Origin of the sequence: uncultured Sphingobacterium sp., from assembly GCF_964277905.1 — a bacterium.
Taxonomy (GTDB): Bacteria; Bacteroidota; Bacteroidia; order Sphingobacteriales; family Sphingobacteriaceae; genus Sphingobacterium; species Sphingobacterium siyangense.
Map to the genome: position 1 here is coordinate 1 of NZ_CAXYKD010000038.1, position 115343 is coordinate 115343.

The 115343-nt window shown below is 39.9% G+C and carries 108 protein-coding genes (1 of these 108 running past the window's edge); 59 read left to right on the top strand and 49 right to left on the bottom strand.

Annotated elements, in window-relative coordinates:
* The first annotated feature begins 121 nt into the window (after nt 1–121).
* Entirely contained in the window at nt 122–568 is a 447-nt protein-coding gene (locus tag ACHWSC_RS16905; protein WP_394677522.1) for a nuclear transport factor 2 family protein, read from the top strand.
* Between the two features lie 132 nt (nt 569–700).
* Here ACHWSC_RS16905 and ACHWSC_RS16910 read toward each other — a convergent pair whose 3' ends face one another.
* Nucleotides 701–1156: a macro domain-containing protein gene (locus ACHWSC_RS16910; protein ID WP_394677523.1), complete on the bottom strand. Its 456-nt coding sequence runs from the start codon at nt 1154–1156 to the stop codon at nt 701–703.
* 365 nt (nt 1157–1521) lie between these two features.
* On the opposite strand from ACHWSC_RS16910, the gene ACHWSC_RS16915 reads away from it, so the two are divergent.
* Nucleotides 1522–1908 carry a nuclear transport factor 2 family protein gene (locus ACHWSC_RS16915; protein ID WP_394677524.1) on the top strand — a complete coding sequence of 129 codons (387 nt, stop codon included), beginning with the start codon at nt 1522–1524 and terminating at the stop codon, nt 1906–1908.
* A gap of 385 nt (nt 1909–2293) precedes the next feature.
* Nucleotides 2294–2590 (top strand): DUF1016 N-terminal domain-containing protein, encoded by a 297-nt coding sequence (locus tag ACHWSC_RS16920; RefSeq protein ID WP_394677525.1) that lies wholly within the window; start codon nt 2294–2296, stop codon nt 2588–2590.
* A gap of 153 nt (nt 2591–2743) precedes the next feature.
* On the opposite strand, the gene ACHWSC_RS16925 is transcribed toward ACHWSC_RS16920, so the two are convergent.
* Nucleotides 2744–3295 (bottom strand): hypothetical protein, encoded by a 552-nt coding sequence (locus ACHWSC_RS16925; RefSeq protein WP_313184157.1) that lies wholly within the window; start codon nt 3293–3295, stop codon nt 2744–2746.
* Between the two features lie 197 nt (nt 3296–3492).
* Here ACHWSC_RS16925 and ACHWSC_RS16930 point away from each other — a divergent pair, with 197 nt between their 5' ends.
* The 10 genes from ACHWSC_RS16930 to ACHWSC_RS16975 all read left to right on the top strand — a co-directional run bounded on the left by ACHWSC_RS16930 (nt 3493) and on the right by ACHWSC_RS16975 (nt 13838).
* Complete coding sequence (locus tag ACHWSC_RS16930) at nt 3493–3939, top strand: nuclear transport factor 2 family protein (RefSeq protein WP_394677526.1); 447 nt, start codon at nt 3493–3495, stop codon at nt 3937–3939.
* A 372-nt stretch (nt 3940–4311) separates the two neighbouring features.
* The gene (locus ACHWSC_RS16935) at nt 4312–5517 is read left to right on the top strand and encodes a PD-(D/E)XK nuclease family protein (RefSeq protein WP_394677527.1); all 1206 of its coding nucleotides are present in this window, start codon (nt 4312–4314) and stop codon (nt 5515–5517) included.
* Nucleotides 5518–5586: 69 nt separating this feature from the next.
* A complete protein-coding gene (locus tag ACHWSC_RS16940; RefSeq protein ID WP_394677528.1) occupies nt 5587–6678 on the top strand; it encodes an AbiH family protein in 1092 nt (363 codons plus the stop codon).
* 367 nt (nt 6679–7045) lie between these two features.
* The gene (locus ACHWSC_RS16945; RefSeq protein ID WP_346066605.1) at nt 7046–7375 is read left to right on the top strand and encodes a nucleotide pyrophosphohydrolase; all 330 of its coding nucleotides are present in this window, start codon (nt 7046–7048) and stop codon (nt 7373–7375) included.
* Between the two features lie 10 nt (nt 7376–7385).
* Nucleotides 7386–9599 carry a DNA/RNA helicase domain-containing protein gene (locus ACHWSC_RS16950; protein ID WP_394677529.1) on the top strand — a complete coding sequence of 738 codons (2214 nt, stop codon included), beginning with the start codon at nt 7386–7388 and terminating at the stop codon, nt 9597–9599.
* A 254-nt stretch (nt 9600–9853) separates the two neighbouring features.
* Nucleotides 9854–10606, top strand: a complete 753-nt coding sequence (locus tag ACHWSC_RS16955) for a metallophosphoesterase (protein WP_394677530.1) — start codon at nt 9854–9856, stop codon at nt 10604–10606.
* Nucleotides 10607–10670: 64 nt separating this feature from the next.
* The gene (locus ACHWSC_RS16960; RefSeq protein ID WP_394677531.1) at nt 10671–11675 is read left to right on the top strand and encodes a MarR family transcriptional regulator; all 1005 of its coding nucleotides are present in this window, start codon (nt 10671–10673) and stop codon (nt 11673–11675) included.
* Nucleotides 11669–12448 carry a hypothetical protein gene (locus ACHWSC_RS16965; protein ID WP_394677532.1) on the top strand — a complete coding sequence of 260 codons (780 nt, stop codon included), beginning with the start codon at nt 11669–11671 and terminating at the stop codon, nt 12446–12448. The genes ACHWSC_RS16960 and ACHWSC_RS16965 overlap by 7 nt, the downstream gene beginning before the upstream one ends.
* Before the next feature lie 250 nt (nt 12449–12698).
* Nucleotides 12699–12872, top strand: coding sequence for a hypothetical protein (locus ACHWSC_RS16970; RefSeq protein WP_394677533.1), 174 nt, complete (start codon nt 12699–12701; stop codon nt 12870–12872).
* A gap of 399 nt (nt 12873–13271) precedes the next feature.
* Nucleotides 13272–13838: a sce7726 family protein gene (locus ACHWSC_RS16975; protein WP_394677534.1), complete on the top strand. Its 567-nt coding sequence runs from the start codon at nt 13272–13274 to the stop codon at nt 13836–13838.
* Here the strand turns inward: ACHWSC_RS16975 and ACHWSC_RS16980 are convergent.
* Nucleotides 13835–14845, bottom strand: a complete 1011-nt coding sequence (locus ACHWSC_RS16980) for a hypothetical protein (protein ID WP_394677535.1) — start codon at nt 14843–14845, stop codon at nt 13835–13837. The genes ACHWSC_RS16975 and ACHWSC_RS16980 overlap by 4 nt on opposite strands.
* A gap of 178 nt (nt 14846–15023) precedes the next feature.
* On the opposite strand from ACHWSC_RS16980, the gene ACHWSC_RS16985 reads away from it, so the two are divergent.
* On the top strand, nt 15024–15299 hold the full coding sequence (locus tag ACHWSC_RS16985) for a hypothetical protein (protein ID WP_394677536.1): 276 nt from the start codon (nt 15024–15026) through the stop codon (nt 15297–15299).
* Nucleotides 15300–15356: 57 nt separating this feature from the next.
* Here ACHWSC_RS16985 and ACHWSC_RS16990 read toward each other — a convergent pair whose 3' ends face one another.
* The 4 genes from ACHWSC_RS16990 to ACHWSC_RS17005 form a co-directional block, all read right to left on the bottom strand.
* Entirely contained in the window at nt 15357–15647 is a 291-nt protein-coding gene (locus tag ACHWSC_RS16990) for a helix-turn-helix domain-containing protein (RefSeq protein WP_394677537.1), read from the bottom strand.
* 176 nt (nt 15648–15823) lie between these two features.
* Nucleotides 15824–16393, bottom strand: a complete 570-nt coding sequence (locus ACHWSC_RS16995; protein ID WP_394677538.1) for a hypothetical protein — start codon at nt 16391–16393, stop codon at nt 15824–15826.
* Between the two features lie 316 nt (nt 16394–16709).
* On the bottom strand, nt 16710–17663 hold the full coding sequence (locus tag ACHWSC_RS17000; RefSeq protein WP_394677539.1) for a hypothetical protein: 954 nt from the start codon (nt 17661–17663) through the stop codon (nt 16710–16712).
* A gap of 21 nt (nt 17664–17684) precedes the next feature.
* Complete coding sequence (locus tag ACHWSC_RS17005; protein ID WP_394677540.1) at nt 17685–18134, bottom strand: helix-turn-helix domain-containing protein; 450 nt, start codon at nt 18132–18134, stop codon at nt 17685–17687.
* A gap of 673 nt (nt 18135–18807) precedes the next feature.
* On the opposite strand from ACHWSC_RS17005, the gene ACHWSC_RS17010 reads away from it, so the two are divergent.
* From ACHWSC_RS17010 to ACHWSC_RS17025, 4 genes are all read left to right on the top strand, one after another.
* Nucleotides 18808–19182: a hypothetical protein gene (locus tag ACHWSC_RS17010; RefSeq protein WP_394677541.1), complete on the top strand. Its 375-nt coding sequence runs from the start codon at nt 18808–18810 to the stop codon at nt 19180–19182.
* Nucleotides 19183–19307: 125 nt separating this feature from the next.
* A complete protein-coding gene (locus ACHWSC_RS17015) occupies nt 19308–21305 on the top strand; it encodes a TlpA family protein disulfide reductase (RefSeq protein ID WP_394677542.1) in 1998 nt (665 codons plus the stop codon).
* 47 nt (nt 21306–21352) lie between these two features.
* Nucleotides 21353–24538, top strand: coding sequence for a SusC/RagA family TonB-linked outer membrane protein (locus ACHWSC_RS17020; protein ID WP_394677543.1), 3186 nt, complete (start codon nt 21353–21355; stop codon nt 24536–24538).
* Nucleotides 24539–24556: 18 nt separating this feature from the next.
* Complete coding sequence (locus ACHWSC_RS17025) at nt 24557–25933, top strand: RagB/SusD family nutrient uptake outer membrane protein (protein ID WP_394677544.1); 1377 nt, start codon at nt 24557–24559, stop codon at nt 25931–25933.
* 146 nt (nt 25934–26079) lie between these two features.
* Here the strand turns inward: ACHWSC_RS17025 and ACHWSC_RS17030 are convergent, their stop codons facing one another.
* From ACHWSC_RS17030 to ACHWSC_RS17045, 4 genes are all read right to left on the bottom strand, one after another.
* Nucleotides 26080–26457 carry a hypothetical protein gene (locus tag ACHWSC_RS17030; protein WP_394677545.1) on the bottom strand — a complete coding sequence of 126 codons (378 nt, stop codon included), beginning with the start codon at nt 26455–26457 and terminating at the stop codon, nt 26080–26082.
* A complete protein-coding gene (locus tag ACHWSC_RS17035; RefSeq protein ID WP_394677546.1) occupies nt 26451–27194 on the bottom strand; it encodes a MauE/DoxX family redox-associated membrane protein in 744 nt (247 codons plus the stop codon). Before ACHWSC_RS17035 ends, ACHWSC_RS17030 begins: the two co-directional genes overlap by 7 nt.
* Before the next feature lie 392 nt (nt 27195–27586).
* A complete protein-coding gene (locus ACHWSC_RS17040) occupies nt 27587–28642 on the bottom strand; it encodes a hypothetical protein (RefSeq protein ID WP_394677547.1) in 1056 nt (351 codons plus the stop codon).
* 26 nt (nt 28643–28668) lie between these two features.
* Nucleotides 28669–29364 carry a hypothetical protein gene (locus tag ACHWSC_RS17045; protein WP_394677548.1) on the bottom strand — a complete coding sequence of 232 codons (696 nt, stop codon included), beginning with the start codon at nt 29362–29364 and terminating at the stop codon, nt 28669–28671.
* A 363-nt stretch (nt 29365–29727) separates the two neighbouring features.
* Here ACHWSC_RS17045 and ACHWSC_RS17050 point away from each other — a divergent pair, with 363 nt between their 5' ends.
* Together ACHWSC_RS17050 and ACHWSC_RS17055 are read left to right on the top strand one after the other, a co-directional pair.
* Nucleotides 29728–30786: a hypothetical protein gene (locus ACHWSC_RS17050; protein WP_394677549.1), complete on the top strand. Its 1059-nt coding sequence runs from the start codon at nt 29728–29730 to the stop codon at nt 30784–30786.
* 10 nt (nt 30787–30796) lie between these two features.
* Nucleotides 30797–31105, top strand: a complete 309-nt coding sequence (locus tag ACHWSC_RS17055) for a hypothetical protein (RefSeq protein ID WP_248933233.1) — start codon at nt 30797–30799, stop codon at nt 31103–31105.
* On the opposite strand, the gene ACHWSC_RS17060 is transcribed toward ACHWSC_RS17055, so the two are convergent.
* Nucleotides 31087–31710 (bottom strand): outer membrane beta-barrel protein, encoded by a 624-nt coding sequence (locus ACHWSC_RS17060; RefSeq protein ID WP_394677550.1) that lies wholly within the window; start codon nt 31708–31710, stop codon nt 31087–31089. The genes ACHWSC_RS17055 and ACHWSC_RS17060 overlap by 19 nt on opposite strands.
* Before the next feature lie 60 nt (nt 31711–31770).
* Nucleotides 31771–32487: a hypothetical protein gene (locus ACHWSC_RS17065; protein ID WP_394677551.1), complete on the bottom strand. Its 717-nt coding sequence runs from the start codon at nt 32485–32487 to the stop codon at nt 31771–31773.
* 369 nt (nt 32488–32856) lie between these two features.
* Between ACHWSC_RS17065 and ACHWSC_RS17070 the strand changes: the two genes are divergently transcribed.
* The 3 genes from ACHWSC_RS17070 to ACHWSC_RS17080 all read left to right on the top strand — a co-directional run bounded on the left by ACHWSC_RS17070 (nt 32857) and on the right by ACHWSC_RS17080 (nt 34797).
* Nucleotides 32857–33399, top strand: a complete 543-nt coding sequence (locus tag ACHWSC_RS17070) for a hypothetical protein (protein WP_394677552.1) — start codon at nt 32857–32859, stop codon at nt 33397–33399.
* Nucleotides 33400–33830: 431 nt separating this feature from the next.
* Nucleotides 33831–34250: a hypothetical protein gene (locus tag ACHWSC_RS17075; protein ID WP_394677553.1), complete on the top strand. Its 420-nt coding sequence runs from the start codon at nt 33831–33833 to the stop codon at nt 34248–34250.
* Between the two features lie 103 nt (nt 34251–34353).
* Nucleotides 34354–34797, top strand: coding sequence for a hypothetical protein (locus tag ACHWSC_RS17080; protein WP_394677554.1), 444 nt, complete (start codon nt 34354–34356; stop codon nt 34795–34797).
* Between the two features lie 58 nt (nt 34798–34855).
* On the opposite strand, the gene ACHWSC_RS17085 is transcribed toward ACHWSC_RS17080, so the two are convergent.
* A complete protein-coding gene (locus ACHWSC_RS17085) occupies nt 34856–36166 on the bottom strand; it encodes a hypothetical protein (protein ID WP_394677555.1) in 1311 nt (436 codons plus the stop codon).
* Between the two features lie 42 nt (nt 36167–36208).
* Entirely contained in the window at nt 36209–36667 is a 459-nt protein-coding gene (locus ACHWSC_RS17090; RefSeq protein WP_394677556.1) for a hypothetical protein, read from the bottom strand.
* Between the two features lie 312 nt (nt 36668–36979).
* On the opposite strand from ACHWSC_RS17090, the gene ACHWSC_RS17095 reads away from it, so the two are divergent.
* The 7 genes from ACHWSC_RS17095 (at nt 36980) to ACHWSC_RS17125 (ending at nt 41688) form a co-directional block, all read left to right on the top strand.
* On the top strand, nt 36980–37561 hold the full coding sequence (locus tag ACHWSC_RS17095; RefSeq protein WP_394677557.1) for a hypothetical protein: 582 nt from the start codon (nt 36980–36982) through the stop codon (nt 37559–37561).
* A 108-nt stretch (nt 37562–37669) separates the two neighbouring features.
* Entirely contained in the window at nt 37670–37948 is a 279-nt protein-coding gene (locus ACHWSC_RS17100) for a hypothetical protein (protein WP_394677558.1), read from the top strand.
* Nucleotides 37949–38122: 174 nt separating this feature from the next.
* Nucleotides 38123–38680: a hypothetical protein gene (locus ACHWSC_RS17105; protein WP_394677559.1), complete on the top strand. Its 558-nt coding sequence runs from the start codon at nt 38123–38125 to the stop codon at nt 38678–38680.
* Between the two features lie 45 nt (nt 38681–38725).
* The gene (locus ACHWSC_RS17110; protein WP_394677560.1) at nt 38726–39415 is read left to right on the top strand and encodes a hypothetical protein; all 690 of its coding nucleotides are present in this window, start codon (nt 38726–38728) and stop codon (nt 39413–39415) included.
* Nucleotides 39416–39421: 6 nt separating this feature from the next.
* Nucleotides 39422–40042: a hypothetical protein gene (locus tag ACHWSC_RS17115; RefSeq protein WP_394677561.1), complete on the top strand. Its 621-nt coding sequence runs from the start codon at nt 39422–39424 to the stop codon at nt 40040–40042.
* Nucleotides 40043–40211: 169 nt separating this feature from the next.
* Nucleotides 40212–40559 carry a hypothetical protein gene (locus ACHWSC_RS17120; protein ID WP_201665425.1) on the top strand — a complete coding sequence of 116 codons (348 nt, stop codon included), beginning with the start codon at nt 40212–40214 and terminating at the stop codon, nt 40557–40559.
* A gap of 247 nt (nt 40560–40806) precedes the next feature.
* Nucleotides 40807–41688 (top strand): hypothetical protein, encoded by an 882-nt coding sequence (locus ACHWSC_RS17125; RefSeq protein ID WP_394677562.1) that lies wholly within the window; start codon nt 40807–40809, stop codon nt 41686–41688.
* A 13-nt stretch (nt 41689–41701) separates the two neighbouring features.
* Here ACHWSC_RS17125 and ACHWSC_RS17130 read toward each other — a convergent pair whose 3' ends face one another.
* Complete coding sequence (locus tag ACHWSC_RS17130) at nt 41702–42382, bottom strand: hypothetical protein (RefSeq protein WP_394677563.1); 681 nt, start codon at nt 42380–42382, stop codon at nt 41702–41704.
* Between the two features lie 698 nt (nt 42383–43080).
* Here ACHWSC_RS17130 and ACHWSC_RS17135 point away from each other — a divergent pair.
* The 6 genes from ACHWSC_RS17135 to ACHWSC_RS17160 all read left to right on the top strand — a co-directional run bounded on the left by ACHWSC_RS17135 (nt 43081) and on the right by ACHWSC_RS17160 (nt 46383).
* The gene (locus tag ACHWSC_RS17135; RefSeq protein ID WP_394677564.1) at nt 43081–43440 is read left to right on the top strand and encodes a hypothetical protein; all 360 of its coding nucleotides are present in this window, start codon (nt 43081–43083) and stop codon (nt 43438–43440) included.
* A 130-nt stretch (nt 43441–43570) separates the two neighbouring features.
* On the top strand, nt 43571–43963 hold the full coding sequence (locus ACHWSC_RS17140) for a hypothetical protein (RefSeq protein WP_394677565.1): 393 nt from the start codon (nt 43571–43573) through the stop codon (nt 43961–43963).
* Nucleotides 43964–44128: 165 nt separating this feature from the next.
* Complete coding sequence (locus tag ACHWSC_RS17145; protein WP_201670450.1) at nt 44129–44566, top strand: DUF5958 family protein; 438 nt, start codon at nt 44129–44131, stop codon at nt 44564–44566.
* 56 nt (nt 44567–44622) lie between these two features.
* On the top strand, nt 44623–45402 hold the full coding sequence (locus ACHWSC_RS17150) for a hypothetical protein (protein ID WP_394677566.1): 780 nt from the start codon (nt 44623–44625) through the stop codon (nt 45400–45402).
* 164 nt (nt 45403–45566) lie between these two features.
* Entirely contained in the window at nt 45567–46049 is a 483-nt protein-coding gene (locus ACHWSC_RS17155) for a hypothetical protein (protein WP_394677567.1), read from the top strand.
* Nucleotides 46050–46080: 31 nt separating this feature from the next.
* Nucleotides 46081–46383 carry a MafI family immunity protein gene (locus ACHWSC_RS17160; RefSeq protein WP_394677568.1) on the top strand — a complete coding sequence of 101 codons (303 nt, stop codon included), beginning with the start codon at nt 46081–46083 and terminating at the stop codon, nt 46381–46383.
* A gap of 249 nt (nt 46384–46632) precedes the next feature.
* On the opposite strand, the gene ACHWSC_RS17165 is transcribed toward ACHWSC_RS17160, so the two are convergent.
* The 6 genes from ACHWSC_RS17165 to ACHWSC_RS17190 all read right to left on the bottom strand — a co-directional run bounded on the left by ACHWSC_RS17165 (nt 46633) and on the right by ACHWSC_RS17190 (nt 56540).
* Nucleotides 46633–47667 (bottom strand): leucine-rich repeat domain-containing protein, encoded by a 1035-nt coding sequence (locus ACHWSC_RS17165; protein WP_394677569.1) that lies wholly within the window; start codon nt 47665–47667, stop codon nt 46633–46635.
* Nucleotides 47668–47883: 216 nt separating this feature from the next.
* Nucleotides 47884–49290, bottom strand: a complete 1407-nt coding sequence (locus ACHWSC_RS17170; RefSeq protein ID WP_394677570.1) for an alpha-L-fucosidase — start codon at nt 49288–49290, stop codon at nt 47884–47886.
* Between the two features lie 9 nt (nt 49291–49299).
* The gene (locus ACHWSC_RS17175; protein WP_394677571.1) at nt 49300–51060 is read right to left on the bottom strand and encodes a RagB/SusD family nutrient uptake outer membrane protein; all 1761 of its coding nucleotides are present in this window, start codon (nt 51058–51060) and stop codon (nt 49300–49302) included.
* A 10-nt stretch (nt 51061–51070) separates the two neighbouring features.
* Nucleotides 51071–54565 (bottom strand): TonB-dependent receptor, encoded by a 3495-nt coding sequence (locus ACHWSC_RS17180; RefSeq protein ID WP_394677572.1) that lies wholly within the window; start codon nt 54563–54565, stop codon nt 51071–51073.
* Nucleotides 54566–54712: 147 nt separating this feature from the next.
* Complete coding sequence (locus tag ACHWSC_RS17185) at nt 54713–55906, bottom strand: FecR family protein (protein ID WP_394677573.1); 1194 nt, start codon at nt 55904–55906, stop codon at nt 54713–54715.
* An 85-nt stretch (nt 55907–55991) separates the two neighbouring features.
* Entirely contained in the window at nt 55992–56540 is a 549-nt protein-coding gene (locus ACHWSC_RS17190) for an RNA polymerase sigma-70 factor (protein ID WP_394677574.1), read from the bottom strand.
* Nucleotides 56541–56939: 399 nt separating this feature from the next.
* Here ACHWSC_RS17190 and ACHWSC_RS17195 point away from each other — a divergent pair, with 399 nt between their 5' ends.
* Nucleotides 56940–59375, top strand: a complete 2436-nt coding sequence (locus ACHWSC_RS17195; RefSeq protein ID WP_394677575.1) for a hypothetical protein — start codon at nt 56940–56942, stop codon at nt 59373–59375.
* Between the two features lie 134 nt (nt 59376–59509).
* On the opposite strand, the gene ACHWSC_RS17200 is transcribed toward ACHWSC_RS17195, so the two are convergent.
* Together ACHWSC_RS17200 and ACHWSC_RS17205 are read right to left on the bottom strand one after the other, a co-directional pair.
* Nucleotides 59510–60634: an agmatine/peptidylarginine deiminase gene (locus ACHWSC_RS17200; RefSeq protein WP_394677576.1), complete on the bottom strand. Its 1125-nt coding sequence runs from the start codon at nt 60632–60634 to the stop codon at nt 59510–59512.
* Between the two features lie 70 nt (nt 60635–60704).
* Nucleotides 60705–61529 carry a GyrI-like domain-containing protein gene (locus tag ACHWSC_RS17205; RefSeq protein WP_394677577.1) on the bottom strand — a complete coding sequence of 275 codons (825 nt, stop codon included), beginning with the start codon at nt 61527–61529 and terminating at the stop codon, nt 60705–60707.
* A gap of 91 nt (nt 61530–61620) precedes the next feature.
* On the opposite strand from ACHWSC_RS17205, the gene ACHWSC_RS17210 reads away from it, so the two are divergent.
* The 3 genes from ACHWSC_RS17210 (at nt 61621) to ACHWSC_RS17220 (ending at nt 63349) form a co-directional block, all read left to right on the top strand.
* Complete coding sequence (locus ACHWSC_RS17210; RefSeq protein ID WP_394677578.1) at nt 61621–62061, top strand: hypothetical protein; 441 nt, start codon at nt 61621–61623, stop codon at nt 62059–62061.
* A 383-nt stretch (nt 62062–62444) separates the two neighbouring features.
* Nucleotides 62445–62696 (top strand): FUSC family protein, encoded by a 252-nt coding sequence (locus ACHWSC_RS17215; protein ID WP_153846684.1) that lies wholly within the window; start codon nt 62445–62447, stop codon nt 62694–62696.
* Between the two features lie 53 nt (nt 62697–62749).
* Complete coding sequence (locus tag ACHWSC_RS17220; RefSeq protein ID WP_394677579.1) at nt 62750–63349, top strand: hypothetical protein; 600 nt, start codon at nt 62750–62752, stop codon at nt 63347–63349.
* A 95-nt stretch (nt 63350–63444) separates the two neighbouring features.
* Here the strand turns inward: ACHWSC_RS17220 and ACHWSC_RS17225 are convergent, their stop codons facing one another.
* Nucleotides 63445–63834: a VOC family protein gene (locus ACHWSC_RS17225; RefSeq protein ID WP_394677580.1), complete on the bottom strand. Its 390-nt coding sequence runs from the start codon at nt 63832–63834 to the stop codon at nt 63445–63447.
* 75 nt (nt 63835–63909) lie between these two features.
* On the opposite strand from ACHWSC_RS17225, the gene ACHWSC_RS17230 reads away from it, so the two are divergent.
* Nucleotides 63910–65079, top strand: a complete 1170-nt coding sequence (locus ACHWSC_RS17230) for an MFS transporter (protein WP_394677581.1) — start codon at nt 63910–63912, stop codon at nt 65077–65079.
* A gap of 4 nt (nt 65080–65083) precedes the next feature.
* Nucleotides 65084–65833, top strand: a complete 750-nt coding sequence (locus ACHWSC_RS17235) for a DeoR/GlpR family DNA-binding transcription regulator (protein WP_394677582.1) — start codon at nt 65084–65086, stop codon at nt 65831–65833.
* Between the two features lie 166 nt (nt 65834–65999).
* Here ACHWSC_RS17235 and cobA read toward each other — a convergent pair whose 3' ends face one another.
* Nucleotides 66000–66761 (bottom strand): uroporphyrinogen-III C-methyltransferase, encoded by a 762-nt coding sequence (gene cobA, locus ACHWSC_RS17240; protein WP_394677583.1) that lies wholly within the window; start codon nt 66759–66761, stop codon nt 66000–66002.
* A 200-nt stretch (nt 66762–66961) separates the two neighbouring features.
* Here cobA and nirB point away from each other — a divergent pair, with 200 nt between their 5' ends.
* The 4 genes from nirB to ACHWSC_RS17260 are packed head-to-tail and all read left to right on the top strand — an operon-like array spanning nt 66962 to nt 71128.
* Complete coding sequence (gene nirB / locus ACHWSC_RS17245) at nt 66962–69478, top strand: nitrite reductase large subunit NirB (RefSeq protein ID WP_394677584.1); 2517 nt, start codon at nt 66962–66964, stop codon at nt 69476–69478.
* 34 nt (nt 69479–69512) lie between these two features.
* Nucleotides 69513–69860 carry a nitrite reductase small subunit NirD gene (gene nirD / locus ACHWSC_RS17250; RefSeq protein ID WP_070567492.1) on the top strand — a complete coding sequence of 116 codons (348 nt, stop codon included), beginning with the start codon at nt 69513–69515 and terminating at the stop codon, nt 69858–69860.
* A gap of 47 nt (nt 69861–69907) precedes the next feature.
* Complete coding sequence (locus ACHWSC_RS17255) at nt 69908–70720, top strand: formate/nitrite transporter family protein (RefSeq protein ID WP_070567490.1); 813 nt, start codon at nt 69908–69910, stop codon at nt 70718–70720.
* Between the two features lie 30 nt (nt 70721–70750).
* The gene (locus ACHWSC_RS17260) at nt 70751–71128 is read left to right on the top strand and encodes a hypothetical protein (protein WP_394677585.1); all 378 of its coding nucleotides are present in this window, start codon (nt 70751–70753) and stop codon (nt 71126–71128) included.
* 49 nt (nt 71129–71177) lie between these two features.
* On the opposite strand, the gene ACHWSC_RS17265 is transcribed toward ACHWSC_RS17260, so the two are convergent.
* Together ACHWSC_RS17265 and ACHWSC_RS17270 are read right to left on the bottom strand one after the other, a co-directional pair.
* Nucleotides 71178–71888: a Crp/Fnr family transcriptional regulator gene (locus tag ACHWSC_RS17265; protein ID WP_075991572.1), complete on the bottom strand. Its 711-nt coding sequence runs from the start codon at nt 71886–71888 to the stop codon at nt 71178–71180.
* A gap of 380 nt (nt 71889–72268) precedes the next feature.
* Nucleotides 72269–72823 carry an SMI1/KNR4 family protein gene (locus ACHWSC_RS17270; RefSeq protein WP_394677586.1) on the bottom strand — a complete coding sequence of 185 codons (555 nt, stop codon included), beginning with the start codon at nt 72821–72823 and terminating at the stop codon, nt 72269–72271.
* Between the two features lie 233 nt (nt 72824–73056).
* On the opposite strand from ACHWSC_RS17270, the gene ACHWSC_RS17275 reads away from it, so the two are divergent.
* The 3 genes from ACHWSC_RS17275 to ACHWSC_RS17285 all read left to right on the top strand — a co-directional run bounded on the left by ACHWSC_RS17275 (nt 73057) and on the right by ACHWSC_RS17285 (nt 76111).
* Nucleotides 73057–73581 (top strand): hypothetical protein, encoded by a 525-nt coding sequence (locus ACHWSC_RS17275; RefSeq protein WP_394677587.1) that lies wholly within the window; start codon nt 73057–73059, stop codon nt 73579–73581.
* Between the two features lie 8 nt (nt 73582–73589).
* Nucleotides 73590–74399, top strand: coding sequence for a helix-turn-helix transcriptional regulator (locus ACHWSC_RS17280; RefSeq protein WP_394677588.1), 810 nt, complete (start codon nt 73590–73592; stop codon nt 74397–74399).
* A 71-nt stretch (nt 74400–74470) separates the two neighbouring features.
* Entirely contained in the window at nt 74471–76111 is a 1641-nt protein-coding gene (locus ACHWSC_RS17285; RefSeq protein WP_394677589.1) for a serine hydrolase domain-containing protein, read from the top strand.
* 20 nt (nt 76112–76131) lie between these two features.
* On the opposite strand, the gene ACHWSC_RS17290 is transcribed toward ACHWSC_RS17285, so the two are convergent.
* Both ACHWSC_RS17290 and ACHWSC_RS17295 read right to left on the bottom strand, forming a co-directional pair.
* Nucleotides 76132–77046: a helix-turn-helix domain-containing protein gene (locus ACHWSC_RS17290; protein WP_394677590.1), complete on the bottom strand. Its 915-nt coding sequence runs from the start codon at nt 77044–77046 to the stop codon at nt 76132–76134.
* A 74-nt stretch (nt 77047–77120) separates the two neighbouring features.
* Nucleotides 77121–77969 (bottom strand): SDR family NAD(P)-dependent oxidoreductase, encoded by an 849-nt coding sequence (locus ACHWSC_RS17295; RefSeq protein ID WP_394677591.1) that lies wholly within the window; start codon nt 77967–77969, stop codon nt 77121–77123.
* A 215-nt stretch (nt 77970–78184) separates the two neighbouring features.
* On the opposite strand from ACHWSC_RS17295, the gene ACHWSC_RS17300 reads away from it, so the two are divergent.
* The 4 genes from ACHWSC_RS17300 (at nt 78185) to ACHWSC_RS17315 (ending at nt 81053) form a co-directional block, all read left to right on the top strand.
* Nucleotides 78185–78736, top strand: a complete 552-nt coding sequence (locus ACHWSC_RS17300) for a hypothetical protein (protein ID WP_394677592.1) — start codon at nt 78185–78187, stop codon at nt 78734–78736.
* Nucleotides 78737–79021: 285 nt separating this feature from the next.
* Nucleotides 79022–79483, top strand: a complete 462-nt coding sequence (locus ACHWSC_RS17305; protein ID WP_182982483.1) for a redoxin domain-containing protein — start codon at nt 79022–79024, stop codon at nt 79481–79483.
* Nucleotides 79484–79485: 2 nt separating this feature from the next.
* The gene (locus ACHWSC_RS17310) at nt 79486–79995 is read left to right on the top strand and encodes a thioredoxin domain-containing protein (protein ID WP_070567469.1); all 510 of its coding nucleotides are present in this window, start codon (nt 79486–79488) and stop codon (nt 79993–79995) included.
* Nucleotides 79996–80231: 236 nt separating this feature from the next.
* A complete protein-coding gene (locus ACHWSC_RS17315) occupies nt 80232–81053 on the top strand; it encodes an alpha/beta fold hydrolase (protein ID WP_394677593.1) in 822 nt (273 codons plus the stop codon).
* Between the two features lie 77 nt (nt 81054–81130).
* Here the strand turns inward: ACHWSC_RS17315 and ACHWSC_RS17320 are convergent, their stop codons facing one another.
* The 10 genes from ACHWSC_RS17320 to ACHWSC_RS17365 form a co-directional block, all read right to left on the bottom strand.
* The gene (locus tag ACHWSC_RS17320; RefSeq protein WP_394677594.1) at nt 81131–82753 is read right to left on the bottom strand and encodes a sigma-54 interaction domain-containing protein; all 1623 of its coding nucleotides are present in this window, start codon (nt 82751–82753) and stop codon (nt 81131–81133) included.
* 23 nt (nt 82754–82776) lie between these two features.
* The gene (locus ACHWSC_RS17325; protein ID WP_394677595.1) at nt 82777–84147 is read right to left on the bottom strand and encodes a sigma-54-dependent transcriptional regulator; all 1371 of its coding nucleotides are present in this window, start codon (nt 84145–84147) and stop codon (nt 82777–82779) included.
* 10 nt (nt 84148–84157) lie between these two features.
* On the bottom strand, nt 84158–86380 hold the full coding sequence (locus ACHWSC_RS17330) for a histidine kinase dimerization/phosphoacceptor domain -containing protein (RefSeq protein ID WP_394677596.1): 2223 nt from the start codon (nt 86378–86380) through the stop codon (nt 84158–84160).
* An 81-nt stretch (nt 86381–86461) separates the two neighbouring features.
* Nucleotides 86462–87127, bottom strand: a complete 666-nt coding sequence (locus ACHWSC_RS17335; protein WP_153845095.1) for a YoaK family protein — start codon at nt 87125–87127, stop codon at nt 86462–86464.
* A 4-nt stretch (nt 87128–87131) separates the two neighbouring features.
* A complete protein-coding gene (locus ACHWSC_RS17340) occupies nt 87132–87605 on the bottom strand; it encodes a Dps family protein (RefSeq protein ID WP_394677597.1) in 474 nt (157 codons plus the stop codon).
* Nucleotides 87606–87609: 4 nt separating this feature from the next.
* Nucleotides 87610–88044 carry a DoxX family protein gene (locus ACHWSC_RS17345; RefSeq protein ID WP_394677598.1) on the bottom strand — a complete coding sequence of 145 codons (435 nt, stop codon included), beginning with the start codon at nt 88042–88044 and terminating at the stop codon, nt 87610–87612.
* 12 nt (nt 88045–88056) lie between these two features.
* Nucleotides 88057–89943 carry an amidohydrolase gene (locus ACHWSC_RS17350; protein WP_394677599.1) on the bottom strand — a complete coding sequence of 629 codons (1887 nt, stop codon included), beginning with the start codon at nt 89941–89943 and terminating at the stop codon, nt 88057–88059.
* 9 nt (nt 89944–89952) lie between these two features.
* Nucleotides 89953–90717: a M17 family peptidase N-terminal domain-containing protein gene (locus ACHWSC_RS17355; protein ID WP_394677600.1), complete on the bottom strand. Its 765-nt coding sequence runs from the start codon at nt 90715–90717 to the stop codon at nt 89953–89955.
* Nucleotides 90718–90721: 4 nt separating this feature from the next.
* Nucleotides 90722–92119 carry an alginate export family protein gene (locus ACHWSC_RS17360; RefSeq protein ID WP_236582634.1) on the bottom strand — a complete coding sequence of 466 codons (1398 nt, stop codon included), beginning with the start codon at nt 92117–92119 and terminating at the stop codon, nt 90722–90724.
* Between the two features lie 38 nt (nt 92120–92157).
* Nucleotides 92158–92793, bottom strand: coding sequence for a hydrolase (locus ACHWSC_RS17365; RefSeq protein WP_394677601.1), 636 nt, complete (start codon nt 92791–92793; stop codon nt 92158–92160).
* Between the two features lie 582 nt (nt 92794–93375).
* Between ACHWSC_RS17365 and ACHWSC_RS17370 the strand changes: the two genes are divergently transcribed.
* Nucleotides 93376–96612 carry a SusC/RagA family TonB-linked outer membrane protein gene (locus ACHWSC_RS17370; protein WP_394677602.1) on the top strand — a complete coding sequence of 1079 codons (3237 nt, stop codon included), beginning with the start codon at nt 93376–93378 and terminating at the stop codon, nt 96610–96612.
* Between the two features lie 12 nt (nt 96613–96624).
* Entirely contained in the window at nt 96625–98391 is a 1767-nt protein-coding gene (locus ACHWSC_RS17375) for a RagB/SusD family nutrient uptake outer membrane protein (RefSeq protein ID WP_070567448.1), read from the top strand.
* Between the two features lie 106 nt (nt 98392–98497).
* Here ACHWSC_RS17375 and ACHWSC_RS17380 read toward each other — a convergent pair whose 3' ends face one another.
* Nucleotides 98498–99907, bottom strand: a complete 1410-nt coding sequence (locus ACHWSC_RS17380) for an alpha-L-fucosidase (protein WP_394677603.1) — start codon at nt 99905–99907, stop codon at nt 98498–98500.
* Between the two features lie 130 nt (nt 99908–100037).
* Between ACHWSC_RS17380 and ACHWSC_RS17385 the strand changes: the two genes are divergently transcribed.
* The 4 genes from ACHWSC_RS17385 to ACHWSC_RS17400 all read left to right on the top strand — a co-directional run bounded on the left by ACHWSC_RS17385 (nt 100038) and on the right by ACHWSC_RS17400 (nt 103842).
* A complete protein-coding gene (locus ACHWSC_RS17385) occupies nt 100038–101453 on the top strand; it encodes a sensor histidine kinase (RefSeq protein WP_394677604.1) in 1416 nt (471 codons plus the stop codon).
* Nucleotides 101440–102150, top strand: a complete 711-nt coding sequence (locus ACHWSC_RS17390; protein WP_075991588.1) for a response regulator transcription factor — start codon at nt 101440–101442, stop codon at nt 102148–102150. The genes ACHWSC_RS17385 and ACHWSC_RS17390 overlap by 14 nt, the downstream gene beginning before the upstream one ends.
* A 26-nt stretch (nt 102151–102176) precedes the next feature.
* Nucleotides 102177–102761, top strand: coding sequence for a Crp/Fnr family transcriptional regulator (locus ACHWSC_RS17395; RefSeq protein WP_075991589.1), 585 nt, complete (start codon nt 102177–102179; stop codon nt 102759–102761).
* A 271-nt stretch (nt 102762–103032) separates the two neighbouring features.
* Nucleotides 103033–103842 carry an AraC family transcriptional regulator gene (locus ACHWSC_RS17400; RefSeq protein WP_070567440.1) on the top strand — a complete coding sequence of 270 codons (810 nt, stop codon included), beginning with the start codon at nt 103033–103035 and terminating at the stop codon, nt 103840–103842.
* A gap of 2 nt (nt 103843–103844) precedes the next feature.
* Here the strand turns inward: ACHWSC_RS17400 and ACHWSC_RS17405 are convergent, their stop codons facing one another.
* The 8 genes from ACHWSC_RS17405 to ACHWSC_RS17440 all read right to left on the bottom strand — a co-directional run.
* The gene (locus ACHWSC_RS17405) at nt 103845–104969 is read right to left on the bottom strand and encodes an MBL fold metallo-hydrolase (RefSeq protein ID WP_075994680.1); all 1125 of its coding nucleotides are present in this window, start codon (nt 104967–104969) and stop codon (nt 103845–103847) included.
* A 234-nt stretch (nt 104970–105203) separates the two neighbouring features.
* Nucleotides 105204–106676: a redoxin domain-containing protein gene (locus tag ACHWSC_RS17410; RefSeq protein WP_394677605.1), complete on the bottom strand. Its 1473-nt coding sequence runs from the start codon at nt 106674–106676 to the stop codon at nt 105204–105206.
* Nucleotides 106677–106703: 27 nt separating this feature from the next.
* On the bottom strand, nt 106704–108089 hold the full coding sequence (locus ACHWSC_RS17415; protein WP_394677606.1) for a RagB/SusD family nutrient uptake outer membrane protein: 1386 nt from the start codon (nt 108087–108089) through the stop codon (nt 106704–106706).
* 11 nt (nt 108090–108100) lie between these two features.
* Nucleotides 108101–111451: a SusC/RagA family TonB-linked outer membrane protein gene (locus ACHWSC_RS17420; RefSeq protein WP_394677607.1), complete on the bottom strand. Its 3351-nt coding sequence runs from the start codon at nt 111449–111451 to the stop codon at nt 108101–108103.
* A gap of 24 nt (nt 111452–111475) precedes the next feature.
* The gene (locus ACHWSC_RS17425) at nt 111476–112492 is read right to left on the bottom strand and encodes a FecR family protein (RefSeq protein WP_075991592.1); all 1017 of its coding nucleotides are present in this window, start codon (nt 112490–112492) and stop codon (nt 111476–111478) included.
* Nucleotides 112493–112575: 83 nt separating this feature from the next.
* Nucleotides 112576–113166, bottom strand: a complete 591-nt coding sequence (locus tag ACHWSC_RS17430; RefSeq protein ID WP_075991593.1) for an RNA polymerase sigma factor — start codon at nt 113164–113166, stop codon at nt 112576–112578.
* A gap of 586 nt (nt 113167–113752) precedes the next feature.
* Nucleotides 113753–115339 (bottom strand): sulfatase, encoded by a 1587-nt coding sequence (locus ACHWSC_RS17435; RefSeq protein ID WP_394677608.1) that lies wholly within the window; start codon nt 115337–115339, stop codon nt 113753–113755.
* Nucleotides 115326–115343: the end of an alpha-L-fucosidase gene (locus tag ACHWSC_RS17440; RefSeq protein ID WP_394677609.1), read on the bottom strand. The gene runs 1386 nt beyond the window's last position; 18 of the gene's 1404 nt are visible here — the last part of the coding sequence; its start codon lies off the right edge, out of view; its stop codon occupies nt 115326–115328. The genes ACHWSC_RS17435 and ACHWSC_RS17440 overlap by 14 nt, the downstream gene beginning before the upstream one ends.

Genomic DNA, 115343 nt, shown 5'->3' on the forward strand with positions numbered 1-115343 from the left:
CCGCCACTCACCGAGTTTTCCCGATCGTTAGTCTAATGCCGATAGGCTAGGAGCGTATTGTGTTGTAGTTTTGAGTCAACAAATAAGAACAACAGAACTAACACTATAAAATAAAGACATTATGAAATCATTAGTAAAAACATTAGCAGCAGCAGCCCTAATCGCAGTATCTACATTCGCTATGGCAGCTGAAGGACCTGGAGCCAAAGCAACAAAAGCTGACATTAACCTTTCCACAGCAGATTTCGCTTTAGAGCACTATGTTGCGGTAATGACCGAAGGCGAATCAGCAGGGGTAGAGCAATTATTTGCCGAAGATTTCAGCCAAAAGATCCAATCTTCCAATGCACAGTCTAACAGCCGTACTGGAGTGGTCAAACTATTGAAAAAGCAAAAAGGCGAAAAGCTGAACTGTACAGTAAGCACTGATATCCTTGAAGAATCGGCAGACTATATGGTTGCTAAAGTGACTCTAAAATTTGACAACTTCACCAAAACGGACTTAGTTACCTTGGAGCGTGTGGGCAATGACTGGAAAGTATCCAAATCGATCAATTCGTATAAATAGTATCTAATAACTAGTGGTTTGTCAGCTCGGGCAGACTACAAACCACTAGTGAATCATATGTTTATTAAGGCCAAGTCGGGAGATGTGGCTTTTTTAGTTTTGTCCACTTGCTACTAATTGTCAATTGTTTTTTTAAATATTTCTATAATTTTCTACAACGATAAGATCAATATCATCATAATCTTTGGCAACCCTGTTAATAGTAACTTTTACATCATCCCAAACTAAACCACCCAACCCGGCCCCAATTTTGGGCAGGGCTATTTTTTCGATGCCATTTTGGCGGGCATATACAAGCATTTTGAGAAGAGAATCTTCAATTGCTTTAAGTTCTGCTTTGGTTTTCCAGGTCTTTTGAGTGCCAAGATTGAAAACAGTGCCTTCACCATAGTCGTAAGAAAAAACATCCCCAAGAGAGAAATCACCATCTTTACAACGCTTTTTATATTCCAAATACATTTGATTATATTTTTCTTTGAATTGTAAAGCGATTCCTTTCCCCATTGCTCCAGCGCAATTACAACCATGAGCATAATTTTTTACATCAGGTAAATTGAATATATTTCCAGAATCTAGATATGTGACCATTTTTTTTTTTAAATGCGTAATAGTCCAATCATTCAGCTTCGAAGCCGAATTGTTGGGAGGATGAAGATGAACAAAATTATTCTGAAATGCAACTTGCTTCACCTCCCTATTCCCGCCATTCACCGAATTTTCCTGAACGTTAGTCTAAAGCCCGTAGGCTAGGGGCGTATTGTGTCGTAGTTTTGAGTCAACAAATAAGAACTAAAAACTAACACTATAAAATAAAGACATTATGAACCATCATGAGTGTATTCAAAAGACACTCATGATAGCTTTATCATCAAATAAAAAACAAATAATTTCGATAAAAAACGCTAGTAAAAACATTCACAGCAGCAGCCCTAATCGCAGTATCTACTTTCGCTATGGCAGCTGAAGGACCAGGAGTAAAGGCAACAAAAGCAAACGTTAACCTTTCCACAGCAGACTTCGCTTTAGAGAACTATGTTGCGGTAACGACCGAAGGCGAATCTGCAGGCGTGGAGCAGTTATTTGCAGCTGATTTTAATCAAAAGATCCAAGCTACCAATGCGCAGTCTAATAGCCGTAGCGAAGTGGTTAAATCCTTGAAAAAGCAAAAAGGAGAGAAGCTAAACTGTACCGTAAGCACAGATATCATCGAGGAATCTGCAGACTATATGGTCGCTAAAGTAACGTTGAAATTTGAGAATTTCACCAAAACAGATTTAGTTACCTTGGAGCGTGTGGGCAATGACTGGAAAGTGTCTAAATCGTTCAATTCGTATAAATAGTATCCAATAACTAGTGGTTTGCCATTAAAGGAAGGCAAACCACTAGTGAATCATATGTTTAAGTTTAGTTTAGAAGCCAGGTCGTGAGACGTGGCTTTTTTATGTTTTATTTAAAATAGCGAGGTGCCTCGAGGATAACTGTAGCTAGTACTACTCAATTAGCATAATTAAGTAGGGAAAATAAATGATTAGGAGAAAGATTAAGCATAAATATTTTTTTAATTACTTGAAACCCATTTTTCAATCGAAAAGTTAGGAGTAAGATAAGTAGAAAGAATAGGCGATTTTATTAGAAGAGCCTGTAAATAGATTCCCCAAAAACCTTCTTAGATGCTTGGAAATTGCTTTTAATCGAAAAGTCAAGATCAATTTTATTAGTAAAATTATGAGAAGACCTATTACCATTATGGTGCACACCTATTGGCAGATCGGTAAGCGTATTGTGGAGCAAGAACAGCAAGGCAATAGCCGTGCAAGCTATGGTGATTTTGTAGTATCAGGCCTTTCTAAGTATTTGTCAGTTGCATTAGAAAAAGGTTTTTCAGAAGCCGATTTACGGAATATGCGGCATTTTTACCAGACCTTTCCCGACTTCGACCAATCCTCTACGCAGCGCGTAGAGAATTTCCAATCCGTTACGCAGTGCGTAACGAAACTTAGCTGGGCAAATACCCGTTTGTAGCGTCTGAGATTATCGGCGGACTTAACTGTATATTGGTGATCGGTATAGATTAATACTTTATATTGTTGATAGGCAATTTCAATCATTTGGACTTTTAGAAGCTTTTGCTATGCTGAAAGCAGGTAAAGGAGAATACGGATGTAATTTACGCCCTTAGTTGGATTTTATTGAATTTATGCCTCTTAAAAATGGTTGCTTTCTCAATTGCTGTTCGTATTGTTCTTTGCTTATAAATGGCCATAGTTCATGATCCCCTGAATGCTTAAATTCTTCAAACTGCTCTTTCCTCTCATTTAGTTTTACGTTATAATGCTGTCCTAAGCTCAGGACAGTAAATAACAAGTCTTTAAATGAAAACCGTAATAGCGGATTCATACGATCAAAGTAAGGCCATTCGTACTCAAAATCCGAATGTAGGAATAAAATAAACCGAGCAATGTCTTTCAGTTCTTTATCAGAAAGTTGGTGTTTGCCAGTAAGTGTATGATTTTCTAAATCGCTATATAAACACCAGCTTAATTCGAGCATTGGTCTTATGATAGGATCATCAAATTTGACTTGTTTTGAAGAATAATAATGTTCAGGAAGATAACCAAAGGATACATTGTCTAGTATCTCCTCCTCAAACTCATCATTGCTAATAAGTCCGACAACTAAATGTCTTAAATGATACGCAAGTTCCTTTCTACGTGCTAAGTCAACCATATTAAAATGTTTTCTTAAAGATATGTAAATATTCATTTGATAAGCTGTAAAGCACAAACTTCTTACCTGCCCATTCCCGCCATTCACCGAGTTTTCCTGATCGTTGGTCTAAAGCCCGTAGGCTAGGGGCGTATTGTGTTGTAGTTTTGAGTCAACAAATAAGAACAACAGAACTAACACAATAAAATAAAGACATTATGAAAACGCTAGTAAAAACATTCGCAGCAGCAGCTTTAATCGCAGTATCTACATTTGCTATGGCAGCTGAAGGACCTAGAGCCAAAGCAACAAAAGCAAGCGTTAACCTTTCCACAGCAGATTTCGCTTTAGAGCACTATGTTGCGGTAACCACAGAGGGAGAATCAGCAGGAGTAGAGCAGTTATTCGCAGCTGATTTCAATCAAAAGATCCAAGCTTCCAATGCACAAAATAACAGCCGTAGCGAAGTGGTTAAATCCTTGAAAAAACAAAAAGGTGAAAAGCTAAACTGTACAGTAAGCACTGATATCATCGAGGAATTGGCAGACTATATGGTGGCTAAAGTAACGTTGAAATTTGAAAACTTCACCAAAACAGATTTAGTTACCTTGGAGCGTGTGGGTAATGACTGGAAGGTATCCAAATCGATCAATTCGTATAAATAAGAGCCATCTCAAATAAATATATATGTAGTAGAGCCACGTCATGAGATGTGGCTTTTTTATGATCTATTTAAAATAGCGAGTTGTTACGGGTATGATCGTAGTCTGTATAGCTAAATCAGAATAATTAAGTAGAAAGTATAGACAAATAAATAATTTTATAACCACATAAATATTTATTAATTTACAGCTCATATTATCCTGGTTAGCCTATTTAATTGCCATAAAATTCTCTATTGCGGTGACTTAACCGTTGCGAAAAAAGCAGTGAAGAAAGAATGCACACTGTCGCTAATCAAAGCAAGGTGCAAACAGCTGTGATAGTGCATATTCTTGTTAACTAGACTAAAGGCTAATGTCATACGACAAATTCTTATGGAAAGAAAAAAAGACTTTATTAATCAAATAAACGAAACAACCGCTAAGCACGGATTGAATAATTACAATCAGTTCAACGTATTTCGGACTATGTTCAAAATGACTGAGGAGAAACCGCTCCATTCACGCTTTATTGCTTTTTTGCTAAATCCTCAGGGAACTCATGGGCGAGGTGCAAAATTTTTAGAACTTTTTTTGGAGGAACTGGAAATGCCGAATTTCCGTTTGGATGGAGTTACTGTAGTACCAGATGAGGCTGGAAAAAGTGAATTGGATAATATCGATATTTTAATTCGAAATGCCCATAACGAAGCTATCATAATTGAAAATAAAATATTTGCTGGAGATAGTAATAAATCGGACTTAGAGTTTGAGAAAAATAATATTTATGATCCCAACAATCCCAACAGGTTTCAACTCCCAAGGTATCATAATAAAGTGACCGCAAAGGGTTTTAAAGTTGTTCGTATTTTATACTTAACTATTGACGGCAAACTTCCCTCTTTTCATGATGAATTTCCGCAGTGTGTCAAAGATCTTCTTATAAGAAAAGAACATCTGAAACATATACAGCAATGGTTAACACGATGTATTAGCGAGTTAGTAGATGATAGCGACCTAAAAAGGGCTATTGTTCAATATAAACAGGCTTCTCTAGAGTTTTTGAATGATATTCAATTGGCCTGGGATTTAAAAACAATTACTGCTGCTAATTTGGATGAAGGATACAATTTTTGGATAAATAAGGAAATTGAAGGTGTCAATCATGCTGAATTGGTGTTAGCGCAATTTAAGCATGTTAAGTGGCATACCGTCCATGAGTTTTTTTCAAACTTAGGTGATTGTATCTCAGAAGCATTTAATGTTAAAGTTTCTGAAATAGAAAATGATAAGATTACTGCCCTTACTCATAGAGATGTTAAAACTAGAATTAGCTTATCATTTCCAAAAAATGAAGTTTTATATTATGTATGCAACGACAGTAATGGTTTCAGTATCGGAATAGTTAAAGAGAGCAAGTGTGATGAAGATTATCAAAAGATTTTAGAGAAGCGTTACGCTAATTTCGATTTTAATGCCACTCAGGTTTTTGATCTCATCGATCCATCGTGTAGCGATGAGTTAATTGATAAAATTGTATTGGAATGCCAGGCGTTTGTTTCCAAAAAAGAACTAAAAATAGCCGTAAATAAAAGATTTTAGTCTAGAAAAATCATAATGCGCAATTGATAGATGGGACTTATTTAATTATGTCAGAAATATTAAAAAAGTATGAATAGATTAATACTTGTTGGTAATGGGTTTGATCTGGCACACGGATTAAGAACCAGTTATAAAGATTTTATTTTTTGGTACCTGGATAGTAGTTTTAATGGTGCAGGTATATATGCTAATGGAGAGTTTTATGAAGACGAATTGATTAATGTATCAATTTTGGAGCACTACAGGTTTATGGATCTCCGAGATAAAGCAAAAAATACAGGTATAAGTAGATATTTATACGATAAGGGACTTTTAAATATTTACTTAAACTTTGGCTTTTATGATGATTTAGATACCATAGGTAATGCAAAAGAACAATTTCAAGAAGTTTCTAAACTCATATCACATGAAGTTGTTTTTAAATGCAGTTTTTTTAAGATGTTGATTGACTCGTGCTTAGAGTGTGGTTGGGTAGATATAGAACAAGAATATTTTGATGCACTGAAGAAGTATAATGATTCAGATCATTCTCACGATTTAGACTATATACGTACAATAAATAAGAATTTTGAATTTTTAAAAGGAAAGCTGGAGGAGTATTTATTGATCGAAGAACAGCGAGGTATTGAAGTTATCCCGGAACTTTTGGAAGCCATGCGATCAGATTTTAGCATTTCAGATTTTGATACTGCATTCAATAGCGAGGATGTAACAAGTGCCAGAAACACAACTCATGGAAATGGTAAGCTTAATCAATATAAATTGTATCTGTTGAATTTTAACTATACCAATACGCTTAGAAAGTATTACAAAGAAATCGCTAATACCGAAAAAGACGACTATGAGCTATCGGTTGAATCACTAGATGAGTTTAATACAAACAAATTCCGCTCTTATGCCATAAACCATATTCATGGCGAACTTAAAAATCCTACGAACCCTATTATTTTTGGTTTTGGTGATGAACATGATAAAGAGTATTTACAATTTGAGGAACAGAAGAATAATAGTCTTTTTGAGCATGTAAAATCTTATCATTATCTCAAAACTTCCAATTACAGAAATTTAATGCGTTTTTTGAACCTAGATCATTATCAAGTTTTTACTAATTGGACATTCTTGTGGTTTGTCAGATCGAACGATGTTCAAAGAAATATTTGATCATGATAATTGTAAGTCTGTTAGGATATTTCATTACAATGATTTTTTTGACAAATCAATAAACTTAAGCCGTCATTTTAGCGACAAGGGACGTATGCGAAAGCTTGTTGTGGAATTTAATCCAGCCGATGCTATAATGCAAGGTAATAAGAACTAATTGACCAAATGCTAAATTTCGTAGAATTAAATCCTAATGATCTATTTGACAATTAAGTTATCATAACTTAATAGACTATTAAAAAGAAACATCAAGTCCTATAAAAAGCTTTATGGCTAATTTCTAGCTTTAAACTTGAGGAAACATTTCATTCCTAAACAATATTTCGGATATTTGGACAAAGACCAGTTTTTAGTTAAAAGATTTATCATGTCGGATATTCAGCAGTTAATAGCACAGATCAGAGCATTCAGAGATGCGAGAGATTGGGAACAGTTTCACAATTCTAAGGACCTCGCAGTTGCATTGAGCATTGAAGCGTCTGAGCTTCTGGAACTTTTTCTGTGGAAAGGAAATGAAGATGCCAATCCCGATAAGTTGAGGAATGAGCTTGCCGATGTGCTTATGTATGCGCTATTACTTGCCGATAAGCAAGGGCTTGATGTCAAGCAGATCGTGGAGGACAAGATGAGACTCAACAACGAAAAATATCCGGTCGAAAAAGCCAAGGGAACTGCTAAAAAGTATAATGAACTGTAATTAACAACGCATGTCAGAATTGGATATTAAAGAAGTTCATATTGTTCCCGTCGGTAGCACAGGAGAGGTTAGGGATACAGATAGCAAACTAGATTTTTATAACAGCGCACTTGTTTATCTGCTCAACGATAAAAGGTCAATCTATATCGGTGAATCTATCGATATCAAGAACCGCTTTTCAAGCCACAATAGACACGACAGCAAGAAAGACCTATTAATCCGACATGCGATATATTCGCATTTGTTCAACAAATCCGTTACCCTGCATCTAGAAGCATTCCTGATCAATCTTTTCTCAGCAGAAAAAGGTCTGAAACTAATCAATGCCAACCTTGGCAATAACGGTCACTACTATCACAAGAAGAAAGAATATGAGGTATTGTTTCCGCAGATATGGAAACAACTCGAAGAACTTAAAATAGCGCGCACGTCTTTTGAAGAGATCATTAACAGCAACGTTTTTAAGTACTCACCCTACAAGAGTTTGAACCTAGACCAGCAGCAGGCAGTTCTGGCCTGTTTGAAAATGCTCGTGGACGACAAAAAAGGTATCTTTATACAGGGGAATGCAGGTACTGGTAAGACTATCATTGCGATTTATGTACTTAAATTGCTTGTTACGCCCATACGCTATTTTGAACAGTTTGAGATGAAGGATGAATTCTCGATGGAGGCATTCGGGTTGCTTAATGCATATCGAGACAAACATGGTATTACAGTAGAAAATGAAAAAGATCTTAAAGATCAAGTCGCCCTTGTCGTATCGATGACCTCCTTGCGCAGTACCCTGCAGAAAGTGTTCAAAGATATTGATCAGCTTAGTTCGAGTATGGTTATATCGCCAACAGATATTTCAAAACGAACATACAAGGTGGTTTTAGTGGATGAGGCCCACCGCTTGCGCAGACGCAAAAATATATCTGGTTATGGAGATTTTGATAAGAGTAATACGCGTCTCGGATTTGATATCAACGAAGGAACAGAGTTGGATTGGGTTTTGAAGCAGTCGGAAAATCAGATTTTCTTTTATGACAGCAACCAATCTATCCGTACGACTGATTTACCACCTTCAAGGTTTGAAGTTTTAAAGAACTCTAAGGCGTATGACAGTGTACGCTTACAGACGCAGATTCGCTCTGAAGGAGGTGACCTGTTTACTGATTTTGTCCATCGACTGTTTGACTTGGAATTGTTGCCGAACGAAAGATTTGAATCGAATGATTTTGAGCTTAAGCTGTTTGATAGTTTTGTAGCGATGCGCGCTCAGGTTTTCCACAAAGAAGCAGAGACAGGACTGTCCAGATTGGTTGCCGGCTTTAGCTGGGAGTATAAGACCAAGGATAAAAAGAATAGGTGTCTGTATGATATGACTATCGAGGGGATAGACCTTCGTTGGAATTCGACAGCTAAAGATTGGATCAATTCTAAAAATGCGATACATGAGGTAGGGAGCATCCATACCGTATTTGGCAATGACTTAAATTATATCGCTATCGTCTTTGGTAAAGAGATCGACTATGATCCTATTGCTAAAACTATTGTGGTGTATCGGGACGAATATAAGGACACGAATGGGAAGAATAGCACCGATGACTTGGATTTATTATTCTATGTTAAAAATATCTACAAGACGCTGATGTTTAGAGGGATTAGGGGCGTATATGTTTATGTGTGCAATCCGAATCTTAAAGCCTATTTGAGTCAACATATGGAGGTTGTGACAGGAAATAGCGAAAACGAGTCAAAAGTCATTCCTTCATGTCATATTAGTTCTGACCCTACAGCGGGCTCTATACCATATTATGATCTAGAAATCGCAGCAGGCAATTTTTCCGAATTACAACAAGGTGAGACTTGGCAGTATATTGAAGTTGAAGGACGTTATCAGGATCCACAACGTTACTTTGCCTGTAAAGTAGTCGGGGAGTCTATGAATAAGATTATTCCCAATGGTTCGATCTGTTTATTCGAACGTTATGAGGGAGGTTCCAGAAATGGTCTGATCTGTCTGGTTGAATCCAGTAGTTTTGAAGATCGGGATTTCGGAGCCAATTATACCATTAAAGAGTATTCGAGTAAGAAGACCATTACGGATGAAGGTTGGCAACATCAGCAAATTATCCTCTTACCCAAGTCTTCAGACGACTCCTACATTCCCATTGTACTGAAAGATGAAGAGACTGTAGATCTCCAGGTGATCGGCGTATTTAGACAGGTGCTGTAGCAAAGTTGCTTCACTAATCAATAACAATTGGAAGTATTTCCTTAGCTTTGTATAATTAATCGATGGAAAGATATCGGTACATGCCAATTGTAAATTAATTCACTTTAATGAATACCCACGTACTTGAAACACTCTTAAGTTTATCCGCGGAGGACGAGATCGTTGAATTTAAGGTAGTTAAAAATAATTATTGCTTTGTTGCATGATATGTAATCTTCCTGGAATTCACAAGCCCAATTAGACTTATTTAATTAATGAAAATACAATATATTTCAGATCTACATTTGGATATCCCTGACAATTTGAAATTTTTTGAAAGAAATAGAATTGTTCCACATGCTGATATTTTGGTATTAGCTGGAGATGTTATGCCGTTAACGGATTTAGGGTTAATAGAAGGATTCTTGAATAGTTTAAGTGAAGATTTTGATAGGGTGTATTGGGTACCAGGTAATCATGAATATTATGGTCTTGACTATAATAATTATCGGTCGAATTTTTTGCAAAGTATAAGAGATAATATTTTTATTGTAAATAATAAATCGATACTCGTTAACGATGTTGAGCTTATTTTTTCGACTTTGTGGTCTGAGATTTCCGTAGAAGATCGTTGGTATAGCCAGATTTATATAAATGATTTTAAGTTTGTGAAATTCATGACTGAAGCAATTGATTATAACGATTATAATTTTTTCAATAAAGAGTGCCGCGAGTATATAAGGAATCGAATTTGTGATCATTCTATTGACAAGAAAGTTGTTATTACACATCACTGCCCTGTTTTGCTACCTGCAGAACTCCTTTCTGTTGATAGTGCTCTTTTAGGAGCTTATTGCAATGATTTGGTTGGCCTTATAAGTGATAATTGGCCGAATGCTTGGATATATGGACACAGCCACGCGAATGTTGGTGCTATTGAGATTGGTCCTACTTCTTTTGTGACTAATCAATTTATCACTAGTAAAGATCCATTTAATAATAATGTTGCTGTTGTAATTGATATTTAATTTAATAACACTAAATTTGCACTATAACATTGATGGTGTTATAGTGCAAATTTAGTGTTATTATATGCATAGTATAAAAGAATACATTAATGAGACTATTGGCATAGAGGTTATAATACATGATCTTGATAGTAAATATCTGTCTCAAATACCTGTTTACTTAAGAGCTACCTATCAGTGGTTTGAATTGACAATGTTAGGAAGAAAGTTTCTTGTGGCATTTATTAATGACGACAACGAATTCTCTATCACAGCTATTGATAAACAATTGTCAATTATCGAGGACAAGCTAGGCTTTCCAGTAATACTGTCCATAAGCCAATTGGAACCCTATAATAGGCAGCGGTTAGTAAAAATGCGAAGGAGTTTTATTGTGGTGGGGAAGCAAATGTATGTGCCCAATCTTTTCATAGACCTAAAGGAATATAATTTTGTAAAGAAGGTACAAAAAGCAGAACATTTTCTTCCACTTGCTCAAGTCATGGTGTTATTTTATATTTTGAATAGGAATAAGACCCTTCAAATAGATCACAAACCTTTCAAAGAAATAGCGGATTTTTTTAAGGTTAACACAATAAATGTCTCAAGAGCAATCGAAAATCTCCAACAACTTGAATTGATAAATGTGATTAATAAAGGAAGAAGTAAAGCGTTCCATTTTCTAGATAGTGAAAAAGAATTATGGATAAAAGCGCTGGAGAAGGGATATTTCATATCACCGATTCAAAAGGTGGTATATTCGAATAGAAGTAGATATGTCGCACATCTTCCATTTGCTGGCGATACAGCGCTTGCAGAATACACAGAAATTAATCCATCGAAGCAAGTTACCAGAGCAATGGATCAGGAGAGTTTCTCGTATTTGAAAAAGAATACAGATTTAGAATTTTTTGACCATGAAGATGAATTTGTATATCAAATCTGGAAGTACGATCCTGATATCATTAGCAAAGTTACTGGAAAATATAACAACAAAGTCGATCCCTTATCTTTATATGTAAGCTACATTGATAATATAGATGAACGGGTAGAAATAGAATTGGATAAACTGATTGAAACAATATGGTAAATGGAATTGAAAAATTTAAAGAGTATTTTGCAGCTTTTCCTGATAACTATGTTATAATAGGTGGGACAGCCTGCGATTTAATAACAGAGGAAGCAGGGTTGATAGCTCGTGCTACTAAAGATATAGATATAATTCTGGTAGTAGAGGCCCTTTCCTCAGATTTTGTCAAAACCTTTTGGCAATTTATTAAAGATGGAAATTATACTCGAACGGAGAGTGGAGGTGAAGACAGAAAGTATTACCGATTTATTGATCCTCAAAATAAGCTTTACCCAAAGCAGATTGAACTTTTTTCTAGAACTCCGGATTTAATAGAACTTGACCCCGATTTTCACTTAACTCCTATTCCAGTAGATGATGATTTAAGCAGTTTATCGGCAATTCTGCTTGATGATGATTTTTATAAATATGTAACTGAACATAGTGAACTGGTAGAAGAGATACATAGAGCAAAAATAGAATCCATTATCGTTTTAAAAGCAAAAGCTTTTATTGATATTAGTAATAGAATAGCACAAGGGATTAAAGAAGATAATAAGCATCTAAAAAAACACAGGAACGATGCATTTAAAATGACTCTGCTGCTAACCGGTGAAGAGAGATTTCCCCTTCCAGAAAGTATTCGTAAAATGTTAATTAACTTCTTGAAGCAGATTAAAGAAGACCTACCTACACCCGATATATTTGCTGCAATGGGAATAAAAGGAGCAGATGCTAAGCAGATTTTGGACACTATTTTAAAGGTTTTTGAAATAAAGGAGGAAGAGATATAAAAAGACGCTTCTTATCTACTTGAACATAGAGAAAAATAGTGAGTTCATACCTATATCTGCAGTTTCTTATGAATTAGTTCTTGTCACTTTTATATTAATTATAAAATTTATAATAATTTTAAAGAGTCAGTTTTATTTAATTTAATGTATTTATTAAGGTTAAAAGACTATCACAACACTACGTTGTTTTATTTCTCGAGAAATATATCCTTGAGCTTGTTTTTTTAAAAAAGTAATATATATTAGTTGTATGGAAACGAGATGTAAAAACGAAGCATGTCAAATGGAATTTGATGTGCGAGAGGAGAAGATAGGAAGTGCAGGGGTAGGCTGCAAAGAAAGTGAAGAAATAAGATGCCCATACTGTAATAACTTGCATCAGGAGCGTATGACTTCTGGAAGATTTGTAGCTACTAAAATTTAAAATTAATTTGTTAATAATGATTACCAATATGTTGTTGGTAATCGTTATTTATTTTAGCCCTGGATGTATACTGACGGTGAGTTGCACAGAGATGTCGTTGTAGGAAATTATATACGATCTTGGAATGCAAATGAAAAGACCGAGAGTATGCGTCGCGATAATCCTAAGTCCCCAAAATTTAATTGTAATTGGATCTTTTAAGAGATTAATAAACTAGACATTTATGTCTAGTTTAGCTGGTTGATTTTTTGGAGACTTACTAAGAGGGTATAGACCTCGATAAAAATATAAGCGAATATTAGAAAATGTTATATAGAGTCGTAGCTTAAAAAACATATCATATATAGTTAACCCTTGCCTTAAAAATAATAATATTGTATACTTGCACGTATATTCGTTATGAAAGATCCAGAGATTCGAAGAATTTTTAAAGAAACAGAATTAGCTCACTACCTTAATGATCGTGATTCAAGAGTAATTGATGAATTGAATTTGCCCGTTGCGAAAGCGCGGATTGATATTGCTATTGTGAATGGAGCATTACACGGTTTTGAAATCAAAAGTGCATCAGATACTTTAAAGCGATTACCAGATCAAATGGAGGCATACGCAAAAATATTTGATTATCTATCAGTAATAACAGAAGAAAAGTATTTGTCGAAAATACAAGAATTGGTTCCTAAGTGGGTCGGTTTATTTGTGTGCAAGGAAATAAAAGGGAAAATTGGGGTCAAAAGAGTTAGAAAAGGTAAAATCAATCGAACAAAACAGGGGTTTTTCTTAGCAAAGCTACTTTGGCGTGATGAATTAATAGAAATTCTCACAGAGAACCAGATTACTTTCAGAAAAAAAGATCGTAACTGGATACTTTGTGAAATTCTGTCTAATAATTTACATACCGAAAAATTATCATTAATTGTAAGAGACAAACTAAAAGGCCGCTCAGATTGGAAAAATTTTTATTAGAGAAGATTATGGATTAGCGTAATGTGGTGGTTTTGACTTATCTGAACCCATGTTTCTAAATTTCCTGGAGTTTGATCTAGGCTGTTAAGTTGAGATGCAATAGTAAATATCCGATCATCTCCCCAAGAAAAATTCCTGCCATAGTATTTTTGATTTGAAATAAGTTGAGATGCAAATTCAATAAATTGGCCATTTCCTAAGCGATGTAACCTAGATAGCTCCCCTCGGTAGATCAAAAACTCAAGTTCTGTAGTATATTTAATACTACATGTCCCTGGAAAGCTCGCTTCCGTATAAGTCGGGAACTTTGTGCCAAAATCTGAATAGCTTATTAACTTTCTTATTTCAGTATGCTTTTGTAATTCTAGCCAAAAGAGCCATTCATATCGTTTTATAGTGTATAAGCGATTTGGAGGAGTAAAGGAGCTTAGATTTTGTGGAAATGACCCACACGAAACAATTATTGAACTTAAATTATTTTGTAAAGTTTCAATGATAGAAATGCATTCAATTGCGAAAGTTAGGTAATTTTGCTGTCCAACAATTCCAAAATCCAGAATTAACGACAGACTCTTTCTATTTGTCCCAATTATATTTAAGAGTAAATCTATTTCATGATCAATATTGGAGGTGGGTATTTCGCCATTATTCAACCTAAAACATATTTTATTTATTTTAGACTGTGAAAAAAGTGTTTTAATATATGTCAGGTAATTTAAATGACTATTCTTGCCAACTACTGGAATTACATTTATTTGGTTTGAAATTAATTCTTCAGTTAATCTTTTGGTTTCGTTATCATCATATGGCGAGCATAAAGAGAAATCCAAGTAAAGTTCATTGTCAATAAAACTCCATTCATTTGTCGCAAAATTTAGTACCCTATCATAATTATTAGGTATTACTTCGATAATAGGGGAGATATCATCTTTTATTTGTTGAGATAATTTTTTTAATGCTGTAAATTCTCCTGATTTGGATACAAAAATAGGATAATACTTTTTCATCTGTTATTGGTTAATATTTTTTTATAGCGTACACCCTAAGATAATTAATTATAGATCAGCGAACAAGGTGTTTCTGCAATTTTTATATATTATCATCATTAATTCGGAATATCAACAGCGGCAGATGCTGATAACATTTAACTTTATTGTAGCTCAAAATTATTTTGAACGGGGGGCTATGAAAAGGAAAACGAAAATCAAAGATACGGTTAATCCAACAGGGGATACTCAGGGAAGGCATCAAGCCATCAGCAAGTCAATTAAACTACTTTCCGGAAAAATGGTCGGTCAGGGCTATCTTGAAATGCTTTCTCCTCCTCTATTGGCCCAGTTTTTTAAAAATCGTTATTTTGAGTCAAAGATCTTTATAGACCAAGACGCTTTTGCCAGTACGCAAGTCAGGGAAGGCTATCGGTCAAGAACTATTAGCCTGATTAAAAATAATCCAGGCTGACGCTAACATCGCAATAGGAGATTTAGCGAAATTAATATATCAATCCCTTCAAGATCTCTATTTAGTAAATACCTTTTTCATCAACTCTTTCAACTGTGGAAAAATAGCCTCAAAAGCCTCTCTTTTGTCTTCGGGGACGTCTTCTTTTTCTGCAGCAAGTACATATAATGCTATTTCTGAAATTTCGAAAGTTTTGCAAAGCTTATCTATTGTTGATTTAGACGGTCGTTTCTTATTATTTTCAATAAGGGAAAGCGTGGCCTGAGTTATGCCACACTTGCTCGCTAAATCTTCTTGATTGTATTCTTTTTGTATACGTAAATACTTAATAGTTTTACCCAGATTCATAGATGTAATTTGTGATTGATGATGCTATTTGTGCTAGTGTCGTAATTATATCTATGAGAATTTTATACCACTCACACTCGGTTATTTTTTTCTTAGATTTTTTTGAATTATTTTCATCTAAATCTCTTAGAAGACTAAGTAATGCTTTTTTATTTTTTTTAGATATTTTCGTCTTATCACATGACAAAAGATCTAATATAACTTTTTTTATTTCTTGTGTTGTTACCACTATTGTAAAGTTGAAAATTCAAAACTCTATTAATTAAACTCTTAATTGGAGTTAATGAATTCTCTGTATCATCGTAATTGCTCTTTATTAACAGCTTTCTGAATTGAGTGATTAATTTCCTTTTATCATCGAATCCGTCACTTGGTCTAAATGTTAACTTTATTAAATACTTGAGAAGTCTTTTGATCTTTTTTATTAACCTGGTCAAAAATATTTTTAAGTCGTTAAATTTAGAGTCTTCTCCAAAGATCTCAATTGCCAAGCATCTTGCATTCTTAATTAATGATTCAAGAATATGATTATCAGAAATAAAAAGGGAATCTAATTTAATGCAAAAAATATAATGATCTAAAACAGAGCCGGTACCATTTCTTATCCTTACTCTAGCTTCTTCTTCGCGTCTTTTTTGTAAATCTATTTGGTGTAATTGCTCTAACTTGATGCGTTTTTTCTCCACTTCAATTTCTTGAAGTATAATTTGGTAACGTCGTCTTAGTTCAAGCTTAGCAATACTCATGTTCAAATATAAAAAAAATATATTATAAAAGTAATAAAAGCTAAAAAAAGTAGTTTATTGAAAAAGCATTTTATATATCGAAGTTAAATACAAGAAATAACTCGGTGTTCTTTTAATCCACACTAATATAGAAGCTCTGTATAAATCATATTGTATTAAAAGTAAAGTAAATAAAAAATGTGAAGTCCGGTTGAACTTCACATTTCTAATAACTTACAACTTTTGTGAAACAGTGTCATTTTATATTGGAGGCTCTATAAGTTTGTCTTCGAGATAAATTTTTAAAAAATATAAATGCGACAGTGTTCATTTTATGCTATTGTTTTCTTATTTCAATTACGCTGATAGGTTTATATCTATCGCAATATACGTCCAAAGAAAATCTAATTACCAATGCTATCGCTGAAACGATAAGTGCTTTTATACAAATACTGATTTCTGCCAACGCTCCACTAATTGCTGTAATTAAATATTTTTTATCCAAAACAGCTGATGCTCCGTTAGTATACCAAGCTTTATAGACTTCACTTTTGGGATCACAAAGTGAGTTGTAAATTACTCTCTTAAAAGACGCAAAAACTGTTCTTCCTGCTTCTTTGTCTTTTACAGCTTCCTCTGGAGATGGCAATAGTTTCCTTTCTCGATATGTAAGTTGTTTTTTTGAAAATTCGTCAATAATATATATTAATTGTTTGGTGTGTTGGGGTGTGTTTTGACCTAAATGCTCAAATAATTCATCCTCGTTTTTTGATTGAATTAACTTTATGGCCTCAGCCTCCAGCTCGTCTAGGTTGTACTTAGCATAATTAGTTTTATCCCTCAATGAAAAAAGAGCTACCTCTTCATCAAAACGTTGAATAATATTTTTTTTAAACGAATTTCTTGTCCTTTCTGTTTTAATTACCTTGTCATTTTTAAGAACTTCTTCGATATACACTTTAGACTCTTCATATTTCTCAGTCCTGAGGTAACAAATTGCTAATAACGCCGTTGCTTCAAGATGTATTCTTGTGTTCGAATTAACAAGATGGCGAACTTCCAAGAAACCTTTTTCAGCAAAGTCATAGTCGCCCGAATCTAGAGCAAGTTCATAAAGTTGATTCTTGTACTGCGATAATTTTGTTTTATTATTAGTTTGATTTAAAACATCTCGTATATCTCTGATAACAATTTTTGCTACATCTAATCTTCTTTCTGCAATAGCATTTTTGAATTGCGGGTCCAAAGATTTTAATCGATTCTTCTGGATTTCAGTTAATTTAAGACTCATTTTAAAGTGGTAAATATTTATTTAGCCTTTCAACTTCCTAACCTCTTCCGCCAAATCAGCAACAACTTTAGTCAAATCCAAAATTGCTTTAGTCTTAACATCATCGTCCTGAACGAGTTTTTCTAAAAGCATCTCTACTTTTCCAAGGCTGTTATAGGTAACATTAGGTTGATTGCTAAGCCCAAATGAATTTTCCGAAACGGTAAATGTGTTGTTGTTTTGGATATTAAATATGGCTTTCTCTTCATTGAAGGCACGAATAAATTCGACAGTTACCCCTAAAGCGTCAGCTAACTCCTTTAAGGCTGGTTCTGAAATGGTCCAGGAGTTTTCAAACTCAGAAATGCGTCGTTGGTCAAATTTGCTTTCGCATTTTTGTCCTAAAGCCTCCTGTTTTATACCCATGATTTCACGAATTCTCTTTAGATTTTTTCCTTCGTGTATTTTCTCTTCTTGAAATGCAACGCCCATTTTTTATAGATTTTAATAAGTTCGGTAATTTACCGGTATTTTACCATTTTGCTCTAAATAATTGGTTCCTTACCTTTGATATAAAGATACGATTATTTGTCGATAAAAGTGGCTTTATACATAGTCTAAAGCCACTTTTAAAGTAAATTATTTGTCTTTAGTAGATTAAAACAATACATTTGCACCATCTTAGGTGGCTGCACTTATGAGTCTTGTCTGTGAAACGTGAGAAATTTCAAATGGAGCAAGGCGATTAAGTGGATCAAAACGCCCGTCAGCAATGGCGCGGCGTCCGCTTACTCGTTCCATCGGCTTCTCACGGCCGCACAGACGGTAGGTTGGATGTCGCGCCATTGCCATTTCTGATACCTGCTAAGGGACTTGTTTTTATAAACAAACGAGTTATGAACAAAAAACAAAGATCAAAAAACATCATCACTGCTCCCGAGTAGCTCGGCTGGTTTGGCCAAATTAGATTTGGCTTCTCTTGCCATGGACCGCGTAACGCCAATATTATACACCTTTGTGACCCCTCAATCAAACGCGATCTGGCTCCCAGAATGAATTAATTATTACTAATGTGAACTGAGTAACATCAGGCTCCCAATAAAAAGCTGATTTCGATCGGAGAGGGGATGCTATGTACTTTCGGTTACGGATTACACACTGAAAAATGAACAGGATTTTAGCGCTACAATTTGCTTTTGACTGGATGATTTATGATGTCCATAAGGTCGATTATGATCCTATAAAGGAGATTGAGGCATTCTGGAATCACTATGCGCTAGAGACTGTTTCTGCTAATATACTGCAACTATTGAGCACGTATCTTGATGGTAATTCAGGAGAAAATAGGCTTCTGAAAGATGAGGAAATGCAGGAATTTGCAACTGCATTGTATCGCGTATTGATCGCCTACAATGTCGCCAATTATCGCCATATAGACCTGTGTAAAATGCAGCTGTCAGCAGAAGCTGAAGAGCGCATCGGAAAAGAGCTAGAATTGAGCAAGAAAGTCGCTGAGTTTTTCGGTCGGTTATCTGAATAACCACTAACAAAAAAATAATGAATATCCTGAAATTTTTAGCCTTTTTTAAGGGCTATATAAGCTATATATTTCAAGTACCTGTGAAGCACTACTTAAGCACAGATATAGTACTAATTACGCAAAATTTGCGTAAGAAAATTAGACAACGAAAAACGTACTTCAAAGGTATTTCGATCCTGCTAAAAAAGCGCTGTAAGATTAGCGCTCAGAATCTTGTAAAAAAAGCAGATTCTTCGGGTAGCCTTCGGGTTTTGTTTGAGTACCCTTCGACACTGCGTCGTATCAGCGTTGCCTCATCTTCGGGAGCGCTTCGACTGTTGTTCGACTGCGCTTCGGGTAGGAGTCGAAGGGCTCCCGAGCCTATCTCCACCATGTCCCGAAGAAGTCTCAAAGCTGAGCCGAAGGCCAGCCGAAGAGGGGGAAAGGCATCACCTTCTTCGGACTTTTGCCTGACCAACTTCGCCCCGGCTTCTGCCTTTCATGCTATTGGCCTTGAGTTTTCATCGGGATCTCATCGGGTTACACCGATCAAAACCCGATGCAGACTCGATGAAAATCCGATGAAATGTAAAAATTCGGCAGGAATTGCTCAAAAGATGGTCGAAGATTTTCAGCAGGTGGGAGAGTCTAGATTGACTTATGGAGTAGAATTTGAACGATCTGTTTTAAGGTTCTTTAAGTCGATCTGTAAGGCTTTGATGTTTCGAGCCAATACTTTGCTTGGATTAATAGGTCCAGTTGTTCAGCGGGCTTTAAAATGCTTTTTATTCGTTGCAGATTATAAGCGTGCCTATCGCATGATTTTGATATGCTTGATTTTATGTTTAGTTTCTATGTTTAGTTTATCAGCTCAGACGCCCCGCAAAGATAGCGGGGCCGATGGGCTATCCAGTCTCGTTGCGCTAAAACCGGGCGATAAGATCCCGGATGCGGTATGGAACCAGTCGCTCGAACTGAATTATTTTAATGGGAAAAAGAAAACAATCAAGTTCGCTGATCTGAAAGGGAAGCTGATCCTGCTGGATTTTTGGGCGACTTGGTGCCCATCGTGTATTGAGGGGTTTCCACATCTAGAAGATGTATTGGCGATTAATAAAGATGAGATTGCCGTGCTTCTTGTCAATAGCACACAGACAAAGGATACACAAAAACGTGTACAAGATCTAAAGAAAAAATATAAAACGGCATATGGCTTTCAGACTTCCCTTCCTTATCTATTTGGCGACACCATTTTCCAGCAATTATTTCCTCATAACGCGGTTCCACATGTCGTTTGGATAAATAAAGATGGTATTCTGGTTGCAAATACTTATTCCAATGCATTGTCAAAAGAAAATATAACAGCAGTGCTTCATACTGGAAATGCAGATTTCCATCAAAAAAAAATGAGGACCAATAAAGAAGTGGCTCTGATAACCAATGAAATGCTGAATAACGGATTTTATGCAGGTTCTGTTTTTCAGGCTTATCAAGAAGGATTAGATGCTAGTTCTGGAAATTATGCGTTCGACGGAAAACGGACCAGGTATCAGCTATTGAACCTCAGATTTTCTCAGCTCGTGGCCATAGCATTTCAAAAAGAATTGAAAGGAATACCATGGAGACATTGGCAGTTTGCTGCAAGCAGCGGGGTAAACTCTAAACAGCGGCTCCTGACCCCAAATCGTTATGAAAACAGCTTCTGTTATGAAATGGTGGTGCTGGATTCTTTGCCTAAGAGCAGAGCGAAACAATTTTTTACGGAAGATTTTAAAAAGTTCTTTGGGATAAAACTTTCTGTAGAAAATAAGCCAACGGATGTATGGCGCGTCAGTTTCAATTCAGCTGCCGAAAAGATCAGGAGCAAAGGTGGTATCCCAGAAGTTTTCCTGGGAGATTCGGAGACGGAAATGAAATTCCGCAATATTCCATTAGAATTGTTGATGGATAACCTCAGCCTATATTTTCATCGTCCATTGGTAATTGGAGCGTCCAAAGAGGTACTTGTAGACATGACCATTCCTAAAGGTTTTGAAGGCTGGGAAGAGGATACGCGAAAGGCATTTCTCCGAGCAATGGGTTTAGAGCTTAATTCTGTGCAGGAGACCATTGCCTGTGCATCATTTTCATTAACAGATAGATAGGAGGGTAGGGTATGTATATGAGAATGTTATGCATCCTAAGTGTTTGGATGTGCTGGCTTACGTCCTATAGTCAGGTAAAAGAAAGAAACATAGTTCGAGGAGTAATTCTATCAAGCGAAGACTTGCGCCCATTGCAGGGCGTCACTGTGCAAAATATGGTTACAAATATGCGTTTAAAAAGTGAAGCCGATGGAAGTTTCGGAATAAGGGGAGATTTGCGCGATACACTTCGGTTTTCGGCAATGGGTTATCAGGAATTACGGGTATTGGTAAAGGATGTGTTGGCTAAAGGTAGGGTTTTGATGGCTGTAAAGGATAATTACTTGGAAGAAGTGCAGATCAATACGGGCTATCAGATTTTAAAACCCAATGAAACAACAGGTTCTGCCAGCGTGATTTCCAATGATATGCTCAACCAGCAAACTGGTACAAACATTTTAAACAGGCTCAATAACGTGGCCTCTGGGCTGAGATTTGAAAATCAGCCCAGTACTGTCAGTGATAGACAAAAGCTGAATTTTTCTGTTCGGGGTCTCAGTACCATAGATGGTAATCTTGATCCATTGATTGTATTGGATGGTTTTATTTATGAGGGCAATGTGGCTAATATAGATCCGAATAGCATCGAATCTGTTACCGTTTTGAAAGATGCGGCGGCAAGTTCGATATGGGGTGCAAGGGCAGGAAACGGGGTTGTGGTCATCACTTCTAAAAAAGGAGGTCAGGGAGCTGGCAAAATAATGAATACCACATTTAGCAGCACATTGATTACAAAAGCGAAGCCAAACCTTGATCAGGTGTATCAATTGTCCAATAAGGATTTTATCGATGCAGAGTCCATGTTGTTCAATAAGGGATTTTACGATTGGCTTGGGAATGGTTTTCAGTATATCTCGGTCACGCCGGCTATAGACATATTTGACAGGACAAAACGTGGATTGCTGACTCCTGCAGATTCAGCAGATCTGATCAATGAGCTTATGACAAAAGATGGGAGAAAATCATACCGTGACCTGTTTCTCGAATCGCCCTTCTCGCAACAGTATTCCTTAAATCTTTCGGGCGGCAGCAGACAGTATAATTATGGTTTTTCCGGAGGCTATACCCGAGAAATAGACGAGTATGCAGGACGGTTCCGAAAGTTGAATTTACAGCTTACCAATAGCTTCCAGCCTATAGAAAAACTGGACATTGCGATCAACCTTTTGTTTACAAACAGTATTTCTGAATCAGGCAAGCCGAAGTTTGAATCACTTCACTACAACGGTAAGCAGGTGCCCTACATGGATTTTTACAATAATGATGGCTCTCAAAGCGCCTTTTATCCAGAATTTAGGGGTACTTATATGACCGAAAATTATGGCACACCTTACTTAGACTGGGGGTATTATCCATTGTCTGATTATAAGCAGGCTGTTTCAACGACAAGATTGAATGAGTGGTATTCAACCATAAATGGAAAATATAAAATTTTACCTTTTCTAGATGTAAGTGTCGGGTTCCAGTATCAGATTCAACAGACCGATCTGCAAGGACTATATAATGAAGAAAGCTATTATGCCCGAAAGAACATCAATCAATTTATGGAGGTTTCAAATGGGGGAAGTAGCATTACGTATCATATTCCCAGAGGTGGGATCAAGAGCAAAGACTTCTCCTCAGGACGGTCTTACACCGCAAGAACGCAGTTAAATATGAATAAGTCATGGGGCCTGCACCGGTTGATCGGTATGGCTGGTGGAGAAATTCGAGAAACAGCAAGCAAGGGTGAAAATTATTGGGTATATGGTTATAAAGAGAAGCCCTTACAGGCCGTTCCGGTAGACTTTACGACATATTTCACTATAGTGCCTTCAATGGTGCCAATGGGTATTACGGGAAGTCCATCTTTCACTGATCGCGTGAATAGGTTTGTATCGCTCTATTCAAATTGGAGTTATATTTTTAAGGATCGATATGCCTGGTCGGGAAGTTTTCGAAAAGATGGAGGCAATATATTCGGAGCAAAAACCAACGATAAATGGTCACCGCTATGGTCTACAGGTCTCTCTTGGGATATCGGGAAGGAATCGTTTATCACCCATAAGGATGTAGATCGATTAAAGTTAAGGGCTACCTATGGTTATAGTGGGAATGTTGACCTGCGTAAAACGCCGCAGCCTATCGCCAGTGTAACTGCAGGTACTTATACAAGATTACCTGCACTGACGATCTCAAAATTGAATGATCCATCTTTGAGATGGGAGAAAGTGTCCACCTTCAACCTGGGACTGGACTTCTCTTTGTTTAAAGGTCGTCTATCTGGTACGGTGGATCATTACATTAAAACAGGAAAAGATCTGTATGGGCTCACTGATTTTGATTATACCGCTTGGGGTAAATCCAATACAGTAACCAAAAATGTTGCATCCATGAGAGGAAAAGGCTGGGATATCACACTTTCAACGAATAATCTGGATAAAGCGGTGAAATGGAATTCCAGGCTGCTTTTGAATTTGAATAAGAACAAGACTACTGCATACTATAGGGCTTTGAATGGTGGCGTATCATCTTTTTTGGGCGATGGAAATACCATCACGCCAATACCGGGGATGCCATTGAATGCACTCTCAGCCTTTAGATGGATGGGGCTCGATAATGAGGGAAATCCACAGGGTATCCTTCGTGGTGAAGTCAGTAAAGATTATATCGGTATCAACAACGCTGCATTTAACGACGGACTGGAAGGCGGCAGCATCGTTTTTTATGGTTCTGCCAAGCCGCAGGTTTATGGATCGCTTATAAATACTTTCGGATGGAAATCTTGGACGCTTTCGCTAAATGTGAGCTATAAAGGAGACTATTATTTTAGAAAACCTGCGACTTCCTATTATAACCTTTTCAACCGGGGGACTGCTTTTCCTGATTTTGAGATGCGCTGGCAGCAAGCAGGGGATGAATTGAAGACTTCAGTGCCTTCGGTGCAATATCCATTGGAAGATTTTAGGGACGCGCTATATGTGCAATCTGAAGTAAATGTATTGAAAGCTGATCATTTGAGGTTAGAGTATATAAACATTTCATGGGATAAAACCCTGAGGCTTCAACAGCGCGCTTTACGTGTGAAATTTTATGGAAATGTAAGCAATCTGGGCTTACTATGGACTGCGAATAAGCAAAATATTGATCCTGAATTTCCTTATCGGATTTCGCCCCCAACGACCTTATCTTTTGGATGCCAGTTAAATTATTGATCATAAATGAATCTTGAAATGAAAAAGACGAAAAAACACTTTTGCTTTCTTACGATCTATCTCGCATTATTCGTAACATTCCATACATCCTGCAACAAGTATTTGGATATACAATCAAACAAAAATCAGGTAGTACCAGAGGATCTGACAGATCTTCAGCAGATATTGGATGGTTCGCAAAACATTAATTTTAATTTTTGTTCCATAGGTGAGGTTTCGGCTGATAATTACTTTTTGAAGCAAAAGGTATTTGATGGCCTGAATGAAGTGGGTAGAAAATTTTATACCTGGGAAAACCCCGTTTATAATTTTAATAATGATTGGGCAAAAGCCTATATCACTGTCTATAACTGCAATTTAGTGTTAGATAAAATTAAAGAAATTAAGAGAGCGGAGGCAAATAAAAATGATTGGGATAATGTAAAGGGCTGTGCTCTTTACTATCGTGCCAGCCAATATCTTAGTTTGGTGTGGACCTATAGTAAAGCATATCAAGACGATACATCTGCGAAGGATTTGGGTATTGTACTGCGCAGTACCTCAGATTTTAATGTAAAGTCTGAAAGAGCAACTGTTTTAAAGACTTATCGTGTTATAGTGGATGATCTTTTAGCTGCTGCCGACATACTGCCTGATAAAGCAATTCACGTCATGAGACCATCAAAAATAGCAGCATATGCGGGATTGGCGAGAGCTTACCACTCGATGGCGAAATACGATTCAGCTTACTATTATGCGGACAAGGTCTTATCGGTAAATAAAGAGCTGATGGATTATAACAACGCGGCTGAAGTAAAAATTTTAGCTTCATATCCTTTTACAAGATTTAACAAGGAAACACTCGGATATTTTGAACTTGTGACCATTAATGCACAAATCGGAGTTAATAACGCTAATATTGATTCAACTCTATACCAGTCTTATCATGTTAATGACCTAAGAAAGCAGGCCTTTTTTAAAATGAATGCAGATGGTTATGTTTCGTTTAAAGGCAGTTACGCGGGCGGTGCAAATCTATTTGGTGGGCCTGCTGTTGATGAAATGTTTTTAATCCGTGCGGAATGCGCTGTAAGAAAAGGAAGCATTCGGGAAGGAATGGATGATATGGATTATCTATTATCCCGGCGTTATAAAATAGGAAGTTATATACCGGCTTATTTTGAGGTTCAGGATGAAGCACTTGATTTTGTTCTTGAGGAAAGACGGAAAGAGCTGCTCTTTAGAGGTTTGAGGTGGATGGACCTGAAACGTTTAAACGAAGAGGGGCGGGGAATTCAGCTCAAAAGGAACATGAACGGGACAGAATATATGCTCAAACCCAGAGATAATAAATATGCACTACCATTGCCTGAAGATGTGATTATGGCGACTGGAATGCTTCAAAATCCTATTTAAGAAAAATCTTTATAATAGTCTTTTTTTGAATTATATACCTTAAACGAGAGACCAGCATTATTTGAAACTGGTCTCTTGTTGAAGGACAGCCAATAGATTAATTGGAAACGAAAATCTTCAAACAAATCTTTGGCGAGTACGAAAAATTAGCTTCTGTTGTGAATGTTAATTTCAGTTTCACTATCTCCACCACTTCGTTCAGGGATAAAACCCGAACCAGTAGAGATTTCTGTTAACTCAATTTGATCGGGATCTAGTTCCCCTGCCGAATTTAGGTCTGAGGTCTCCACTTGCATAGAACAGGCTTTATTGTCACCTGAACAGGATTGACCATTTGGTGTCGTTGTCCAATTCGACTCGGTTGAAACCTCTCCGCTTAATAGCGGATTTCCCTTGAAATAAACAGTTACAGGAGCTAAACTTTTTCCTGTATAAACTTCAGCACCTTTAAATGCTGAGAATCCGATAATCATGGCTCCGCCTAATATCATGTAGCCATAATTGTTTAAAAATTTGGTTAGCATAATGCTACCCTCCTTTCTGTATTGCATGCCAATAATTGATGAGTAAAGTTGTTGGCCTGCAAACTTTTGGTAAATAATTGTTGTCGGTACGGTTCTGTGTACCGATCGTATCTGTATGCCAGGCTGCCTACTATAGGCCTACTGACGGTGTCATATACTGGAGCATGGTCTATGCTGTCTGGCATATACCAGATTTCATGTGTTGGTTTAATTGCTGCGTTTTTATAGCTTAGAATTCCTGTTGCTAGAATAACCGTTAGAAAGAGGCCGACAGCGATCTTGTTGCTTAAATTGCTTTGATCGTGTAGAAAAACCTTACGATTGAGTACTAATCCTGCTAGCGATAGACCAAGAATAAGGAGATTAAAGATCAGATGTGCTGTCCAGGAGATATGACTGAGAAAGCTGGTACACATACACGGTTTCTTGTCAAATACATCAAGGACGCCAAGGGCAATATAAATCGAAAATAAGGTGATCATGATAGTAGATGCTATCCAGCCCCAATGCTGTAGGCGACGTGTAGGCAACCCAAGCAAAGCTCCGATACTAATTTCCAGCAGCGGAAGCAGCCAAAAAAGTATTGGCGCAAGGATGCTAATGACCGGTTGTTGCTGCAGTGCAATATGAAATGCACTGAGCTGCCAGAGTTTTTCAATACCCACATAAACCCAAAAGAGGATCATGGTCGCCCGGAGGATTTTGTAAATTGTTGTATTGGTTTTGTTCGCTTCCATAGCTTTAATTATTTCTACCGGGGGTATTTATTATTTACTCCCGTGGTTTTATTATTTTTTCTTTCAAAAACAGGGCGCCGTACCTGCGCGCCCTGCTCGGGTACAGCGGCCTGTTACAGCGTCAACTTCTACCTTTCGTACGCTTCAAAACAAAGATAGATCGGATAACAGCCGACCGCAGGGGTAGCATATCGGGCCCGTTGATGCTACAAAGCTGTTTAAAATAGCTTTATGGAAGGGGGAGGGGGATTGGAAACGAAACGGTCGCTATGGGCATGGCGTAGCAAAATAGCCGACAGAAATGATTTCAAACAAGATTTAAAACCTGGTCAATCCTGTTAGCGCAGGGGTAACGGGGGAATACCCCTGCTTTTTAAAATTTGGATGGATTTTTATCCATTTAATTCGGGGAACTTTTCGTGCAATTCATTCAGCATGGTTTTCAAGACTTTGCGGATATGGACAGCAGCCGGAAATTCGCTTCCTCTGTCCATTTTTGTGAGGCTATGTACCGAAAGAAGTATGCCCTCTTTGGTTTTGACGAGTTTTGAAAATTCTTCCGCAACTTCCTTTTTCTCGGACGATCGCGTTATATCGGCTTTGACACATAAATGCAGCCAGAGTTTGAGCTCTTTACCATTGAGATTGCTGTGGATAAAGCGATTGGGAATATCGTTGGAGGACTTATCGTCCGCTGTTTCTGTTTCAATGTACTGGCACATTAGCGTGAGTAGTGAGCTGCGGTTGGGATCATAGGCAAAGCCCGGGATGGTGGAGAAATGATGTGGATACTGCAGTAGGTTTTCCGTAGCGGCAGGATCTGATTCGTACAATTCCTTCCAACGATTTAAAAAGCCGATGTGGTTAAAATTGAAATTGATCATCAAGATCAAAAAGCGGGAAGGCCAGTTTTTATGCTGACGCTCATCATCGGCTAATTGCCTGAGCGCATCAATCAGTTGAATAAGGTAGTGCTGATGATGGTATTGCATATAAGGTATTTTGCCCCGTTGCAAAAGGCTTGCAATGGCGGAATGCACTTCATCCAGATAAGGTTGGGGAATCTGTTTATGCCTTAATCTGTCCAAAGTGCCCTCGAGATGAAGATCCATATACTGCCTGATGCGTTCTTCATGGTGTTGCGGTAGCGGTGTCAGGGGATTGATATCTCTTTTAAATAAGAATTCGATATTTTCCAATACTTCCTCCAGGCGATGAAGGGCGTTAAGTTCCTCGGCAATAGACTGATCGCAGTAGGTATATAATACCTCATGGAGACGAAGCAACTGGGTATGGTAGAGCTGTACGCCGCGGATAGCCTGATCGGCATGGGTATACTGGCGATGGATTGCCAGTGCGTCGTTCAAATGGTCGGTACAGGCAGCAGCGATGGCTTCAAGATGTCTGGTTCGGCCGGAAGAGCTGATATGGGCAAAGTTCTCTATCATAAGCATCAGGGGGTATAAACTCGTGATCATTTGTACCTCCTTTTTATGTTTTTGTGATACCAGGGCCAGCCATACACACCCGGATGCAGCGTCATGTTCAGCTTGCCGCCCTCTTTAGCCTGCTCAAAAGTCTTTGGATGTACATCTATTGGAAGTTGATATTCTTCACCCTCATAGCGAAAAGCGATCAGGAGCTCATGGATATCGCAGCACACCGGACATTTCTGGACGACCTCGGCCTGAATATAGACAGCTTTGGGACTATCGACATGTTTGCAATTGTTCATAATAAGGTTCATCCGGATATACCAGGTACAGGCAAGGAGCATCAGTGGAAATTGGATGGCGTAAAGCGTAACCAGATTGGCACGTTTGACGAAAATAATATTGGCCACCGCACAGCTGCCAAGGGCGATGGGGAAGGCATGTTTAAATGCTGGCTTAAGTGGTTGTGAACTCAGCAACAGCTCATAAGGTAAACGGTCATACACCGCTATACTGCAGATCTGAATGCAAATAAAAAATAGAGCAAAAAGCTGGAGTACGACATGATGGCTACGAATTTCCAAAAGGGGGATCAGCAGTACAAGGACACCTATACTGTATACCCTCAGATAAAATGCCGACGCTAAAAATGATGCATATAAAGTAACAACGATCGCGATAGCAATCAGGATGTGATTGCGGCTGATCCGTCTGAAAAAGTGTTTAGTAGGTGTCATACGCATGGCTATTAAATCAATGATTTGATATGTATCTAAAATTACCTATAACGTATGCTAATCTGCTTGAATATTATCTTTATTTCAATAAGTGTATGTTTTTTGCATCGAATTACATTTTTCTGTAACGAGGAATACAATCTATACAATAGACATGGTATTTATAAGCTAAAAGGGGAGGTTTCGGCTTATTTTGGAAGACACAAAAGGGTGGTTTACCTATCGCATTGGACCATTTTAAGTAAATAATGGTTAAATTTAGTATACAGAAATTTCTTTAATGCGAAATTTCTGGAAAGAAATAGCCTGACCTGCATTTATCTATCGATCAGCCCAGGTATAAATCTTTAAAATAATCAATTTATGATGAAAAGTATCCAACAGGTCAAGTATGGGAAAGATACGGAGATGTACGTACATTATCCAGATTTCATCTGGGTGTGTATTGCGTCGTTTCTTTTTGGTGGCATTTGTTGGTATATTGGAGCGGTAACAGCGCTGTCAGGCTGGTTTGATAGCAGACCACTGATTGTAAGTTATCTATTTAATGTAATTATCGCGGCATTGACACTCTTTTATATAAGATGGGGGATCAAGCTGTTGGACAAAAAGAAAAGCTGGCTGCTGCACATGGGCGATCGGCTGGGCACACAGTTCTTTTTCTGTGTACTGCTGCCAACCGTAGCCCTATTTGGTATCCTCAAACCTGTTGCAGCACCTAAAAGTGAATGGATATGGCTGCCTTTATTGGTGATATTTGTCTGTATCCTGCTTTTTAATATGATCTACACGACCTTTTTTTATTGGAGTGTTTATCGCAAAAGGGAATGGTATCTGATCCGGCTGGAACGTACTTTACAACAGCATAATAGCATTTTGGTTGGAGAGGATGGACCAATTGATTTCCAGTCTTTTGATCCGTCTAATAACATGGAGCCCGCATTGGCTGATGAGACCGGTAAGGAAACGGATTCGGTGGAGGAAATTGACCTTGCGCTACTCAAATCAATAAATCCAGCATTGAAGGAGTTTGTGATCAACAACAGATACCTCACAAAAAAGATCATGTACAGCGAACTGGGTATATTTTTATTTGAGAAGACCAATAATACGCCTATTGTTAAGCTATACCTAAAAGAAGATATGGTAGATAGCAAAGGCTGTGAGCAACGTAGTCTGAGCGAAATTGTGCGCGATACGCATGGCTTTGTGCAGAAAATAGACCGGCATCACGCGATTCCATTAGCCATGATTAAAACCTGTTATCAATTGAAAGGCGGTAGGCTCCGGATCATTTTGCATGTACCTTTTGGAGCTATCGAAAGTTTTGAGGTTGCCCCGACCATTGCGCGCCGGATAAAGGATTGGGTCATGCTCCAGGTACCTATTGAAAAAGAGAATACAAATAATAATAACCTTTAATAGATCGGTTATGGAAAGCATGAAAAGCAACACTTGGAAATGTCGAGCCACAGGAAAGGTGGCATTTCCGTCCCGGATAGAGGCACAGTATGCGATGTTCTGTTTTAAATTACGTTCGCGTGTCAAAAATGTCACCAATGGTAAACGCATCAAACACCGGATGGGAAAACCGGCTTGCCGCAGAGCCTACTATTGCAGGCTCTGTAAAGGATACCATATCACCAAATGGAAAAGGGATGATTTTGAGCGTTATAAAAAAACGGTCATGACCTGGCATGTTTCGTCAAGCATAAGCGATTATTATTTGACAATCCTATAATTTACCCCAACAGTAATTCCCAAAGCCTGCACGCGATCATAATTTCTTCCCGATTGGAAAGGGATGAGGGAGTACATTTTGTAATTTGGCGACAGCAAGACAGCAAACTGTTGGGATAATGGAACCTTTGCGCCTAGTCCAATATGGAAACCTATGCCATGCTGCTTGTCTACATAACTATTTGAGTTCTGCTGGAAGTGTAACATCGGTCCCGCATTTGCGTAGAGATATTTCAAAAATTTTACCCTGGCATCTAAAGGGAATTCCCAAATAGAGAGTTCCGAGGAATATTGCATCCGCTCCACCGATGGATCGACTATTGCCGATGTTGTCGTGATGTTCTGATGGGAATAGCCCAGACCAACACCAAAAGACCATGTTTCATTATAGTGATAGCCTACGCGGAGCAATCCAGCGATATAATTCTTACTGTCGTCGCTACCGGCTCCCATAAGGCTTTTCCGAGGTCCAATAGTACTCTCAGCTAGGGGAGTAATAGAAAGTTCGATGTCATAACTGCCACTATTGTTTTGCTGCGCATAGAGGGAGGATCCTGATAAAGTTAAAAGGGAAAGGGATATCGTGGAAAGTAATTTTTTAAGCATATGAATGTATGATTATAGATTTTATAACTGTTTTCTCTTTTTAATTAGCGCTAATTCTCACTAGAAATCTAACTGATAACGTGTAAAGCTTCCTTTTTCTGAATTAACAGTGGCGGCCTTGTCGAATTGTAAGGGGTTCGGTCCACTATAGCCTTGCCATTTTAATACAGATTCCATATCGGCAGGAATCGTTATCCTAACGATGGTATCCAAATCATGAGGGACAGGAGCGATAGAAAAACCAGTATTGGATTTCTCTGGACCATAGCTAACCGAAAGCATCTTCAAATCGAGTTTTTTGACATTTTTGAGATGCAACTCCATTTCACCCCTTTTGAAAAGAATTATTCGTTCATCGGTTGGCGTATCATACTTGAGCTCGTCCAAGTCATAAGAAGCTACGCTTTGATAGGAATCTGGATGGTATGCATTAAGATAATAACCATTCTTTTTGACACTAACTATAAAAAAGCCTTCTCGGGATAGGTATTTGCTGGCATCAAATCGAAAACTATATTTGCCTTTGGTATCTGTCTTTGTTTTCCCCAAACTTATAGATGGTTTAAGGAACGAACTGTAATATTGGAAAGAAATCCCTATTTCTACATCAGATAATAATTTGTTCGCAGGAGTATCCACAACAACTCCCGATAGTACAATACAATTCTGCGCACAGGTTGTGCCATCGCGCTCATCTTTTTCGCACCCAAATAGAAAGAATGGTAGGATAAAGAGCAACCATTGCCCTTTATTTACTTTTTGAAATATGTTCAGCATAATAATATAGAATAGGTCAGTAAGACGTATTAAAGGAAAATCAATAAAACTGTGCATTTCGTTAAAATAGGTCTTTTCATAATTTATTTTGATACTATACTATTGCAAACGGAAATAATATGCGTAATGCTACAAATTTAATAAATATAAGTTAATAGCTAACCCCGGATGCTAAAAGCTGCAATTTGATCACAAATGATTGGGCATTTGCGAGAATAATGGCTCCCGATTGACCAATACATGATAAGCGATTGGAAAATTTATTGGAGTAGTGTAAAAGTTTTCCGCTTGTGTCACCTAAAAATCGAAAAATGAAATGATTGCTGGCCATCTAAGGTAATATTCTTTGAATTTTAATAAATTAGTTGGATGAGATATTTAATAGTCCTATTGTTAGGCTGGTTCACTTGTTATTCGGTCGCTGCACAAAACCAAGCGAAGGGAAATAGTGCCGGTAAAGATGAAAAGACCTATATATTGGTCGCTAATAAGATCAATACTGATTTTAATTATAAGTTACTGGATGATTTTGAGCAGTCTTTTTCAGCTTTGATCAAAGAAAACAACAGCCGTGAATTAGTATTCAATCCCATAAATGGCAAGTACCATTATTACAAGTTTATCGCCACCTATAAAGCAAGGGGGATCTCAACAGAGAGCGATCCGGCCAAGCCGGAGCAAACCTTCCACAATATCTTGATCATCAAAACAGATGATCAACAAAAGATCGTAGATGGATACGAGTTTGTGCTGGAATGGAACGAGAAGCCACTGTCATATCCCTTATTTAGGATGAAAGCCTCAGATTTGACCTTGCAGGAAGGTTTATCATTGAAGCAGTTGAATCTAAAAAGAGTGACCGACAATACAGATTTTGATAGCGATGGTAAAATCAAACTGTCGAGCTGGTAGTGCTGTGAGGAGGATTATATAAGCTGTAGAAATATGTTTAAAGCAAGCTTTTTAAATAGTATCTGCTATTTGCTCCTAAAATATGTTGTATTCTTTTTTATCCTTGCATTTATCGGCAACAGATTTCAAAATGCGGTAATTAACAATGCAAATACTTTATCGGAGTTCATGAAACTGTCCTTAGGATATGTATTGTATATCCTATTTTTTATATTTTTTCTAGTTTTATTATTCAGTATTCCTCTTTGCTTTATACTGCAAATAAAGAGTAAAACTTATTTTATGCTTTCTATGATCGCATTTTTTACCATAGAATATGTTTTGTATACCCATTGGTTTTCCCCAAGCGATAAAATTACGGGGATTTACAATTTGATTATTGGAATGCTGATATTTACTATCTTTTATAAGCGGTTAACTCGCAAGCTGATATGATTAAAATATTGTTATCAATAACGACTTCCATACTTATTTGTATCTCTTGTACACAGAAATTTACTGAAGATAACATTATAGGAGTTTATGTCCCTGAACAATTCGTTAATACAAAAGACACCTTGAACATAATGAAAAATGGTCGTTATTCTCGGAAGATTTATAACAGAAATGGAAAACTATTACTGAGTATGAAAGGTGGATGGAACTTCTCTAACAAGGATAATAATTCGATCCATTTTAGGCCTTATTTTACAAATTTGGATCGAGATCTTGATGTGTTTCCTGAATTATTAGCAGATACTGCAGGAGGATGGGTGGTGGATTTGGTAAAAGACTATAAGCTGCTCAAATTTTGTATGGAGGATTATCAAGATGACAAAGGTGAGCCGATATGTTATTTAAAAATTAAATAACTTTTGCATTTTGTTGAAATTTATACTGATAGCGTTCATCGTTTTAAGCTCTTGTTCTAGAAATAAGAATACACAGCGCATTGACTCAAGGATAATTTATGAAATGGCTTATGATGACAGAACAACGCCCTCAAGATTTAATTTTGACTTTTTTGTTCGATGCAAAAATGGCAAAGTCGCTATGATTAATGAACCTGCATTGTGGGGAATTCATCGTGAAAATCCGAAAAACTTGTTTTATGAAAAGTTTTTGGATTTAACTTTGAATCAAAAAATAGAGGTAGATGATACGCGTATTTTAAGTAGCGCTGATTGTTTTTTATTGGATTCCAAAGTAGCTAATTATTATAAAAGTCATAATTTAGAAGATTTTCTACTCGAATACTTCACCAAGGAAAATAATGGTTGGAGACTTAAAGATGGATATGCTAAATCACAGCTCATGTCTATAAGTTACTATTGCTTTATCAATAATAAATTTTTGCAGTTTGATGATTATATAGGGATTTATATCCTTGTTGAGCCAAATGAACTGTTTCCAAGATAAAAGATAATAATATCTAAGTGCTCCACGGCTTTGAACAATAAGGTGCTGGAGAATTTAATCAGAAATTACGGTCACTAGGATGCTGCAACCTAGCTTGAAGAGCTATCATCCTTGTTTCCAGGTTGCAGTCATAGTGAAGTTCTTTTTCTATCGTGTCGGAGAGAACGTTGTTATGCAGCAGAACTTCTATGATATCTTTTCTGTGAAGTGCACAATTCATTTTGCTATACAGGATTTCAAGGGGTTTTTTACAGAATTTGGTTTTGTTTTCATTGAAAATATCTGTGTATATCCCTGCCAATCGCTCAATTTCGTGTTCATTTTTTGCCTTTTCGGCGATTTCGGTCAGTAGCTTCGAGTCGCCACTTCTGTAATTAGAAATCAGCAATTCCAAATAGTCAATCGGATTTTTGGCAGTTTGTATTTTGTCTACGGCAAAATCTCTAATGGCTTTGCTTTTTAGTTGTTTGAGTGCTTTAATGGCATTTTTAGCTATTCTGTTTTTGCCTGTTCCCTTTTGTTTAGCATAGTCTAAAATGACTTGACTATCGTAAGGAAATTTGTGAAAGCCAAAAATATCCAAAAGGCATTCAATATTTGCCTGGTCTGTTTCTTTCAAAAGATGCTTTGCGATAGTGTTTATCTCTTCTTCTGTTAGCTTTCTCATTCTTGCAAAAGAAATATGGGCTTTACTATTTAAAACTTCATCAATGATGTCTTTGTATTTTTTTGGTTTTGTTCGTTGTGTATTCTGGTTTATTTCTGTCCGTTGTATGTTGTCAAGGTAAAGACGTATGAACTTATTGGTCCGGGCTTTCTTTTGAAGTTCTTCAGAAACCTGTATGTTTTGGTGTTCTGCTTGAAAATGCCGAATGATGCCATCGTCTTGCCAATCGTCAGGGTGTTGTTCAATGTATTTTCCAAATTTCTCGGCAACGTAAAATAAGCCATTTAGTCCGTCAAGTTGTGCTATTTCATAAGCACCGGCCCAATCAGCGCCGGCGATCGGGTTGTTTAAAAAGCGGTCATAAATAGCTTGTTTTGCTTCGGTGTCATTTTGCTGCGCATAAAGTTTTGTCAGGGCAAACAAATGTGTCAAGTTCCAGGTGTCCTCCTGTTCCCTTGCCAAACCCTGCAAGACGGCTTTACGGATTTTGTCTTTTTGCTTTGAAATAGAAATAATATCAAAAATATAAGCTGCCCGGTCGCCTTCACATTGGCCGTCATAGGCGAAAATGTTTAATGCTCCTTGTATAATTTGATTTGAAAAGTCAATTTTCGGATGCTCTTTGACGATCAGGTATGCTTCACCTGTTCCGCGTTTCAGCGCATGTAGAAATTGTCGTTTTAGGGTTCTTATATCGGGCATAATCGAAAGAACGGGGTTTGAACAGGCTTAAGGATAAGCTGTTTACCGATTATTCTCTTCGGCAATGATTTCGTCGATATCATTAATAATACGGTTAATGGGTTTTGTAAAATAGCTCTGGGCCAGTTGCACCTTTTTTTCTTTCCCATTTTCATCCTTATAACGCGCGATCAGGGCGACGTTGATTGTGATAAAGCCATATTGTTTAAGCTTGTGGATACTAAAACCCTGTAGGCTCTCCAGCGGAATGGTCACTTCTTTACCCAAAAGTCCCTTACGTGTACGGATCTCCCTATTGTCCATATCAATGATGAAATAGGCTCTAAGCAGGGAAATCATCAAGATAATGACAATACCCAGCATCCACCATTTGAATGAGGATTCAGGCATTTTGATGAAACCTACTAGGGCCATAATGGAAAATATACCAACCAAAGGAACATAGGTTCCTAACTGCGGTTTCATTTTGTATTCATTTCCGTTTCTTTCGAAATTTTTCATGTGCTTATCTCTAATTTGGCTATATCAATATTCCAATCTGCTGATGCGGTTCTCTGGCATGTTAAATAATCGACTTTAGAGAATATCATTATTTGTTGGTGCATTGCGCTAGATCTTCATTAAATGATTGCATTTTTTTAAGTCTCAAAGTAAATAAAGTTATAAATTTGCTTCAGTAAAAAAAAGGCCATAAAAACCACTACATTTTTTAATTGTGGATCATTATACAATACCGAACATAAAAAATTGGTATGCGCAAATCTAATAAGCTACACTTACATGAAGGCTGTCCACCCATAATTAGAAATATTTATGATAACGAGCAATAGGACAGATATACTCCCTTACGATAGGAATCATTATATTGACTTCCTTGTTGGCGAGCCTATTCCATCAGTTAACTGGTATGGTGTTTCCTTTCAGGTAGATCCGAAAGGAAAGGAATTTAATTTAGCTGATTTTATTACGTTACATGACCCCTGGTTCAAGAAAGATATATCAACGTTTGAGCGGGGCTCTTCATGGATCATAAATCACGATAAGATAGATCTCGAGTGGTTTCCGAATAATGAGGATAATTTGCGCTCCTTGCGAAACCTGTTCAAGCAAAATGATATTTCAGCTAATTTTAGAGGTGCATTGATTTGTAGCGAAGATCTTTTGATGGAGCTATCAAAAGACTTGATCTCTTATCCCTATGGATTGTTTAAGGAAGAGGGCTTGTTCTATTCGAATATTGATATCTCACATCGTGATTTGCCTTTCGTGATAAAAGTATTGGATCATCTGAATATCGATTTATTAAGTACGGATGAAAAGCTGCTGCGCAAAGTTGTCTCTGAAAACAAGTCGGATTCTTTTCTATTAAAGCCCTATAGAGAAACTTCCTTATAGGATCTGCCCGAACTATTGAAAAATATTAATGAGTACGATGGACAGTTTATGGAAATAGCATGGATAAGAAAGTACCGCAATTTATTTTAGACCAAGTCAATTTTAAATATGGATAAAAAGGAAACTGTGAATTATGATTCATTGCAGTATGTCAAATATTATGATTCATTGATTCGTCTGGAAGGATATAATCATAAAGTAGTTGTACCCTACGGTGGGATTGGGGTGCATAATCCACAAATGAATACCGTAGTTAGGTATGAGCCAGGTGATGGAGGTATACTAACCCCTGCCAGCCTGCTGCTCCATATAATTTTGATTATTTATTTCTTTGTTAAGATTGTGAAAAATATTAAACTTAAAAATAAACCGAAATATGATGGATAAACTAGCTTTTTTGAATGATTGGGCTCAAATCATCTTCATATTTATGTTTATTGTATATGTATGCTCAGAATTATTGATTTATATACGAAATACGCTGAAAAATAGGTAGTGGTGGAGTTATGGAAAGTCAGCACAATAAACATCGTAAGAAATAAACTTCCGTAACATAGCATTATGAAAATATTTCTACTTTTAAATATTGCCTTATTAGGTGTTTTATCTTCATGCCAATCTGATGAAAAATGCGAAGATTCAATATGTTTTAATACTTCTATTAGAGAGATAGAGCATGGTTATTTTGTCAAACTAGATTTTGAATCAAAAATAGATACCATTTTAAATCTCGATGACAGAATGTTTTTTATTGGCTGTCCCGATTATTGGGAAGATCCGACCATATTTTATAAAACGAAGAATCCAGATGCGTTAAAACATAACCAAATTATTGTTGAAAATACAGATAATCAAATTAGGTTATTGTCAAGCCAGTTTATTCCAGAAGGAAAGCAAGTACCGGCTGTACTGCCAAACTGCGCATTTTTGGAGGAATTCAAATTGGAATTGAAAAAGGACAGTATTATTTCCTATGAATTTGCTGTTGGAAAGGACGATTTGAGAGTTTCGACCGCAGATAGGAAGGTGAAATTGCACCTATATCTAAAAAATAAGGGAAATGGGAGAATTATAACGTCAAGCAATTGGATCAAAATAAATTCTTATCATTCTGAATAAACATACCGGTAACGCGATGAACAAGGTTTACTAAATAAAGGTCTTATGAACAGTGAAAGGAACTACTCAGTTGCAGATAAGACACAAGTGTCCGATACGAAAAAAGCTGCGTGGATTTTATTGTTTTTGTTAGCCCGTATGGCTATATCTTGTTTGGTTCTTACAACGAGCTGTAACAATGGATCCACTGTTGAAAATAAAAAGATAGACCGCGTATTTAGGACAGACAGTGCTTATATTAAAGTTATCTTTGAAGATGGACTTATCGAAGATCATAAGTTTAGTTTTTCAACATTTCAACGGAATATCTTTGATTATGATTTTGTTGCAAAGGCCCATGATAAACTATTAGATAGTGCCGAATGGAACAAGTTGTATAAAACGATAGTAAATAAATATCGAACCCAGGGAGACACCGTTAATCGCGATGACAATAAAATGTATCCCTATGGAGACTATAAAATTTACCTGATTACTTCTAAAGACGATATTTTATTGATTAATAATGATAACGATATTTTTTATAAGAGCAAAAACGGCATCGTCACGTTTCGGGATAAGGATTTTGGAGATAAAATCAGATCGCTGATTGACTATTACAATTATTTTGAGAAGGTCGACCTGATCTATTTATCCGGAAATTCAGCATTTTTGGATAAACATAAATATAAGGTCATAAAAAATTCACCAAGTTCCCTTAAAGATTATTATGAAGTCGATATAAAATATAAATAGGAATGTATGGGATTGCGATGGTTACTTCTAGTTTGTGTATCTGCTTTTTTTTGTAGTTGTCATCCTGGCGACAAGAAAGCGGCTTCAATAGATACTCGTCCTAATAAAGTTAGCTTTTCTAGAGAAAACGCAGAAACATTGGACAAATCCGCAAGCATTAGGAGGTTTGTTTTAAGCGATAGTAGTGAATTTTTTTACGATCGAAATGATATACTTTTTGTATACGGAAAAACAAAGGGGAATAGACTTTTTATGGGGCGCTTACTGTGGTTTAGAAACTATTTTAAGGAAAATATGGATACCGAGATAAGTTTCACGCAATTTCTTAATGATCTTTTAACGAATCCGCAAGATGAAGCTTTTATAGCCGAAATAGTTGATAAATATGGGATTTTTAATCAAGATCCGGAAGTATTAAAATACGTTGACCAACCTATTTCAGAGACTATTGAACGATTTACGTCCCGTATTCCTGGATCGGTTATCTTGCGTTTGAAAGATGAGTTTCAAAGTCCACTTGATACAAAATATTCTATTGCTTATCTATTTTATATAAAAGGTTTTTCACTTGACGAAGATGATTATGAGCCGAATACTTATCTTGTTCCGTTGAACAAAAATAATTAAATGACAAGGCTATTCTTGGAGATGGGACTTTATAACGTTAATCCTATTTGTAGAATAACCGACAGTAACGCATGTTATTATTATATTAGGGACATTTGTTTAAAGTTGGTAAAAATAGACCCAAAGGAATAATATACGATCTGATGATTGATCAACAAGATATATAAAAATGTACAAAAATATTTGGCTTGCTTTAGTTGAAATCGAAGCAAAAAACGGTGAAATATTTCATGATCTCCTTGATCATGAAGAAGAACTCGAAGAGCAGTATATAGGTGCTTGGGGAAATGTCTTGGTTAATTGCGAAAGGATAAATCAAGTGCCTGACATCATTGAAAAAGGGTTGAATGAAAAGGGAATGACGGTTTTGTTTATTGACAAAATCGAAAATATGGAATCGCTGATAGAAGCAGAGCAAGTTGTAAAACAGGTGATTGGTGAAGCTGATTGGCTTTTGAACTCCAATTATACATTTATGATAAGTGATAAGCTTTTTCCATATACTGAGCGCATATAAAAAGCGCTATCTAATCGATACAAAAAATCAGATGCACGGATACTGATGGTATAAGAATACTGTATTGGCACGCAAATAGATTTTAACATGAATACATTTTCTCTGATGTTTCTAGTGAACAGATGACAGCTCTCGTAGGCGAGAAACAAATACGGCCTAACATAATTATGGAGATTTAGGACTATAAACATCGTATACAGTAGACTTCCATAACGCATTGAAATTTGATTTTAGCATGTATAGTATAATGAATCGTTTTTTACTTGTTTTTAGTGTATTTATGGGTATGTTGATCCTATCCTGTACCGGGAATAATGAAAAGCAATCAATAGAAAATATACAGGGAAGCTGGGTTTTCGATACGGCAACCCTGCCCGATATTGGTTCGGGAAGAGTGATTGCAAAAATCCGTGATAATTGTGGTTTTGAATTTCGTATGGATTCGTGTAATATGAGCTGTGCATTTTATCGAAAAAGTGAATCGAATGTTTGCGATGGTATGACGACAGGATTCCGTACCAATTTTGATATTAAAAAAGATTCTTTACGGATTTGGGATGTTGAACGAAAGAGCTGGCATATCTACCTGATAAAAAATTTGACAAAAGACAGCCTGATATTATTTGATCAAAATATGAACTATGATGTCGCATATTGCAGACCTTCGAGTTCAAAAAATAATAGTTTTGATGGAATATTTTTTTCTAAAGTATTTGTAGGTGATGGGTACACATGTGTTGATGAATCATTTTATTTTGACGGACGAGGCAATTACTATTATCAAAATAATGAGGATGAACTTTCAGCTTATCGATTTAATCAGAAAATAGTCGATCGCATATTTCATGTATATGATCGTTTGGATGTCGGCTCTTTAAAGTCTGAATATATTGGCGGAGGCACAGGGACATCTTTACACTATTCCATATCATTTGTTAGAAACGGTACAGTAATCAAACGTGTAATAGATCATCAAAATACGGGCCCTGATGAGCTTTTGCAGGCTTACATAGTTATGATTAGTAACTTAAAGAAATATAAGGCAGAAAAAGTTAATGTCAATCACAAACTGTCGAAATTAGCTCGAGAAGAGAGCCAGATTTTCTATCAAAAGATGGGGTTAAAATAGTCGTTTTTTTTGACTAACTTTTCTTTAAAAATTTCGATAGGATATCTTGCAGATAAGGCCAGGTTACAAAAATAGCCAGTACGACGGAGACTTTTAAAATGATGACTAAGGACTGAAGTAAGACTGACCCTCTGAAGTTAAAAATATCCAGGGGCATAAATAATTTTGGTTCAGCTCGTTCATTGAGCAGTATCTTGTAATTTTTGGCACCGATATATTCCTGCACTTGTTTTTGCAGTGCTAGATTATAAGTAGCAATATCGTTTTCGGTATTCCAGACGTCTCCCGAATATCGGATGACTGCTTTTGGTGCATAGACCTGTTCTTCGCGAAGGTCGACGTTATATGCATAATGAATGGTGGCTGTAGAAGCTTTATCAGTGCGTTTGGCAGTCGGTAGCCATTCGATTTTATAATCGATAATTCTACCTTCTGTTTCTGTCCAGTTGGGGTGAAAAAAACGAAAGCTCTGATATTGAAAATTGGGTAAGCAGCTGTAGATCAATGCTCCGGTCAAAAATACAGGAAAAGAAAATATAACAAATCTTTTACTGAAAATTTTGCGGTCAAAAATAAATATATAGAGGAGCGGGGACAGGATTCCCGTAAAAATAATGACCGGAGCTTCACTAAAATACAGGACTATCAGATATACAAAAGGCAAAAGAAAGTGAAGAGCAAATTTTTCTATCAATTTCTGTTTCTTATATGTATTGTTTCTCTTTCGAATGCTCATTAAATAAAGTAGGTGCTGTAGTGTTTTGCATGCAAACTTACTAAATAACCCAAAAAACCCACAATGAATATTAGAGCGAGAAAACTAATTATGAAAAATCTATTTAAAATTATAGCCTGCCTAGTCATCATCCTCCAGCTCATACTTTTGGTCGAAAAAGGCAATGATTTGATAAACTATGATGGATATTTAGGACTTCCAAAAGGTTCCTACGGCTACCCTGTTCCATATCACAGTATAGTGTCAATATGCTGTCTAATCACATTATTTACTATAAATATGCTGATCTTAATCATTAAGAAGAAGAGTTTTTTTTATCATACCTCAATTGCGTTTACGACAATATATATGGTAATTATTGGATCAGATCTTTATTTGCATAGATATTCATATCCGGTCCTTTTTAAAGAAATCTTATGCGTTTCTTTAATAGCCTTGATTTTTACTTTATTGATCCCTAGATTTAACGATCTAAATGCAAAGTTAAATGTATATAAGCTAATCCTAATTCTAACGCTTACTATTAGTATTTTGATGTTTTTGCTTTGGTTCGGAATTCTAGGGTAATATAACGCTATGATTATGGGGCTAGGTTTTATGGTTCGGTGCCAAGACAGATGTAGTTTGGTTGACAGTTTATAAAAAGTAAGAAGGTTATGAAATTTAAAGTTCGATTTCCAGCTCCCTATCAAGTTATCGATGTATATGATGATAACCTTGATGTCAACATTATTTTAGAGAATGATGAGGTTTATTTTGGAACATTGTTTACGTTGACTAATATCGATAAACTGATGGAGAAAAATCGTGAAATTTATTTTTGGTCTACAGATATGCTTATTGTAAAAGAGCTCTCTTATCAGGGAATTCATGCAGCTCTCCAAGCTGTATTAAATGAGGGCTATTTTAACTCAGTTTTCAGTAAGATAGGTGTGGTCAAGGATATTTATTCGCATTTGGAGTGGAAAGATTTTTCGGATGTAGTATCGGAGATAAAGGTGCAAATCATTGAATGAAACTAATGAAACAAGCCGCAATGCTGCTAGACGAGCCTTGGTTTATTTTAAACTTATTAGATGATTGAATTATCGGTGGGGACCAATTTAATTGAAAAACTAAATTTAGTTGCTTGTAGGAAGCAAAGGTATGATTAATAAAATGTTACAGTTAGATTTTGTGCTGTCAAAATGGTTTGCAGGAAAGAGGAAGACAGAAAATGTAGTTTCTGGGCTAGCATATTTATTCTTAAGTAAAGTAATTTATATAGGGGAAGTATTTGTCTTTTTATTTTTTAAATTAGTAGGTGTTAAGGAACCTATCTTTATGGCATTTGGTATTATGATCTATAGTCTAGTAGTCATTTTAATTGGCCGTTCACCCATTGAACAAACCGTGAGAAATCCAGTATTTGAGAAATACTATAAAAGTTTAAGTAAATCTCAGGTCTATGTAAAAAGAGCAATTGCTCTTTTCACTTTAATCGCGAGTTTCTTTTTTATGATAATTGGCTCAATTATGATCGGGAGAATAAAATTTTGAAAATAAGAATTTACAGCACTAAAGCATCTATTTACTCTAATTTAATTGATGATATAGCCTTAGGGCTGAGAGACTGGATATGAAAAGAACCACATGCATGCTATTGTTGTTGTCGCTAAAAAGAGAACCAAGTTCATGTGACTATTTATCCGTACTTATATAAATATGAAATTAGAAGACCAAATTTTAGTCAATCGGTTTGGACAAGGTTTGATTGCAATTGATCAATTAACAACAGGTTTTAGATTACTTGAATTGATGACAAAAAAGAAATTTCTAAACGAACTTCTTTTTCTAATTATGCAGTCTAAACCGGAGGAAGGAGATATTGAACCCGCGATTATAAAGAGTGATTTAAAGTCCACTTTTACCCCCTGCGTTCTACTTAAAAAAGGAGTTGCAAACCATAATTTGAAAAAAATTATAAATCTGCCGGAATATGAGTTAACAAAAGCATTTGTGCTGCTTTTAAATTTATTTAAAGTAGCTTATGAGAGAAGATTTATTGATGAAAAAGACAATCCTCACAAATGGTGGTATTGGGATTTGTCTGATCATGAAAAGCTTGAGAAGGTAATGGAATCTAAAGGAGGAAAGGTATGAAGTTTGGCTCGAATAAATCAGCCTAGGGTTATGTCGGTTCAAATAAAATGGGGAAAATGATGAGATTAACTGCGTTTATTTGCATGGTCGTATTAACCTTTACAGTTTCTTGTAATAAAACCTGTAAAGATCATGTTTTGGTTAAGGCTATAACAGTCAATAGTGATATGTTTGGTGCTGCAGATTACGTTGTTGAAATACTAGAAGACTCCTCATATCGGATAATTGATTACTCCGTAGGTCTTGATTCTGTTACGTTGGAATTAATAGATCCTAAAGAAAATTCGCTATTGTTGGCAGAGAATACTGTTACGGGTAAAACTAGAATAGATGGAAATACTTTCTTCTTTAATCCTGGTTTTAAACAGGTCGATAAGGCTTTACTAAAAAATGGCTTTATGGATTTATATATAGGGGATAGTTTCTTTAGGAGGTTACGGTTACAAAAAGGGAATACGTATAGTATAAATTATTTCGATCAAAAGAGGTTTCATGATTATGCAATTTTCAATGCTCCAAAGGATTCTGTTTTTGATAATAGTTATAATCTGAATCAAAGAGATTTAATTTTTATTGATTCTGTTCTAACATCAATTTTGAAAAATAAAGATGGTAATAATGCATTTTACAAACAATTGAAAGTTTATAGTAATTCGGATAATGTACTTGTTGACGTAAATATCTTCTTAAAGAATAATAAATCTCTTAAGGATTTTTTTAGGTACTATCCTATAATTTCTTTTGATTCGCCCACATATGAAGGTACCTATGGGAAATTAGAAATTAATCTTTCAAAACGCACTTTCTCCGAATTAATAATGTCTGTTGATTTTTAGGGGTAAATTAGATGAGGTAGGGGTAAATCATAAACATTTTATGATAGTGAATCAATTCTAATATATATTTATGCGTTCACTATGGAGCGGTTCTACGATATGCTAATTAAAATAGTTATCGATGCTTAAAGCATCATTTATAAGGAAATACCGAAAATGCAATAATGAAAGATTTAAAAATTCATAATAATGCGGGTGGCAATTTGCTGTCTATCAAGTCTGTAGTTGATGTCTATTCTGATAGAGAATATTTTATCAACTTGATTTTAACGCTAAGTTCCGAAACGGGTTATTTTTATATAAATGCAAGTAGGCCTGATTATGATGACCCTAGTTTGCTCGAAAAGCTAAAATTGGTTTTAGGCAATAAAGATAATTTTAGTTATAATAACTTTGAGATTACATTCGAAGGAAAGATCTTAAATCAGGAAATAGTAAATTTATTGCCGACTATTTGGTTTCATTATCAGCATGTTAGTTTTACTTTTTCTCATAATCGTGCTATAAAATTTAATATTAAAATGCTTCCTTGGTACGGTGTTACAGCAAAAGTATCTAGTTATGTTTTTTTTAAAAGTGCTGAGGATGATGTGGTTTGGATTGGAAAGAGCAAAGAATTGAAATTTGATTTTCAGAATATAAGTTGAGTACCCACTGTTAAACTAAAATGACTATAATATGGATTTCGAAGAAATAAATAGAATTTTACTTTTTACAAAAAAGGAAAATATTATTAATGCATTGAAAAGTTTACTTTCTAATGCTTTGCTGCTCGGAGTTAAGATGGAATGTAAATTAATTGTTGATGAATATATCGAGTATAATGAATTCGGCTTAGCGTTTGAACATATTGTTTATGAGTTAGGTGAAAACGATATTCGAATCACCAATGAATTTTATTTTGACCTAAAAAAAGTTGCAGATTTGATGGAAATTAATGAAGATGAGTATCGGCCTATGCTACTAGAATTGATTTCATAGTACTGCCGCGAAGGGGGGGAATGAACCTAGTAGCCAAAGGGCTTGGCTCGACAGGAAGAACAACAGCAGTAAATCTTACAAAGCAGTTAGCCATGAGCCATTTTGGCAACCATTTCAACAGATGGTAAATTTTCATTGCGTTCGTACTTCCCGATAATCTCACGGGAAGCACCAATCTTTTGACAAGGTCGCTTTGCAACCATCCTTTACCTACATGGAGATCTTAAAAGGCTGGAATTTGGGGATAAGTTAATCATTCATCTCATCATAATAGACGTCTGTCTTGCTCAGGATCTGCTGTACCTGCTCGTACTGTTTTTTGCTGAGCCCTGTATCGTTCAAAAAGAAGAGACCGCTCCATTTTATTTTTTTGACAGAAGCCAAAAACGGTTCCCACTGCAGGGGATTATTCGTAAATGGTACAAACACCAGTTTGGGATTATTGTACAATGCGGCGGGGAAGCTTGTAAATTGATTGAAAGAAAAATTGGCCTTTTCTAGTTTTTTTAATGCAGCAATAGATTTTGGCAGTGTCGATAGCCCCGCATGTTCTATGCCGAGTTCTTTTAGTTCGGGCAACTGCTCAAATAGATCGGGTATATCTGTCAGCTTAGTCTCACCTTTGTAATTGCCTGAAAGGTATAGGAAAGACAGCTTGTTCAAACTAAAAATTTCTTTGGGAAAAGTGCTGAACAGATTCCCGTTAAGTCCGAGCTGTTTTAAGTTTTTGAGTTGTGCAAAGGATGCCGGCAGACCCGTCAAGGGATTATTGCAGTCAAATTCTTCCAACGCTGTCAAATTGAAAATACTTGCGGGAAGTATACTGAGATTATTTCTGCTTAACGCGATCTTTTTAAGTTTAGGATGGGCGGATGTGATTTCAGGAAATGTACTGATGTCTAGATTACTAATTTCCAGTGACTCCATTTGATTGCCTTCGTCCATAATCTTTTGTAGGATTTCGCTGCTGAGCTTCTTTCCGGAGATGGAAGAACCCAGGGATAAGGTTTTTACCTGAGCTAGGTCTGTGCTTATTAATTCCTCCAGTTTCTCCAGGTTGAATTCTTGTCCATCTGTCTTTTTGATACGCACCTGATCTGCCGCCCGCGTAGGCATGGATATCATAACAGGCATGCTTTCCGAAGTACCTGCCTGTTCGATCACTTTTGGTGGCTCGGGGATAGGTTTCACCACGGGTGGCGGGCCCTGTTTTTTCTTTTTCTTCTGTGCTGATACGCTTAACGTAAGTAAGGATAGACTGAATACGATAATATATTTTTTCATGTGTGTGCTTTGTCTTTTGTCGTTGAAGCAAAGATGCACATTTTAAGACTGCTCTTTTCTGTGGATTTATATCCGATCGCTTTGGCTTACGATTCGTTGCAGCTGGATGAATAATGGTTTGAGGTTCTTTGTGAATCGTAAAAGCTCCCTGATAATTTAATGATCAGGGAGCTTATTGTTAAAGGGAGTAAGACGATTGGTGAAATAGGCGCTGGGCTATTTCGTTTCGATCTTGTATACGTAAATCGGGATTTCTAGGTCCTTGACAGTGAGTAAAGACAGCTGTAGGACAGCTCTCCCTTGTGTCCATTTCACCTTTGAGGAACTGCCCAGAAGCGCTAAACTTTTGATGTCGAGGCTACTTTTTGCAAGCTCCGGGATGTCGATCGTGGCCGTTGAAGGACTACGCACAAAAAGATAAACACTTTTCCCTTTCTGTGTAAAGCGGTAGTCTGATACGATTTCTTTCGACGTTGCATCATTCACAGCATCTTTCATACTGGCTTTATCCTTTTCGGTTGCTGTATTGTCCGACGGCAAGGTATGCAGCGCTTGTTTGACTCCGCTCCAGACCGTGGTGCCGTAAATCGCTTCACCATTGGTTTTCATCCAGCTTCCTATAGCATGTAGGTTTTCCTGGCTTTCGATTGGCCAGGTACCATCGCCTTTGGGTCCTACATTGAGCAGCAGGTTGCCCCCCTTGCTCACGACTTCAATAAGGTTGCGGACCAGCAGCTCGGGGCTTTTCCATTTTGTGTCATGTCTATTGTAACCCCAGTTTTCACTCATCGTGATGCAGGCTTCCCAGTTCTTCCGTGCGGTAGAAACCAGCGACTGCTCAACAACAGCATAATCGCCAAGTCCATTGCCTATCCGGCTGTTGATGATACAGCCGGGCTGAATGGAATGGATCAGATCCTTGATTTCCTGACTTTGTTTTTTTGTGATCAGCTCGGAAGTATCAAACCAGATAATACCGATAGGGCCATACTGTGTCAGCAATTCGCGCAGCTGCGGTTTAACTTTGTTTTCGACGTATTTGTTGAGGTCTTTGGCATCTTCGTCGGGATAATCCCAGGTATTGCTGCGCCCAGCTTTCACAGGCCAGTTGGTGGGCACATCGGGGTTTTCCCAGTCGCGGCCAAGGGAATAGTAGAAGCAGAGCTTGAGGCCATATTTCTTACAGGCTGCCGCAAGCTCCTTCATCGGATCTTTTGCCCAGGGGGTGCGCTTGACGATGTTATAGTCGCTGACGGCTGAGTTATACATCGCAAACCCATCATGGTGTTTGGCTGTGATCACCAGGTATTTCATGCCGGCATCGTGGGCCATCTGTGCCCAACGGTCGGCATCAAAGCCTGTTGGATTAAACTGATCGGCGATCTTTGCATAGGTTTTGACGGGTATGCGTTCGTAGAGCATAAAATGCTCGCCGCCTTTGGTGGGATGGCCATTCCAGTCGCCCGCAGTTTGGGAATAGAGCCCCCAGTGCAAAAACAGACCGAATTTCCCGTCAGCAAACCAAGGGGTGGGCTGGCCCATGGCCTGCCCGCTAAGTAGAATAAGGGTGCTTATGAGGATCTTTTGGACAATCCTTCTAAGCTGATTTTGTCGCTTGCTCATTGGTCTCTTTTACCATTTCGGATTTTGCCCTAAGGCTGGATTTTTTGATAATACATTGATCGGAAGTGGCATGAGGTAATGTTTGTCTTCGTCGAACACGCGATTGACAAAATCTGAACCTGCATATACGTCAATGTATTTCTTGCCACCTACTTCAACGGTTTTGACACTGCTCGATACTTTGGCAAAACGCGGACTATTGCGGTCGCTGTCTTCAAAACGGATACCCAGTACTTTTTTTGCCAGATATGAACCTTTTTTCCAACGCATCAGATCCTGATATCGGGTCTGCTCATAGCAGAGTTCGATCCGTCGTTCGCGACGGATTTCGACGAGATTGGAAGAGATGCCTTCACCTGCGTATTTCGGGTCCATTAGCGGATTGAGCTGCAGTCTAGGAACACCGGCTCTGTCGCGAAGCAAATTGATGCTGCGATCCAGATCGGTCTGCGATAGGGTACCTAGCTCTGCTTTTGCTTCGGCATAGTTCAGCAAAATTTCGGCATAGCGGAAAATAGGTGCATCGGTATCTGAGTTGGTTGCCAGTTGCCGTTGGTCATAATCGAAATATTTGATCAGGTGATAACCTGTTGCACTGATGTCGCCCCCCATACCCAATAGCCTTGGATAGCCCACATTGGAACGGAAGATGGTCTGCTCTTCGCGTGGATCGAGGACAATTTGCGAAAGCCGGGCATCGCGGTTATTAAACAGGTTTTCGATGCTGGCATCGTTGTATATGCTGCTCAAAGCGATAGGTTTGGCTGTGCCATCAGGTTCAATGCAGAGAAAGTCGTCTACAAAGTCACGTGTAGGACCAGCGTTCTGGGTCTGTACATAACCGCCCATATTATGGGTCAAAATACCCTTCACATAATTTCGGGCCATGATAATTTCGGGATTGCTTGACAGCTCCGAATTGATAAAGAGCGAGCGGTAATCGGCTTTTGGTTTACCTGTGTTATAGATTTTATACACATTGCTGGCCATTAGCTTCTCCGAGGCATCGAGTGATTCGCGGAGGTAGTTTTCGGCATCGCCTAGTCCATGGTATTTCCGATAGGTCCCTTCATAAAGTGCCAGTCTCGACTTGAGGGCCAATGCGGTATACTTGGTAATGCGGCCTGCACCATTGGTCCAGCTTGTCGGCAGATATTCAATAGCCAGATTGATATCGCGCAAGACAGAATCCATCACCTGCTTGCGGGGTGTACGTTTGTCAAAAAGCTGTGGTGAATCGGTATTCAGCGGAGTGGAGACATAAGGTACGTCACCATAGTTTTGTACTTTATCGAGATAGAACCAGGCGCGGAAAAAGAGGGCCTCGCCGGCGTATTGATTTTTAATCGATTCGGCAATAGGCACATGTTGATAGTTAGCCAGCATGACATTACAAACGCGTAGAAATGGCCACAACCAGCCACCTTGGCCTGCATCATTCGGTACGGTCTGCTGCCCTGCAGCCCGTCGGATAAAAGTTTCGTGCTCGGAAGCACGTGAGCCATGGTTGTCCGTCTGTGCCTCAATCGGTACAACGGCATGTGTCGCACTGCCAAAGGCGGTGTTCGTAAAGCCGAGGAAAAACATATAATCGCCATTGTTCCCTGCTTGATTATAAATTCCATTGGCATACGCTTTCAGGTCATCTTCGGAATTCCAGTAAAGACCATCGTTTAAATCCGTTGTTGGCAACCGGTCTAAAAAACTGTCGTTACACGATTGGAAGGCAACCGCTAGGGAGAAAAGAATAGGAATTGAATATTTTTTCATTGCTGTAGGTTTAATACGTTAAAGTGATTCCAAATGAATAGGTCCTTGAGAACGGATAGATCATGGCTCCGCCGCCAGCAGCTGCCTCAGGGTCATAACTTCCTTTGATTGGTGAAAAGAAAAATAGATTTTCGCCGCTGAGGAATACCTGCGCATTGGATAGTTTTAATTTGCGTAAGATATTCGGCTGGAAGGAATACCCCAGCGTCACATTTTTGAGGCGCAGGTAAGATGCATCTTGCAGGTATTTGGTCTGCGTCTGCTGATTTTTTGTACTGCGCGCGACCGCCCGCGGGAAGTATGCATCGGTATTGTGTGGCGACCAAGTATCGTCTATCCACCATTGTTGCGTAGCGAAGTACTGGGTCGCTACAGGCCAGAATGCCTGTCCTGACGGCCAGAAATCACGTTTGCCGACCCCCTGAATAAAGAGGTCCAGAGAGAAATTTGCATAGTTGAGGCCGCCATTAAAACCGTAGGTGTAACGCGGTGTGGTATTTCCGATGATTGAACGGTCGCCTGGATTGTCCACGGTATTGTCGCCTGGCGAAATCTCGTTTTTACCGTTCTTCAGTACATTGTCGCGTTCGAGGTATTTGATATCACCAGCTGCCCAGTTGCTTCCCAGACGTGACTGATCGGAATGGTTGGCCACATCGTTGGCATCGACAAAAAATCCTTCCGTAGTATAACCCCATATTTCGCCTATTTTCTGACCCACATAGTAGTTGGTCAGTGAACGGGTAGGATTGTCAAATTTGGTGATTTCGGCCTGTGAATCGCCGAGGTTGAACCCCAGGGAATAAGACAGCTTTTCGTTGACTTTGTCCTTCCAGCTCAGTGATAGTTCCCAGCCTTTGGTGCGGAGCTCGGCTTTATTTTCTACAGGAGAGGTCGCTCCCAGCAGTTCAGGATAGACAACACTGGTGAGCATATCGGAGGTCGTACGGCGATACCAGTCGAAAGAAGCGTCGAGTTTATTGTTGAAAAAGGCAAGATCGGCTCCTAAGTTGAAAGTTGCCACCTTCTCCCAGGTCAGACTATTAGAAACCAGCGTCGGTGGATTGACGATCACCTGGGTCTGATTGCCGAAAATATAGTTGCTGGAGATACCTGCTGACATAAAAGGCACAAAAGGGTAATAGCGGGTATTACCCGACCAACTGCTCGAGGTGAGGAGCTGATTGCCCAGTTCGCCATAGGAGCCGCGTAATTTTAGATTGGAGAGGGTTTTGCGTGACCAGCGCATAAAATTCTCTTCAGATACACGCCATCCGGCCGAAACCGAAGGCAAGAAGACGAAGCGGTTGTCTTTCGGGAAACGCGAGGTACCATCGTAACGGCCATTGACCTCAAGCAGGTATTTGTCGTCATAGATATAATTTAAACGGAAGAATCCACCGCGTAAAGCCCATTCATAACCCGTCTGCTCGACACGCTGTTCGCCCGACCCTAGAGAGAGCGTTGGCTGCTCCTGATTGAGGATACCAAGGCGTGTTCCTTTGTTAGAACCGTATTTGGTCAGTTCTTGGTTGTAGCCTATCATTCCTTTGAAATAATGCTTGGCCAGAGTTTGCTCATATTGTGTATAGGCATTGAATGAGTAGTAATCTCTGCGATTGTCTTCGACACTGTAGGAGTTGTTGGTTGAATTCCCTTCCGTTGGAACAAAATTGGATTTGATCATATCCACTTTCTTACGTTGGGAGGTATTTTTGTCGATATTCAGGTTGTAATTGAAATCGACATGCCCTGTCCAGCCTGGTATGAATTTGAGGTCGGCATTGAAGGATGTCCAGATATCTTCATTCATGGAGCGGTTGCGGCCTCCTTTTTCGAGGAGCGGAATCGGATTTTGGTCGTCGAAATACATGCCATTGTATTTGTCATATTGCGGATAGGCGGGGTCGCCGTTCCACTGGTAGGGACGTACAGGGCTGGTAAAGACAAATTGATGCCAAATCGAGTTTCCATAGTTGTAGGGCTCGTCGTTGTCTGTATGGTTGTAAAGGGCCCGCAAACCCAATTTTAGCCAATCTGTGGTCTGATTTTCGACACTCAGGCGCGTATTGAGGCGCTTAAATTGATCGCTGTTGATTTTGAGTAAGCCTGTCTGGTTGTTGTAGCCGACAGAGCTGAAGAATTTCGTTTTCTCGGTCCCACCGGAGAGGGAGATATTGTGTTTTTGGGAGAAAGCGAAATCTTTCATCAGCATATTTTGCCAGTCGTTATAGCCGTAAAAGCGGTAACTACCGCCAACGATTTCATAGGAAGGGTTATTGGCTGGATCGGCTGTCCAGGCTTTCATACCAGCCACAGTTGCGTCGTCATACATCGGGGCCAAACCAGCATTCAGCATGGCTTGATTGATATAGTCAGCATGTTCGTAATTTGTCTTCACGATCTTCGGGAAGATACTAGGCTGCGAGAAACCGAAATTATTGTTGTAGGATACCGTTGTCTTATCCACGTCGGCTGCGCTTTTGGTGGTGATTAGGATGACTCCAAAGGCACCACGTACACCATATATCGCAGCCGAGGAGGCGTCTTTAAGAACCGTAACATTGGCGATGTCATTTGGATTGACCAGATTCATATTCATCTCCACACCATCCACGAGTACAAGTGGACCGCCACCATTGATAGAGGTGGTACCGCGGATATTGATGCCCGGATTGCTCGCAGGGTTACCACTTGACGGAGTTATGGTGAGGTTGGGGATCGCGCCTTGTAAACCTTGAGCCACGTTATTGATGGGTCTGTTTTTCAATACATCACCACTGACATTATCTACGGCACCCGTGAGGTTGACACGCTTTTGTGTACCATAACCAACCACAACAGCTTCTTCGAGTGCACTGTCATTTTCTTCCAGTGAGATTGTTAGGGCGTTTGCATTGGCACTGTTAAAACGGGCTGTTTGCTGTTTGAAAGACAGGTGGGAGATGGTCAGGCTACCTTCGGCCAGCGTTGATTTAAGTGTGAAGTTACCCTTGGCATCCGACGACGTACGGCTGTTGCTTCCGTTGATGCTGATCGTTGCATTTTCAATCGGAGCGCCGTCTTTGGCAGCAAGCAAACGTCCTCTGATGGTATATTGTTGCTGTGCCTGTTGTTCAACCTTGGACGAACTCGGCAGGACGATAATGTGCTGCTTGTGGATTTCAAACGTCATGGGCAATTCGTCCGAAAGCTCTTTGAGCACATTCGCTAGCTTTTGGTTGTTTGCATGCACAGTAACCATCTTTAAACCATTAAAAAGACTTTCGTCATAAAAAAAATGGTAGCCCGTCTGTTTCTTGATTTCCTGAAAGACAGTTTTGAGGTTCCCTTTATTGATATTCAAGGTGACCTGCTGGGCTTCAGTTTTACCATATACACCATAGGTAAATAGTAAACCCAGAAATAAGCTTGCTTTCATCTTTTTTGAGATAAGGGGAGAAAAACTCGGTTCGGTGATGTTATTCCCGAACAGGTAATCTTTACATTTGATAAAGTAATTCATGTTTTTAAGCAAAAAAGGGTTAGTTTTTTAGGTTTTCATTCAGGTACGCGCGCACCTGTGGACAGCACCGATAGACTCCGTGCCAATAATTTTATTTTCGTAAATGTTTATATCATAATCGGTCCTCCTTTAATATGGGGTTATTTTTTAGCTTTTGTTTTTTACGGTAACGGTTTTTCTGTCAATTTCAAATTCAAGGCCGGCCCCGCGTTTAATGAGTTCTAAGGCTTCGGCGAGGCTTACACTTCGGCTCATGCTACCACCAAAAGTTTTCCGCGTAATGGAGCCCTGATAAATGACTTTGATGTCATACCAGCGTGTTAGCTGTTCCATAATGTCCTGAATCTGGTCGTGTTCGAAATAGAAATAGCCATGCTGCCAGGCGGTTTCCTTTTCAATATTTGCCTGAGAGACGCGCATGGCGCTGCCGTCGAATTCGACTTTCTGTCCAGGTACGATTTGTTTGGTCGTATTATTTTTATTGGTCAACTGGATGCTGCCATTGATTAATGTGACATTGGAAGCCGTATTGCTGTAGGCCGTCAGATTAAAGGCGGTCCCTAGTACTTTAATGTCACCGTGAGTCGTGCTGACGATGAAGGGTCGATTTTTTTCGTGGGCCACTTCAAAATAGGCCTCGCCCCGTAGTTCCACATTGCGGGTTGATTTACCAAAGGCCAAAGGATAGCTCAGCTCGGAAGCTGAATTGATCCAGACTTTGGTGCCGTCCGGCAATACCATCCGGTAGAAGCCCGATTCGGGTACTTTCAACGTATTTCTTAAGTTGGCAACTTCGGACGGATTGCTGTTGGGCTGATAGCGCAGCTGTCCGTCGCTAATGTGGAGCTCTTCACCATTCTTTTCTTTAACGGTTGACTGTTCTTCTGAGAGGGTGACAACTTTACCGTTCGACAGGGTGAGGGTGGCCTTTTGTCCCCCAGGTAAAACATCATTTTTATAGTGATATGCCTGGTCGGGAACGACTTGGCTGTCTTGATGCCTGAGATTCAGGAACCACGCTACGCCGATAAAGACAGCCAGGCTGGCTGCAAGACCTGCATAGATCTTTAGTTGGCGCATGCCGCCGATATGTAATGGTCGTTTTGCTGGTTTGGCCGACGCATAGTGTAGTATTTTCGCTCTAGCCTGATCCAGGTCCAGTCTATCCCAGAACTCTGCATCGCTAGATCTGAGCCCCTGGCTGGTATATCGCTCCCATTGGTCGTGCAAGCTAGGATCGTCGTCAAACATTTTTTGTAGAACCTCCTTATCGGTCTGGCTCAGTGTTCCACCGAAGTGTTTTACTAAAAAATCGACGAGTACAAATTGGTCATTCTTCATCCTGTTCAATTGGCTGTATAAGGAGAAGAGCCATTACCGATGGAAAAGGATGGAAGAGAAATTTAAAAAAAAATGTAAAAGTTTGTTATTCAGAAAGTAAAAGTAAAAGGAGCATCATCATATGGGTATCCAAACGTGTCCTTAAAAGCTGTATGGCTCTTTTTTTCTGGCTTTTGACGGTATTGATCGAAATAGAGAGGTTATTGGCAATTTCATTGTTGGAGAGTTTGTCGAAAACGGCCATATGCAATACCTGTCTGCAGCCCTGAGGAAGTTGATGAATGGCTTCCATGAGCTGGTCGATGACTTCGGCCTGTATCATGGCATCCATGACGGTCTGCTCTTCGATCATGTTCATGTCGAGCTGGTCTACATATTTATTCTTTGTTTTTTCGTTGCGGATCTGCTTGAGGCAATTGTTGCGGACGGAAACGAAGAGATAACCTCGCCGTGTATTTTCATCATCGGGTAGGGTATTGCGGCCCTCGCAGAGCCCTGCGAAAAAGCTCTGAACAACATCTTCTGCCAAAGCTTCGTCGTGTAGGATATTGTTTGCAAAGAGACAAAGCTGTCGGTAGTATTGCTGAAAAAGAGATTCAATATCGTAAGGTAAAGCTATCTGCAAATTTTCCACCTTGTTTGATGATGTATAAAGAAATTGACATAACAGGAGCTCTGGGAGCACGGTATAAATATAGGGAAATATGCTCAGGTTTTGGATTTGAGAAAGGGCAGCTATTCTTATATTTCTTCGAAAACGTTTGCGCTTAGATCACATTATGAGCCGGTTAAAATGGGGTGGCGGTCACAACTTAATACTTGTTTATCCGATTGATTAAAAAATACGCAATCGATTGATTTTAGTTACTATTTTCATTATTGGATTTTTCTTCTCAATTTACATAGGTAGGCCAATTGCTGTAAACGATAAATTATTGAATATATCTCTTTTCAATGAATAAATCATAGCCCTTCCTGTAGTATTTTTAAGCCGTAACCCTGTTGCCCTATTTAATTCCATAAATCAAATCGAATGATGAAGTACACTGTTAGACTTTTGCTGTACGGCCTATTGCTGATAGGTTCTTTTCAATCTACCTACGCTCAGACCAGCCAACTTTACTTACATACGGATAGAGACTACTATTTGCCTGGAGACACGGTCTGGTTTAAGGGGTATTTTATGAAAGATGGAGCTATTGCTCGAGATCTCCACAATATGTATATGAAACTGATCGACGACGAGGGCAAGGAGATTTGGCGATCGGTAGCTCTAGTAAAAGACGGTGTTACAGCAAGTTTTTTTAAGATTCCGTTGAACTATCTTGGAAAGGAAATTTTTATCAACGCTAATACGAAAATAGATTCCTGTGCAAACAGTAGACCGTACTTTAAAAAATTGGGAATTCTGCAGCTTTCTCATGAAAATCCTATATCTACCCTTGAAAAAGTACCGGAGTATAAGCTCGTGCAACAGCCTGAGGGAGGTATCTTACTTTCTGGGCTGGAAAATACCCTGCTGATCCAAACATTGGACAGTAGGGGATATCCAGCTTTTGTTAAGGGAAAAATGGTGGATGACAAGGCTGGCAATATCGCAGAGTTTAGGACGGACTCGGGTGGCTTTGCCACGCTGCGGACGATTTTTGAGGCAGATCGGAGTTATATGCTCCAATGGGCAGATCCGCTGGGCATACAGCATCAAGACAAAATTCAACCAGTGTTGCAGGGAGCTAAGGTTGCTTTGGTTAAACAGGATTCGCTGGTACTTGTTCAATTGCAGACCAACCTACCTAGCCAGCTCGTTCATGTTGCTGTGGGAATAGGGAAAAGACCGCTTTTTGATCAGGAGTTCAACCTCAAAGAAGGGAAAAAGACGAATATTCCGTTAAAGAAAGCGGATTTGGAATATGGTATTTTGCAGGCTGTGGTTCGCGATCGACAGAAGGTGCTATCACGGACAAGCTTGCTTATTGGTGACGAACAGATTGAAATAATCCCTATCGTATCAGTCAGCAGTACTTTTCAGGAAAAATCAGAGGGTACAGTTACAGTGACCTTGCCTAAAGGCGAGAACATGGCCCGATTGTCGGTTTCGGTGGTTGATGCCGAAGTCGCCGTAGATACCACGCGAAGTATGTTGACGGATATTTACTTTCAGCCTTTCAGTCAACAGCCTTTAGTCAATCCTAAGTTGTTGTGGGACCGAACAGAAAATAAGAATCTTTTTGTCCAGAATCAAATTTGGGATCATAGTTACTGTCCGAGTAGCAGATTGACAATAGTGGATTCTCTCTTGGAAATACAGGGCCAAATCCGCTTGGAAAAGGGGAGTTGGGCTAAGTTCTATGCCGATTATCTAAATGAAGTAAACAAGGGGAAAAAGGGGAATTTACCTGTTCGAGGTATTTCTTTTGGCTATCGGTATCCCGAAGCACCGCGCATGCAATATACTGAGTTGATGTTTGATAAAAACGGAAGATTTTCGATCCCCAATTCGATCATATATGATTCGTTAGAAACTAAGGTCATACAGATCTATCGAAAGCTGAAATTTACCCCATTTAGTGTGCAGTATAAATTTACAGATTCCAACAATTATCGATATCCCGTCTTAATACCAATACAGGACGTTGATGGAAGCACAAAACAACTGAGTAATTTAAGAGTGCTACCATCAGACTATTTTACAATCGATGCGCATGGAAATCGTGTGCTGCAAACGGTTCAGGTAACGCGGACCCGTAGGCAACGGGAAATTGATCGTATGCAAAGCCGTTTTAGAACGATGGAACCCCATACGGTCCATCAACCAGATTCCATATTACTTCCATTAATGGATAGTGTCGTCATTAAAACGAGTCAGTCTCTACGTGATTACATTGCTAGGAAAGTTCCTGCGCGAAGTGTTTCGATTATCCTCAATGGAAAGTTTGTCGGGGGAACTGGTGATGTAACGAAAGCTGTCGCCGACGGCAGTGTACTGTCCAACGTCGCAAAGAAAGCAAAAGAGGATCCGGACAGATTTGGAGAACTGGATCGGCAGAACCAATTATCTTTTTTGGACGAGGACGTATCCAACTATCCTTATTTGAAATTTTACCGTACCTACAACTCCCCGGTGCATTCGGGTACAAATGTGCTGCTCGTCTTTGAATATAGTCCTGCGGAGGTAAATCGGGATTTTGGTGCCGCAGAATATCATGAAACTGTTGCAGGTTATATGTCTCCGGGAGAGTTTCATAATAAAGTGTATCCAACTGCAGCGGCCCGTTTATCTGCAGGGCTTGATACGCGTCTTACACTTTACTGGGAACCTTTTTTTGATATCAATAAAGATAACAGTTTTAAAAAATTGATCTTCTATAACAATAGTCACAATAAGGGCGTATGGTTAACCATACAAGGGATGACTGAGACAGGCAAGGTGGTCTATTATCGACGTATGATTAAAAATAGTGAGAAGTAACTAAAATCATTCTAAAAGTGGTTCTCCGCAGGTTTTGACAATCAAATCAAGACCGTGGATTGTCGAAATGTTTGGATATATTATGTCTTTTTAAAAAAATTGGTCCAGCGCTTTGTCACTGGACCGATTTTTTCCTATTTGGGCTGTTGTTGTGTAACACAGTGGATCATTCCGCCATTTGCAAATAAATTGCGGCAATCGATTCCCACAACTTTTTTATCAGGGTACAGTTGTTGGATCTTTTGATTTGCCACCGCGTCGTTAGGATCGTTATAATTGGGAACCAGTACGCGATTGTTGGCAATGTAATAGTTGATATAGGAGGCTCGACCTACATTCTTTCCGTAAGTGGTCAATACATCATTTTTGGTCAGCGGAAGTTCTACAAATTGATAGGGTTTACCTTGTTTGTCGCTTGCTAGGTACAGCTTGTCGATATCACGATCGGGGACCTGCCAGTAGGCCAGATCATCCGGATTCATTGTAATAATAGTACCGGAATTGACAAATCGTACAAAGCCATCGATGTGCATATCGGTGATGTCGAGGCCCGCCTTTCCATCCAGCCAGATAAATTTGCTGACGCCAAGGTATTTTGAAAATATGGCTTCCGCCTGCTGTTGGGTCATCCCTGGATTTCTATTGCTGTTGAGGATAGCGCTTTTGCAGGCCATCAGTACGCCATTACCATCAATTTCTATACTTCCACCTTCGTTGATCATCACATTGTTGAGATTGACAACAGTGGTATGTGTATCGGCGGCAATTTTCGTTGGGATTGCGTTGCAGTTGTTGTAATCAGCTTTATTTCCCCAACCATTAAAACCCCAGTCCTGGATAACGATCTGTCCATTTTTATCTTTTACAAAGATTGGCCCATTATCCCGTACCCAAAAATCATCGGTAGGATACTGCATGAAATCAACACTGTTGAGCATAACGCCAGCTTCGTTGAGTAAATTTATAATACGTTGCTGTTCTTTCTCATCATAGGCTATGATATGGACGCGTTCACTCTGTGCGAGTTCCTTGGTCATGGCTACCCAGGTTGCATCCAGCCGATTGGCGTAATTGCTGCCGTATTGATATTTGTGCGGCCACTGGAGCCAGGTGCCTTCGTGTGGAGCGGATTCTTCGGGCATGGTATATACCACTGCGCTGTGATCGAGGGTATCGGTCAGGTCCATTTTTGCTGATGGGCTACAGGCGAATAGCATTAGCGGGAGTATGGTCAACATGATCATTTTCTTTTTGTGCATGATTTATTTGTTTTTTGACAGCACAAAAGTAGTCTGTCAAACTAGCTTAAAGTTGTCCGAAATTGACAACTTACTTCAACGGCAACAAAATATAAGTCAATTGATCTTCAGTATGAACGGTATCGTCGGCATGGGTTTCATATTTTTCGATAATCGGGCTATGCGAAAACTCAAGTCCCGAATCAAAGATCCAGCGTGTATAAATTTTGGTATAGGTTTCATCTATGGTTTCATAACTGCCCAGATGCTTGAAACGGGCATATCGACCACCCAAGATCATTTTTGAAGGTAATCTTTTCGTACAGGAATCTACCGTTGTACAAGCATCATAACGACAACGGATGGTGGTTTTTATCAGGGGTTCGTCTGCAATAACACCATAATAAGAAATAGGGGAACTTTTAAAATTATCTTGAAGCAGTCTGTCCCACAACCCTTCGATGGCTTCGGGGTCATAATCGCATTGGATGCTCCGGTAATAGACCTGTGTCGGGGCGAGATAGACGATTTCGGGTTTTAAGAGTTGGTCGGACCAAGCCGGTACAGGACTTGGGCCGCAAAGCAGCGCTGCCTTGCCAGCTCTGGCTTCTTTGGGTGAAATGCCAAAATATTGTTTGAAAGCCTTAGAAAATGAAGCAATATTAGCAAAGCCAACCTCGAGTCCGATGGACGTTAGGGGCTCGCTGGTATAGAGAATCCGTTTATAGGCATTTTCAATTTTTAGCCTTTGCTGAAAAGAGCCAATGGTCTCTCCACAGCTGTATTTAAAAATACGCTGGATGTTGCGGTAGGAATAATGGGAAATATCTTCCAGTTCCTTTATTGCAATAGGTTGATCATAATGTTTTTCGACAAAATTGATTATGCTGTAAATGCAATTTAGCTGGTTTTCCATATCCAATATTTGTTGGTATCCTTTGACAAGCTAAAAATACGTTTTTTAGAGATATCAATCACAGCAGTAAGATTATATGAACTGCAAGGGTATGAAAAATCAAACAATTTTACATCGAATGATGTACTTTAAGAAAAAAGCTATGGATAAATCACCTATGCAGAAGATAGCACGAGTTGGTCTAGGTACCTTTTTGGTTGTAGCCGGTATTGGACATCTGTCCTTCGCCCGCAAGGAATTTCAGGCTCAGGTGCCGGACTGGGTTCCGCTCGCTAAAGATGATACGGTTGTATATTCCGGTATTGCGGAAATTGCTTTGGGTGCTGCACTGATTTTCGCGCCTGCTAAACAGCGATCGAAAGTCGGAAAAATCGCAGCAGCGTTTTTTGCAGCCGTGTTTCCCGGAAATATTGCCCAATATAACGACCATCGCGACGGCTTTGGATTGGATACGGATCGAAAGCGGCTTGCCCGTTTATTTTTTCAGCCTATATTGGTTGCATGGGCTTTGAAAAGTACATGCAAAAGTTGATCGGATGAAAACTGATGGAAACAAACTGATTTTTTGAGACACCAAACCTAAACGATCGACCCGATGGATGGCCGAGGAAAGAGCAGGTTTGTTCTTTATACCAAATTATACCTAATCACAATATTCAACCAATCTTTAGACAGTGATTGTTCAGTGCTTATTCAGTTTACACTGAGCAAGCACTGAACAATCACTGAGCAATCACTGAACAAGCATTGAGCAAATTCCGTAATAGATAGTAATTTGGTCACTCTTCGATCCTGATTTTTAACACCTAAATATTAAATTTAACGGCTATTATTTTTCATTTTCTTCCTGTCCGTTTAAATAATTATATTCGCATCAAACATATAAAATAACTAACCTATAAAAGTACAGACCAGATGGAAGAAAAGAAATTAAATGAACTGAGCAATGAAGAGTTGTTGGTTCTCAAAAAGAAAGCTAAACCCACGAAAATAATCAATGCATCAATTATTGGCTTTTGTTTGGGGATCGCTGCCTACAGTATATTCGTAGCCGGTTTAACCTGGCCTACAATTTTCCCATTGATATTGGCCATTTTGTTCTTTAAATATTTTGGAAAAAATGAGAAAGCACTGGATGCGGAGTTGAAAGCCCGAAATCTGAAATAGAAAAAGAAAACCATTGCAGCTGCGCTGTTGTTTATTTTAAAAAACAGCTTAAGATGAGAAGGGAACAAATAGAAGCATGGGTAGCGCAAGGTTACAATGTGCTGGAGCACAGGAAGCCCAAAGTTGTACAGGGCGATATCTGGGCGTATCTCAATCAGTGTGACGGCCATGGTACCGATGTATATGCGCTTTCTGAATTGCAGCAATGGTCGGATAGGGCACTTGCAGAAATGGAACTGAAAAAATATGCCGATCAGTACGGACAGATGGGCGAGAAGCTGTTTCTGCGAAATGAAGCAATCCGAAATAAAGAATTTGATAAGTATGAAGCCTTCCTGTTGCTTTTTTTTCCGGACAGTGTCGAAAAAGAGCTGGAGGAAGCACGGTTTTTGGCCGAGCGTGTGAAGCGTGTTAGCAAGGAAGAAATGGAAAAATGGACGCTGGTTCACACAATCAATGTGCTGATATCTGATCTTCATTGCCTGGACTATGGATCCATTATGAGCGGGATGGTGATGCCATCCGAAGATGTGGTCACTTATACCGACGACGGGCTCAGCGATACCATTGATTGCCATGTTACGCCGATGGAGTTTTTCGCTCATACCAACCATGACTATTACTGGATCGATCCTGTTATAAGAAAATCCTAATGGAAGCCCTTATAAGAGCCTTTTAGGCTTACTTTTCATACAGAATAAGGTAAAGTATCCCGATAGTGTTCGGGATACTTTACTTTTTGAACTATTTAAGCTACAATTTCTATCGGATTTCCCTCCGGATCAAGCACGACGCTTTCATAATAACCATCCCCCGTAGTACGGGGCTCGCTTTCGACGATATAACCATCCGACCGTAATTGCTCGGTCAGATTATCGACAGTATCCTTTCCACCGACGCTAATGGCCAGATGGGTATAGCCTTTGTTGAGGCTCCTATCAGCCGCGGCAGTAGTAATATCAATACGATTCATAATCTCCAAACGTGCGCCGGATTCGCGGAATTTAAGGAAGTAGGATGAAAACCCCTTCTTCGGGTTATGGTACTTTTCTCCGCTTACAGTACCAAAGTATTTGGCGTAAAAAGCACGTGTTTTCTCAAGATCATCGACCCATAGGGCGAGGTGTTCTATTCGCATGGCAAATCTTTTTGTTTAATTATATTGCAATATTATGCAAATTTGCATAATATTGCAATATAAAATTTATAAGATATGTTGAACGAATCGATATTAAAGGCTAAGGTCGCGACACAGGTTATGTTTTTGGTATGTGGCCTCGCGTTATCAAGCTGGGCACCGATGGTACCTTTCGCCAAGGACCGTCTTGGTCTGAATGACGGAGAACTGGGGCTTTTACTGTTATGTTTGGGTGGTGGTGCACTATTAACGATGCCGCTTTCCGGATTTTTCATCGGTAAAGTTGGGAGCAGAAAGGTGATTTTGATTTCAGGTCTGATAGCTGCCGTAGTGCTTCCTGTACTGTTGATGGTAACCAATAGCTATTTGATGGCCTGTGTTCTTTTTATATTTGGCTGCAGTATAGGTGGTATAGATGTGGCCATGAATGCACATGGTGTGCAGGTTCAAAATGCAATGGGTAAACCCATAATGTCCTCTTTACATGGACTGTTCAGTGTAGGAGGGCTATTTGGATCGATCGGCTTGGGTTTTCTGATAAAGATGGGGTTAATTCCTATTTATGCAGCAGTTACCATAGCCATTCTTTTAATACTGCTACTGATCTTACAATATCGAAAGTTGCTGAGCTACCAAAAGGAAAAAGAAATCATTGTCCAGTTTTCTCCTATTGATGAAACTCAGGTTTCAAAAAAAGGATTTCAATGGCTTAGGTGGAGTGTGCTGATACTTGGGCTGATGTGTTTCATTGCCTTTTTGTCTGAGGGAGCGATGTTGGACTGGAGTGCGATTTTCCTGCGGGATCACAAAGGAGTATCTCCTGAGTTTACGGGAATTGGATATGCGGCATTCTCCGTTGCGATGGCGGTCATGAGATTGCAGGGAGACCGATTAGTAAGTAAACTGAATAGTAAAGTTGTGGTGATAGGTGGTAGCTTGTTGGCTTCGTTGGGCATTTTGATCGTCGTGTGTAGTCCTTGGTTATCGCTAACGATCATTGGATTTGTCCTTTTGGGACTGGGAGCCGCCAATATTGTCCCTGTATTTTTTAGCGAGGGTGGACGGATTGAAGGACTTTCGCCGACGGTAGCCATTCCGGTTATTTCAACAATGGGTTATGCCGGTCAGCTGGCGGGCCCCGCGCTTTTGGGAGCTATTGCGCAGCATTTTTCTTTGATCATTGCTTTCGAAACAATAGCTTTGCTTTTTCTAGTAGTAGCCCTTATCTATAAAATCAGGAAGTAACAGCATGTTAAAAGAAGAACGCTTTGAGGTAATCCTCCGTGAATTAGAGAGCCGTAGGAAGGTTAAATTTGAAGAGCTGGCGGTGTTGCTGGCGGTATCGGAAGATACCATCCGCCGCGATATAGACCTTCTCTATCGGAACGGCTTGCTTTCCAAGACCAGGGGTGGTGCTATACTGCGAGAAAAAGATCCACTGACTTTCCAGGATAGGCAATCGTTTCTGACCAAAGAAAAAGATATTATCGCATTAAAAGTACAGCCGTTTCTGAAAGATGGCATGACCCTTTTTGTGGATGGTGGCACCACGACGCGGGCCGTAGTGAATGCGATGCCATTGGATATCCGGATTCGGATGGTTACAAATAATTTTTCCATCGTGCCACTGCTCGAGAAGTTCAAAAATGTGGAACTTATTTTTTTGGGTGGTAATTTTGAACCCGATCTGGCTGTAACTTCAGGTATCACAACCTGTATGGAAGTTGCTAAGTATAATGCCGATATCTTTATCATGGGAACTTGTGCTGTAGATCCTGAGCTCGGTGTTTCGGCAGCGTCAGCTGCAGATGGAGAAACCAAAAAGATGATGGTTCAATGTGCAAAGAAAACAATAGCCTTAGCCAGTCAGAATAAGCTTTACCAAGGTGAACTGTTTAGGGTGTGTCCAATAGATTCGCTCACGGCATTGATCACCGACCTGGACTCAAATGATTCCGAATTGAATTTCTTTAGAAATATGGACCTGCAGATTGTCTAGCCAATTGACAGCGACAAATCTGACGAGATTTGGTAGATGATATAAAGCTTCCAAATAATAATATTAAAGTCTTCGCAGGTATTGATGACCTTTGTCTGTTTTAGTCCAGTAATAAAGTGGATAATAATAGGCTTTACTTATATTTCAAGTAATGCTATAATCGATCCTAAATAATGCGCCGCTGTTCGGCAGCAACTGTCAATGTTTGCTGCAGATCCACTACGTCGCCGATGATAATGATAGCAGGATGCCCTATCTGATACTCCTTGCTTATTCTGACGAGGTCTTTGACTCTGCAACGCACCTGTCTTTGTTGCGGCAAGCTCGCATGCTGTATAATTGCTGCGGCTGTTTCTCCTTTGCTGTGCAAAACATAGGTGCGTGCTATTTCATCGAGCTTACGCATTCCCATATAGATGACTACAGTAGATCTGCTCTGAACTGCCAGGGCCAGATCGGTAGATAGGGTTCCGTCCTTTTTCATACCTGTCAATGCCCATACGCCTTCACTTACACCACGATGTGTCAGCGGAATATCATTGAGGCCGGCGCCTTGCATGCTGCTGATGCCCGGAATGTAGGTAATGTTAATTGATCTGTTTTGTACGGTAAGCCATTCTTCAAAGCCGCGCCCAAAAAGATAGGGATCGCCACCTTTAAGCCGTACCACTCTTTCGTATCTTTCGCAATAGTGAAGGATGAGCCTATTGATTTCTTCCTGGGGCACGTATTTTCCGTAAGGATGCTTGCCGACATAGTGTTTTAAACAGTTTTTATCTGCTATTTGAAGGATTTCTTTATTAATTAAGTTGTCATATAAGATCACTTGTGCATTTTCTATTGCTTTATATGCTTTCAGGGTGAGTAATTCGGGGTCTCCGGGGCCAGATCCTACAATAAATAACGATGTTGTGCTTAATTTTTTCATGTTATTGTTGTTTTTGTTGTTTAATTATATGTAAATCTATTAAAAAATATGATATGAATCATATAAACTACAATTATTTATGGTTTTTTGTTGAAAAAATATTACTAAAATCATATTTATGTTGATTTTTTAATTTTTTATTACATAAATTAGTGTTGTTGAAGTGTTAAATTGAATTTTTATCATAAAAAATAGCAGTTATGGAAAGAAAAAAGGTTGTTATTCTTGGTAATGGTATGGTTGGTAATAAGTTTTGTGAAAAATTAAAGCAGAAAATAAACGATCTGGAAATAATTGTGTTTTCAGAAGAGCCGATACGAGCTTATGATCGTGTTCATTTGACAGATTACTTCAAAATTTCGTCTATTGACGAGCTTTTCTTGTTAAAAAATGAGTGGTATTTGGAAAATAATATAAAAATTCATTTAGACGATCCAATTGTTGCTGTAAATCTATTTAAAAAAGAAGTGGAATCTCAAAAAGGTATCACAGTCAATTATGACTATCTGGTTTTTGCGACTGGTTCTGCTCCTTTTGTTCCACCAATTCCGGGCATTGAAAAGGAAGGGGTATTTCTATATCGTACCATCGAAGATCTGGATCTGATCAAAGCTTATGCGGCAAAAGCGAAACGTGGTACAGTAATGGGTGGTGGACTTTTGGGACTCGAAGCTGCGAAAGCAATGGTGGATCTTGGTCTGGAAGAGACTGCCGTGATCGAATTTGCCCAACGCCTGATGCCGCGTCAGATTGATGATAGCGCTAGTATGTTGTTGCAAAACAAGTTGTCAGAACTAGGCTTGACCTGTTTATTGCAAAAGTCGACAAGCCAATTGCTGGGGGATGATCGCCTGACGGGGATTGCTTTTCAGGATGGTTCGTCGATAGAGACGGATTTATTGGTGATTTCAGCAGGTATACGTCCCCGTGATGAGCTGGCCAAGAAAATTGGACTGGATGTTGGTGAAAGGGGCGGAATATTGGTTAATGCGCAGATGCAGACTTCTGATCCTGTAGTTTATGCTATCGGTGAGTGTGCCTTAGTGAATGATATGATCTATGGTCTGGTAGCACCGGGCTATGAAATGGCTGAAATTGCGGCATCTCATATTGTGGGGGAAGAGAAATCCTTTAAGGGATTTGACATGAGCACCAAACTGAAACTGATGGGAGTTGATGTGGCTAGTTTTGGAGACGCTTTTATCAGCGAACCTTATGCACGCACGATCTTATTGGAGGATCGTAATAAAGGTATTTATAAACGATTGAACGTAAGTAAAGATGGAACGCGTCTGCTGGGAGGGATACTTGTCGGGGAAGCGGAAAGTTACAACATGTTGCTTCAGATGGTCAATAATAGCCTGCCGTTGGCGGAACACCCTGAACTCCTTCTTTTTGGCCAGCAGCGTGAAAGCAAGTCGGCTTCTGCTGGTCTGGAGGCTCTTCCTGATGCGGCATTGATTTGCAGTTGCGAAGGTGTCACTAAAGCACAGATCTGTGATGCTGTGATAACTGGTCATTGTGAAAATGCAGATGCGGTAAAGAAATGTACAAAGGCTGGATCGGGATGTGGCGGCTGCGTGCCGATGGTCAAGGACTTGGTCAATTATACGATGAAACAGCAAGGGAAATATATCCGGAGTACCATCTGTGAACATTTCGATCTGAGCCGCCAGGAACTATATGACCTGATCAAGATCCATGAGCTGAAAAGTTACGATCATGTATTGGATGCGCTAGGCCGCGGACATGGCTGCGAAGTCTGTAAACCGCTGGTGTCTTCCTTGCTAGCGAGCCTTTGGAACGATATGATTCTTGGCAAGGGTAATGATGTGGCTCAGGATAGTAATGACCGTTATTTGGCCAATATACAGAAGGGCGGGACCTATTCAGTTGTTCCGCGCATTCCGGGAGGTGAAATTACCCCAGATAAACTGATTGTTATCGGGGAAGTCGCTAAGAAGTACAGCCTATACACAAAAATTACGGGCGGACAGCGCATTGACCTATTTGGTGCACATCTCAATGATCTGCCGTTTATCTGGGAAGAACTTATTGCTGCCGGCTTTGAAAGCGGACATGCTTATGGCAAGGCACTACGGACTGTCAAAAGCTGTGTGGGCAGTACCTGGTGTCGGTTTGGGCTGCACGATAGTGTTTCTTTTGCGATACGGATAGAGGAACGTTACCGTGGTCTTCGTGCTCCACATAAGATAAAGTCGGCTGTTAGTGGTTGTATCCGCGAATGTGCCGAGGCGCAGAGTAAGGATTTTGGAATTATTGCGACGGAAAAAGGCTGGAACCTCTATGTGTGCGGTAATGGCGGAAGTAAGCCGCAGCATGCTTTGCTGCTTGCATCGGATATCGATAGTGAAACCTGTATCCGTTACATTGACCGTTTCCTGATGTTTTATATTCGCACTGCGGATCCGCTGACCCGGACTGCTACCTGGCTCAATAAAATGGAAGGCGGAATAGATTATTTAAGGAATGTTGTGGTAGAGGATGGCCTGGGTATGGGGGAGGCCTGGGAGCAGGATATGCAGCTGCTTGTCGATAGTTATCGCTGTGAATGGAAGGTAGCAGTGGAGAATCCGGAAATTCGCAAACGCTTTGTCCACTTTGTTAATGCACCCGAAGAGAAGGATGAAACTGTTCGCTTTGACAGCTTTCGCGGACAGAAAAAAGCTGCTGATTGGAACGTCAGTACTTATTAAATATAAAATCGCTAAACCTTTTAATCGAAATCATATGAATACGCAAATTGACATGAAATGGCTGAAGGCTTGTCGGATAGAAGATGCTATTGAAAATGGTGGAGTCTGTCTTAAATTGAATAACGAACAGGTGGCGCTGTTTTATTTCGCCCGCCGCAATGAGTGGTATGCCACTCAAAATGAATGTCCGCACAAACGGCAGATGATTTTAAGCCGCGGCATGCTGGGCTCTTTGGGTGAAACGCCTAAAGTCGCCTGTCCGTTCCATAAGAAAACCTTTGCGTTGGATACAGGCGAATGTCTTTCGGGTGACGAATGTGCCATTAAGACTTATCCTGTGAAGGTGGAAAACGGAAGTGTTTTTATTGGGATGACTGCTTAGGAGAAATAAAAATAATTGAATCTAAAACCTTTTAAAACAAAAATACGATGGATTATATTAGCCCTAAAGAGGTGGCTGGTGCCATGATGAACACCGCTATCTACAAATCTTCGCTTCCGGTCAAAGATCTACTGATACGGGGCGCATTGTCAGGTGCCTTATTGGCTATTTCTGTTACACTCGCACTTTTGGCCACTTCGCAGACAGGATTGGGATTAGTCGGTGCATTCGTTTTTCCTGTAGGGTTTGTTATTATCGTCATCCTCGGTTTGGAATTGGTGACAGGCAGCTTCTCTCTCGTACCTTTAGCTTGGTTTGAAGGTAAAATCAATTTTAAGGCTATGGCCAATAATTTACTCTGGGTTTTTCTAGGCAACTTGCTTGGAAGTGTCCTCTTTGCGATTTTATTTTGGGCTGCTAGTACAGAAACTGGACATTCGAGCCAGCTCGGAAACATCGAACAGAGCCTGATCCTGATCAGCGAAAAGAAAACGCTTGGATACAGCGCCCATGGTGCAGCAGGCTTGTTTTCGGCCTTTGTTAAAGCTATTTTGTGTAATTGGATGGTCTGTATGGGGGTGGTGATGTCCATGACGTCTAAGTCTACTCTTGGCAAAATACTGGCTGCAGGTATTCCGATCTTTATATTCTTTGCATTAGGCTATGAGCACGCAGTGGTCAATATGTTTGTGATTCCTGCCGGGATGATGTTCGGTGCAAAAGTGACTATCTCCGACTGGTGGCTGTGCAATCAGCTGATTGTAACAGCTGGAAATATTGTCGGCGGATTGCTGTTTACAGGGATGGCTATCTATTATACCTATCATCAAAAAGAAAAAGTGTCGACTTCACAAAACTAGATTTTTATGCATCAGATAAAAAAATTATTCATGTTACTTCTATTGTTAGCTATTAGCATGGAGTCTTACAGTCAGGAAAAAACAGTCAAAGGGAGTTTGTTTGAGGGAATTGTCGTGGCAGGATACGCTGATCATGGTGCTTATATCAATTGTACTGGACCAGCGGTGAAATATATATTCAGCCCGAAAAGTTGCCTGTTGTTGGGTTTATTGCCGAGTTTAAAACTTAAAGAAGATAAGGTTGAAACAGGGAAGCCAAAGAATTCCTGGGTCACCCCGTCTCTAGGCTTTGGTCTGACGGCCGTATTCCGGCATATTGCTATTCAGCTGCCCGCATTTTACGCGGCGAAAACGGGTACTGCTGATGGCAAGTGGCGTTTGGGGGTCGGTTTAGGCTATAAATTTTAGTGTGATGTATTTTTAGGGAAGTATATGGATTGGGGAGTCGTTAGCCGTCTTAGACTGTTTCACTCCCCATATTTTCTTCCGAAAGATCATGCAAAAGTTGGAAGTTTTTAATAAAGATATTTTTTTTGTCCATCGCTATCGCCTCTAGATCGATAAGTTCACCTAGCATGCGGTAAACGGTCTCGTAAGTAGTGCCTACATAGGACGAAAGATCTTTTTTACTCAAGGTGAGACCGATATATCCGTCCATGTTTTCCTCGCCAAAAATACGGTAGAGTAACAATAAGCTCCAAGCAAGCCGATTTTTAACAGGAAGCTGTGTCAGGTTGGTCATTTTTTGCTCAGAAAGATGTAGTTCGTCGGCAAAAAATAACATCAGCCGATAGCTCAATTCGGGATTTATGCGTAGTGTGGATAGGAAAAATGGCAGTTCCACGAAGCAGAGCTGCGTGACATCCAAGGTAGTTGCCGAAATGGGATAGACGGTTTGTTCAGTACTGATACCGCGATGGCCTACGATATCTCCCTTTTTTGCAAAACGAACAATGGTTTCCTTATCTCCAAGATTGCGGTGAACTTTGACAAGTCCAGACTGGACAAAATAAATACCCCGAACCGATTGCCCTTCGGTAATAAACTGCTCGCCTTTTTTCAATCTGATATTTGTTCGGTGCAGGTCGATTTGTCCAAGCCAGTCTTGTAGGACATAACGGCACATAAGGCAGGAGTGGTCGCAAGTATTTACTTTTTTCGATTTCATGAAGGCCTGATTCGTATAACGGACGGTGTGTTATCTGTCCAAAGTTATTATCTATTCGTTTAAATTCCTATTTTACCTTCTATAAAAACAGTATATCTTTTGATTTTAACTTATTAATGTGTGGAACTGGATGAAATTTTGCATCTCCATTATGGTTGGCATCTTGTTGATGCTGTCATTTGAAATCAGCATTTATTGTTTTCTTCGGTTTAGTGTAAAGACCAATAGTATGATGAAGCTAAGAATTTATTTAATTTTTGTTACTCTTTATTGTATGTTGACGCCGTTTTTATCCTGTGGTTCCAAAGAGAAACAGCGGGAAAAGGTATAATAAATTCAAAAATCCATCAAGAGAAAAAAATGAGGGCGATGAGTTTCTGTTAGTCCACCTTAAACCGTTTGGGATATTCGCCTGTGGTATCTAGGCTAAAAAAATCATCGAATTTTTCTTTAGGCGTATGGGCATAATAGTCGTTAAGTAGCCCTAAAAAACCTTCGAGGTTAGGTGCAATAACATTCCGGTCATTGTCTTTATTCCAGTATTCAATCAATTGACCTGTCTGTCCGGTAAAGATGCCACCTAGATCATAGCAGATATAACTTCCACCGCCGTTGTGGAATATAGGGATCCAACGTTCATTCCACCAGTTTTCGATTTCAAAGTCCATACCAATCATATTTGTCAGTTCCTGCGCTGTATCCAGCGCCTCTTCTAGTGGGATGAAAGTCGAATTGTTAACAAAGGCATCATAACTTGTATTGCGCTGCCCATTTTTCCAGCGATAGAACGCTTTAAGATCGTGAGGTATTTCAATATCATATTTCTGTTCAAGGGCCCTAAAATCTTCTGCCGATAACGGGGATTGTAGATCGGTATACAGTTCAGGTCTTAGATTTTGGATATAACTGTCTAATGTCGCTAGCGTCTGTTGCATAATCGTCGATTTTTGATGCATTCCTAAAGTTAGTCATAATTGGCTGAGTATGCGAATTATCATGTGCGCTAAGGATCGTAAGAAAAGTTAAAAATGTTAATAATTATTTAATGGGAATTAGTGTAAATTTATGTCAGCATAAAGCTGTAGCTATGTTCATCATTGGATAAAACGATAACGGATCTTCAAGTGTTATTTATGCAGGTATCCTTTTTATAATTTACTGATTACGGATGAAAAAGATCGAACTAGTCCCACTTGTTGGGATTCAAATTGAAGGTATTGGTCAGGTTAATCTCGGTGCGGGCCGTGCTGAAGTTCAAAGTGTACTTGGTGCTCCTTCGGATGCACTGGACGACCAATATTATTATGGTGAACTCGAATTGAGACTTGATTTTAATGATCAGGGAACATTGGAATTTATAGAAAGCATTAATGGACCCTATCCAGAAAAAACTGAAATCAGTATCTATGGTGTTAATCCGTTTCAGGTCGAAGCGACCGAACTTGTAAGTATCCTGAGTGATAAAAATGCGGGTGAGGTTGATGATGCCGAAGCGGGATATTGCTATACATTTTTAAATAGCTCTGTTGGTGTCTGGAGACAGATTACTGAAGAGGATGTTCAGGAGGAGATTGAGGAAATCAAAGCCGATGGCGAATACGAAGACAATGCGGATATGCTGCTGGAGGACCTTAAAAAGTCAAAGTTCTTTTGGACGATTGGCATTGGAGTAGCGGGATATTACGCGGAATAAAGTAAGTCGTGGAGCAGCTCAGTGCAGGTACCTACTATGGTGCTATAAATAGGAAATTTAATTCCAATGAACTACTTGTTTCAGATGCTATTTATACACTGGAAAAAGTGGACTGGCATTACCATGAAAACCCTTATTTCACGTTTATTTTGGAAGGGAATTTGCTCGAGGGAAGCAAAAAGGGGATTCATCATTGTGCTGCTGGGGACCTGCTTTTTCATAATTGGCAAGACCCTCACTACAATAGAAAACCAGATGGCTGTACCCGGGGTTTTCATATTGAACTAAGCCCAAACTGGCACTGGAACGAGATGGCGGCGCTGCATCTGCTGGAAGGCAATATGGATATTCATCTGCCAGAGGTAAGGCTGCTCTTCCATAAACTCTTTTGGGAATCTTTTGATCAGGATAATAGTTCGGGACTTGCAATGGACAGTTTGTTGTTACATGTGTTTTCTTTGTTGCATCGCGATCGGATAGTGAGCGAACGTAAAGTTCCGCAATGGGTTTATACGTTGCGTGATTATTTGCGGGCGAATTTTAGCAGTGAGCTGAATCTGACGACTATCTCCCATACTGTCGATCTACATCCTGTTTATCTGTCCCGTGAATTTTCCCGGTATTTTGGTGTAACGATGGGTGATTATATCCGCAAATTGAAAGTGGAAAATGCAGTGCTGCTGCTGCGTGAACCGACCCTTTCGCTAACCGAAATAGGCTATCAATCAGGTTTTGCGGATCAAAGTCATTTTATACGTTGTTTTAAAAGTTTGTTTAGATCCACACCTGGGGAATATCGCAACAAGATAAACGCTTAAAAAGTTAATTTCATTCTATTTTATTCATTTGGCTAATGCTATTTTTACACAAATAGACTGGAAAAAGCCTTATGAAATATCTTGCTTTATTTTTTTTATTCTGTTATCCGCTGTTGATTAATGCCCAACAACAATCGAAGCGGGATACTTTACAGGTTCACTTTGATCAGGAAATGCCTGGTGAAATTTTGTTCACAAGCTCGCGGGAGCGGTTGCAAAAAGAAGAGTTTATGCCTAATTATGTGCTCTCACCGAAAAGTGATCTGTTTTTTGCTATCAAACTTCAAAAGCCATTGCTCTATTATCAAAAGATCCTAGCGCCGAAGCTTACGGAGACCGAACTTTTTCAACAGGGTAATTTTCAGTTTACGTTATGGATAGATGGAAAAGTAATTTACAGAAGCAATTTATCTCCTGGCGCACCTCAGCAGGAGATACAGCAACAGGAGACGATCTTGAAACGTCCCCTGATCGATCAAATCAATGGACAGGGATCCTGGTCTGAATCTTTCTGGAACCGTTTTCTTTTTAATGGTGGTGAAAAGGCGTTAGCGGATGGGAAACATTATCTTAAGATGGAAATCAGACCTTACGTAAATACTGATAATCTTGTTGTTGGTGATATCATTGCACGTGGTGAACTGCAGCTTTCTGTCAGCATGAACCCGGATATAAATCCGGATAAATATAGGCTACAGTTGCCAGGGTCTTATCCTGGATTGAATTTATCAAAAGCAAAGTTTGACCGTCGTAGGATGCAGCAGCTAAAAGGAATGATTGAAGAGGGGATTTTTAAAAAGATAAACGGAATTGTGGTATTGGAACATGGAAATCTGTTGATAGAAGAATATTTCAATGGTGAAAATAGGGATAGCCTGCATGATCCCCGGTCCGTCGGCAAAACCTTTGCATCGACTTTAACCGGGATGGCCATTGCGGATGGCTTTGTCAAGGACGAATATCAAACGCTGGATCAATGCTATGATTTTACAAAATATCAACATCCTGATCCAGGTAAAAATAAAACAACCATTCGTGAATTGTTGACCATGAGTGCTGGCTTTGATGGTAACGATGAAGATCCCAATAGCCCCGGTAATGAGGAAAATATGTATCCCACAACAAATTGGGTAGACTTTACGTTAGATCTTCCTTTTCGAAAATCTCTGCAGGGACAATGGCATTATTTTACCGCCGGAGTCGTTGTATTGGGAGATATGCTCCATAAACAAGTAGAAGGTGGATTGGAATCCTATGCAGACAAAAGACTGTTTGCCCCATTGGGAATACGCAAATACCGCTGGGAACACACCCCGCAAGGGCTGCCAAATACTGCGGGGGGTATTCGTATGAATGCACTTGATTTTGCGAAGTACGGCCAGCTCTATAAGAACGGTGGGCGTTGGAATGGCAAGCAGATCCTTCCGCAAGCCTGGGTTCAAAAGAGCCTTTCGAAACAGCTTCTGATTCCTGAAAGGGAGAAAGAATATTATGGTTATCTGTTTTGGAACAAGCGCTTTAATGTTGGAAGTAAGGCGTATGAAGCTTATTATTGTGCCGGCAATGGCGGAAATTACATTATTGTTATGAACGACATTCCATATGTGATCGTTATTACAGCCAGTGCTTATGGTCAAGCGTATGCGCATAGGCAGGTCGACCGGATCGTCAGCGAATTTTTGCTTCCAGCCTTAATTAATGCTGGTAATTGATCGCTTTACAAAGTAGTTTTTTACTGAAACAGTTGCCTAAATTCCACGGGGCTTTGTTGGGTATTCTTTTTGAAGACCTTACTGAACGACTGTGGATGTTCGAACCCTAGTTCATAGGCGATCTCGCTGATGGAGAGGGAGCTCGTGCTTAATCTTAATTTGGCATACTCGATCATTTTATGCTGAATATGCTGCTGGGTGTTTTGTTGTGTGTAGATACGCAGCAAACTGCCCAGGTAGTTTGGTGATAAATTGAGTTGCTGCGCCAGAAAGCTGACTGTCGGTACACCATGCTCCACAAGTATGTGTTGCTGAAACTGTGTTGACAGTAACTGCTCAAACTTGGTGACCAGCTCTTGAGTCGATCGTTTGCGGGTGATAAATTGACGTTCGTAAAATCGTTCGGCGTAAATCAGCAAGCGTTCAATCTGTTTGAGAATGAGTTCACGACTAAATTTATCGATATTAGACTGATACTCTTTTTCGATATTCTGCAGAATATCGACAATGATGGCTTCTTCTTTGTCTGAAAGAAAAAGCGCTTCATTGACCTGATATTGGAAAAAATCGTAGGAGTGAATATGCTTTGCCAGTTCGCTGTTCCAAAGGAAATCGGGATGGATCAACAAAATCCAACCGCTGGGTTGTGCCTGCACTTCCTGGTTGATCTCCACTTTTAGAAATTGTAAGGGCGAGATAAAGGTGAGTATTCCCGAGTCGAAGTCATAGTGCTGCTGTCCATAATTGAACCTGGCATTTACATTTCGCTTTAAACCGATCGAATAAAAATGTTGTATCCAATTCAATTTGCTATCATTCACAGGGTAATGTACTTGACTATAATCAACCAAGCTGATCAATGGATGTTCGGGTTTAGGTAGTCCGCAAAAGCTGTGGAATTCCGAAAGGGAATGAAAGCGAAATGTATTCTCCATGTTGTAAATTTACTGAATTTCTAATTTGATTATTGTGAAATATCCTAGGAAGCTCCTTATGCTGAACCAAGCTGTTATACGGATTGCTCAAAACCCGTTGATACCGTATAACTTTTCCATTTTTCGATTTCTGCCCTAAGCATGTTGATCTTGTTTTTGGCCAGTTCATACGCATCTTCGCCCATTAAAAAATGGACTGGAGGCTGCTCCAGCGTACTGAGCTCGATTAATAGGGTTGATGCTTTCTGGGGATCGTTTGCCTGATTTCCATGGATCTGATGCAGATGGGTCGCTTCGTTTTCTCGGGCAGTTACATAAGCAGCGATCGGATTGGCTGCGGTATGTAAGGATCCTTCAGATAAAAAATCAGTTCTGAAATAGCCGGGATACACCAAGGTCGTGTGTACACCAAAAGGCTCCATTTCGACAGCGAGGGCTTCAGTAAAGCCTGCGACAGCAAATTTGGTGGAGCAATAAACACCAAAGGCTGGGTAATTTCCTGCGAGTCCGCCGATAGATGCGATATTGAAAATATGTCCCGATTGTTGACGCCGCATATGGGGGGCGATATGTCGGATGGCATTTAGGGAGCCAAAGACATTCACTTCGAAGTTGCGGCGTGCTTCCCAATCACTGAGCTCCTCTAGGGTGCCTGTCTGACCATATCCGGCATTGTTGACCAGTACATCAATCCTTCCGAAATAATCAATGGCCGATAGTACTGCCCGGGCAACGTCTTTGTCATCGGTAATGTCTACCTCAAGCGGCAGAAAATTTTCCTGATCACCGATTTCATCTTCTAGGGCCTGTTTTGTTCGTGATGTGGCAACCACAAGATAACCTTGGGCGAGCAATTCTTTAACGAGACTAAGACCTAGCCCCTTGGATGCGCCAGTGATGAACCATACCTTTTGTGATTTCATGTTTTTCTGTTTTTAATAAATTGATGTTACAAAGGTGGTCAATCGATCGATTTTGGATGTAGGCAGATCAACGGATCTTGTAGTCAGATCGTGGATGATAAACTCTTCAACGATCAAATATGCCTATTCAACGAAATTTCGCTTGCCTTTAGATCATTCTACCGCACCTTTAAGACAAGAAAGAGTAATGGCGCAATGAATAAAATCAATTTATTATGGAAAATCAAGGTGCTTCTGCGGTAATAATACATCATATTTTGGATGGTAAAATTCTGGAATATGAAAAATGGCTTAAAGAGATTACGCCCTTGACTAAACATGCAACAGGTTTTATTGATCTTCAGATTGTAAGGCCTATTCCTAAATTGACATTTGTCTATACAGTCATTATTCGATTTGACACTGTAGAGAATCTACAAATGTGGTTAGAATCGGAGCAAAGAAAGCTATGGATCGAAAAAGCTGAGCCACTATTTCGTCGTCATGATCGCTATCAGATCAAATCGGGTTTGGATTTCCTCTTTGAGAGCACTGAAAATAATGCTAAGATACCTAAGCGTTGGAAGCAATATCTTGTCACTTGGTCTGCAATTTATCCTATATCATTATTGATCCCTTTGTTAGTTTTGCCGGTATTACGCTATTTAAATATTCCACAAAATCATTTTTCGGACGCATTTCTGAGTTCAGGTGTAATCGTATTTCTTATGGTTTATATAGTTATGCCTAATTTTACTAGGCTGATCCGAAAATGGTTGAATAAATAGTATTTAAATGAATCTGATTAAACGATAGTTTTTGCCGATTTTGAAGTTCAGCTCCAAAAATACAGGCCTAAAAGATGGGATAAAAATAGGTTTTGGGTTCATAGATTTATTTTTATCAAAGCTTCCTGACAAGTAGATTTATATCCAGCTTAAAACTAAATAAAACAAATTTTGCTTTTCATTACTTTATTAAATGATGATGCATGAATTTATCAAGAGAGAGCTGCATATGGCAATGCCGGATAATTGCTCACTAAAAAATAGTTATACTTTAAAAACATTGCTATGTTAAAAAAAAATGATGTTGCCCCTGATTTTACCTTGTATGCGACCCCCGATCAAAAAATTAGCTTATCAGAATTCAAGGGGCATAATGTGATATTGGCATTTTACCCTGCAGATTGGAGTCCCGTATGCAGCGATCAGATGGCACTATATAATGAAATGCTCAAATATTTTAAGAAATATGATGCTGAAATTATGGGTATTTCCGTTGATAGCAAATGGTGTCATATGGCGTTCGCTCAGTCACGAAAATTGCATTTTCCGCTCCTGGCCGATTTTGAAGCTAAGGGCGAGGTTGCCAAAAAATATGGTGTTTACGATGAAGAAGAGGGTGAGTGCAAGCGCGCACTCTTTGTAATTGATAAGGAAGGGGTTATTGCTTGGAGTTATATGTCTCCGACGGCGGTCAATCCAGGTGCAGACGGTATTATCGAAGCATTGGAGAATCTTAAATTAAAATAATTATGTCATTGAAACCGAAGGTCAGCAATGCTGACCATATATTGGGAAATGGCCAGGCCGATCTGACCATTGTTGAATATGGGGATTATCAATGTCCACATTGTGGTGCTGCCCATCCCATAATAAAAGAAATGATGGCCGAACTGGGAAGCCAGATCAGGTTTGTATTCCGCAATTTTCCACTTTCGGAAATGCATCCTTATGCTCAACCCGCAGCATTAGCGGCGGAGGCGGCGGCCTTGCAGGGAAAATTTTGGGAGATGCATGATGCCATTTTTGAAAACCAGAACTTGTTGAGTGCGAGATTACTGTTGGATATCGCCGAGCAACTGGATTTGGATATGTCGAAGTTCAAATCTGATATGCAGGACGAGGCGTTACAGGATCGGGTAGATGGCGATTTTGAAAGTGGTATGCTGAGCGGCGTTAATGGGACACCGACATTTTTTGTCAACGGACAGAAATTTGATGGTGGCGCGGAAGATCTGGTTCAAATATTAGGTGAAAACTGAATATATGATTACTATTTAAAAACAGGTGCGCACACGACGAGAAGTCTTTTGCAGGAAAATAGAACCTATCGTAAAAAAACGAATGAACCGACTGTATAAATAACGAAATGTCGTTGTTTGTAAAATCACTTTTTGTTTTATAATGCGTTTAAATACAGTTGTATATGTTTTTTGGACTGCAAATTGCAATCCAATTAGCATATCATGTAAATAATAAAATTCTTAAACTAATCATCATGGCAACATTCAAAGTTCAAGACGGAACAGAAATTTATTACAAAGACTGGGGAACAGGACAACCGATCGTATTTCATCATGGTTGGCCTTTATCCAGCGACGATTGGGACGCGCAGCTGATGTACTTCCTCGAAAAAGGGTACCGTGTGATCGCACACGATCGCCGGGGGCATGGTCGCTCGACACAGACGGCGACAGGAAATGAGATGGATACCTATGCGTCGGATATTGCACAATTGGTAGAAGCATTGGACTTAAAAGATGCCATCCATATTGGCCACTCAACAGGTGGCGGCGAGGTTGTTCGTTACATAACCAATCATGGTACTTCTCGGGTGTCAAAAGCTGTATTGATCAGTGCGGTTACCCCAACAATGGCTAAGAGTGCAACAAACCCCGATGGCGTACCTATGGAGGTCTTTGACGAAATAAGATTGAATACTGCAACACGTAGACAACAGTATTTTCAGGATTTTACCCTCGCTTTTTATGGCTATAACCGCGATGGAGCAAATGTACAGCAAGGCGTGATGGACAACTGGTGGCGGCAAGGAATGATGGGCGGTGTTAAGGCTCACTATGATTGTATCAAAGCTTTCTCTGAAACTGATTTTACGGAAGAACTTAAAAAAGTAGAAATTCCTGTCTTAGTATTGCATGGTGAAGATGATCAGATCGTACCGATTGATATAACGGGTAGAAGAGCGGCTGAGTTAGTCCAAAATGGCACGTTAATTACCTATCCTGGCTTTCCGCATGGAATGCCTACTACAGAGGCGGAGATCATCAATAAGGATATTTTGGATTTTATCGAGAAATAAGATTTTTGTTGATCTAAAAATAGTTTTTAAATAGTTGTATAAGCCATTTCCATAAACGGGAATGGCTTTTTTTCGTTTTATTCCTTGGAGTAAGAAAACTTTTTGCCAATGCCCAGCTTTTTCATTTTGGATTGAAGCGTTGTGGCTGGAATACCGAGTATGGTCGCCGCTCCATTGGGGCCAGAAATACGCGCTTTACAGTTGTGCAATACCCAAAGAATATATTCTTTTTCAAAGTTTGCCAAGGTTTGTAGACGGAAATCGGGCACCTTGCTTTCTCCTACAAAATCAGCGTCAGGCAATAGTGCAATTTTTTTTATAGTTGAATCTTCCGTCAATAGAATCGAACGTGCAATAACATGTTCAAGTTCGCGAATATTGCCAGGCCAGGAATGTAAATGGAGGCGTTGCAATACCTTTTTACTCATTTGCTTAGGTGGATTTTCTCCGGCATGTTTTAAGAGGAAGTGCTGGATTAAATGAGGAATGTCTTCCCGTCGTTCACGAAGGGATGGAAGGGTAATTGGAAATGCACTGATCCGGTAATATAGATCGGATCGAAAGTTGCCGGCCTTCACTTCAGCTTGTAAGTCCTTGTGTGTGGCACAGATTATACGGACATCGATAGGAATATTTTTATTTCCTCCCACGCGCTCAATTTCTTTTTCCTGCAACACACGGAGAAGTTTTGCCTGGAGTGTTAAAGGGAGATCCCCGATCTCGTCCAAAAAAAGTATTCCGCCGTGCGCTTGTTCAAACTTGCCGATTTTACGCTTTACAGCACCGCTGAAACTACCTTTTTCATGTCCAAAAAGTTCACTTTCGATCAACGTGGGCGCAATAGCCGCGCAGTTGACTTTTATTAGGGGACGAGCCGATCTGAGTGAAAAATGATGTATTATTTGAGTTGCTACTTCTTTGCCAGTTCCGCTTTCACCTTGAATAAGCAGATTCATTTCTGATAGTGCTACCATTTTGAGCTGCGATTTTATGGCTTGTATCAGGTCACTCTCGCCAATCATCTGCGGCTCTGAGGCCTCTGATTTCTTACCATAACCCTCGTTCTGCTGGAGACCCTGAGGCTGTGCATTGAGCTGCGCTGGGCTGTTGGCCGTGTTTGTTAAGGCTGTATGTGTCGATCGTTCGTACATCAGAATATTGCCGACGCTGATACCAAGCTGTGGGATAAAGTTTTTTATCCGATACTCAAGCTGAGGATCGATATGTTCCAGCCTTTTGTAGCCTAGACTTAAGATCGCCCAATAGTGGTCATGTACACGAAAAGCTTTGGATACAATTGCTTTATTTCCCTCTTGAATGGCGTGGACAAAGGTTGCCGGAAAGGATTTATCTGCTTTTAAAATCTCGCTGGCTCGGAACAGGATGGGGTCAGCGGAAAGGATACATTCTTTAAAGAATTTGTCTTTACAGCTACGTGATTCGTTCTTGCTTGTTTTTGCCTTATTTTTGGATTTAAAAAGAAGGCTATAATTAACTTCGCGATTATCCGCAATAAATAGCGAAAGCCAATTTTGTCCCAAAAAGATTTGGATTTCGTTTTGAAGCAAATCCAATGCGGCTAGGGTATGAATAGGAGCCATTTTCTGCTGAATAGCAATTTGAGCAAGCTGCTCTATTTCGCGTTGCTGAATGCGATTATAAATCGCTTGCGGATCTGATCCTACGGCTGTATGCTGCATGATGGTCATTTGCTATCTTGTTATCAATAAAAGTCGGATTTAATTCCGAATTTTTTCATTTTGCTGTATAGACTGGATGAACTGATCTGTAAGATTTCTGTTGCTCCACCTGGGCCTGAAATTTTGCCCTTACATGATTCAAGTACACGCAAAATATGCTCTCGTTCAATTTCTTCAAGGGATGCTAATTTTTGAGATGAAAAATCTGAGATTTTACTTTCCAGGTGTTCAATAAATACCATGTCGTTGATGATAGGGTCTTTTGCAAGCAAAACCGTCCTTTCAATAAGATGCTGCATCTCCCGAATATTGCCCGGCCATGGATAAGCTTGCATATTGGCAAGTACATGAGCAGAAAAGGCTGTGACATTTTTCTTGAGTTTCGTGGCGTAAAAGGCTAGAAAATAATTGGCCAGCACCTCAATATCTCCAGTTCGCTCTCGAAGTGGCGGAATAGCAATTGGGAAGATGTTGAGCCGATAATAGAGGTCCAGTCTAAAGTTGCCTAAGGCGACCTCCTGTTCCAGGTTGCGGTTAGTCGCCGCGATAATACGGACATTGATCTTGACGGGCAGCTCTCCACCTACACGGTCAATTTCTTGTTCTTGGAGCACACGGAGTAATTTGGTCTGCGCTTCTAACGGTAATTCACCAATTTCGTCCAAAAAGATGGTTCCCCCGTCGGCAAGTTCAAATTTACCAATTCTTCTATTTTGTGCCCCTGTAAAGGCTCCTTTTTCATGACCAAATAATTCAGACTCCATAAGGGATAATGGTATGGCTGCACAATTGACTACAACCAAAGGCTGCAGCTTGCGCAACGATAGCTGATGTAATGACTGCGCAATCTTTTCTTTACCTGTGCCACTTTCGCCGAGGAGCAAGACGGAGGTGTCTGTAGGAGCAACCAATTCGACCTGTGAAAGTACCTCATTAAGGGCTGGGCTTGTACCGATGAGCTGATTTTTCAAGCTTCTGTTTTCAATGGACTTAATTTTCGGTTCCTCGGCCTTGTTTTCCGAATTGAGCCTTTCATTGGCAATATCGAGCATAATGAAAAGATCCTTTTCGCGAAATGGTTTTGTCAAAAAACCATAGGGCCTTGTCTCTTTCACTGCTTCTAAAATACCTTGGTTGGTATTGGCCGATATAAATAGAAATGGTAGCTCCAGCTTGTTCAGTTCAATAGCGAGGTCGATACCTGTTTCACTTCCCTTTAATAGGATATCGAGTAGCACCCAATTCGGTTTTGTTGTCGCGATAATTGTCTTGGCCTGCGACACAGAAGACGCTATACCAACGACCTCATAACCGTTTTTTTTGAGGATCATCCTGAGATCATTAGCGACGATAAATTCGTCTTCTACAATTAAGATCTTGTTTCCTTTTTGCATAAAATTCGTCTTAAATTTCGCCTTCTTTCTGTGAAAATTGAATAGTAATGAAAACACCTTGGTCAGATGTCAGTTTAAATTCTCCGTCAAGCTGGGAAGTTAGCCCTTGCATGAGATTCATGCCGAAAGAGTCACTATCACTACTGCTAAGATCTTTCTGTATTCCGATACCATTGTCGGCAATGCTAAGCAAGAGATCGTAAGGTGTAGCTTTGATTCGCCTGAAGTTGATAAAAACAGTTCCCTCTCTTTGAACAAAAGCATGTTTGATTGCATTATTGATTGCTTCATTGAGAATAAGCCCAACTGGGACCGCCTGTGCAACATCCAGTGTAATCGGATCTACCTGAATCTCAAATTTAACTGATTTTTCGGATTGAAAGCTATCTTTGAGATATTCGGTCAGTTCCTGGATATACCATTTCATGTCAATGCGAGAAAGGTTGTCTGTTTGATATAGTTTTTGATGGATCAGAGACATCGCATGCATGCGATTTTGACTATTTTGAATTGCGCTGATGGCGTCTTCGTTTTCAAGATAAGCCGACTGTGTATTGAGCAGACTGATAATAATCTGCATGTTGTTTTTGACGCGATGGTGAATTTCTTTTAGTAGCCATTCTTTTTCAGCGATCAGCTGTTTTAGTTTTTCATTCTGGGCATTGATTTCTTCCTGTTTGAGCGTTAGTTTTGCATTACTTCTTTTTTTTATGGCATTTTGGATATACAAAAAGCCTGCGAAGATCAACAGGACGACGAAGCTGCCTATGAACACGTTTCGTATAATAGCCTCCCGTTCAAGCAGTGATTTTTGCAGCTGACCTTTTTGTTTAAGGAGGACGATATCATGGTCTTTTTTTTCGGTATCATAATCTAATTGTAAGGCGGTAAGCTCCTTGGCCCGCTCTACACTGTTAATGGAATCGCTGATAGTTTTGAAAGCCGCCAAGTTTTTGAATGCGGATTTAAAATCACCGCGGGCGGAGTCGGCCAGATAATAGAGTTTCCGCAATTCGGAAGCACGGAGCAGACTGCTTTCTTTGGTCATTGATCGCTCTATTTCTTCGAGGTAAGGGTACATCTGTTTGATCTGTCCATCTGCAAAAAGATAGCTAGCGATTCCAATCATCATGATATGCCTTTCCTGCCCAGTGATATTCCCGGTCTTGTAATAGGTTAAGAGTTCCTGATAATAGGGATAAGCTTTTTTTGTGTTTTTATTTCTTGTGTATAGCATGGTATACAGATAGGCATAGCGTATGGAATAGATATCGGACGCGTAATCTTTGGTGACATTATCAAGCAGATTCAGTGCATCTGAAACACGATTGAGACGCGATAGAATCGTCGCTAAATTGAGTGTGATCGTATGGATGCCATATCTGTCACCTTGACTTTTGGCGATTTCAAATGCCTTTTGATAATTTTCTAGGGCTTCTTTATTGGATTTAAGATCGTAATAGATCAATCCCACAATATTGTACACGGCAGCTAAATCATCTTTGGTTGTCGTTGTACTTTCGTTTTCCACTACCCGACGGGCTTCGAGTGCATATTTTAAAGCTTCTTTGAGGCGCAGGAGCATCCGGAGATTACCGGCAACGGACACAAGCTCCTGGCTGATATTTTTATCGCCGGTCTGTTTTTTTAATACAGCGGCTCGATGAGCAGTTGCTATGGCACCTTTATAATCCCCATAATTGGAAAGGAAGCTGGATTGTTCCATCAGGATTTTGGGCTCAAGTGATTTGTCACGTGTCTTTTTGGCTTGTTCTAACGCTTGCTGGAATAAGCTGGTCTTTTGATGAAAGTCCACATCTTTGATGTCGTTAGCCATAGACAGGTAAATCATGGCCGAGGCTTTAGCAAGCTGATGGGCGTTTGCAAAAAGTAAACTAGCCTTTTTCTGGCTTTTTGCAAGGTCTGGTTTACCCATTTCCTCTTGTATTCGGGCATCCAGAAGCATATTTAGCGCGGCTTCGGTTTTAAGGTTGACTGAGAGGTGCAGTTTTTGGGATGTCCCATTAAGCCATAAGGCGCTGTCTAGGTCTTTTTTTGATTCACCTGGTTTTTCCAGATAACATTTAGCGGCTTCATAAAGCATACGAGCTTTTTGTCCGGGATCCTTTTCATGCGATATGCTGTCTAGCAGACGATGAATAGTCGTGTTGTCCTGACCGAATGTGTTAAAGATCGAAAGGATAAAAATGCTAAGTATTAGATAAATTCTCATTAAGGTGACATACGTTATAAGATAGAGCAAGCTATCTTTCTACTGGTAGCTTGCTCTATTTGCTTGATGCTTTTATCCTAATTATTGATCCTTGTCTTTCGAGAGGAAATAACAGACGAGCATCGCTATACCTGCAAATATAATAGAAGTTAATCCAAGTTGTTTACCAAAATAGGCTCCCGCCAAACATCCGATGAAAAAACCTGATAAGGTGATCAGCTGCTTCCCAAAGCTGACGTTGGTGTCTGGATTTTTAAACTTATTGGCGATAAGTACACAGAGGTCTAGCGACGCTTGGGTCACATTTCCGGTCATCATGGTTGTTGGTCCGTGAGTTGCTTTGGCAAATAGTTTTCCGAATGCATTTTGCATGCCCAAAGCGAATACGACAAGCATAACCAGGCTATACATCACGGTTTTGGAAGCCTCTACCGGAAGAACAATTGCCAGCAAACCTGCAATAACAAGTAATAGGGCTTCGACAAAGAGGACTGTATTTTTCTTATGGGAGCGTGAGGTAAGCCATCCGCCTGCCATCACTGCGGTGACGAATACAGGGAAGGTTGCCAATTTGATCCAGGCCGTGATATCTCCGCCATTGATAAGCTGATAGGCGAAGACGATAAAGTTACCTGTCACATGGGCCGAGAATATTTTGTCAGCTGCGACAAAGGTAACGGTGTCACAATACCCCCCAACAAGTGTTAGAACAAGTGTCGTTATATGTGCTTTGTTTTGATTTTCCATGATTTTATGATAAATGCGCACGTAGCATCCAAGCCATTTTTTCGTGAGTTTCCAGAAGTCCTGTTGCGTAGTCGCTTGTTCCAATGTCCTTTAGTGCTATCGCAAAATGGTCGATGTTTTCGCGCAATGAAACAATAATGCTTTCGTGGTCCATTAATAATTCTTTGATATAAGCAGTACTGTCATTGCCTGACCTTTTCTGTTCGGTTAACTGTGTCAGCGCCAAAAACTGATTTAGGCTGGCAGGTGCATAATGCCCTAGGCTGCGGATGCGCTCAGCAAGACTGTCAATCAGCTCATCGAGTTCGTTATACTGCGCTTCAAAAAAGAGATGTTTGTTGTAAAAATCGGCTCCTTCAATGTTCCAATGTGCATTCCTCGTTTTCGTATAGAGCAGGTATTCATCGGCTAAGAGTTTAGAAAGAATGTGTGCCGATTCAGCTAGATTATTTTCGTGTATTCCGATATGGGGTTTCATATGTTTATTTTGTGAGTAGTTGGTAAATGTAATGATCGATTGAATAAGTTCCTGGGCCGGTGAGCAAGAGGAGCAAAAGGCATAGTGTGTACATAAATGGAATATCGCGTACTTCACGTGAATCGTGGCGGTGTACGACAAAATAACCAACTGCGGTGACTCCTATTGTCGGTAGTAACGCTAACCTTCCAAATAAGCCAAGTGCAATAAAAAAAGGAACAGTAGTGTCTGCAAACTGGGCTACTGCGGCGTTTAGTTTTTCGGGTAGCTGCAAAGGATTTGGGATATGTTCAGGTTCAGCCTGTGGGCCTTTTTGTATTTTTTTTAGACCGTGCACGGTCAATAATTCCCAGGCAAATAGAACTCGAAAGATTAGTATGGCTATGTTATTGGCCGTATTGCCCAAATCGGTGTAAAAAAGTTTTTGAAGTATTTCCATCTTTCCAGTGTCTTAAAATGCAAAACATGAACAGCCTAAGGCTCCCCAGAATGCGGTGTAATTATTTATCGTGATGTTACTCATTCGGGCTTGATTGTGATCGTGTGCATGTACCTGACAGCTGCCGCTACACAGATGGATGGAATTTACAATGCTACTTTGAGCTGTTGATGTAGTTGTGCTGCTTTTTTGAGCTGTTTTCGAAACACTATAATAACCACCGTAGCTTTTTGTAGGTGACCAATCGGGTAGAATGGGGATCGGTGGGGGAGAGAAGGAACTGAAATCACCTTCCGCATAGACAATTTTACCCGCTACGACAGTAAGTTCGGATTCGATCTCCTTAATAGCTTCATCTTCTACCGTAAAATAGTCATTGTTAAGTACCGTTAAATCAGCTAGCATTCCCACAGCAATATCTCCCTTTTTTTGTTGTTCTTGTGAAAACCAAGCACTGCCTTTGGTATAGAGCTGTAGCGCTGTCATGCGGTCAAGCTTACTGTCTTGGTATATTTGGAGTCCACCAACAGTTTTTCCTGCGGTAAGCCAGTACATGGACACCCAGGGATTGTAGCTGCTCACGCGGGTTGCATCGGATCCACCTCCTACAGGAACTTCCATGGCCAGCATTTTTTTGACAGGGGGTGTTTGTTCGGCCGCAGTAGCACCATATCGATCTGCAAAATATTCACCTTGATAGGCCATGCGGCTTTGGATGGCAATACCACCACCTAGCGCTTTGGTTCGTTCAATATTACGTTCGTCTATTGTTTCGGCGTGGTCGAAAATCCAGGCCAATCCGTCAAACGGAATGTCGCGGTTGACTTTCTCAAATACATCCAAAAAGCGGCTGATACTTTCGTTGTATGTGGCATGTAATCTGAATGGCCATCGGTTACTCACGAGTAAGCGAACAACTTTTTCGAGTTCGGCTTCCATATTTTCACTGAGATCAGGTCTAGGCTGCAGAAAATCCTCAAAATCTGCTGCCGAAAAAACAAGCATTTCACCAGCGCCGTTGTGGCGGTACATGTCGTCGCCTTGGTGGAGAGGAACGCTGTCTATCCATTGCTGGAAATCTTCGTATTCGTGCTTGGGCTTTTGTGTAAAAAGGTTGTAGGCGATACGAACCGTAAGCTGGTCTTCGCTATGTAAATCACGGATGACTTTGTAGTCGTCGGGGTAGTTTTGAAAACCGCCACCAGCATCGATAACGCTGGTAATTCCAAAGCGATTGAGTTCCTTCATGAAATGTCGGGTCGAATTAACCTGCTCTTCGTAGGGAAGTGTAGGTCCTTTTGCCAAGGTTGAATATAGGATCATGGCATTGGGCGATGCAATCAGCAATCCTGTGGGATTACCATGGCTGTCCCGTTCAATGGTTCCGCCTGGAGGAGCGGGTGTGTCTTTGGTGTAACCTACGGCACGCAGTGCCGCAGCATTTAGCAGTGCGCGGTCATAGAGATGAAGGATAAAAACGGGTGTATCGGGTGCTATGGCATTGATTTCAGCCAAAGTTGGCATACGACGTTCGGCAAATTGAAACTCGGACCAACCGCCCACTACGCGAACCCATTGGGGATGTGGCGTGCGGTCAACTTGCTCTTTGAGCATACGTAGTGCATCGGCTAATGATGGAACACCATCCCAGCGCAATTCAAGATTATAATTGAGTCCACCACGGATCAGGTGGATATGCGAATCGTTGATGCCTGGTACAGCACGTCTACCGCCTAGATCAATCAATTTTGTCTGTGTGCTGGCAAGCTTAAGGACATCGCTGTCCGAACCGATTGCAACAAATTTACCATCTTGGATCGCTACAGCGGTGACTGCTTCCTGGTTGTGGCCGAAATGGGTTATTTTTCCGTTATATAGAATAAGGTCTGCTTTCATCATCTGGTTTGTTTAATTGTTTAAGGAAGAAATCGCGTTTTTGATGCCTTCGCCAGCAGTTTCAAAAAATGCTGGTCCAGCTAGTAAGGTGATCTTGTTTAATACCGGTTGTTGATCCATATTTTTTTCGCCCAACCATTTTTGGGTTCTGAAGGCATCGATACAACCGAGAACAACATTCTCTGCAACCAGAGCAGTCGGCGAATCCACACCCGCATCTTTGAGATCACTCGCAAAACTAAAATCTTTGACACCTAATCTAAGCGCTTCGCGCATGGCAACATGGGCTACATCCTTCATCAGTTCAGCATGGAAGTCCTCCCGTTTGCCAAGCCCAATCAACAACAGTTTTTTACTTGCGAGCGTGCCCTTTTTGCTTGGAGCTAAGAGGATGGTTTCAAGTGCATGTCCCTTAAATTTTCCTGTTTTACGTATTTCAGTTAACGTACCATGTAAAGCTTCATCTAAATGTACTAGACCATTCAATGCGGCAGGCAATGCCGGCGGGGAGATAAAGATATCGCCCTCGGTATATTCAAATACACAGGCTACCTGCAGATCACTTGCAGCAGCCGAAGGGCCTTGAACGAGGCCTTCAATAGCAAGTCCATCGACATTTCCCCAGATGGTACTTGTGCCTATTGCTGTGGTTTTAATAGGAGCTGCCGCCGTTGCTTGTGCATAAGATTGTATCGGAGTGACCGCCAAGGTGCCAAACAAGGCGATCAGCGCCCATTGACATGTTTTCTTTTGAAAGAGTCTCTTTATTGTTTTCATGATTTTAGAATTTAAAGGCGATCCTGCTATTGAAGAAAATTCCATTTTTTGGTGTGCTAATGATGTCTTCAATGAAAGCGCCGGTTTTGAAATATTGAATACCTGTTACCAGCGACAATTGCTTACTGGCGGCGTAGGTAAAGTTGGCTAGATAAGCCGTGCCGATATAGCGTTTACGCGAAGCAGATCCAGGCAGGTTAAAAGATCCGCTTGGCCTGTATAAACCGTCTTGTAAGGTATGCCGCCAGTTGAAAACTACGTCAACCTGCATCTTGAGTTTGGGAAGAAGGTCTAGCGTGGCATAAGGGTGAATGTCAATCAAGTTGACGGGACCGATCTGTGGACTAAAACCAAAGTATCCGCCTTTGGGGTAAATGGGGTTGAAAGTTTGCAGATTGCCATCTCCAGCCTTTTTGTCCCCTGAAATATAGTCGTTACGTAGATTGACGGATGGTTTAAGCACAGTATTTTCAAAGAGGTAGCCGATATCGACGGAAGCAGTCCATGCTGATATCTTACCTTGGCCAAAAGATCCAAATTGATAAGCCCCTTCAAGGTTGTAAATAAATCCACCGCCATATTTCCAGATCCGGGTTCCTACGGTATGGCGGGTTTCTTGTGCTATACCCTCCTCAAAAACCGAACGGTCGCGATAGATGCCGATGTAATATAAGTCGAGATTGGCCTGTTGAGGAACAATAAATTTCCCGTAAGCTCCCCACAGGTTGACCTGTTTGGAAGGTTTGTTGTCAAATATGCCCGGTCTAATGGTATCTGCCATCATGGCAAATGCTTCAATATTCACTTTGCTGCTGTTGTAAGCTAGTTTTGCTCCAGTGAAATATCTTCTGGCATTTGGGCCTTCACCTACGGAAATTAAGCGGCCGGAGCCATAGTCAAGCTCCTGCCTGCCAAGGCGAATCAATACTGATTTATCATTTTGTTTGAACAGCGTTCCATCTATAAATAGGTTCTGTACATTCAGTTGGTCTTCATCGATCTGGCGTGAACCATTTTTGCGGCCATGCTGCAGGGCTGAGCGAAGTTGGGTGAAAAGACGGAGACGCGTCCCGAAATGTAGATCGGCGTGCAGACTATAACGTTGCAGTAGAAAGTTGTTATGCCCAAGCTTTACGCGTCCCCAGTCCTCATTGTTAAAATCGACATATTCCAACCGTGCCTCGCCACCCATCGAAAGCCATAATTTACCGTCAGCAGTTAAAGGGCTATATTTGAGCTTTTGATAACCATGACGTGTACTGTCTGCGAGAGCGCTGTAATCTTCCTCGAAACGCATTAATTTGTAGGTTTGAGCCTTGGAAAAATGCGGAAATAGGCTGAGTATCGACAATACGAGCGCCGCTTGACGGATGTAATTGAATATGGTCTGTTGCTGTTGCACGAGGTACGATTTTGAATAAATATTTTTTTACAATTGAATTAACCGTGTTTTAGCATATTGTGGGCGTAATGAACCCCTAAGCCATAGCTGCCGCCATGTTTTTTCATGAGGTCTGTTACAGCTACATAGGTTTCCTGACGGGCCCAGTCGCGTTGTAATTCCAGAAGGTATTGTACAGCAGTGATCGGTTTTACACCCATATGAATCATGCGTTGCATAGCACGCTCATGTGCCTCTTGACTTACATCACCACAGGCATCGGCAATGACATAAACTTCATATCCCTCCGCTAGTGCAGATAAAGCTGGTCCAACGATACATACACCTGTCCATAGGCCTGCCAGCACCAGTTTTTTCTTACCTGTGCCTCTTATGGCTTGGTAAGCGGCCTCATCTTCCCAGGTATTCATACTGGTTCTGTCGATATAATCTGTACTGGCTTGTGGATAATATGTCTCAATTTCTGGAAAAACAGGACCTGAAAAGCTTTCTTCCGCGACTGTGGTTACGATGGTCGGCACATTGAAAATCTTGGAAGCACCGCAGATTACGGCGACATTATTGCGAAGCTCTTCCATGGTAATGCTTTTTGTGGCAAATGCCATTTGGCCTTCGAAGTCGATCAATACCAATGCATGGTTGCTTGGCGACAATAGTTCTAGTGATGGTTTCATAAATATGTATTTTTTGTTGTTTGATATTTGTTGAGATTCAAATCTTTTACCTTTTTTCTTATTGTTTTGATTTTTAGTTTTCTATGGTGTTTTGTCGGTTTTTAAAATTGACGATATATCGTCAATTTGTTTTTCGTATTAAAATAATCTGATAAGTCAATGATCTATACACCGCTTTGGAGTTGCTGTTATCCTTTAGAGATACCCAAAGCATTTGGTGTATACCCAAATTTAGGCTGGTTAATTTTGCTGTTCATTGAACTAGTTCAAGAAAAACAGGGAAAGAAAAAATGTACTAAACAATAGCTATTGCTGAATCTCTTCGTGGTCAATTAGCGTATTTCTGAATTCTGAAAATGGGACTTTAGGTTTTTGAATTGAATAGATTAACTTTTAGATGTCTCAAGGCTTGTTTTTATGATTTATGTTATCTAAAAGATAAATTTTGATTATTTAATGGTATGCTAAACCTGTTTAGGTAGTAATGTTGTTGATATTAATTAAATATTTGTTAACATTACGGTAAATTATAAACCAAGTCAAAGCATCAACTTTGATGCAAAATTCTAAACCAGACTAAAAATGCAAAAAACATTACTAATCAGTATGGCATTGGGTCTCTCATACCCCACTTGGGCTAATGTAGAGCATGATTATGTCAAATTGAAACAAGAGGTGCACAGTATTGCAGTTCAATCTACCGTGAAAGGGGTGGTAAAAGACAAAAACGGAACAACCTTGTCCGGAATTACCATTACCAATTTAACCAGTCAAAAAACAACCTCAACGAATGTAGCGGGTCAGTTCACGATTGAAGCCACTATAGGGCAAAGACTCAAATTGACAGGGATAGGCTACAGTGAAAATATCGTCAGCGTGACGGGAGGGCAGATCGATATCATCATGGAATCCAAAGATACCGAACTGGAGGAAGTTGTGGTGGTCGGTTATGGTACGCAGAAAAAAGTGAATCTTACCGGTGCAGTAGACCAAGTGGGATCAGAAGCTTTTGAGGGACGCGTACTGGGCAATGCAAGCCAGATGCTCCAAGGTGTAATTCCTAACTTGAATGTAACCCCAGCAGATGGTAAGCCCAATCGGGCACCAAGTTTCAATATCCGTGGGACAACTTCCATTGGTCAGGGTGGAAGTGCACTTGTGCTTATTGATGGTGTCGAAGGTGATCTTTCGGCGATCAATCCCAATGATATAGAAAGTGTAACTACACTCAAAGATGCTGCTTCGTCTGCGATTTACGGCTCCCGCGGTACCTTCGGGGTAGTTTTGGTCACAACGAAACGTGCCAAGTCCGGAAAAACTTCGATCAACTATTCAGGAAGTGGCTCTTTTCAAAAACCTGTAACTTTGCCCAAATTCGTGACAGATGGTTATGAATATGCTTCGCATTTCTTTACAGCCTATAATGCCTGGAATAATTATTCTTCGATTCCGAGCAAGCTCAACAAGACACAGATCTTTACAACAGATTGGCTGGAAGAATTTAAGAGAAGAAAAGAACAGGGCATTACCGAACAGGTCACTGTCGACGATAAGGGTAATTATGTATACTACGGTAATGAAGACTATTACGGTACGTTGATCAAGGATAATACGTTTGTCCAGGATCACAACCTGTCCATCAGTGGCAATTCAGAAAAAATGGATTACTATATTTCTGGACGTGCTTACGACTACAATGGCCTGTACCGCTACAACAGTGATAAATATAAGACCTATAATACACGTGCAAAAGCGGGACTTCAGGTCACCGACTGGTTACGAATAAGCAATAACATCGATTTTAATTATGCCAAATACAGAGACCCATCGACTGCTGGTGAAGGTGGAAATATCTGGCGCAATATTGCCGATGAGGGACACCCTTCTTCGCCGATCTTTAACCCTGATGGATCTATGAGCTTCTCTGCAGCCTATACAGTAGGGGATTTTATCTACGGTAAGAATGGTACGAATACGGCAAATCAGGATCTCCGCAACACAACTTCTTTCGAGACTAAGTTTTTCAACAATACGTTCCGCATTAAAGGGGATCTGACTTTTAGAAATCGCGATTTTAATTCGGTAAGAGTCCGTGTGCCTGTTCCGTATAGCACACAGGAGGGAAAAATGTTGCGGTTGGAAACAAGTATGAACGACAATATTTATCAAGTAGACCAACGCTACCGTTATTTGTTTGGAAATCTATACAGTGAATATGAACGCACAATAGGCGATCATTATTTTAAAGGTTTGCTCGGATACAATTATGAGCAGCGTACCTACAATTCAACCTATATTACCAAAACAGGTCTCCTCAATGATGATGTTGAAAATATCAACCTGGCAGTAGGGCAGAATACCACAGCGACAGCGGGATATAACAAGTACCGTAATGTCGGGGTATTTATGCGTGCCAATTATATTTTCAAGGACCGTTACCTTTTTGAATTCAATGGCCGCTACGATGGTTCGTCCAAATTTCCGACAAACCAACGATGGGGACTGTTCCCTTCCGCATCCCTGGGCTGGCGTATTTCTGAAGAACCATTCTTCCAGGTGGACAAAAGAGCACTTTCTGATCTGAAGCTAAGAGCGTCCTATGGCTCATTGGGTAATGGTAATGTCGATCCGTATTCCTATTTGGATATTTACGAGATCAAGATTATGGATCGGGTATTGAACGGACAGAAGCCGGCATATACCTCGGTGCCTAAGGTGATCCCGGATAACTTAACTTGGGAAACAGCGCGCACGGCAAACTTAGGTCTTGATCTATCATCTTTAAATGGAAAACTGACTTTTACGGGCGATATCTATCAACGCAAAACCTTAAATATGTATACCTTAGGTGTAGCTTTGCCTGACATCTTTGGTGCGGAGTCGCCGAAAGGAAACTATGCTGACATGACCACAAAAGGTTTTGAAGTGAGCCTGACTTATAAGGATAGATTCGATTTGAACGGTAGTCCTTTCAATTGGTCCGTAAGGGGTACTTTGGCTGATTATAGATCCAATATAGACCGTTACGAAAATAAAGAGGGTTTAATCAAAGATGGATCCTATTATGAAGGTCAGCGAATCGGCGAAATATGGGGCTATGTAACGCAGGGTTTATTTCAGAATCAGGCGGAAATTGATGGTGCTGCAAAACAAAAATTGATCAAATCGTCCAACAATGGTACAATATATCCAGGTGACGTGCGTTTTACGGATCTAAATGGTGATGGTGTAATCGATTATGGAAATAATACGATTTATAGCCATGGTGATAGAACTGTCATCGGTAATGCCGATCCACGATATATCTATAGTTTTAACCTTAATCTGGATTGGCAAGGTATTTATTTCTCGTCTTTCTTCCAGGGGGTGGGTAAGCAGAATTGGTACCCGAGCAATGAATCTATTTTTTGGGGACAATACAATCGACCTTACAACAACTTGCCGGAATGGCACCTCAACAATTATTGGACTGAAGACAATCCGAACGGTTATTTTCCTCGCTATGCTGGGTACAATGAATCTATCAAAACAACGCCACAGACAAGATATCTGCAGAACGTTGCCTATATACGGATGAAAAATATACAGATCGGATACAGTTTTCCTAAATCTGTAACCAACAGGTTAAAAATCAGTAGTCTTCGGGCTGGACTCTCGGGCGAAAACTTATGGACCTGGTCGCCTCTTTACAAAAAAACGAAGGATCTCGATGTCGGTAATCTGGGCAAATCTGATCCCGAGATCGGAACGGGTTCTGGCGACGGATTTAACTATCCGATTATGAAGAGTGTTAGTTTTAATTTATCTATTGGCTTATAGTTTTTTAATATCATGAAAAAATTATTTTATATACCTATTGTTGCGCTTTTGTTCTCCTCCTGTGAACTAAACGAGCTGCCGAAGGCAGGTGCCACCGAGGAGGATATCTTTGGGAGTGAAAGTGGATTAAAAAATTACAGCAACTCATTCTATCGGAATATTACCTCTGGTAGTGACGCTTATAAAGGTGACGCTATGGCTGACTATTCGGCCGTAAATAGCCTCAATGATTTTATGGTCGGCGGCGCTTACAGTGCTGAGATCAGTTCGGGGTGGTCCTGGACTACCCTGCGTAATATCAACCAATTGATAGCTAAATGTAATAGTCCCAAATTGAGCGATGCCATCAAAAATAATTATATCGGCTTAGCCCGTTTTTTCAGAGCTTGGTTCTATTATGAGAAAGTAGTTCGTTTTGGCGATGTGCCTTGGGTAGATCACCCTTTGGCGGTTGATGAGACGGATATCCTTAAAGCACCACGGGATTCGCGCGAAGTGGTCATGAAGCACATCATGGAAGATCTGGACTTTGCCTACGCCAATATCACAAATACGGCGGGTGACGGTAGTACGGTTAATAAATGGACAGCACTTGGTTTGAAGACCCGAATCGCGCTGTTCGAAGGAACATTTCGTAAATACCAAAAGCTCAATTTGGCTACACAGCCGGAAGTATTCTTCCAGATGGCGGTAGACGCTGGCAAGATTTTAATGGAAAATGGTCCTTATGGGCTTAATATCTCCGCAGACCCTAAAACATCACAGCGACAGTTGTTTACCAGTAATACGCCAGTGACAAAAGAGGTCATGTTGGCCGTAACTTTCAGTAAAGATCTTGCGCTTTTGAACGATGCCAATTGGTGGTGGACATCAGCAACCTACGGTCCACGTTTAAGTTTGGTAAGGCCTTTTATCAATAGTTTTTTGAATGTTGACGGTACTCCTTATACGGATAGACCGAACTTTCAGACTGAGGAATTCTATGAGGAGTGTCAAAATCGCGACTTGCGCTTGGCGCAGTTGATCCGGACGCCAGGATATTCCCGTAATGGACAGCCTGCTCCCCCAAATTTTGCAAGTTTTACCTATACGGGGTATCAACCGATCAAGTATACTTTAGACGATCCCTATTACGACAATGGCGGTTACAATACCAATGCAGTTCCTTTAATGCGTTATGCGGAAATATTATTAAACTATGCTGAAGCGAAACAGGAACTAGGTACTTTCAATGATGCGGATTGGTCGAAAACTATTGGAGCATTACGTTCAAGGGCTGGAATAACAAGTGGAACGAATACACTGCCGACCAAAGTGGATACCTACTTGAAAAATACATTCTTCCCCGAAGTCAATAGTCCCGTGCTTTTAGAAATACGTCGTGAAAGACAGGTGGAATTAGCCCTGGAGGGTTTCCGTTTCAATGATTTGAAGCGATGGAAACTTGGACCGCTTATGGCAAATTTGCCTTGGACGGGAATTTATATCCCTGCTTTAGATAAGCTGATTGATATCGACCACAATGGAACTCCAGATGTCGTGTTCTATGATGGAAGTAAATCAGCTCCTTCGATAACTGTTCCTGCAGGAGTAGCCAAGGTGGCTATAGGGGGCAAAAGTACCAATTTCCAGACAATGACTTCGGACAATCACCTGGAATGGTTTAAAGCTGTGAAGCGTACTTGGGATGACAATAACAAGCAGTACCTTTACCCAATTCCGTCTGCAGCGATTGTGCTAAACGGAAATCTGACACAAAACCCAGGTTGGAGTAAATAGGAATTTAACTTATTAGTCCCCATAAAAGAGGCTCCTTGCATTGCAAGGAGCCTTCTTTTTACTACTAAGGGTGTATTGTTCAGTTTGATGAAAGTTTTTTGGCTTGTTAGCGTCTTTCTTGGTAAACGCCGATTTCGTTTACGACCGCATGACCTTTTTCAGGTTTGATGCTGAAGCGTAATTTTTGTCCCAGTACTTCATCAAAACGGAAGATCTTGATGCGGCCCTGTTGTACCGCTGTAACCGCGATAGGATGCCATTTTCCATCTTTCAGATAGGATAAGTTATACTGTGAAGGATTGTCTTTTCCTTCGGTAATAACAACACTATTGAAAGCTTTACTACGTTCAAAATCCAATTCATACCATACTTCATCTTTGACTGCCGGATTGGAGACCCAGGCACTACCAAAGTTATCGTCGTTGGCAAAATCCATAATGTTCATATCTTCGCTCCAGCTACTGGATGAAGGTACTTGTTTGGCCATATTGTGGTCGACTATTGGTGCCTGGTAATTTGGTAATGAACTGTAGCTGGGTTTATTTTTGTATAATGTACCGATTGTCTTCAGTGCATCAAGCGCATTTTGATCCATCAGACCATCACTATTTGGTGCTACATTGAGCATAAAGTTGCAATACGCGTTGTTGTACGGAATTACAAATTTCTCGACCAATTCATTGACATTTTTAACTGGGGTGTTCGGAAACGATGTTTTCCAGAACCAATTTTGCTGTAAGGGAAGACAGGCCATGGCCGGCAATTTGTTATGCTCCTTGGAGATAAATTGACCCGCGCCTTGTTCGTACGATTTGATATCGGTGTAAAACAACGCATCACCGGGGTATTTTGCCGAATTGAGATCCATCAACAAACATTTTGGTTGGAGTGATTTGACAAGATAATAGATGTCATCGAAAGGAACATCATCGTACGAAATACGCGACCAAGGGGCGTCCCATCCATCAATGACCAAGGCGTCGATTTCTCCGTATTGGGTCAACAATTCCGTCAGCTGATCTTTGATCAATTGGATATGTGCTTTGGTAATGGTATGTGGACGTATGCCCTGATGCATATCCAAAATGGAATAATAAAGCATAACACGCAAACCATTTTTGCGGAAAGCATCCGTAAATTCTTTAACAACATCACGATGTAAAGGCGTGTTCATTACATTATAATCTGTTGTTTTGGTATTCCAGATCGGGAAGCCACTATGGTGCTTGGTGGTTAGGCAACCATAGCTCATATTGGCCGATTTGGCAGCTTTAGCCCATTGATCTGCGTTGAGCTTCGGAGATTTGAACAGTTCAAGTGCGGCATTGGGATCGGACCAGTCTTGTTCCATAAAAGTTGGCATGCCATAATGGATGAACATACCGAATCCAAGATTGACAAAGTCGAGCTGACTCTGTTCGAGGACCTTCTTTGAAAAACCGGATTGTGCCAATAACGTGTTGCCCAGTAAAAGAAAAGATAGGCAGTAAAGTAGTTGCTGTAAAATTTTGGACATAATTTACTAAGTTGTTATGTTGTAAATATAGGTCAAGGTTGTGTTATTTAAGCCTAATGGAAACCTAACGAAAGCCTAATAAAAGCCTAATAGCTATCTTGATTCGACAAATTGATGTTATTTTTAAACCATGAAGAGCACCGGTAAAAATATATATCCCTGGGCATTTGGAACAAGCTTCTTGATCTTGACGGGGTTGATCGGTTTTCTGATCTTCAATACGTATAAGCTTGAGGACAAGAATTATCAGATTGGACAGCTCAACCGGATCCAGAATGCTTATGGAGCTGTTATTATGGATGATAAGATATTCCCTGGGGGAGATGCCATATTCCAGACAACATTGGTACCCTGTTTGCCGAAATGGTGTGAAAAAAAAATAAATAAGTCCGCAGACGCAGACCAGTACGGTGACCATTGTATGAATGGCTTTCTCGATCAGATGCGGAGGCAGCAGTCGTTAGACCGTATTTTTCGTCGGATCGTACATCAGCAAGGGCTCGATACGACACTTGTTTACCTATTCCATTTTGATAAATTGGAAATATATAATGCAAGAGACCGTGCCTGGACGACTTTCTATGCGTTAGCAGCCGATGATCGTGCTGGTCTAATCAGTGGCAAACTCAAGCGCGGAACAAATAATAATAGGGTATTCCAACTGTCTGTTAGTGACAAGAATCCTATTCCTTATCGTTTTACCTATAGCCTGTATGTTGATTATGAAAATAGGGACTGGCGTCTTGTCCAACGGATGATGCCCGTGTTTTTACTCTCCTTAGCTTGTATTGTTGTGATCGTATTATTGAGTTATCGAACCTATCGTAATTGGATCAATCAACGTAAATTGGCGGACCTGAAAACGAGTTTTCTAAATCATATGCGCCATGAATTTAATACGCCACTGACGACAATTTTGATCAGTGCACATAGTTTGATCGATCGTGAAACAGGAAAAGACGATAAGGAGGTGGCACAACTTGGGCGCATCGTAGAAAGGCAAGCGAAACGACTTAAAGCTTATTTTGAACAGGTCATGGGATCTGTGGCATTACAGGAACAAGAGGCTAAAATTGTATCCGTTTCTATTGATCGGCTGACACAGCAAATATTGAAAGAACTTCATTTGCGCTACCGAGGTGAAATTGAAATTCAATATGAACCTTTAGCTGCCGATGTGGAGATGAGTCTTGATGAAGATTATTATTTTTCAATCTTAGATAACCTGGTATCCAATGCGATAAAATTTAACGATAATAGTAAGAAGACGATTCAGTTTAGCTGGGAGCAGCAAGGTCATCATTATAACCTCAAAATAGTGGATAATGGGGTTGGGATCGCCGCTGCAGATCAGGAAGCGATATTTACAGCATTTTATAGAGGGAAACTATCCGCTAATAAACCTGGACTAGGACTGGGGCTTTACTATGTCAAATCTTATTTGGACAGGCTGGGTTGGACGATCCGTGTAGCAGGCGGTAAGTCTGGTTCCGGTACAATTTTTTATATTTACATGAGTAATGTGGCATTCAATGGCAAAAGATAAGATTGACATCCTTTTGATTGAAGACGAACCTGATTTGGGCGAAGTTTTTTCACGTTATTTGCGATACAAAGGCTTTACGGTGCGCTGGGAAAGCACGGCGCAAGATGGCTGGGCGGCTTTTCAGTCCTGTGCCGTTAAATTACTAATTATTGATGTGCAGTTGCCCGATGGTAATGGTTTTGACCTGGCGCAACAAATGATACAATTGAATCCTGGGCAACCTATTTTCTTTTTGACCGCACTTCATGAACGCACATCGCGACTCAGGGGACTTAGTCTGGGTGCTGTTGATTACATTGCGAAACCTTTTGACATGGACGAAATACTGCTCAAGATTCGCAATTTATTGACCGTGGCAAATGCACCCGAAGTGCAGACGAATCCGGAAATCGAACTTGCTATCGGTTGTCTGTTGCTCAACATGGAACGCTATAGTCTGCGTGATGGAATGGGGAGCATACAAAAGCTCACAGTCCGTGAAGCTGAGTTGCTGCGGCATCTGGTCCTTCATAAAAATCTATTGGTCAATAAAAAAGATCTCCTGCTGCAGTTTTGGGGTAATACGGATTTTTTTAACGGTAAAAGCCTGGAGGTTTTTATCTCCCGACTTCGTAAATTGCTGCAGATGGATCGCAAACTTCAGATCGAAAGTATCTATGGAGCGGGTTATATTTTACACGAAAATGAAGGTGTTTAACGACCGGATCTAATTAAAGAAATACTATGCTATACGAAAATATTCTTAAAAATGTGTCCAAGTGCATTGCTTTGACAGCGGAAGAAACCGAACAGTTCACTGGTTTACTGACAGCAAAGAAGGTGCCCAAGAAAACGATGCTATTGGAGGAAGGGGAAATTTGTCAGTTTGAAGGATATCTTCAAAAAGGGTGTGTCCGGATTTATTATCTGGATGAAAATGGTTTTGAAGTAACGCTGGCTTTTGCTGTCGAAGATTGGTGGATTAGTGATATTGCTTCATTTCATTACCATACACCATCCAGTTTATACATGGAAACATTAGAAGACAGTGAGTTTTTGATGTTAACACCAGAGACGAAAGAGAGATTATTAGAGACTGTTCCAAAGTTTGAGCGGGTTTTTCGTATGTTGGTGCAACGTCGGCTCGCTGTTCTGCAAAATAGGCTGATCCATACAATGGCCAAACCAGCCGCCGATCGCTATCTCGAATTTATTGAACTATACCCGACTATTTCCCAAAGGGTACCGCAATACTATATTGCATCCTACTTGGGGGTTTCACCCGAATTTGTCAGTATTATACGTAAGCGGCTTGCTGCAAAGAAATAACAAGCAGTTCGAATGGCTCCATGTTGAAACACGTAGGTGATGACATGGGCCATTCGATTTAGAAAAAAGAAGGATGCTTTCCAAAAAGTGAATGTATTTATGCGTTGAGTTTTTCGGTAGCTTGATTTGAGCTGTGTACCAACTATATTTTGAGCTTTCGGACAACTAGACTTTGCAAAAGGTATGAGATATTTGCTACCTTTAGGCTGGGACTGATTTTAGCTATCGGTACCCATAATCGCAGAGCCGTTTAAAATAAATCGTATTGAGCATGGAAGAGAAAGATTTTGGGAATGCCTTTTTGTATTCCTGTTATGTCGAGAAAGCATTTGGGCACGAACAGTTCATTCCCGAACATGTCGTTTTTTTTCAGCTATCTGGTGAAACACATCTGGACCATCAGAAAGGAAAATTGGTGGCGACAGAAGGGCAGATTGTGGTTGCCCGTAGAAACCAACTGGCCAAAGCTTTTAAATATCCCGCGAAAAATAATATTTACAAATCTGTTTCAGTATTGCTGGGGGCTGATCGGCTGAAGCAATACGCGATGGACCATCACCTCAGTTCGGACAAAAAGTATCAGGGTGAGTCCAATGTTGTACTGGAAAGTAACCTGTTTATAAAAAGTTATTTTGAGTCATTGACCCCCTATGCGGAAGCCATCGACCGAGTGAGCCCGCAGATGGAAAATATCAAGATCTATGAATTGATCACCTTGTTGTTGGAAAGCTATCCACAGTTAAAAGACCTGCTTTTTGACTTTTCGGAGCCGCATAAAATTGATCTCGAGCAGTTTATGGTTAAAAACTATCGGTACAATGTGCCTTTAGAAAACTTTGCCAAACTAACTGGGCGGAGTTTAGCAAGCTTTAAACGTGATTTTGAGAAAATATTCCAGACCTCTCCCCGAAAATGGCTGCAAGAAAGACGTCTTTCTGAGGCTTATTATTTAATTGAAAATAAGCGACAAAAACCTGCAGATTTTTATCTTGATCTGGGTTTTGAAAACCTTTCTCATTTTTATGCTTCTTTCAAGGAGAAGTTTGGCATAACACCAGCGACTATCAATTCCGTTGCTTAACATTATTTCCGCCACCAGTAGCTAGGTGTTAAAGGGGGCTGATCGAGGTCGATGACCTGGCCGATCATGGGGGTAAGCATAGGCTGTTGTTGTCGTATTGCTTCCTTGGAAATACGTTCTAGAGGTTCATTCCAGGCATGATTGGCCAATACAAACTTGGACGAATGAACCGGAAATAGTAAGGAAGCTTTGAGATCATGTGCCGCTTGGACAACCTCCTCCGGCATCATGTGTATGTGTTTCCAACTGAGGTCATATTGGCCATTCTCCAATATAGCCAGGTCAAAAGGGCCCAATTGATTACCTATCTCTTTGAAGTGGTTATCGTAGCCGCTGTCCCCGCCTAAATAGAGCCGCATGGAAGGTGTTTGGAGCGCATAGGATGCCCATAATGTGTTGGCAGTAAATATGCTGCGGCCTGAAAAATGTCTGGCGGGCGCAACTGTTACACTGAAACCATCATCCAAGTTGATTTCGTCCCACCAATCTTTTTCGATGATCTGTTCAGGACGATATCCCCAATATTCAAGATGGGAGCCAACACCAAGACCAACAATGACTTTTCCAACCCGGGGTTGTAGTGCCTTTAACGTCTTATAATCCATGTGATCATAATGGTCATGTGATATAAATAGATAGTCGATCGGCGGTAGAGCAGATACGGTAGAGACATCGGCTCCTTTAAACGCTTTTACACTTCCTGGAATAGGGGAAGCACTGCCACTAAGGACAGGATCGACGAGTATGTTCTTACCATCGAGACGAAGGAAATAAGAGGAGTGACCAAACCAAACAAGCCCATGAGGCTGACTTAACAACTTTTCCCAGTCGATATCCACTGTTGGTATAGTGTATTTGGGACTTGTTTCGTTCGAGCGCTTAAAAAAATAATCGTATAGGGCTACGGTCCAGGGCTGCGTGAGCTGTGGTGTAGGGCTGCTATTCTGGAATTTTCCGTCTTTAAACTGTTTCGATAGCTGTATGCGTTGAAGTCTTTCACCCGAGGGTCTTTTGCCGAATTGTGGATGCATCATATATAGTCCGATAAGAGCGATGAGAACTGCCAGTCCTAAGATTGTTCTTTTCAAAAATAGAAGCCACTTCTTCCTGTTGTTTCTTGTTGCCATCTGCATATTGTATAGCAACAAAGATAAGACTGCTGAGACAGATCTATTTTTGCTGATAGCTCAAATTTATGTGCTGTATGGCTCATTTCGGCGGATTCATCCGATCCACAATATAAAGAAAGTCTTAAAGCCCATAAAAATTCTTCTTTTACGCTCGGGAGTTGGTTGGATTATAGTTGGCTGGATATTTAAAAAAAAGGGGGCTGTCCGATCTTTTTGGACGCCCCCTTTTTTTTACCCTTTGTAAGGTTTTTTAGCGGCTTCGATGAGCTCTTTCATTTCTAATTTAATGTAATCTACATTTGGGGTAGATCCCGTAAGAAAATAACGTATATTTCCTTCCTTATCAATAATAAATTTTGCTGGAATTCCTTTGACTCCAAATTTCGCGGCCATAACTTCTCCGGTTTGTGGATCTTTTTGATCGTCATAGAGCACTTCAAAAGGATAATTATTCTTGGTGATAAAGGATATCACATTTTCCTTATAGTTCTTATCACGCTCCCAGGTATTCATGAATAAGAATTGTACATCCTTATCATCTGCATAAGAGTCCTGTGCTGCCTTCATTCCTGGAAATGAACGGATACATGGCTGACACCAAGTTGCCCAAAAATCCAATACCACAACTTTTCCCTTTAAACTGGCTAGGGATACTTTTTCACCTTTAAGATTGAGTAATTCAAAATTAGGTGCAGGTTTAAAAGTTGCCATTTCTTTGATATGGTTGCGAATGTTTTGCGTTAACTCTATTTTTAAGGATGCATTAAAATTCTCGTAACCTTGAACAGATCCGTTCAATTCAGTATATAATTTCTTAAGATCATTTTCGACCGCAAATTGTCCTTTAGCATATAGCTTGGTGAGAATATTATATGCCTCAAGCTTTCTTCCTGTGCCCATTAAAGATTTGTAGTATACCATCGCTAGACCATCCGCTTGCTCTGGTGCTGCATTTAATGCATTTTCTATATAACCTAGCGCTTCAGTAAATTTTTTCTGTGAAACGAGTATATTGACATAAGCTGACATGGAGCTTGCATATCCCATGGCTGCAAACCGAGCCTTATTGTCTTTTTGATCCTCTGGAAGGGTTAAATAGTAATAACTATCATCCATAGCTGTTTTTAAGAGTGGTGCTGCAGTAGTCGTATCACCTGTCCTCAGGAGGATTTGACCAACAGGGATATATCCATTTCCGCGCCAGAATCGTTCTTTCATTTCTCCTAGATAATATACTGCTTTTTGTGCATTCCCATCGTTCGCGAAACTTTGTGCTAAATTAGCCAATACATAATCATAAGTCAGTGGTTCTTCCTTGAAGTTTTTAACTGGCCATTTTTTGATAAGGTCGTTATACGCTTTTTCTTTTTGTACTGGCGTACTTGCATTGTAAAAAATATCTGTGATAAAGGCATCACGGGTTAGTGATCCTTTTGGATATTTTTTCTTAGCCAGTACTTCTGCAGATGCCTGCAGATCTTCTTTCCCTAAAGAACGCAAAATGTTGATTGTAGTACGGTAGTCTTCTTCCGATTTATAAGTCTTTAATTCGCTCATTAATACATTAGCAAGCGAATCCTTTTGTACCAACGTACCTTTTTCTATAATGGGGAGATACTGTTGGTATTTGTTTTTTGCTGGTTGTTGTGCAAAAGATGCTGTTAGCGAAAACACCAATGCAGCCGTTAAGATTTTTGTTTTCATTTTTTGTCTGTATGATTTTTTAATTCATTAATCTTCGTATCCTGGATTCTGTGTCAGTTTATTGTTGATCAAAATCTGGGCTTGTGGAATAGGATACAAGACATCCGTAGCCTGCCAGTTTGATTTGATTGGAGACAATACAGCGGTAGCACGATCTGTCCGCTTGAGGTCGAGCCAACGATGGCCGAACTCACCGAAAAATTCGTGTAGGCGTTCCGTTTCAATTGCAGATAGTAATTGTGTTTGGTTTAAGCTTGAATTAAGTCCTGCAAGTCCAGCGCGAGAACGGACAGCATCCACATCTGTCCGGGCTTCAGCAAGTTTTCCCAGTTTAGCCCTCGCTTCCGCGCGAATAAGATACTGCTCGGCTAAGCGAAGCATAATATGGTATTCGGAACCTGTTCCCGAGGATATTTTATATTTGGTTATGGCATAATAGATTTTGTTGGAGACCGTTTTTGAACTTGTCCAATTTGTTTTTCTTAAGTCAACCGTCGGAGATGTCTCAAAGCTATTATACACAGCGTCCGGTAGAGTGTAGCCGGGTGTAGCTGTAGCCGCGGTAATATAATTGGAGCCAAATGTCGTTACTCCCGTTTGATTGCCAAGTTGAAGAATAACCTCATTACTTGAGTTTACAAAATTTTTATCTGGTGTCGGCATGCCATAATCAGATGACTGTAATACTTTGGTCGCATAAGATTCTGCATTTTGATAATCCTTTTGGTAGAGATAAACTCTTGCTAATAATGCGCTTGCAGCAGTTTTGTTAGCTCTTCCTCTAGGGCTTGCCGTTGCATCATAGGCCGTCGCCATCTTACTTTCCGCATCTTTTAGATCAGCAATAATCTGATCATATACTTGCTGTGCAGAAGTTCGCGGAAGAATTGCATCTTCAAAAGCGTGGAGGTCATCACGTAATTGCAATGGCACATCACCATAGAGGTTGACGAGATAGAAATAGGTATAAGCCCTAAAAAATTTCGCTTCGCCCAGGAGCTGATCTTTTACACTTGGGGTAAGGCTGGTGGATGCTTCGAGACCCGATATCGCATTGTTTGCATTCTTGATAAGTTGGTAGCAATTTGACCAGAAATTAGCGACATTCCCATTTGTGTTCAGCAGGTTATTGCTGGCGAATTCCGAGGTATTTGCATCAGCCGCATTGTATTGAAGGTCGTCTGCAGCGATTCCTGTATAAAAGGTTGAAGTCCCGGCGAGATTGATGCTTAATGTTGTGGTATACAATCCGCGTATGACACTATTTGCAGAAGCATCTGTGGAGAATGCTTCGCCAGCTACAACTTGTGTCGGTGGAGCGCCCAATTCCACAAATTTTTCGCAGGAGCTGGTCAAAAGAGTTCCACTGGTAATTGCTAATAATAGTATATTTTTATTGATGTTTAATTTCATGATCTCTCGTGTTAAAATTGACAGTTAAATCCAAATACAATCGTCCGCAATGGAGGCAATACCTGGGCAATCGTTCCCGTTCCTAAACCAGATGGACCGCCTTGAACGGTCGTTTCGGTATCCAGGACATATTTGTTCTTGGCCCATGTAAAGAGATTTTGCCCTTGCATAAATACATTACAATTAGACATTTTTAATTTCGAAGTCCAGCTTTTGGGCAGGTTGTAAGATAAATTGACAGACCTCAATTTAATATAGGAAGCATCCCCATAGACAGCATCAGAGCTGGTATATTGATTATAAGAGTTGCTTAATGCAACTCCATCAGCTGAAGATGCCGGTACTGTCGGGATAATTGCTCCCGGGATATTGGTATTGCTGTTATTTGGTGTCCATCTGTCCAACCAGTAATCATTTTGGTTGAGCATAGCACCAGGTCTTGTATTGAGGATTTTAGTTACTCCAAAGCGGTGGTTAAATTGAAAAAATACGCCAAGCTCGAAGCCTTTGTAGGAAAAGGTATTGTTAAATCCGCCATAGAAAGGTGTACCTAAGTTAGCAACGTATCGGTCATCGCCCGTTATAGCCCCATCGCTATTGCGATCTTCGTATAACGCTCTTCCTGTTGCGGGGTCTACACCTTGATAGTGATACAAACGGACCATATTGAGCGGCTCGCCAACTAGAAAGCTACTTGAATAAAATGTGTTTTCAATTCCAGGAAATTCGACAAGTTTGTTTTTATAAAACGTGAAATTAGCAGATGTTTTCCATGTAAAATTTTCATTTGTAATATTGGTGGTGTTCAACTCCAATTCCAAGCCTGTATTTTGGATCAATGCCGGTAGGTTTTCTTTGTAACTGTTGTAGCCCGTTTGAGTACTTAAAACTAAATCAGTTATCTGATCAGAAGAACGATTTCTGAAAAAGTTTCCAGTAAACAAAATTCGATCTTTCAAGAAACCTAGATCTAAAGCAAACTCCAGTTTTTTGGTTGTTTCCCACTTGATATATTCATTTGGAAGTGTTCCAATATTCATGGAAGGATTATTTAGATACGCGGTTGTTGAAGAGTAGAGTGGAAGATAAAGGTAATTTGAAATTTGATCATTACCTGTAGTTCCATAGCTCGCTCTCAATTTACCAAAACTTAAAAACGTTAGATTATCTTGTATAAAATCCTCTTTTCCAAAGACCCATCCTAGCCCTATTGCTCCAAAATTTCCGAATCGGTTTTTAGGTCCAAAACGAGATGAGCCATCTCTTCTAAAAGTTCCATTAAACAAATATTTCTCTTTCCAGTCGTAATTTACTTTTCCGAATAGTGCATTGTATTTGTAATATACGAGGTTATTGCTGGCAGTGAATAATCCTGCGGCACTGAGCGAACCTAAAAGTGCATCGTTTGAATAATTAGAACCATTGGTTGTCTGTGAACGGGATGAATTTTGCTGAAAACTTGTTCCAATTAATGCCGTAAATTTACCTTCGCCGATACTTTTTACATAATCCAATGTCGGTTCAATAATCCAATTTTCGGCCTTTGTATTAGAGAAACTAGAAGAACCAAGCGGGTTGGAAACGGTATTGTTTAAGGAAGTAATTGGCCGTTGATTATTTTGGTTCAACTGTGTGATGGTATAGCCAAAATTTGCTTTTGCTGTCAGCCCAGGTATAATTTTGTAACTCAGATTGGCATTTGAGATCAGATTATTGGTATTACCAAAGTATTTCCGTTCGAGCAAGGCGATTGGGTTGTCAATAAAAGCTGATGACGGTAACCAATAGTATTTTCCATTGTCACCATAGATTGGATAATTGGGGGGCAAATTGTAGAGAGATGTGACATCAGAGGAAGGCATATCCGAATTGTCGTTGGCATAGCTAACTGATAAAGCGGCATTGAATTTTTTGTCAGAAGAGGTGTGATCTAAGTTTAACCGTGAGGTAAAGCGACTGTTTTTGCTGTCTCCATAAAAAACAGTACTCTCGCGTCTATATCCCGAATTAAAGAAAAAACGGGTAGATTCGTTTCCACCAGACATATTCGCTTGAACGTCGGTAATATGTCCTTTGTTTCCAATCAGCATTTTCTGCCAATCTGTCGATTTGTTCTGATCCCATAACATAAGATCTGGAGCGTTATCGGCTGTAGGTGTAACTCCAGCATTAGCAAAAGCCTCTTTTCTTAGCGTGAGATATTGTTCTAGATTCAACATAGGGATAAAGTGGTTGACCTCCGTAAATCCGGTGTTAAAGTTTACACCAATGCGAGTACGACCTGCAGATCCTTTTTTTGTGGTGATCAATACGACACCATTTGCGCCCCGGCTACCATAGATCGCTGTAGCGTCTGCATCTTTCAAGACATCGATACGTTCAATATCAGCTGGATTAATCATGCTGAAGGGACTTAAGCCGCCTGAAGAAGCTGAGATACCAAATGAATTGAGGTTATCCGTTGCAGGTTGTCCGCCGTTAAAATTGGTAAATGGAACTCCATCAACCACGTATAGCGGTATTGAACCTGAGGTTGTTCCACTTAATGACGCCTGATTCCTAATCTGAATCTGAACAGCACTTCCGGGCACACCATTGTTTTGGGCGATCAATACACCGGACATTCTTCCCGATAGTGCGGCAAGGGGATTACTTACAGGTTGAGAGGTAATGTCCTTCGCTGTTATCGAAGCAACTGATCCCGTATTCAATCTACGTGTTGTAGTACCGTAGCCAATAACAACCACTTCTTCTAAGCTTCCTTCTTCCGGTTTCAGTTTAATAGGAGTAGAATTGGCAATAAGCTGCTTCGCAGTGATATCAACCTTCTGATAACCAATAAAAGAAAAAGTAATAATGACATCGTCATTTGGAATACGCAGTCCCCATTGTCCATTGACATCCGTTGCGGTACTCGTTTGCATATTGCGGTATTCTGCTTTTTGCCAGTCCTTTATGATAACAGATACTCCTGCCAAAGGCGTTCCATTTTCATTGACTACTTGGCCCGCAATGTGTTGCTGATCCTGTTTTTTTTCTTTTATAGCGATAATATCATTGTCCAATACTTCCCATGTTAGGTTGCTCCCGGCCAGAGACTGGGAAAGAAGATCTTTTACACTGATTTTCTTTCCAACAATATTGATTGTCGAGTTTGGGAGAGTCGATTTGCTAAAGAACATTTTGTATTTGCTCTTGTCATTGATTGTTTGAAATACATCTTCGAGTTTTCCTCCCTGAACGGAGACATCAATTTTTTCAGTTTGAGAATAGGCGAAGCTCTGTATATGCATGGCGCTAAGACAAATGAGCAGTAAAGCCAATCTCGACTCTTTTCTAAATTTGGGTTTTGTTTTGTTCATGTGAGTTATATAGGTTGATTGTTTTTAGAGTAGTTGTATTTGATTTTTCCCCGTTTTTTTAATTTGAAAGTAATTGACAGTTTGTAATGCTTTTAGGATATTTTCTAGTTGTTCGTTTTCGAATGTTGCTGAATAGCGTTGGTTAGCAACTGCTTTGTTTGTAATTTTAATTTCCACGCCATACATGCGTTCTAGTTTTAAGGCGATATCCAGTAATCTATCATCTTGAATGGTAATCCGATTTAATAACCATTCGGTTTCTAAAGCGGATCCGTCTTTTTCAGAGATGGAAAATGGCTGAATAGCTATTGCCATGGGAGCCGATGCGGTTTTAGTAGTTGTAGATGGGAATTCCTTTTCAACTCCATATACCTTTCTGATCACAAACTTTTCTTTGGGCTTTAATATAAATTTCTGATTGTCAGTTCCTTTTTTCCAAATGGATACTTTGCCACGTACCAAAGCTGTTTGGGCATTATTTTCTTCGGCATAATCGCGCACATTGAAAGCTGTTCCCAGTACGCTAATTTCCATTCTTGGTGTATGAATAAGGAAGGGCTTGGATGGATTTTTGGCGACATCGAAAAATGCTTCCCCAATCAAAGTAACTTCACGTGTGCTGGAATCTTTGAATGAGGCAGGATAGATTATTTTGCTCGAAGCATTAAGTGTAACTTTTGTACCATCTTCTAGAACAATTCGCTGCTGTTGTCCGTTTGTTAGCGTAATTTCTCGATTGTTTGGTTGCGCAATTTTGTAAAGATAAAGAGCTGTAAAAGCGATACAGAGGATAGCTGCAGCTGCTGCAATTCTAGGGAAATTGAATGTTTTCTGATTCCTCCGAGTCAGTTTCTTTATAATTCTGCCATGAATGCGTGCTTTGAGTGCTTTCTGTACATGATCGGGTAGTGTTTTGATTAAATTCGGTCGGGATGAAAATGAATCGAAAAAACGTTCCACGACGTCCATTTCTTCCGAATTGGCTTCGCCTTTTAAGTATTTGTCAATTAGCTTTTCGAGCTCTTGGTTAGGATATTGCATATGATTAGTACAATGTTCACTTAAATAGTGCCCCTAAAAGGAAAAAATGTACTAGTCTAAATTGGTGTTTATTTGTAACTTACTTATTTACAGTTGTATAAAATTATGAGTAGCGTCAAAAAATGTTGGATAACAAGTTTTTTTAATTTTTGAATTGATACTCCGAGGTGATTTTGAACTGTATTTTGGGAAGTTTCTGTCAAATCACTAATTTCTTTTGTGGTAAGTCCATCTAAGTATCTCATTTTAAAGATTTCTTTTCTTTTTTGTGGGAGATGGGCTACCCATTGTTCAATTAAAGATTTTAAATCCTTTTCGGCATACTGATCTCCTTCCAGAATTTCATAACTTCGATAAAGGTGATGATTTTCTTCGATAAGGATATTTCTGCGTTTGTTTTTCTTATAGGTTTCAAAGACTTTGTATTTCATGCATGCAATGAGGTAGGATTTCAGGTTGTGAATCTCTCTACTGGGACAGTGTTCCCAAAGTTCAATAAATACATCCTGAACAATCTCTTCACAGGAAGCTAAATCTTCGAGTCTTTTGTAAGATTCATCTAAAAGTAAAGACCAATATTTATCATACAAAATATTGAAAGCCTCTAAATCGCCTTCTCGGAGCCTAGCTAACAAGCTTGCATCATTATGAGCTGGATCTTTATCGTTTTTCATGATATGATAGTGTGAAGTTGAATTCCTTAGATTGGTAGGGTTGAGGAATGTAACTTTTTTTCAATATTACAGATTTTATTAAATAAGGTCAAGATCTGTAAGTATTTTTTATTTTTTGTGTTTAATCTTTTGAAATTCATTAAACATTTGACATCATCATTTGGGCTGATATTCATAAGAAATTGGTTTTTGAGCCGTAATTAACTCAAAATTAGGTTGAATAAAATTAAAATAGAATTCACTTCTAATTTTTCGAATAAATAGTCAAAAGTACATTTGTTTTTGGATGAGTACTGAAATTTATCTTGTTTTATACTTGCAGAGCCATAAAAAATTCGGTTTTTATTGTCAAGGTTTAATAATATTTTAAATTAATAAAAGACCCCTAATGTTGATTACATTAAATTAGAAATGCGTGAACTGATTGAATTTGCAAAAAAAGAGAAAAAAGGATAGTTGTCAGGATAGCAACAGATTTTGCTAAATCGTATCTTCGAAGGAGAGGATAAACCAGCGAAGCCCCGATATGTACTTTCGGGGCTTCGTTGTATAGGGCTTAGCTGTATAAGTCATCCAAGCAGGTCCCTTAATCCATCTGCTTAATTTGATCAGGATAGGGGATCTGCTGTCCCGTAGCTTTGTAGGTCGGCAACTGAGCCTTCCAAGTCCGGAGCTGATCCGAAAGTAATTTGCTGAGCTCGCTGGTTTTTCCTTTCATTTTTGGGGCAAGGTTGTTGAGTTCACCGATATCTTGCCGCAGGTTGTAAAGTTCAAGCTTCCCATTTTTCATGTCGTAAAGTAACTTATAATCTCCTTGTCTTATTGCCGAGAAAAAGTTGATTCCAGGGCCATCTGGCACTGTCCACTTGTTGGGGATATTCCATACCAATGGACGGCTGTTCCAATTGTCGGACCTATTACCTTCCATTAAGGGCAAAAGATTTTTTCCATCTGGTTTTTCCTGTACGAGCTGATAGCGATCTATTTTGGCTAAACTGAGAATCGTTGGAAAGAGATCTTCGACCATAACAGGGGTAGCATCTGTGCTTGCTGGGTGCTGTTTGGCCTGTTTGATCAACAGAGGAACCCGGATTCCACCTTCGTAAACCGACCCTTTCCCAGCTTTTAATGGTAGGTTCTGTGTATGGCTTGGTCCGGTGCGCATTGGGCTGAGGCTTAGTCCGCCATTGTCGCTAAGGAAAATAATGACGGTGTTATCGTACAGGTTTTTTTCTTTAAGAAATTGAACGATATCACCCATACTTTTGTCATAACCTTCGACCAGTGAAGCATAAGCTGCTTCAGTGGAATCTAAGCCGCGGTCGAGGTATTTTTGTACAAAACGTGGATCGGGTTGGATCGGGACATGCACCGCATAGTTGGAAAAATTAAGAAAAAAAGGCTCCTTACGGCGTATAGGCTCCTCCAGTGCCTTCAGCGCCTCTCGGGTTAAGGCTTCCGTTAAAAATGTGGATGTGCCATGGTATTCCATAAGATCGGGAACTGCCTGATACCCTGCTTTGCCAGGAAGGTTTCCGTAATTCTGCTCGCCATAGTAGTTTTGTGGGTGCCCAGCGGAGTGTCCTGCAATATTGACCATAAAACCCAAATTTAAAGGGCTGGCACCAGGTGTTCCGGCAGATCCCCAATGTGCTTTACCCACATGAATGGTATAGTAACCATTGGCCTTAAGGATGCTTGGAAATGGAGTAGCATATATCGTATGTGGTATATTGGGCACAGGGCTTAGTCCGTTGATATTCCAATCCGGTGGATTCAACAATTCATCTTTGCTATCGGTCGGGGTGTCAGCTTTGGGATGGGTCCAATTGGTGACACGATGATGAGCAGCATTTAAACCGGTCAGAAAGCTCACCCGGGAAGGTGTGCACACTGGTGTTGCATACGCATTGGTAAATTTAATGGCTTCTTTGGCCAATGTTTCCAGATAGGGGGTATGAAACTTTTCGTTGATCGGCGTTTTGACCTTGTAAAATGGTTCGGACATGTCCTGCCAACCGAGGTCGTCCACAAAAAACACGACAATATTGGGGCGTTCTGTTGTGGGACCAAGTTGTGCCTTGCTTTGGCTCTGCGCCTGCAGCAATAACCCCATATTTGTAAATAGGGTCGCTAATAGGATAAATTTGCTATTTTTCTTAGAAAGTATCATAAGC

Coding starts and splice junctions, on each gene's coding strand:
- ACHWSC_RS17230 (WP_394677581.1), top strand. CDS start 63,910: ATGTTGAACGAATCGATATTAAAGGCTAAGGTCGCGACACAGGTTATG.
- cobA (WP_394677583.1), bottom strand. CDS start 66,761: ATGAAAAAATTAAGCACAACATCGTTATTTATTGTAGGATCTGGCCCC.
- ACHWSC_RS17050 (WP_394677549.1), top strand. CDS start 29,728: ATGATGAAAAGTATCCAACAGGTCAAGTATGGGAAAGATACGGAGATG.
- ACHWSC_RS17120 (WP_201665425.1), top strand. CDS start 40,212: ATGTACAAAAATATTTGGCTTGCTTTAGTTGAAATCGAAGCAAAAAAC.
- ACHWSC_RS17040 (WP_394677547.1), bottom strand. CDS start 28,642: ATGATAGAGAACTTTGCCCATATCAGCTCTTCCGGCCGAACCAGACAT.
- ACHWSC_RS17410 (WP_394677605.1), bottom strand. CDS start 106,676: ATGAAAACAAAAATCTTAACGGCTGCATTGGTGTTTTCGCTAACAGCA.
- ACHWSC_RS16970 (WP_394677533.1), top strand. CDS start 12,699: ATGGAAACGAGATGTAAAAACGAAGCATGTCAAATGGAATTTGATGTG.
- ACHWSC_RS17315 (WP_394677593.1), top strand. CDS start 80,232: ATGGCAACATTCAAAGTTCAAGACGGAACAGAAATTTATTACAAAGAC.
- ACHWSC_RS16980 (WP_394677535.1), bottom strand. CDS start 14,845: ATGAAAAAGTATTATCCTATTTTTGTATCCAAATCAGGAGAATTTACA.
- ACHWSC_RS17365 (WP_394677601.1), bottom strand. CDS start 92,793: ATGAAACCATCACTAGAACTATTGTCGCCAAGCAACCATGCATTGGTA.
- ACHWSC_RS17025 (WP_394677544.1), top strand. CDS start 24,557: ATGAAAAAGACGAAAAAACACTTTTGCTTTCTTACGATCTATCTCGCA.
- ACHWSC_RS17260 (WP_394677585.1), top strand. CDS start 70,751: ATGTTACTTCTATTGTTAGCTATTAGCATGGAGTCTTACAGTCAGGAA.
- ACHWSC_RS17090 (WP_394677556.1), bottom strand. CDS start 36,667: ATGAAAAATTTCGAAAGAAACGGAAATGAATACAAAATGAAACCGCAG.
- ACHWSC_RS17430 (WP_075991593.1), bottom strand. CDS start 113,166: ATGAAAAACGATAAAGATCCAGCTCATAATGATGCAAGCTTGTTAGCT.
- ACHWSC_RS16935 (WP_394677527.1), top strand. CDS start 4,312: ATGGAAAGAAAAAAAGACTTTATTAATCAAATAAACGAAACAACCGCT.
- ACHWSC_RS17435 (WP_394677608.1), bottom strand. CDS start 115,339: ATGATACTTTCTAAGAAAAATAGCAAATTTATCCTATTAGCGACCCTA.
- ACHWSC_RS17200 (WP_394677576.1), bottom strand. CDS start 60,634: ATGCACAAAAAGAAAATGATCATGTTGACCATACTCCCGCTAATGCTA.
- ACHWSC_RS17285 (WP_394677589.1), top strand. CDS start 74,471: ATGAAATATCTTGCTTTATTTTTTTTATTCTGTTATCCGCTGTTGATT.
- ACHWSC_RS17065 (WP_394677551.1), bottom strand. CDS start 32,487: ATGCTGAACATATTTCAAAAAGTAAATAAAGGGCAATGGTTGCTCTTT.
- ACHWSC_RS17420 (WP_394677607.1), bottom strand. CDS start 111,451: ATGAACAAAACAAAACCCAAATTTAGAAAAGAGTCGAGATTGGCTTTA.
- ACHWSC_RS17035 (WP_394677546.1), bottom strand. CDS start 27,194: ATGGAAGCGAACAAAACCAATACAACAATTTACAAAATCCTCCGGGCG.
- ACHWSC_RS17060 (WP_394677550.1), bottom strand. CDS start 31,710: ATGCTTAAAAAATTACTTTCCACGATATCCCTTTCCCTTTTAACTTTA.
- ACHWSC_RS17370 (WP_394677602.1), top strand. CDS start 93,376: ATGCAAAAAACATTACTAATCAGTATGGCATTGGGTCTCTCATACCCC.
- ACHWSC_RS16925 (WP_313184157.1), bottom strand. CDS start 3,295: ATGGTTGACTTAGCACGTAGAAAGGAACTTGCGTATCATTTAAGACAT.
- ACHWSC_RS17160 (WP_394677568.1), top strand. CDS start 46,081: ATGGATTTCGAAGAAATAAATAGAATTTTACTTTTTACAAAAAAGGAA.
- ACHWSC_RS17375 (WP_070567448.1), top strand. CDS start 96,625: ATGAAAAAATTATTTTATATACCTATTGTTGCGCTTTTGTTCTCCTCC.
- ACHWSC_RS17425 (WP_075991592.1), bottom strand. CDS start 112,492: ATGCAATATCCTAACCAAGAGCTCGAAAAGCTAATTGACAAATACTTA.
- ACHWSC_RS17000 (WP_394677539.1), bottom strand. CDS start 17,663: ATGAGTCTTAAATTAACTGAAATCCAGAAGAATCGATTAAAATCTTTG.
- ACHWSC_RS17030 (WP_394677545.1), bottom strand. CDS start 26,457: ATGCTAACCAAATTTTTAAACAATTATGGCTACATGATATTAGGCGGA.
- ACHWSC_RS17165 (WP_394677569.1), bottom strand. CDS start 47,667: ATGAAAAAATATATTATCGTATTCAGTCTATCCTTACTTACGTTAAGC.
- ACHWSC_RS17195 (WP_394677575.1), top strand. CDS start 56,940: ATGATGAAGTACACTGTTAGACTTTTGCTGTACGGCCTATTGCTGATA.
- ACHWSC_RS17235 (WP_394677582.1), top strand. CDS start 65,084: ATGTTAAAAGAAGAACGCTTTGAGGTAATCCTCCGTGAATTAGAGAGC.
- ACHWSC_RS17140 (WP_394677565.1), top strand. CDS start 43,571: ATGATTAATAAAATGTTACAGTTAGATTTTGTGCTGTCAAAATGGTTT.
- ACHWSC_RS16950 (WP_394677529.1), top strand. CDS start 7,386: ATGTCAGAATTGGATATTAAAGAAGTTCATATTGTTCCCGTCGGTAGC.
- ACHWSC_RS17170 (WP_394677570.1), bottom strand. CDS start 49,290: ATGAGCAAGCGACAAAATCAGCTTAGAAGGATTGTCCAAAAGATCCTC.
- ACHWSC_RS17110 (WP_394677560.1), top strand. CDS start 38,726: ATGAACAGTGAAAGGAACTACTCAGTTGCAGATAAGACACAAGTGTCC.
- ACHWSC_RS17330 (WP_394677596.1), bottom strand. CDS start 86,380: ATGAGAATTTATCTAATACTTAGCATTTTTATCCTTTCGATCTTTAAC.
- ACHWSC_RS16975 (WP_394677534.1), top strand. CDS start 13,272: ATGAAAGATCCAGAGATTCGAAGAATTTTTAAAGAAACAGAATTAGCT.
- ACHWSC_RS17355 (WP_394677600.1), bottom strand. CDS start 90,717: ATGAAAACAATAAAGAGACTCTTTCAAAAGAAAACATGTCAATGGGCG.
- nirD (WP_070567492.1), top strand. CDS start 69,513: ATGAATACGCAAATTGACATGAAATGGCTGAAGGCTTGTCGGATAGAA.
- ACHWSC_RS17145 (WP_201670450.1), top strand. CDS start 44,129: ATGAAATTAGAAGACCAAATTTTAGTCAATCGGTTTGGACAAGGTTTG.
- ACHWSC_RS16915 (WP_394677524.1), top strand. CDS start 1,522: ATGGCAGCTGAAGGACCAGGAGTAAAGGCAACAAAAGCAAACGTTAAC.
- ACHWSC_RS17395 (WP_075991589.1), top strand. CDS start 102,177: ATGCTATACGAAAATATTCTTAAAAATGTGTCCAAGTGCATTGCTTTG.
- ACHWSC_RS17150 (WP_394677566.1), top strand. CDS start 44,623: ATGATGAGATTAACTGCGTTTATTTGCATGGTCGTATTAACCTTTACA.
- ACHWSC_RS17085 (WP_394677555.1), bottom strand. CDS start 36,166: ATGCCCGATATAAGAACCCTAAAACGACAATTTCTACATGCGCTGAAA.
- ACHWSC_RS17255 (WP_070567490.1), top strand. CDS start 69,908: ATGGATTATATTAGCCCTAAAGAGGTGGCTGGTGCCATGATGAACACC.
- ACHWSC_RS16945 (WP_346066605.1), top strand. CDS start 7,046: ATGTCGGATATTCAGCAGTTAATAGCACAGATCAGAGCATTCAGAGAT.
- ACHWSC_RS17295 (WP_394677591.1), bottom strand. CDS start 77,969: ATGAAATCACAAAAGGTATGGTTCATCACTGGCGCATCCAAGGGGCTA.
- ACHWSC_RS16920 (WP_394677525.1), top strand. CDS start 2,294: ATGAGAAGACCTATTACCATTATGGTGCACACCTATTGGCAGATCGGT.
- ACHWSC_RS17405 (WP_075994680.1), bottom strand. CDS start 104,969: ATGGCAACAAGAAACAACAGGAAGAAGTGGCTTCTATTTTTGAAAAGA.
- ACHWSC_RS17215 (WP_153846684.1), top strand. CDS start 62,445: ATGGAAGAAAAGAAATTAAATGAACTGAGCAATGAAGAGTTGTTGGTT.
- ACHWSC_RS17325 (WP_394677595.1), bottom strand. CDS start 84,147: ATGCAAAAAGGAAACAAGATCTTAATTGTAGAAGACGAATTTATCGTC.
- ACHWSC_RS17080 (WP_394677554.1), top strand. CDS start 34,354: ATGGCTTATGATGACAGAACAACGCCCTCAAGATTTAATTTTGACTTT.
- ACHWSC_RS17095 (WP_394677557.1), top strand. CDS start 36,980: ATGATAACGAGCAATAGGACAGATATACTCCCTTACGATAGGAATCAT.
- ACHWSC_RS17335 (WP_153845095.1), bottom strand. CDS start 87,127: ATGGAAAATCAAAACAAAGCACATATAACGACACTTGTTCTAACACTT.
- ACHWSC_RS17010 (WP_394677541.1), top strand. CDS start 18,808: ATGAACAGGATTTTAGCGCTACAATTTGCTTTTGACTGGATGATTTAT.
- ACHWSC_RS17225 (WP_394677580.1), bottom strand. CDS start 63,834: ATGCGAATAGAACACCTCGCCCTATGGGTCGATGATCTTGAGAAAACA.
- ACHWSC_RS17270 (WP_394677586.1), bottom strand. CDS start 72,823: ATGCAACAGACGCTAGCGACATTAGACAGTTATATCCAAAATCTAAGA.
- ACHWSC_RS17350 (WP_394677599.1), bottom strand. CDS start 89,943: ATGATGAAAGCAGACCTTATTCTATATAACGGAAAAATAACCCATTTC.
- ACHWSC_RS17070 (WP_394677552.1), top strand. CDS start 32,857: ATGAGATATTTAATAGTCCTATTGTTAGGCTGGTTCACTTGTTATTCG.
- ACHWSC_RS17340 (WP_394677597.1), bottom strand. CDS start 87,605: ATGAAACCCCATATCGGAATACACGAAAATAATCTAGCTGAATCGGCA.
- ACHWSC_RS17105 (WP_394677559.1), top strand. CDS start 38,123: ATGAAAATATTTCTACTTTTAAATATTGCCTTATTAGGTGTTTTATCT.
- ACHWSC_RS17175 (WP_394677571.1), bottom strand. CDS start 51,060: ATGAAAAAATATTCAATTCCTATTCTTTTCTCCCTAGCGGTTGCCTTC.
- ACHWSC_RS17415 (WP_394677606.1), bottom strand. CDS start 108,089: ATGAAATTAAACATCAATAAAAATATACTATTATTAGCAATTACCAGT.
- ACHWSC_RS17210 (WP_394677578.1), top strand. CDS start 61,621: ATGAAAAATCAAACAATTTTACATCGAATGATGTACTTTAAGAAAAAA.
- ACHWSC_RS17155 (WP_394677567.1), top strand. CDS start 45,567: ATGAAAGATTTAAAAATTCATAATAATGCGGGTGGCAATTTGCTGTCT.
- ACHWSC_RS17380 (WP_394677603.1), bottom strand. CDS start 99,907: ATGTCCAAAATTTTACAGCAACTACTTTACTGCCTATCTTTTCTTTTA.
- ACHWSC_RS17020 (WP_394677543.1), top strand. CDS start 21,353: ATGTGCTGGCTTACGTCCTATAGTCAGGTAAAAGAAAGAAACATAGTT.
- ACHWSC_RS16990 (WP_394677537.1), bottom strand. CDS start 15,647: ATGAATCTGGGTAAAACTATTAAGTATTTACGTATACAAAAAGAATAC.
- ACHWSC_RS17005 (WP_394677540.1), bottom strand. CDS start 18,134: ATGGGCGTTGCATTTCAAGAAGAGAAAATACACGAAGGAAAAAATCTA.
- nirB (WP_394677584.1), top strand. CDS start 66,962: ATGGAAAGAAAAAAGGTTGTTATTCTTGGTAATGGTATGGTTGGTAAT.
- ACHWSC_RS16930 (WP_394677526.1), top strand. CDS start 3,493: ATGAAAACGCTAGTAAAAACATTCGCAGCAGCAGCTTTAATCGCAGTA.
- ACHWSC_RS17310 (WP_070567469.1), top strand. CDS start 79,486: ATGTCATTGAAACCGAAGGTCAGCAATGCTGACCATATATTGGGAAAT.
- ACHWSC_RS17075 (WP_394677553.1), top strand. CDS start 33,831: ATGATTAAAATATTGTTATCAATAACGACTTCCATACTTATTTGTATC.
- ACHWSC_RS16960 (WP_394677531.1), top strand. CDS start 10,671: ATGCATAGTATAAAAGAATACATTAATGAGACTATTGGCATAGAGGTT.
- ACHWSC_RS17275 (WP_394677587.1), top strand. CDS start 73,057: ATGAAAAAGATCGAACTAGTCCCACTTGTTGGGATTCAAATTGAAGGT.
- ACHWSC_RS17290 (WP_394677590.1), bottom strand. CDS start 77,046: ATGGAGAATACATTTCGCTTTCATTCCCTTTCGGAATTCCACAGCTTT.
- ACHWSC_RS17115 (WP_394677561.1), top strand. CDS start 39,422: ATGGGATTGCGATGGTTACTTCTAGTTTGTGTATCTGCTTTTTTTTGT.
- ACHWSC_RS17220 (WP_394677579.1), top strand. CDS start 62,750: ATGAGAAGGGAACAAATAGAAGCATGGGTAGCGCAAGGTTACAATGTG.
- ACHWSC_RS17300 (WP_394677592.1), top strand. CDS start 78,185: ATGGAAAATCAAGGTGCTTCTGCGGTAATAATACATCATATTTTGGAT.
- ACHWSC_RS16985 (WP_394677536.1), top strand. CDS start 15,024: ATGAAAAGGAAAACGAAAATCAAAGATACGGTTAATCCAACAGGGGAT.
- ACHWSC_RS16910 (WP_394677523.1), bottom strand. CDS start 1,156: ATGGTCACATATCTAGATTCTGGAAATATATTCAATTTACCTGATGTA.
- ACHWSC_RS17390 (WP_075991588.1), top strand. CDS start 101,440: ATGGCAAAAGATAAGATTGACATCCTTTTGATTGAAGACGAACCTGAT.
- ACHWSC_RS16905 (WP_394677522.1), top strand. CDS start 122: ATGAAATCATTAGTAAAAACATTAGCAGCAGCAGCCCTAATCGCAGTA.
- ACHWSC_RS17265 (WP_075991572.1), bottom strand. CDS start 71,888: ATGAAATCGAAAAAAGTAAATACTTGCGACCACTCCTGCCTTATGTGC.
- ACHWSC_RS16995 (WP_394677538.1), bottom strand. CDS start 16,393: ATGAGTATTGCTAAGCTTGAACTAAGACGACGTTACCAAATTATACTT.
- ACHWSC_RS17400 (WP_070567440.1), top strand. CDS start 103,033: ATGGAAGAGAAAGATTTTGGGAATGCCTTTTTGTATTCCTGTTATGTC.
- ACHWSC_RS17320 (WP_394677594.1), bottom strand. CDS start 82,753: ATGCAGCATACAGCCGTAGGATCAGATCCGCAAGCGATTTATAATCGC.
- ACHWSC_RS17345 (WP_394677598.1), bottom strand. CDS start 88,044: ATGGAAATACTTCAAAAACTTTTTTACACCGATTTGGGCAATACGGCC.
- ACHWSC_RS17100 (WP_394677558.1), top strand. CDS start 37,670: ATGGATAAAAAGGAAACTGTGAATTATGATTCATTGCAGTATGTCAAA.
- ACHWSC_RS17385 (WP_394677604.1), top strand. CDS start 100,038: ATGAAGAGCACCGGTAAAAATATATATCCCTGGGCATTTGGAACAAGC.
- ACHWSC_RS16940 (WP_394677528.1), top strand. CDS start 5,587: ATGAATAGATTAATACTTGTTGGTAATGGGTTTGATCTGGCACACGGA.
- ACHWSC_RS17185 (WP_394677573.1), bottom strand. CDS start 55,906: ATGAAGAATGACCAATTTGTACTCGTCGATTTTTTAGTAAAACACTTC.
- ACHWSC_RS16955 (WP_394677530.1), top strand. CDS start 9,854: ATGAAAATACAATATATTTCAGATCTACATTTGGATATCCCTGACAAT.
- ACHWSC_RS17135 (WP_394677564.1), top strand. CDS start 43,081: ATGAAATTTAAAGTTCGATTTCCAGCTCCCTATCAAGTTATCGATGTA.
- ACHWSC_RS16965 (WP_394677532.1), top strand. CDS start 11,669: ATGGTAAATGGAATTGAAAAATTTAAAGAGTATTTTGCAGCTTTTCCT.
- ACHWSC_RS17180 (WP_394677572.1), bottom strand. CDS start 54,565: ATGAATTACTTTATCAAATGTAAAGATTACCTGTTCGGGAATAACATC.
- ACHWSC_RS17305 (WP_182982483.1), top strand. CDS start 79,022: ATGTTAAAAAAAAATGATGTTGCCCCTGATTTTACCTTGTATGCGACC.
- ACHWSC_RS17125 (WP_394677562.1), top strand. CDS start 40,807: ATGAATCGTTTTTTACTTGTTTTTAGTGTATTTATGGGTATGTTGATC.
- ACHWSC_RS17045 (WP_394677548.1), bottom strand. CDS start 29,364: ATGACACCTACTAAACACTTTTTCAGACGGATCAGCCGCAATCACATC.
- ACHWSC_RS17055 (WP_248933233.1), top strand. CDS start 30,797: ATGGAAAGCATGAAAAGCAACACTTGGAAATGTCGAGCCACAGGAAAG.
- ACHWSC_RS17205 (WP_394677577.1), bottom strand. CDS start 61,529: ATGGAAAACCAGCTAAATTGCATTTACAGCATAATCAATTTTGTCGAA.